Genomic DNA, 115343 nt, shown 5'->3' on the forward strand with positions numbered 1-115343 from the left:
AGTCCGTGGGATTGACCGTGGATCTCCTCAACGACGCCTGGGACGGCCCCCGGGCCGACGTTCCCGACGCGATCTGGAAGGTCGTGGCCCTCGCCGCGACCTCCGCCGGAGACGTCGGCATCACCTACGCGCCTCCTGGCCGCGCCGGCTAACTCGCCTGCGGTCCGCTCCCGCCGTTCCTGCGGCGCAGGGACCACCAGTGCCGTGGATGTGCCGGGGGCTCCAGGGCGGGGCGCAGCGCTTCGTGGAACGCCTCCAGTGCCCGGGTGATCCGGTTCTGGTCTGCGTAGTTCTCGCCGATCGCGGTGAAGACCTCTTCCGCCGCCGCGGCGAGTCCCGGCTCCTGGCGCCTCATCAGCGGCGCGACGGCCGCCCCGAGTCGACCAAGGGGTGCCGCCAGTCCCGCCGCCGACACAGCGCTGTCCCGATCCCACTGGCCGATCACGGTGGCCGCGTCCCCGTAGCCGCCATGACGGCCGGGAACCCCCGCTGCCCGGGCCTCGCGTACGCTGCGCCGCCCCGGACCGCCGCACGCAGTCCGACCGCCGCCTTCGCCTTCCAACTGCCCCACAGATGGTCATGGGCGTTGCCCGCCGCCTTCACGGCCAGCACCGCCGCCACGAGTTCGTCAGCCTGCGTTTCGAGCGCGGCCCGGTCCGCCGCGGCTTCCTTGCGGGCCGCCGTCCCTTGGGTACGTCTGTCGTTCTCCCACGCTCCGAGGAACAGGAGAACCACGGCGCCGACTGCGCCAGGCAGCGCGTCGAGAAGTGCATCGCTCATGTGCACCGGGACACCGCGACGGGCCTCCCGGGTTCCAGCAACACCCCGAGAAGGTGCGAGATCGATCTCCAACGCGGATGTTGGCCCGGTGCGATCCCGCTCGGCCGGAGGACTCACCGCAGCAGGTTGTGGAGCAAGGCGACGACCGCAAGGCCGGCTTCCGAGACCTGGCCCTGATGACGATGCACTTCGCCATCGCCGGCCCCGAACACGAACTCGCCGGACTGCGCACCCGCGACATCACCGAGGGGCGCGGCCTGATCGTGAACGTGCGGGTGTCCAAGGTCGCGCCCCGCAAGGTCGAGGTCCTCTACGGCTCGCGCGCCTACCTCTGCCCAGTCCGCGCGTGGCGCCGCTGGAAGGAGGCCGCCGGCCTGGACTACTTCGCCTTCCGCCGCCTGCACAACCGCTGGCACACCGCACGGACGCGTTGACCTTCGGGCGGTAGCCAACGGCTCTAATGTCGCAGCATGACGGAACCGATCCCCAGCGCCACCCAGGCCGTTCGCTTCGCTATCGAGTTCCTGACTCCGTATGTGGCGGCGGACACCGAGCAGAAGCGCGAGCAGGCGGCCGAGTACATCGCGCAAAGACTCAGCGGGCCCGATCCCCTCGACCCCATTCACGTGATCCGGGGCCAGCTCTACCTCAACGAGCTACTTCTGCTGTCCCTCGCCAAGGCCAACGGCTCCCAGCCCGAGGGGTACCGGGACTGGGCCTTGGAGTGGCTGCGTACCAACTCCCCGAGGTTTCCCGAGTAGGGGTGTCGGTATGAGCTGTGTCACCAGCCGCATTTGGTACCGACCGACCCCGTGAGCTGCGGATCAGGTGAAGGCGTCGGCGGGTCCGAGTCTCGTGGTGTTTCACTTCGGGCGCCTCCATCCGGGGGTACCGCCACCCACTGCCCCGGAGTGGTGCCACTATCTCGCGGCCGGTTCCCCTAGGCAGGAACTGTGATGACTGCGCTCCATCAGCGGCGGGCCCAGGCACGCCGCATGCGGCGCCTGCGCCGGCTTGGGACCTGGGTGCTCGCCCTGGGTGGCGCCCTGGTGCTCGCGGTCGGTCTGCCCTGGCTGGTGTGGCGAGGGCCGTACCTGCTCGACAAGGGATACATCAACACGACCACGCTGGGTCAAGCCGGCGGATCGGCTGCGCTGATCACTGGCCTGCGCACCGCCCTCGTGGCGTGTGCGGCCGCGATCGGGGCCGGAGTAGCCCTGGTGTACACGATCCGCAACTACCGGCTGACCCGGCGCGGGCAGGTCACCGACCGGTTTACCAAAGCCCTGGAGCGCCTCGGGTCCGACCACAGGTATGTGCGGATCGGCGGAGTGTTGGCGCTAGAGCAGATCGTCCAGGACGCCCCCGAGCAGGCCACCCACGCCGCCCAAGTACTGGGCCACTTCGTGCGCGACCGCGCTCCGGCCCGCCCAGGCTCACCGAATGGCTCGGACGGCACGCCAACTACGACGGACACTTCACTCCCCATGCTTCTGGAGGCAGACATCCAGGTGGCCTTGACCGCTCTAACGCGTCCCCAATCGCGCACGCACGTCGACGATTTCGAAAGGCTCTACCTCGGAACCCTTCACCTTCCCGGCGCTCTCCTGGACGGGGCCGACCTCACCGGCGCCAAGCTGGTCGGGACGAACCTCACCGACGCCAGACTGTTCACGGCGAACCTCACCGGCGCCGACCTGAGCCAGGCGGACCTCACCCGCGCCTACATGTCCGGGGTGAAGCTCACCAGCGACCCCACCAATCCCGAACTGTTCACGGCGAACCTCACCGGCCCCAACCTGAGCCAGGCGGACCTCACCCGCGCCTACCGGTCCGGGGTGAACATCACCGGCGACCTCGACAGGGGCATGGCCAGGGCCAAGCTGGTCGGGACGAACCTCACTGGCGCCGACCTGAGCCAGGCGGACCTCACTGGCGCCGACCTGAGCCAGGCGGACCTCACCGGCGCCGACCTGAGCCAGGCCAACCTCACCGGCGCCAACCTGAGGCAGGCGAACCTCACCAGTGTCAACCTGGGCGACGCCATCCTCACCAGCGCCAAGCTGGTGGGGGCGGACCTCACCGACGCGTACCTGGCCAACGCGAACCTCACCGGCGCCGACCTGAGCCAGGCAGACCTCACCCGCGCCCACATGTCCGGGGCGAACCTCAACGGCGCCTCCCTGCCCGGGGCGAATCTCTTCGGGGCGAACCTCGGAACTGTCATGGGATTGACAACGGAGCAAGTCAGGTACGCGTCTGTCGGTGCGGAGACGGTGCTGCCGCCCGGCCTCAGGATGAATGGGGGGCCGTCCACCACCTGAGGAGCAGATCGCCGTCTGCGGCTGTGCCGACGACCCGAACCTGCCCCACTGGCAAGCACGAACAAGATCACCGGCGTTTGCGGCTGGTGACGAGCTTGATGGCTTTGGCGACCAGCAGTGCAGCGGGCCCGGCGACGTAGGCATCGACCTGGCGGGGGTCGCCGGGTGTGAGGCTGGCGATGGTCAGGATCGACCGGTCGACGGCGGCGACGCCATCGCCCAGGCCGTCCTGGGCGGAGCGGTCCCGGTCGCCGTCCACTTCACCGGGCACGTCCTGGACTCTGCGATCCTCCCGGTCGCCATCGGCCACGGCATGATCGTCGACCGCGCAGCCTGACTCGCAACTAGCCCGAGCCCTCGGGTCTGCCTTCTCCCCCTCCGGTGCTCCGACCGCAGTCGGAGCACCCTTTCGTGTCCGGACCGACATCAGTTCCGTGGGGCCGGCAAGGTGAGGGGCCCGGCTTGAGGAAGCAAACCGGGCCCCGTTGGCTCTTCTTGAGTTGGCCTTGCAGGGCCTAGGAGGTGCTGTTCACTTGACTTCGGTGAAGTGTCGAAATCGCGCTTTCCTGGAACTCAAGGTCGCCGGATTCGCGGCGCTGGGCCAACCACGGCCGCACCTCTGCGTAGTTGACCGTCGGTGGGATATCGACGGCCAGGAGGTTGAAGCGGCTCGTGGTCTCCCAGCTACAGCCCGCGTCACGAAACTGGTTCTCCACTGACTCCCGGAGGTTGCGGCGCAGGAAGACGACTCGGATGGTCGAATGCCCGGACTCCGACGCGAAGCTCTCGAAAACGAGCTCACGTCTCTCATTGTCCGGCCGGACCCGGATCAGGTCCCCGTATGCGATGCCCGGCACGAAGAACGGTGTGTTCACCACCCTGATCTCGAACCTGACCTCCGTCTTCTCGCCCCACAGGCGCTCTACCGAGACCGGCGGCCAGTCCTCCCGCTCCGCTTCAAGGTCAAAGGCGACCTTGAACAGGTCCGCACCACTGGCCGAGACCGGCCGCTCGCTTGATTCGGACACCTCTACTCCTCGGGCAGGTGTTCCCGCAACTCGTTGTCCCATTGTTCGACTGTCTTCGAAGACTTATCTCTGTTGCACCGCCGACACGCCACGCAGCCGTTGTGCGGTGACCCGCAGCCTCCCTGCGCCTTCGGAATCTCGTGGTCGATCTGAGCGTCGTCCGGCTGCCCCTTGACGGCGTTGCCGTTGGCGTCCCGTGAAGCCCGCCGTTCTACCGTGCGGCCACAGTAATCACACGTGAGGACCCCGTCGTTCGCCTCAAGATTGGCGTCGTAGACCTCCTGCCGACCGGCATCGGTGAAGTTGTCCCCCGAACGGTCGTCCGGGTGGGTTCCGCAGTTGTGCACGAGGAGGGGAATTTCCTCGGTCAGCACGTAGTACGTGTGAGTCTCGCTGATGGTGAGATCGTGGGTGCGCTGGCGCTCGTCGAAGGAGCGGGTGGCTGTCAGCTCGGCTGAGCGGCCGTCTGCGGTGTGCAGGCGCATGCCGGGCTTGAGCTGTCCGGCTTCGACCCACCGCCGTTCCGAGTCCACCCAGAAGGGGTGGGTCGTGGTGGATACCAGGGTCTCGGTCTTGCCGGACTTTCCCTTGAACGTCAGGTCGACGAAGTGCTTGTCGTCCTCGGTGACGATGGTGCCGACGACTTCACGGACCTTGGTTGCCCCCGTCTTGGGGTCGGTCACCACGACCTTGTCGCCGAGTTTGACCTGCTCGATCTTCTTGGTCTTCCCGCTGCCGAGGAGCACCTTGGTTCCGGGCAGGAAGCTGTGCTTGCCACTGATCGGGCAGGAGCCGCCGTCCTCGTTCTTCTTTCGTTTCTTTAGGGCCTCTGCTGCTTTCTTTCTGGCGTCCGCCAGCTTGTCCGCCGCATTGGACAGTCCGGCTCTCGCCTTGCCGACGGCCTTGTTTGCCTTCCACAGGTCCCGGGCTCCGCCGATCAGGTCGCCGACCAGGCCAGTAACGCGCTTGGCCAGTCTGAAACCCTTGGCCCAGTCCCACGGTGCGCCGTACTTGGCGAGGATCTTGCCCGCCAGACCGCCTGCGAAGCTGCCGGCGATGTTGAGCAGGGTCTCGCCGCAGGATCCGACGTCACCGCTGGAGATGCAGTCGAGGGCCGCGTCCACCCCCAGGATGTCCCGGGCGATCTTGACCAGGGCCTTGCCTGCGGATTTGATCCGCTGCTTGGCGGAGGACTGCTGGGCTTGCGCCCCCGCCAGGTTCGCGGAAGCCGCGCTGACCTCGGACTGAGCGTCGACGAGGTCGTCTGGTGTATAGGAGACCGGCTGGCCTCCGCGACACTCGACGCGCGGGTCCTCGCACGCCACGTTCTTCAAACCGCTGGGGTCGGCGTTCGTGACGGGCGAGTTGGTCGCGTACGCGTAGCCGTTGATCTGCTGTGGCTGCGTGTAGTCGATGATCGGGTCGACGGAGATGAACTTGCCGATCACTGGGTCGTATTCACGCGCCCCCAGGTGGGTCAGTCCGGTCGAGGCGTCGATGGTGCCGCCAACGTAGCCCTTCTCGCCCGGCCAGGTGCCGGTGTTCTCGCCCCGTTCGACGCCGTAGGGGTCGAAGCGGCGCTGGCTTATCGCGCCGGTCGTGGCGTCGATCGCCACCTCGCCCGTGCCGTGGTGATCCGAGGCGACATAGGACAGCTTGGCCGCGGTGCGGACCGCGACGGTCTGGCCGGCGAATTCGTAGTAGCGGGTGGCCTCCTTCTTGGTGCCGTCGGCCGACAGCTTCAGCTCGGTACCAGGCAGGTAGACGGTCGTGCCCGAGGAGTCCTTGCGCAGCAGTCGGTTGCCGGAGCCGTCGTAGATGTAGCTCGTCTTGGAGGTGCCCTTGGTGGCCTCGCTCAGCTTTCCGAAGTCGTTCCAGACCAGCGACTGGGCGTTGCCCCCGATGGTGCGTTTGGTGGTGTTGCCCGAGTCGTCGTACTCGTACGTCGACTGTCTGTCCCCGGTGGGGGTCTTCTCGGTGACCTTGGTGAGCTGGTGCGGGCCGTCGCCTGCGGCGCCCGCGGTGCCGTACTCGTAGCTGCGGGTGATGTTCTTCGCGGTGTCGAGTCCGGTGTCGTGGAGCGTCTCCGTGACGCGGTTGCCGATGGCGTCGGTCTCGTAGGACTTCCAGTACGGTGCCGGGCCGCCGAGCGCGTTCGATCCGGGCGCCGATTCACAGGCGGTCGGTCCCGCACCGTTCACCGGTGTGGTCGAGCCGCGGGTTCCCGCGCCGGCTGCGGTCGTCGCCGTGGCGGCCGGGGTCCAGGCGTCCGCCAGGCGCTGACGGCTGTCGTACGCGAAGCACTGCAGGTCCGGCGAGGCCGAGTTCGCGGTGTCCGCGATGGACAGGACATTGCCGGCCTGGTCGTAGGAGTACTTGGAGTCCTTCGCCGGTGCGGTGGCACCGTAGACGTCGACGACCGAGCGGGTCAGCCGGTCGGTGCCCGTCTCGTAGCTGAAGGTCTGCCAGACCTTCTTGCCGCTGCCCGAGTACATCTCCAGTTGCTGGAGCTGACTGGTGCGCGAGTAGACGGTGTTGGTGACGTACGACGTGGAGCCCGTCATCGTCTGAGGACGCTGCAGGGCATCGTAGGAGTACGTCAACGCCTCCGCCGGCAGGTCGCCGATGGCGGGCAGGCCGGTGCTCTGGACGGTGCCGTCACGGTTGTACGTGGTGCTGAAGACGTAGGTGCCGGCCAGGGAGCCCTGCGACGCCGGGACCTGGTAGGCCGTCTTCAGCGGGCGGTAGAACTCGTCCATCGACTGGACGGCGGTGGCGAAGTACTCCGTCGGCGAGACGTAGCTTAGGAAGCCGAAAGCCTTGCCGAGCCAGCCCGCCTTGTCATACCTCGTCTCCGACAGCTTCGTCCCGGTGGTGGGCTCGCCCTGCCAGGTCGTGGCCACGCGGCCGAGGCTGTCGTAGACCGTGGAGACCTTCTTGTTCCGACCGTCGTACGTGGCGGCAGGCCGGTCCAGTTCGTCGTACTCCGTACGCGAGGTGCCCGCATCCGGGTCGATCGACTTGGTTTTGCGCCCCAGTTGGTCGTACTCGTAACGCCAGACGTTGTCCTTGGCGTCAGCGACCGTCTCCAGCAGGTTGCGGGTGTTGTAGGTGTACTTCGTCGAGTCGTACGGCACGCCGTCACCGGGTGCGGAGCCCCGGTAGTGGCGGATCTCGGCGACAGCGCCCTGCCCGTTGGTGATCGTCGTCGTGGGCACGCCGCCGGTCGGCGGGTCGGTGTGGGTGCGCTCGCCGTCGTAGGTGGTCGTCGTGCGCCACTGCTCGGCGCCGCTGACCGCGAATATCTCGGCCGTGGTGCGGCCCAGGCCGTCGTACTCCAGCAGGCTCTGCGCGCCGACCTGGCTGTCGCTCACCAGCTGCAGTTCGTCGGAGGCGGCACCGTCAGCGTTGTAGGTGGAGTTGGTTTTCCTGATGTTGCCGGTGCCGTCGTAGAAGGTGTCGGCGGCCATGTGCGTGCCGTCCGGGCCCTCGGTCTGGATCTGCCGGGGCCGCAGCAGGCTGTCGTAGAGCTGGTACTCGGCGCCGTAGGTGCCTTCGTTCTCGATCTTCTCGGTCTTGATCGAGGTGACCTTGTCCTTGCGGACGTTGTACGAGTACTTGATGCTCGGTGTCTGGGTCGACGCCCGGTCCGCCAGCCACACCGAGGTCAGGCGGCCCAGCGCGTCGTAGGCGAGGTCCGTTCGCCTGCCGTTGGGGTCGGTCTGGCCCTTCGACATGCCCCAGGCCGGGGCATAGTCGGTGGTCGTGGCGTGGTCGAGGGCGTTGTAGACGACCGTCTTCGACAGCAGGCCGTTGGTCTCGGTGTAGACCGTCCTGGTCTGGTTCTGCTTGGCGTCCTTCTGGGTCAGCGGACGACCGTAGGCGTCGTAGGTCGTGGTGCCGGTGACCTGGTACGTCGCCGTGGTGCCGTTGTGGGACGTCAGGCGTTCGGTCTTGGTCGCATCGCCCTTTGTCGGCGCCGCGCCGTAGGCGCCGCCGTCGTAGGACGTGCGCTCGTCGGCCAGGACCTGCGTCTTGTAGTCCGGGGTGGCGGAGCACTTCACCGACACCGACTCGCTGCGCGACGGCAGCGACAGGATGTTCTGGCTTGTGCTGTCCGCGTACCAGGTGCGGGTGCAGGAGTCGTCCTTGGCGGTGGAGACATCGCCGAAGTCCTCGATCTGCGTGACCCGGCCGCCCTTGGCGGTGTCGTATGCCGTCGTGGACTGCGTCTCCCGCCAGGTGCCGTCGGACTTCAGCTGGAAGCCGCGGCCGGTCTGGGTACGCACGATGGAGGCGCGGGTGGTGCCCCAGCTGCGGGTCTGGGTGGCTGTGTAGTGCCTGAACGGGGTCGCGATGGTCTTGGAGACCATCTCGCTGCCGTCGTAGGTCGCTGCCTCCAGCTGGTGGCCGGTGAACTCCTCGTCGTCCGTGTACGTGGCGCCTGTGGAGTCCTTGACCGTCACCGAACGGGTGCCGCCGGCCGGGTCCGCGTCGCCGTTCATGCCCTGCATGAAGGTGTAGTCGATGCGGGTGGTCTGCTTATCTGCGGTGCCGCTGGTGACGGTGACCTTGCCGTAACCCTGCCAGCCGCCCCAGGTGAGGTACTTGTCGTCGGTGATGCCGTCCGGCTTCGCCTTACGCCAGGCGGCGTCGCCTTCGTATGTGTAGCGGGTGACCATCGAGTCGCTGCCGCCGGTACGGTCCGTCTCGATGACCGACGACACGACGTACTTGTGGAACCAGTCCGTGATCGGCTCGGTGTAGCCAGGCGGGGCCCACTTCACCGGATAGCAGCGCTTGGTCGACTCGCCCGGCTTGGGCAGGGCCGCCTTGGTGCAGTCGGTCGCGGCATAGGTGACGTCGAGCTGAGCGCCGGTCTCGCTGAGAACCATCGACAGACGGAACCGGTGGAAGGGCGCGATGTTGTCGCCGACCGCGTCGACTCGGTTGGCGAGTTGCTCTCCGAAGAGGTCGACGGACGGCAGCTTCACCGCGGTGCCGGCGCGGCCCTCGTGCTCGATATTCGACAGCCACAGGGTCTTGGAGTCGTCGCCGTTGTCGGTGAACAGGTGCGACAGGGTCCAGGCATCCACGTCCTGGTAAGTCGTGGCGTCCTTGCGCATCTGCGTGACGACCGACGTCAGGCGTTTGGTCGTGAAGAACGTCTGGACCGGCGAGGTGCACTTGGTGTCGACCTTGCACTCCTGGTCGACCGGAACGTCGGGCCAGTGTGCGGCGTTGGCCGTGGTGCGCTTACTCGTCGCACAGTCGAATTCGGCGGTGGGCAGGCAGCGTTCGGCGACGTTGAACACAATCCGGGCCGGCGCCTTCGCCGCGTAGACCTCGCCGTCGCGCTGGCCGTAGTCGATGCGCTTGAGGTAGCCGCCGCGGTGGTACGAGGTGCCGTTGACGTCCGTCTTGCCGTTGAGGGCGTAGTAGTTGGTCTCGCGCCCGTAGAAGTAGGACATCACGTTGCCGTGTGTGTCCTTGACATAGTCCAGGCTCCACCGCCAGGCCTGCTTGCAGTGGGCGCTGGTGAAGGTGGCGTTGTAGCAGGGCTCACCGGAGTCGTCGCCGAAGACCGGAGCCGTCCAGACGGAGTTGGTCTCCTCGTTGCCCGTGGCCCAGCCCGGCAGACGATTGAGTCCGAAGAAGTACTCGGTGCCGTCCGGAGTCGTGATCTTCCAGTGCTCACCTGTGTCGGCCGTGGTGCTGCCCTCGTCGCCGTTGGTGGCGCCAGAGAGCTTCTCGACCTTGGTGCCGTCGTCGGACGACATGTGCCACTTACCGGTGGTGTCGTCCTTGACCAGCTCGCCGGCGGCGCCGTTGAGCATGACGGTGGCGTTGTCGAATGCCCAGCACTGCTCACCGGAGCCGGCATGGCCGTCCTCGGAGCAGGGCTTGTAGCGGCGTTCGATGTAGCCGGGGTCGTAGGAGAAGCCCTCACCGATCCAGGAGCCCTGGTTGTTGGTGGCTGAGGTGCGGCCGTCCGCGGACTGGGAGGAGTAGCCGAGGCCCACGGTGGGGACCTGGCCGCCCGGGGCCGGGACGGAGCGCAGCGGATAGCTCCAGCTGAATCCGCCGGAGGAGGTGGCGACGTTCCAGCTGGACGACGGGGACAGCGCCGTCGCCTTGTAGGTGCCCTGGGCGCTGGACGGTCCCGCCGCCACCGCCAGCAGCGAGGTTGTCGTGGTCGCCATGGTGGAGACGCCGCCGGCCGGCGCCGGCGCGGCAGTCACGTCCGCGGAGACCGTGCCTGCCTTCACGTTGTTCACCGTGGGCAGCACCTTGGGGTGCTGCGGGCACTCCTTGCTGCCGGGCGTGGCATGCGCGGCGCACGCGGGCAGCTGTACGAGGCGCAGCCGGGAGGCGTAGGAGCCGCCGAAGCCCTCGGCGAAGTCGGAGTAGTCGACGCTCAGGCGGACCTTGGCGGGCTTGGTGCCGCCGTCGGCCCGCTCGATGCCGAGGAGGGCGCCGGCGCCGAGTTTCGCGGCGCGGGCCGGGTCGAGGACGTCGATCTGCACCTCGGCGGGTGCGGTCTTGGCGGCCTTGGTGTTCTTGGGTTTGAGGACCTTCAGCGGCAGGCCGCCGGCTTTTGCGGTGGCCCCCAGTTTCACCTCGGTGCTGCTCTGCTTGGGCCACTTCGCTTTGTCGAGTCCCTTGACGGCGGCCTTGCGGGCCGGGTCGGAGGGGCGGGACGTGGACTTGGCGTCGCGTCCCTTGGCGGGGTCGCCGTCGTCCTGGACGCCGGGGCGGCTGGTGCGGCCCCGGGCGTTCTCGTCGAGCACCACTGCCTGAACGGTCGACGCGGACAGTGCGAGGGAAAGCCCCAGCACTGTCGCGACGACCGCTCGTCTTGGCATGCGGCGGCTCAGTGAGCGGCCACGAAACATGCGGTCGGATCCCCTTTCGGAGGAGACGTCATAGATGGGTTGGGGGAAAGCGGCATGGGACGGGTGTGCCGGGTCCCCGAGGACCCGGCACACATCAGGAAGTGACGGCTTGTCACATGTCGGGCACGGCTACCAGCGCGGCCATCTGCTGCACCGCGGTCCGGTCGGCGGCACCGCTGTAGACGCGGACCTCGTCGAGGGCGCCGGCGAAGTACTCGCTCGCCCCGCGCAGCGAACGGCCCACCTGCAGACCACCGGTGGCTGACCACAGGGTGTCGTTCTTGCCGTAGGCGCCGGCCACGAGCTGGCCCTCGACGTAGAGGCGGATCGAGTTGGCGAAGGCGTCATAGACGACGGCCAGGTGCTGGCCGGAGCCTCCGGTGTCGGGCAGTTCCTGGTTGTCGGTGAAGGTGACAACTTCCGCGGTCGCCGAGTCCGACTTGGCCACGGCCAGCTGCCACTGCTGGGTGGCAGCCTGGTAGCGGACCTGGACGCGGTTGGCGTTGGCGCCCGGCAGGGACAGCACCGTCTGCGACTTGACCGGATCCAGCGAGGTGAGCTGGGCGCGGGCAGAGATGGTGAAGCTGCTGTTGCCGGTGACCGGGGCGGCCGCGGTGGAGGCGTAGTCCCCTTCGCCGTCCAGGACCAGGTTGCCGTCGCCGACCAGGGCGGCGGTGTCGAACAGCGGGTCGGCCGGCCGGTAGATGGAGGCGTTCCCTGCGAGGGCCAGTGCCTGCCCACCGCCGGTCTCGGCGGAAGCACCGCTGGCGGCAGCGTCGAGCTGCCAGTAGCCCTTGCGCACCGGCTTGATCGTCATCAGCTCGGCGACCTGGGCTGCCGGCAGGACGCGGTCGAAGACACGGACCTCGGCGAGGTCGCCGACGAGGGGATCCCGGTAGCCGCTCTTGGCCGTCGCACGGCCGATCTGCAGCGGACCGTACGACTTCCAGGTGGAGCGCCGGCCCGCGGTGCCCTTCAGGTCCTTGTTGACGTACAGCTGGAGCTGCGGGCCACCGGACTTCTGCGCGTCGTACACACCGGTCAGCAACACCCACTGGTCCTTGACCACAGACACTCCGGTCGAGACGGCCTTCCACTCGCCGAGCGAGTCGACGTCATTGACCGGGACGGAGAACTTCCAGGTCTGCGCGCCGGCGTCATATCCCAGGGTGAATCCGGGCTCGCCGGTGCCGTCCTGGCTGATCACCGTCATGTTCCGGTCCAGCGCGGTGGGCCGCACCCAGGCGCTCACGCTGAAATTCTTGGAGGTATCGAGCACCGTCTCGCTGGTGTCCAGCCAGGCGTCGGCGCCGCCGTCGAAGCGGGCCGCCTTGTCGATCTTGCCGCCAGGGCCGTCCACGCCGAACGTGACAGCGGTACCGGCCGTGGCCGAGAACTCCTCGCTCTCGTCATGCGCCTCGGTGCTGCCGGCTTTGTCGGCGAGATTCCATTGGGCGAGGACGGGCTTACCCTCGCTGACCAGGAAGTGGTACGGGGTGCTGCTCTCATGGTTGGCCTTGTCGACGGCGATCACCTCGAGCACATGCCGTCCCGGCCGGGTCGGCATCCAGTCAACGGAGACCGAGCCGCCTGCCGTCGTCGGGAAGAGGTCCTTCAGCGCGGCGCCGTTGAAGGAGTACCGGTACTTGACGACGTCGCTCTCCGGGGCCTTGTCATTCGGGTTGGGCGCGAAGGTGAAGGTTCCGTACGTGCCCACACCGTCGTGGTAGGTGGTGTCTGAGGGGTACTGCGGGGAGTTCACCAGCGGCTCGCCCGGCCAGCTGCCGTCGTAGGTGAACTCGCAGCGCTGGGGGGTGTCACCCTCCGAACTCCACGGCCCGTAGCCATCACCGTCGGTCGCCCGCGCGCTCCAGTAGATGACGGTGTTCTCAGGGATCGTCGACCTGACGGTGTGCTCGAACTTGGTGCCGGATGTCGGCGACAGCCATTCCTTGGTCAGGTAGGTGTAGGACTTGGCCGTGCCGTTCTCGGTCCACTCGACCTTGAACTCGACCTTGACCTTGTCGGTCTGGCCGTTGCCGTGGTCGGGGTCGCTGGCGATGGCCTGCAGTTTCGGCGGCTTGTCCACGTAAGCGCGGCCCGAACCCCAACGGCACTGGCCTCCGGGGGCGATGTACATGTCCGACGTCTTGATCTGCCGCGGCAGGTTGTTGTACTTGATCGACAGGTAGGCGTTGCCGCAGATCCGCTTCCACTCGGCGAACCGGGACTCGTCGGCCGCGCGCAGGCCTAGCGTCATCGCGTTCCAGCCGCCTGCGGCGGCGGACTTGATCTCATTGGTCAGCTCGCCGCTCTCGCCGCCTTCGAAGTGCAGGTTGGCCTGGCTGGAGCAGGAGGTCGGGGAGATCGCCTTGTCGACGGTCTGCAGATGGTCCACCCAGTCGTCCGAGGTGTTGGACCAGTTGCTGGACGAGGTGAGCGAGTAGTCCTTGCCGCCGACCCGGTACAGGCGGATGGGCTCGGCGGTCGGCGTGGCGCTGTAGATGTGCTCCACCCGGGCGGAGAACGTCGCCTCGATGATCTGCTTTCCCTTGTAGTAGGAGAGCGGCATCGTGAACATCGTGCGGCGCACGCCGACGCCGTTGCAGGAGACCGGGTTGTAGTCGGTGGGGCACTTGCCGACGCCGGCGCTGCCCGAGTACTTCCAGTCCTGCTCGCTGGGCATCCCGGACATGATGCCGGTCCAGGACGCACGCGAGGTGGTGCGCTGGATGGGGTCGATGACGACCGGGTAGACGGTGTCCTCGCCGCTGAGGAGCTTGTGGTCGGGGAGCAGGCTCAGCTTGTCCTTGCCGACCTCGAGGCCGAGCGGGGCGGTCCGTCCGCCGCCGCCCGGGCCTTCGAGGGCCGGCTCGGGTGCTGTGCCGGCCTGCGGTCCGGGCGTCGTGCTGTCCTCAGCACCGGCCGCGGCGGCAGAGGTCAGTGCCTTGGCCACGGCCTTGGGGCCCTGCTTGCGGGCGGCGGCCTCGGCCACGGCGGCCGAGTCCCACATCTCGGGCTCGCCCGCCTGAAAGACGGTGCCGCCGACAACGGCGTCCTCAGCCACGATGGCCCCGGCGGCGTCCTCGGCGACCTTCAACCCCTTGGTGCTCATGCCCAGGTCGATCCGGTCCAGCCGCGGGTCGGCCGCCGCCTCCGCAGTCTTGACGACCAGCAGATGGCCGAAGCCGTCGGCCTCGGCCCGGACGGTGAGGTCCACACCGGGCAGGACGTCGACGTAGGTGGCGGTGTCCCCCTCGACGCGTGGCGCGGGCAGCTTGCCGTACGGCCAGGTCAGAGCGAACTCACGCCCCGCCCGCTGCATCGTGACGAACGGCTTGGACGCCTTCCCGGCCGTGAAGGTCAGGTCGACAGTGGCGGCCTTCGGTCCCCAGCTGCCGTCGGCCCGCTCCACCAACGTCGCGTCGATGTCGACCCACTTGCCGTCCCGAACCGTGCGGACGGGCTCGGTGTACTCGCGGGCGGTGAAGGTGCCGTCGGGCTCGGCAAAGATCTCTCTGCGCTCGGTGCGCAGGCCGACGACCTCGGTCTTCTTGCCGCTCTCCTGCGCGACGGCGAGGGCCTGCTGCTCGGTCTGCATCGGCTCGTCGGCGGCCACCGGCGTCTGATTCGCCGGGCTGCCTCCTCCGCCGGGGAGGACCGTCACGCCGGCCACCACCGCGCCAGTGACGGCCGCCGCCACGGCGGCACGAAGCACCATGCCTCGCCGTATCGGTCTGTGTCTGTCTGCGGACACGGATCTACTCTCCACTTGGTTCACGTATGCCTAAAAGGTCCGTTGGGTCGGAACGCCGGGTCCGGCAGGGCCACACCGCGTACTTGACGGGTCGTCAATGGAACCGGCGGCATGCGGGCGCCCGTGAGGGCTGCCGCCTGCTTCGGATCGCGCGGGTTCACGGCCGCCGGGTAGGCAAGTACGGGCGTGGCTACGCCGTCAGCGCGTGGTGGTGCCGAAGGCGACGCCGCCCGCCGGGATGCCGCCTTCGCCAGGCTTGAACGTCTGGGTCGGCGCGCCGCCGGAGGCCACGTTCCAGGGGAAGCCGTAGACCGCTCGTCCCTCGGCCGGGCCGTAGGGGACGCCCACGTACAGCAGCGAGGAAGTGGCATCCAGTGCAAGGCCGGTGAACATGCGCGGTGCCGGTGCGGATGGCACCCCGAATGCGGGGTCGATCGAGACATCGGAGGCACCGGGCGCGCCGACCAACGGGACGATATGGACGCCGCCCTCGTCGGGGAACTCCTCGGTCGTTTCCTCGCCGGGCACGCCGATCGCGAGCCTGGTGGTCGTGCCCGTGGACGTCGTGTTCGGGGAGGTGTTGACGGCGGCGAGCCGCTTGCCGAAGAGGTCACCGGCCTCTCCCGCGCCGTCCACATCCGCGGTGTTCTGACTGATCCAGGCGGTCTCGGTGAAGGTGCCGGCGGCCGTGAGCCGGAAGACCTGGACCGCGCCGGCATCGACCGTCGTCAGGCCGTCCTCGCCGGGAACGCCGACCGCAAGCAGCGACTCGGTGGTGGAGGTTGAGCCGGAGGGCCGGTAGGGGACCATCGCGAGTGCGGTGCCGAACTGGTCGCCGACCTCCGCGTCCCCGCCGACCGTGTCCTGGTCCTGGCCGAGCCCGCCGAGCGGCTTCGGGTAGCCGGAGGTCAGCGTGTGGCTGAACCAGCCCACACCGCCGGCAAAGGTCGCGGTGCCCAGGGCCTCGCCGGGTGTGCCGACGGCGAAGTGGGTCGGGGTCGCGGCGAGTGCGCTGCCGAAGCGGTCGTCCTGCTCCGCAACACCCGCGACGGCACCTCCGGTCTCAGTGTCCTGGTTGATGCCGACGACCGTTTGCGCGGTGCCGCTCACGTAGTAGAAGGAGCCCGCGTCATCGACGGTGCCGATCGACTCACCGGGGGCGCCGATCAGCAGGTAGGGGGTGCCGCCGGAGGTCTTCCCTGCCGCGACCGCATACCCGACCCAGTCGTCGGCTTCTGCGGTGCCGCCCAGCGGCTTGTCGCTGCCCTGGTAGATCTCCTTCACGGCCTTGCTGCCCGCGTTGAGGCCACTCGTGGAGCCGTAGATCACCTGCACGCCGCCGGCGTCGGGCGTGGTGCCGATGTCCTCGTACGGGGAGCCGACGACCAGGTCGCTGCAGCCGTCGAGGTCGGCGTCGTAGACGGCCAGCGCGTGGCTGTACTGATCGCGGGCCTCGGGGACGCCCGGGACGCCGTCCGTTGCCTGCGAGAGCGTGAGGGTGCCCTTGCCGCCGCCGTAGACGACGTGCACCACACCTGCCTTCTGTATGCCGTCGACGCTTGCTTCCGGGTCGGCGATCGCAGTGTCCCTGGCGCCGTCGCCGTTGAAGTCCGAATCGGTGCCCGATGGGCACGCGACAGCGGCTGCGGCGGGTGTGCCTCCGGCTGTGCCTCCCAATGTCAGCAGTGCCCCTGCCAGAACAGTGGCGGCACTACACCGCCATGCTTTCCCCACCCTTGACACAGATACCCCGTACATAAAGAGAAGCTAAAGAAGGTTTCAAGTGATCATCGCTTTACGCGAAGTGCGTGCGCAATACACGCCCTGCCACTCATGGATATGACAAAGATCACAGCGCTTCCACATATTGCACATAGGACACACATAGGCGCACGTAGGTATCGATCATCCCGAAGTCGCCCGTCAGGGCATCGCCACTCGCGTGACCTGCGGCAAGCTTCCGCTCCGGTCGGCAGGTCCGACTCTGCCCTGAGCGCTCCTTCATCGGGTGGTCATCCCGAGGGCACAGGCGGGTCATGGTATCTTCACATTCCTTTGTGGCACCTTCCCCGCAAAATGGCGCCCAAATGGCATCCGGTCGGCCAATAGAAAAGCCATCCAAATAAGGGGTGTGCCCCGTATTTTTTTGGAGAGCGAGACGATGGCTGCCCCGGCCGTTTCGGTAATTGTTGCCGCCTACAATGCAATGCCTTATCTGACGCGTTGCATTACGTCCGTTGCTGAGCAGAGCATCGGTCAGGGCGAGCTTGAGGTCATCGTCGTCGACGACGGCTCAACCGACGGGACAGCCAAGGAACTGCACCGGTTGTCCGGCGTGTATCCCGGGTTGATCAAGATTTTCGAGCAGGCGAACTCCGGCGGCCCCTCGGCCCCTCGGAACGCGGGACTCGATCACGCTCGCGGGCGGTTCGTGTTCTTCCTGGACGCCGATGACTACCTGGGCCCGCAGGCCCTGGAACGCATGGTGGCGATGGCCGAGAAGAACGGCACCGACGTCGTGCTGGGCAAGATGGTGGGCGTCGGCGGACGCGAGGCGCCGGCCTCGATGTTCCGGCGTGACCAGCCGAAGACCGATGTCTTCTCCTCCCGCGTCTACTGGACGCTCAACCCCATGAAGCTCTTCCGCCGGGACCTGCTGGAGCGTCACGCCTTGCGCTTTCCCGCGGACCTGTCCATCGGCGAGGACCAGCTCTTCGTAGGACCCGCCTACCTGAACGCGGCGGGCATCTCCGTACTGGCCTCCTACGACTGCCTGTACTGGGTACAGCGTGAGGACGAGGGCAACATCACCCTGCGCACCGGCGGCACCGAGCCCCGGCTGACCTTCCTGCCGCGCGTGGTCGACATGATTCTGGAGAACGTGCCGCCCGGCCCCGGCCGCGATCACCTGGCGCACCGGCACCTCACCGTCGAGGTGCAGCAGCTCCTGGAGCATCTGGTGCACGAGCCCCGCCTCCAGCAGGAGAAGGCCCTCGCCCGCCTCGCGGAGACCCTCGCGCCGCTGTGGCACGAGGGCCTGAACGGCCGGCTCTCGGCCATGGCCCGGCTGCGGCTGTACCTCGTGCGGCACACGATGCTCGACGAACTCCTCGCCCTCGCACGGTTCGAGGAAGAGCTCGCCCGCAGCGCCGTGTCCACGCCGGTCATCGTCGACGGCGGCCGCGCGCTCGCCCGCTATCCCTTCCTCCGCGATCCCGACCGTGCCATCCCCGATCACTGCTACGACGTCACGGCCCAACTCGGCGTACGCCACCAGGTCAGCCGTGCCGAGCTGCGCGGCACCACGCTGCACCTGACCGGGCACGGCTACCTCCACCGCGTCGCCACCGAGGACGTCAGCACGGAACTCGTACTGCGCGAACGCGACACCAAGGAGGAGTACCGGCTGCCGGTCGCGCACACCATGACGCCCGGACTCGGCGCTGACAAGGACAGGGGGCACTACCGATACGAGAAGGCCGGCTTCGAGGCCGCCGTCGACATCACCACGGCCGCCGACGGCAGTCCGCTGCGCGACGGGCTGTGGGACATCTCCCTCGCCATCGGCGCCCAGGGCATCACCCGAGAAGTCCGCATCGGCAGCAAGCGGTCCGCCGCCGTGTCCGGCAAGGCCGCCACACACATCGTGGGCACCGCCGAGGAGCCGAGGGCCGCCACCCTCTACACCACCCACCCGCACGGCAACTTCACGCTCGACCTCGGCGAGCGGAAGCACGCAGTACTGCCCCACCTCGGCCTGGACGACCATGTTCGGTGGGCCTCCGACGCCCCCACAGAGCTGGAGTTCACCGGCCGCTGCACCCTCGCCTCCCACCCCAACGGCGCGCTCGTCGTGGCCCTCCGCAACGACCGGGGAGACAGCGCGTCCTTCCCTGTCTCGGCCACCGGCGCCGCCTTCGTCGTTCGCGTCCCCGTCGACGGGCTCCCCGCCGGCATCTGGAACGGCGAACTGCGGCTCGGTGACTGGGCGCTCCCCCTCCCGACTCTCCCCGGCGACCTGACTGCGGCGAAGTGGCGGCGCCGAGCCCTGCCCTGGTACGCAAAACCCGCGGCCGACGACGAGAAAAGCTTCGCCCTCCACGTCGCTAGGACCGACTTCGTTAAGGCGATGACTCGGCGCATCAACCCCTAAGGAAGACCAGGCCCGTGACGGACTGGGCCCGTTGGCCGGCACTGAAGCGGTACACCGAACGAGAGGGCCACGCCCGGGTCACGATGGGGCACAAGGAGGGCACGTTCCCGCTCGAGGAGTGGATCGCCGAGCAGCGGCGGGTACCAGGGGCGGTCAAGCGACCGCAGCGCACGTCCAGCGGCTGTAGAAGCTCGGCATGATCTGGAGCGTCCCGACGAACGCTTCCAGGACAATCTATCGGAGTGGAGACGTCGCAAAGCAGCTCAGCAGAGCCCGTGAAACACGTTTGCTTGAGTCAGCCTGGTTTTTGTGCGGTAGTGGGTTCTCAGATCTTGGGAGACGGGTGCGAAGGGTGACGATGTCGTTCGATGCATGAGTGGTGCCGAACCCCGACTGGCCGACTCAAACGCTCACCTCGTAGTCTCCACGCATGACAGATGATCCCTTCCAGTGTCGATGCGTTCTCTGCCATGACTACGGTGACCGGGACGAAGCGGACCGCGTCGATCTGACGATCATCGAGAATGTGCAGCAGCACGGATGGCACGTCGTGATGGTTCCCGAGGACGAGATTGGTCCTGGATTCGCCTACACGATCGGCCTCGCTCACACTCACGCCGCACCTGAACTCGCCATGTTCGGACTCGATGTCCACGCCATGCACCGGATGCTCAACGGGCTCGGAGCTAGGGTCGCCGCGGGCGCTGTACTGGCTGACGGCCAGAGGCATCCTGACGTCGCCGACGGCCGCCAAGTCGCGCTCAGGCAGGCGGATCTTCGCTGGTACCGGACCTTCTTCGGACGGGCCATCGGGTTCTATCGCCGGCCTCCTTTTCCCGTGCTGCAAGTTGCGTGGGCCGACATGAATGACCACTTTCACTGGGAAGAACAGGCTGAGGAGAAGCATCGGGAGTCACAGCCTCAGCTGTGGCTGCCGCCAAGTAAGCACCCTGCTGGGATCTGGACGACTGAACTCTGACCTTGAACGTGCCGACCAACGACAGACCAGCAGTCGCGGAGACAACGTCGACGTACTGCAGAGCGCTGTCAGCTAGGCCCAGCAAGATGGGCTCGGCCAGTCGGGACGCCATCTCGATGTAGGTGCCGGCGGTGGTCAGGTCTTGGCCGGAGGAGTGAAACCCCCGCGTTGGCAGGTCCGGAAGGGCTCGCCGATCTCATAACAGGCCAGGGCGGGGGACGACGCTCAGCGCGACGACGGTAGGATCCGCCGGAGCCCCGCCCTCAGATATTGGCGGGACGAGGCAGACCGGCGATGTGTAGCCAGGTCCTGGCAGTCTGCCGGCCAGCGGCCTCTAGCCCGGCCGTCGGCCAGCCGTGGTGGATGTACAGGCGTCGTAGCATCGCCAGAGTCACAAGCGGAGCTCCAGCACAGCGAAGAGCGGCTTCCTGGGGACTGATCTGCATCTGCCGGTACTCGAAGTGCTCGTCAGGTCCGGTCGCTGGGGCGCTTTGAGCTTCTGTGTAGAACATCAACAGTCCATGAGTCTGTCCGTGCGCGACGGCTGAAGTGGCCCGCCAAAGAAGAGCGCCCAGGCTGCCACCCGGGGCGATGACATCGCCCGCCATCTCTGTCGTGCTGGGCGCCGAAGACGGTCCCAGGTAGCAGGGCCGCACCTTGTCCGCGATCTTCCCTCTCACGGAAAACCCATGGTGCCGGGCAGCACGCAGGATGCGTTCGGTTCGCTCTCTCGCGCGTTGGCGAACGGCCTCTCCTTCCGCGGTATGGCCGTTGCCCAACATCAGTGACTGCTCTTTCAGGCTCTGCAGTCGGTAGTTCATGTAGCGCCGTACCCGCTCTCGGGCACCGACGTCCGGCTCCAGCAGAAACCACGGCTTATAAGGGCTAACACAATGAGGCGGATGGCCCCCAGAGCCTCTTGCCCAGTGCAGGATGGCGAGCGGATGTTATGTGACGGCCGGCGACCTGGGCTGCCTTCAAACGGGTCGACTCGACCGGCCTCTGGATGGGAAGCCAGAGCAAGGGCGGCACCGCCTCGGATGCCCGAGCAGTCGTCAACTGCGTCTAGACGTGGGCAGGTTGCGCTTGTCCGCAGCGTGTAGTGTCCCGTTGCGTGCTGGCTGAACGACGACACCAACTCATCTTGCAGGCCCTGCGTTCCGGCGGCACCGCCTCCGTGGCCGACCTCGCCGAGCAGCTTGACTCCAGCGCGGCGACCATCCGCCGTGACCTCCTCAAGTTGGAGGCAGGCGGGCTGCTCACCCGTGTCCATGGTGGAGCGGTCATCGATGAGGAGCGAGCTCCCTTCAACGAGGCTGCCGAGGTTCTGGTGGCAGAGAAGGACGCCATTGCCGCCCAAGCGGCCACGATGATCGAGGACGGCCAGTCGGTCATTCTCGACAGTGGCACAACGGTCCACCGGCTGGCACTTCAACTGCACGGTCGCCGACTTACCGTGATCACCAACAACCTCGCTGTGTATGACGAGCTCATCGGCGACGAGAACATCGACCTGATGCTGCTCGGGGGCATGGTCATCCGTGAGTCACGCATGCTGGACGGTTTCATGGCTGAGGACAACCTTCGTCAAGTTCACGCCGACTGGTTGTTCATGGGTGCTTGTGGCCTCCGCCCCGGGGGCCAGGTCATGGACACCACCGTGGCAGAGGTGCCCGCCCGACGCGCCATGATTGCCGCCGGCGACAAGGTGGTGCTTCTGGCCGACAAGACTAAGTTTCCGGGAACCGGCATGGTGAAGATCTGTGGCCCCGAGGACCTGGACGCGATCATCACCAACGCATCGGAGGACGACGCGACCTGTATGGCCCTGCGCGAGGCCGGCGTGAAAGTAATACCGACGGCTCCGGCCACAGCCGACGGCTAACAAAGGCACTTGCACTGCCGGTAAACGATGAGGCAGCAGGCGAGCTTGAGGAACGCTTCGTGGATGTCGGCTCGCCGTTCCCATCGGATCCTCAAGCGTCGGAAGCCGTGCAGCCACGCGAAACTCCGTTCTACGACCCAGCGGTAGGTGCCCAGTCCCGTGCCGTGCAGGTTGCCGCGGCGGGCGATGGCGGGCACGATGCCGCGGGCGCGGACCTGGTCGCGGTAGATGTCGTGGTCATAGCCGCGGTCCGCGAACAATGAGTCCGGCTTACGGCGGGGGCGGCCGACCCGGCCGCGGGCCGGTGGGATCGCGTCGAGCAAGGGCAGCAGTTGGGTGACGTCGTTGCGGTTGCCGCCGGTCAGCAGAACGGCGAGCGGGGTGCCGTGCCCGTCGGTGATCAAGTGGTGCTTGGAGCCGGCCCGGCCCCGGTCGACCGGTGAAGGGCCCGTGTGGCGCCCCGTTTTAGCGCGCGGACGTGGGAGGAGTCGACCACGCAGCGGGACCAGTCCAGCCGCGAAGCCGCGTTCAACTCGGCGAGCAGCACCTCATGCAGACGCTGCCAGACGTCGGCCTCGTTCCAGTCCCGCAGCCGCCGCCAGCACGTCATGCCCGAACCGAAACCCAGTTCTTGCGGCAGGTACTCCCACTGGATCCCCGTGTGCAGCACGTACAGGATTCCGCACAGCACGTCCCGGTCCGGCAATGCCTTGCGGCCCGGATACCGGAACCTGCGCTCGCGCTGCGGCAGCAACGGCTCCAGGCGGTCCCACAACTCATCCGACGCGATCCACGGCGACATCCCCACGACGGACTGAACGCTCAACTACCGCCCTGGACACGGCCACCAGGACCGATCCACCTCTTTGTGTTAGCCGTTGTTAGACGCGCCGAAAACCGACGCAGCCGTCTGGCATGGTCTGAGGTTGAAGCGGGGGCCCGACTGCTCCTCGCGCAGGACACCCAGCAGGATCGCGAGGCCACTCACGAAGCTCTCCGAGACCTGTTCGACTGCCGGATTCGAGCCATCGCAAGTCGACGGTGAGCCCGAGTTGTTCATCAGGCCCGAGCGCCATCAGCATCTCCGCCGACCAGCCCGCTGAAGCCAGCGATGTCCTGGCGGTCACCCAGCGCTTGGGACGTGGAACCATTCGAAGACGTTCGTCGATCCCGGGTCTGTGAAGAATCGTCGACCGGCCGCCTTGATCGGCACGTCACCGGTACCGACTCACACGGGCATGGTGGGATCCGTGTCGGTGGCCAGCCGCCCGTGGCGTTCGACATCGAAGCGGACACCGTCGTACTCCAGCTTCTGTCGCTCGATGCCCTCCACTGCAAAGCCCGCAGCTTTGGCCACCCTGCATGAAGCCGGGTTGTTGATCCGATGGCCCAACTCCAAGCGGAACAGGCCGGGCTCGTCGAAGGACCAGCGGGCCAGAGACCGACATGCCTTTGACGCGATGCCCTTGTTCCGGGATGTTGTCGTCGTCCAATACGACACCCAACCGGTCCGGTGGCGCTGGTCTACCACCCTGACTGCGGCGTTGCCCAACACCACATCCATGGCATCGACCGCAGCGAAGGCAAATCCCTCACCTGAATCCCACTGATCAGACTGATGCGTGAGCCATCGGTAGGCCGCGTCCAGTGACGCGACCGGCTCGCTGACCTGATACCTCATGACCGGATCAGCGAACGCAGCCAACACCGACTGAGCGTCCCTGACCGTCCAACGGCGCAGCCACAGCCCCGAGGAAGCCTCTAAACGATCACGCATTCCCGAGAGTCTTCCGTAGCCGCCAGCGTGTCGCCACCCTTTCTCACTCAAGGATCAAGGCGTGCGCTCGGCGCGAAAGTTGCTTGAGGCCCGCCGACACATCCGCGGGTCGGCTTGGCCAAGGGCTCCCGATATAACGGACTCCAAGCAACGCGATTGATGCGCGCCCGCTGTTCGTCTTGAAGGGGACCCCTGAAGCACTTCGCCGATTTCTCCAGGATTGCCCGGGGGAAGCCCTGTAGCAGAGTGAGGATTGAGGCGTCCGGTGCCTAGCTCAAATGAGGGGCAAAGAGGGATGGACTCGGTACACCGCAGCCGGCTGTCGGCCCCGCGATCCAGCGCGTTCTCCAAGGAGTCGACGGACGTAGCCGTGCTCCTTGAGGAGTCTCAGTGCCGGAGACGTGGAACTCACGGTGGGGAAGGCCCGGCGGCGTGCTGTGACGAGTTCGTGGGCCTTGAAGCTGGTCACGTTGGTTCTCTGGATCCAATCGAGCACCAGCTGAGCCTTCTCGCTGTCAGTGTCAGTTTCCATGAGGTTGAAGGCGGCCAGGGCGTGGGTGGTGTAGTACGTGCCAATCGCGATGGCCCGCTCGACCGTGGCCGCTTCGATCGGCTCGCCCCAGCGACCCGTGGCGCGGTCGGCAAGGTGAAGAAGGCCGGCGATGCGGGCCACCGCTCCGACGTACTTGCCCGCCCAGTCTTCGATGTGTGCCAGAGCGCCGTCGGGTCGCAGTTGGGGCTCGATCGCTTCCTGAAGTCTGATCACGGTCTGGTCGGCCGGACCGGAGCACTTGATGGTGACGGGCTCCGGGAGATCCGTGAGGCTGTGGACCAAGGCAGTGAGCCGGGTGCCGTAAACGCGGTGGGTCTTCTCTGGGATCGGCGGGACAATAATCCTGCGGTAGCCGAGGGTTGATTTCGGGATGGAGAAGAGGAAGCGGGCCAGGAGGCCTCGGCCGCGGGCACCCGGGGTCTGCGCGAGGTCCGTCAGTACTGGGGGCTGAAGGGTGACGCCGATGGTGAGGGCGGGCTTCTCGCCCAAGTCTGCTTCGCGGGTGATGCGTTCGGCCTGAAGGCGTTCGCCCTTGTGTGCTTGGAGGAAGACGCCGAGGTTGGGGCGGGAGCTGTAGCGGCCCGCGATGATGTCGAAGAGGTCGCCCTCCGGGGATAGGACGCCAAGGGGGCCGTGTGTACTCAGGAGCTTCGTCAGGGTCTCGGGGGTGACGTCACCCGATGTGGTCAGGCGGGGCTTGGGCGGAACGACGATGGACTCGGCCGCCATGCGTAGGCCGACGGCCTCGGCGACCAGGGAGGTGGCTGTCTTGGAGTCGTCGACCTTGCGCGCCTTGGCCATGATGGCTTCGGCACGAGCTTCCGCAGCTTCCTTCTCGACCTCTGCCTGGATGATTGAAGGGCGAGCCTCCTCCTGCATGGACGACTCGATGTCGTAGATGGGGCGCGTCATGGCGGCGAAGACGTCCGATTTGCGGGAAGCAGGGGGCATGGCGACGACCAGGTAGAGGTTGGTCTGCTCGACCCAGCCGTCGCGGATCTGGACATGGACGCGCCCGCCTGCGGCGGTGGAGAGCGCGGCGATTGCCATGGTGGCAGCCATGTCGGCAGGCGTCTGGGTGAACTCGGCGACAGCGTCGACCTGCTCGGCTACCCAGGTGGGCAGGGCCTCAACGGGGAAGGCGGGCAGTGGGACCTGTTGGCCGATTGGGGTCGGAGCAGGCCAGCGTTCCTCGACCGTTGTGCGGTCGAGTGCGTGACGTGCTGCGGCAAACAACTCGTCGTGGTCTTCACCGGATTCGCGTGCGGCCTGGATGAGCCGGGTGCCGAGCGTCGCGATCTGCCGCCGATCCGCATGCTCGCGCACGATCTTCGCGTAGTGCTGTCCCACCCCGGCTGTTGGCACGGCCCCGTAGAGGGTGTGCAGATAGGACCTTCCACCCACCTGCTGAAGGTCGCCCGCCTTGGACAGCGCGTCGGCGAGAACGACCGGCGTCGGACGGATGCCGCCTGCCACGAGCTCCTGGATCGCGCGCCAGATTGTCTCGTGGGCGGGGCGGTAGAACACCGCAGGGTCCTGTCCGAGTTCTTCTTCGATCTCGGACAGGACGCCTTCATCGACCATGGCAGCGCCGAGGACGATCTGTTCGGCTTCGATGTTGTTCGGGGCCTCGGCCAAGGCGATGACGTTGTCGCTGTGGGCGTGCTGGGGCGTGCTCACGCCACTCCTTTCGGTGCGGTAAGGGATTCTGTGGGACGGCATCAGGCGGTAGCCAGGCCGGTCTGAGGTGGGTCCGGACTCGCGGGCTGCGACACCGAGCTCTCGGCGCGGCGGAATACACGCCGGGAGGGCCTTGTGGTGGTCAGTCGGTGTGGTCGTAGCGGTGGCGAGCGATGAGGAGCGTGAGCAACTCGGGGTCGTTGGCCTGACCCGCGTACGACCCAGCCGGGGACCAGGCGTGCCACCAGAAGGAGACAGTGCCGCGGTAGTCCTCGCTGGTGACGGCGACGGTGTAGCCGTTGTGCTCGCCGAGTTGGACCGGGCCGCCGCAGATCCTCTTCATCAGAGCTCACCGCCCGCCTTCCGCGGTCGACGACGCGGGGCCGGGGCACGTGCTCGCGTGGGCGCGGGCCCATGCGGTGGCCTTCTGCTGGAAGTAGCCGAGGTCCTCGTAGTCGGGCACGGTAAAGGCGGTGTTGTGGCCGTGGGGACACTGGGCGACGGCCAGCAGCGCAACCTCCACTGCGGTGTTGTCGCCGTCGTGCACGGCGGTGGTGGCAGGGATGGGGATCCGCATGGAAACCCTCCTTTCAGGCGCTGCGGCGGGGGAGGATCGGCCGGGCGATGTGGCGGTGGGTGACGTGGACCTCACCGTCGAAGGCGTGCAGGACGCGGAGGCGGAAGGCGAGTTCGAGGGCGACGGAGCGGTGGCGGCCGCCGAAGCACGAGACGTGGACGTCCACCTGATGCCGGCCTTCGGCGAGGCGGTCGCGGATCTGCTGCATGGCTGTCTCGACCAGGCGGTCGGCGCCGGGGGTGGCCATGACGTAGCGGGCGACCTCGATGTCCCGGCCGGTCTTCTGGGTGAGCTGGGCGCGGACCGCGGGGTCGTCGGGCGGGTTGTGCAGCGAGGTGGTGTCGACGACGACCGGGTCAGTGGCGGCCGGGTCGTCGTCGTGGCCGGTGCCGTACGAGGTGATGCGGATCGTGGTCACGATGTCCTCCTGGGTTGTCAGCGGGCTTCGATGGCGGCGGTGCGCAGGAGGGTGAGGACTTGCTGCTTGGTACGTCCGGGGGCGTCGTTGAAGGCGATGAAGCTGCCGCCGGTGCCGCGGGCGAGGACCTCGTGAAGGCGGGCGCTGGCGCGATGGAGGGTGCCGGCGTCGCCGTAGCCCAGTCGCAGCAGGACGAACTGGGCGCCGCGGATGCAGACCTCGCCGTGTTCACCCCGGTCGGCATTGGTGGTCCAGCCCCAGCGCTCGATGACGAGGGCGGTCAACTCCAGGTGCTCGCCGATGGTGAGTTGGCGTCCGGCGCCGAAGCGGTTGCGGACGAGGGGGATCGACAGGGCCCATTCCGGCAGGCGGCGCAGCCAGGCCGGGGGTGGATTCAGGTCCGGCGAGGGGCCGGCGGCCGGTGTGGGGGCGAGGTCGCGCATTGCCTCGTCGACGAGTTCCCGGGTGGTCTTGGTGACCAGAGGGTGGGCGGTGGTGCGGGTGAAGGCGGCGAGGCAGCGCTCGATCTCAACGACCAGGCTGTCTAGGTCGATCGGTGCTTCGGTACCGGCTCCGGCGGCGCGGCTTGCTCTGGCCAGGGTGGTCGTGCTCATCTCGTACGTACCTCCTGCGTGCGCGAGTGCGCGGGTTGGGGAGGGGCGCCCCCTGGTGCTGTCCAGGCGAGAAGGGGGCGCCCCGGTCGTGTCACAGGCCGTTGCGGTCGGGCCGGTTGGCGTTGTAATTGGCGATGTCCTGCACGGTGATCCCGGCCCGGCGGGCGGCCGCCATCGCGGCCGCCATCGGGCGGGGGTCGGTGGCGCACCCGCTCAGTGCGTGCTGCCAGACCAGGTCGGCCGCTTCCTTCAGCAGCTGCTTGCGGTCGGCGGCCATCAGCTGAACAGGCTCCAGCGCCCGGCCTTGGCTTTGGCGTCCCTGCGCCGCCGGTCCGCGTCGCCGACCCGCTTCTCCAGGCCCGCGATCTCGGCCTCGTCGAGCGGGTGGACGACGTTCGGGTCGACGGGCCCAGCGACCTGAGGGCCGGGGCTGCCCAGGCGCCGCATGTTCCTCGGCTTGTCCTCGTAGACGGGGCCGAAGTTCTGGCAGAGCGTCTCTGCCGAGTAGCCGCCGTCGGTGCACGGGTTGTTGGTGAAGGGCAGGCGGCTGGTGAAGACGTACTCGGAGTACATCTGCGGGTCCTCGTACGGGGTGCGGTCGACCGCGATGTTTGCGATCACGTAGTACGGCTTGCCGAGGTCGAGCTGCTTGGCGAAGTTCTTCGCCTCGCTCGGCTGCCAGGTCTTGCCCATGACGTGCTCCTTTGCCTGTCGTGTGACGGGGTGGGGGCGGGGCGCCCCGAGTGCTGTCCAGGCGAGCGAGACGCCCCGGGATGGGTCAGTGGAGCGCGGCCGCGCAATCGAAGTGGTCGCCCTTGCGATCGGCGTCGACGCAACGGCGAGCGCGCTGGGCGTAGTGCCGGGTGCACTTCTCGGTGTGGCGGAAGACGCGGTCGTGGATCTGATCGAGGGTCTCCTCGCCCTTCGGCTGGCCCTCGCCGTCACACTCGGTGCAGGTGATCTTGATGAAGCGGCCGGTGACGGCGTCGATCTCCTCGCCCCACGCCTGACACACGGACTCGCGGCCCCTGGCGTGCTTGAGGACGACCATCTGGGCGATGACCTTGGTCGACATGTGGTTCCCCTTCGGGTTGGGGTGGCGTCCCGGGTGCTGTCCAGGCGAGCGGGAGCCGGTCTGTTCTGTCCTGTTCTGGCGGGCGGTTGAGTGAGTGGTCGACCTCCAGTCGATGTCGGTTCCATCCCGGTTTGCCGGGTGGTCGCCGGAGCGGTCCGGGTAGTCGGTCGACCGGGCGGAGGCTCCTCGCGACCAGGGTGCGTACTGGGGCATTCGGGGCGTCACCAGGGCTCGACCGGGGCTTTGACCAGGTGGTCTGCCCCTATTTGCGTGCGGCGTCGGCGAGTTGCTCGCGGGTGTAGCCGTTGGGGTTGGCCATGCCGTCTATGGGGCCGAGCTTTCGGGTGGTGCCTGCGCCCGCGTCCCGCAGTCGGGCCTGCAAGGAGGTCGGGGTGAGGTCGCCGTAGCGGGGGTTGTGGCTCTGGAGGAGGTCCACCAGGCGCTGGGTGCGGACGCGGTCGACGCCGGCGCGGTCCAGAACGATGAGGCAGTCGGCGAGCAGTCCGCGGGCGGTGGCCTCGGCGGCGTGGTTCTTGACGTACTCCACGGCGTCGCCGGTCAAGGTGCCGGCCTCCTCGCGCAACTGGCGGCCGCGCAGGCAGATCTCCTTGAACTCAGGGAGGTCGATGACGTCCGCCTTGAGTGTGGCGTGCCCGTCGTCGCTGCCCTGGTCCAGGACGACGACACCGCGGCTGGCTTCGGTCAGCAGGTGCGGGGCCGCGCCACCTGCGACCGCGTCGTCACCGAGGACCATCTTGGCGCTGCGGTCGCCCTTGACCCGGTAGGAGGCGCGCTTGGCGCACACCTCGCGCAGCTTGGTCGGCACGGAGTCTGCGTCCGGGCGCTGGGTGATGAACACGCCCATGCCGCCGACGAAGCGGGTGACGCGGACGTAGCGGGCGAAGCCTTCGACCATCAGGTCGCGGCCGGAGCGGGTCTTGCCCCGGCCCCCGGCGTCCGGGTCACGGTCCTCGTCGACCGGGACCTGCACGAGGGCGGCGCCGTCCAGGAGCTCCTGGAGCTCGTCGACGACCAACAGGACCGGACCCATGCCCTTCTTGGCGAGATCGGGAGTGATCTTCCCCTCGGGTACGGACTCGGGATCCTCCTCGTACAGACGGTCCAGTTCGGTGCCCCGGTCCTGCATCTCCTCGATGGTGACGCCGATGACGTCGAGGACCTCGCGGATGATCTCGGGGGTGGCCCCAGCGATCCACCGGTGAGCGATGTGCCGCAGCGGTGCCCAGTCAGGGCCGGTCTTGCCAGTGATGACGACGATCCGCACGGTCGGGTCCAGCGCAGCCGCGGCCGCCACAAGGCGGGCGAGGTAGGACTTGCCGTAGCCCATCAGCCCGCCGATGAGCAGGGAGAACCAGATCAGGTGGAGGGTGTGGCGGCCCCTGCGGGCGTCCGCTCCGAGCGGCACGCCCTGCTTCCAGAAGTCCCACCGTTCGGCTGTGATCAGCTCGGAGGGGTTCTTGGCGGTGCCGTAGGGGTTGTCCTCGTCGGCGACCCACAGGATGAACCGACCCTCGTGGCCCTCGTCGGAGGTGTCGGCCGACATCTCGATGCGGGTCTTCTTGATCCGCATCGCAGAGGCGAGGTCCTCGACCCTGCTGATCGCGGCGGACGCCTTCACCCCGCGCGGGAGCTCCACGGTGGCGGTCCATCCCGGTCCGGACGGCTGGATCACCCCGGCGAGGTGGGTCTCGTCGCGCTGCGCCTCGGTGATGATCCCGGCCTTGACCAGTGCGGTGACCAGGTCCGCTTCGCCCTGGACACGGCCCGACTCACGCTTGATGAGGCTGACCCGACCGAGGTTGGTGAGGGTGTCCGGGACGAACGCCTCCTCTGCCGGGATGGGCTCTCCTGTCGCCTGGTCGACCATCACAACCATCCCGTCGGCCTGCCCAGCCTGGGTGAGTGACCCGCCGACGAGGGGACGCGAGAGGTACCACCAGCCGAACGGCGCGGCGCCCAGGGCCGCGAGGGCAGCCATCGGCTCGGCGGCGGCAACGTTGACGTACACCACGGCGACGCCGATCGCGCTCGCGAGGCGGCCGGCCTTCTTCGCCCACCGTGCCCGCGACAGGGACCGGCCGTCGACCTTCATCCGGTCGGCGTCCTCGCTGCCCGTGATGACGGACAGCTGCGCTTCGGCCGCCGCCAGCTCGGGGGCGACGCCAGCGGCCTCATCCTGTGACGCGTGCCGGAGCTTGGCCTGCAATGCCTTGACCCGGCCCCGAACTTCGGCTTCCCGGCCCTGCTGGGCCAGGCGGCGCTTGCGCTCGACCTCCTGGGCCAGCTGCTCGTCGGTGACGTCCGCTGTCGCGAACCAGGTCTGCAACCGCTGTGCGACGCGGGCGCGCTGTTCTGCGAACGCCACGGCGGATCGGGTACGGCGGCGGGCCGTCCACTCCTTCGCCCGCGCGGTGCGGGTCGCTTCCTCCGTCTCGATGATCTCTGCGTCGACGACGTCGTCGGGATCGCCCGGGTGGGGGTGTATCTCGATGGCCATCGGTCCGGTCCTCTCCCGGGGCGCATCTCGCGCCCCGGATAGCTGGATTGCTGGCTCGTTGACTGTCTGCTTGCTGGGGAACTCGCTGGTCGTGGCCTAGAAGCCGGACCAGACGTTGCCGAGGCCGGTGGCTGCGGAAACTCCCAGGTTCTGGAGCATCGGGCCGAAGGTCGTCGGGGCGAGAACCACCCCGAACAGGACCAGCGCGAACGCGTGCCACGCGTTGATACGGCCCTTCTTGACCATCAGGAAGGTGAAGATCGCCAGGCCGATGCCGAGGGCGGCAAGGACGCTGATGCTGCCCGTGCCGGCCGCCTGGACTTGGACCTGCTGCTGGTTGTAGGCGGCGGGGTTGCCGCCGACCGCGCCCGTACCGGCGCCGGCGCCTTCGCGCAGGGTGGAGTCGATGCCCGCGGTGCCGGGGGCAGTGGTCGTGTCGGCGGCGAGGGTGATCACGGTGTCGTGATGGGCGGCGTCGGTGCGGTAGGTGGCGCTGTCGAGTCCGCGGACGTGGAGGGTCTTGCCGGAGGGGAGGACGACCGGGGTGCCGGTCGCGTGGTCGACGGCGGCCTCCACGGTGGCGGTGGTCGTCTCGGGGGTGTCGGCGTGGACAGTGCTGGCGGTACCCAGGAGGGCAGCGGCGGCGGCACCGGTCAGTGCGAGGATTCGGATGATGCGGGCCATGGTCGTGTTCTCCTTCGCGGGGCGGGTCAGTTGGACTGGCGGGCGGCCGCGAGGGCCATCTGCTTCTTGGCGGCGGGGTGGTACTTGACGGTGCCGGGGCGGCGGCGGGGCGGGGTTCCGCCGTTGCGCTTGCGGCCGTCCTCGCCCCGCTGCTTCGGCGCCTTCGCCCGGGCCGTGGACGGCTCGCTGTCGGCGGCGGGCGTTTGGGAATCGACCTGCGGTTTTTCGTCCGTCTGTGAGCCGTCCAGAGGGCCGTTCTGGGCGATGCGCACGGCACGCTTGGCAGTGCGCATGTGGGCGATCCTGTCGGCCGTCGAGCCGGGCTCGGCGCCGTGGATTTCCACGCAGGCGCGGGCATAGGTCTTCTCGCTCGGGACGACCTCCGGGGCCTTCGTACGGCCCAGGCCGGATCGGCGGCCGGGGCGGACTTCGCCGTACGCGGCGGCGAGGTCTAGAGCCCTCTCCCACACCTCGGCATCGCGGGCGGCGCGGGCTTCGTTGACCGCGTCCAGCCGCTGGAACTCGGCACGGTCCGTGCGGCGCTGTGCCCGGCGGACGGACCGTCGGGTGCGGTTCTCACGCTTGGCGATTCGGCCGTGCTCGTGGAGGTCCCAGATCATGGGGCCAATCACGGAGCACAGCGCGCCGCCGATCCCGGTGGCCATGCCGTACTCGGCGCTGCCGTGCGCGTAGTTGATGCCGGCGGCGACAAGGGCCTGGAGCAGCGCCCCGAGCCGGTAGTGCCAGGACGGGCGGCCCTCGTCGATGGCGGCCTGCGCTCCGCACAACAGCGCCCAGGCGACGCCCTCCAGCACGAACGGTGCGGCGACGAGGAACCAGGCGTGCGCGTCCCAGAAGGCCATGACCTGCATCGGCAGGCTGACCACGACGCAGACGATCGCGATGGCCTTTGCGGCGGTGCGCCAGGTGGCGGCGGACTTCGCAGCTCGGGCCTTGGCCTCGGCCGCCTCCCTGCGGGCATCGTCTCGCTGACGCTGCTCATCGGCGGCCGCGGCGAGGTCACGCTGGATCTCGCGCTGTGCACGTGCCGCGGCCTTCTGGTCCAACAGCTCCTGACGGCGGCGCTCACTCTCGTTCTTGATGCGCTTCGCTTCCGCGTCAGCTCGTAGCTGCTCGACACGCGCGAGGCTCTCGGCGTAGGTGCTGCCGGACGTCTCGGGGTGCAAGTCGGTGACGCTCACCGGATTCCTTCCTCCGGCACGGCCGCGGGCGCCGTCCCGTTGAGCTTGCTGGATGTGCTGCCGATGAGCAGATGTGCGGCTTCGGCGGCGAGGATCTGCTGGTCGCCGATCTGCAGGTACTCGTCGAACTCGTCGGCGCTCCACGCCTCGGGGTCGCCGTGCTGGTCGCGGAACTGCTTGAGCGCCCTCACGCCGCCACCCCCCGCCGCTTCCGAGCAAGGTGGCGTAGGAGCGTGGCTCGCTCCTCAGGCGTGGTCGCACCGAGGACGGCGTACTTGTCGCGAAGACGAAGGCCCTGAACGAGGCACTCCCGTAAGACGGGGCAGCCTCGACAGATCTGTTTGGCGAGCTCCACTCCGTCGGCGCTCTTGGCGAAGAACAGCTCGGGGTCCTTCCCAGCACACGCGGCGTTCTGCTCGATGGCCCTGCTGAGTCGGCCCAGCCGGCTGCGCTCGGCCTGGCGAGCACGCCAGTCAGCGGAGACCACTGCTAGACGCTTGCTGCCGCTGATCGTCCCGGCGGTACGTCGTGGCGTGGCCATCTCAGCCAGCCTCCGCAGCGGCTGACGCATCCGCGCGCCAAGCGGCGGTCCAGTCGGCGGCATCCACGAGCTGCCCGGAGCGGGTGACCGACTCCATCAGCAGCTCGATCGCCCTGATGGGCACGAGGATGCGACCGCGGATCTTGATCCCGGGGAATTCGCCGTCACGGATCGCCCGCCACAGCGTCTGGTAGCTGACGCTCAGCTGCTCGGCGGCCTCGTCGATGGTGATGGCGAGGCGGTTGGGAGCGTTACCGCCCTTGACGCGCTGCAGCTTCACAGCGGGGGCCGGCTGACTAGCCTGGTCCTGCATCGTGCCTCCTGGTCAAAGCAGGGGGTGGGTGTCGGCCTCGGCGAAGGTCTTCGTGGTGGTGGTGCACCGCGGGCCGGACTTCGTCGGGGCCGTTGTGCTTGCTGCAACCGCTCCCGGGGCTCGGCCTGCGTCGACGCAGACCGCCACGGAGCGCGGAGCAACGGAATATCGCGTGCAACCAGGGGAGGCCCTGGAGGCACGCTTACTAGCTTAGTGAGATGTTCATTAAGCTAGCAAGCATGCATGGTGAAAGACTCATCAAGCCAGCAGGCGGTTATCGTGGGAGCAGGCCAACGAAGGGTGTAGCCGTGCCAGGTCGCATGTGGGAGTCCGACTCGGTCGCCTACCTGACACCGCGTGGTGCAGGGGAGAGCGACGCCTGGAGCCAGGAGCTGGAGCGTCACCAGCGTCGGGGTTCGCAGCAGATCGTTGACGTACGCGAGTTGGAGCCACCGCCGTCGATCGCCGCGGCCCTTGACCTCAAGGCCGGCGAAACGGCTGTTGTGCGGCGACGGATCATGCACCTGGACGATCAGCCCGTCGAGCTGACGGATTCGTACTACCCGGCAACTATCGCCCGAGGCACGCCCCTCGCGGAGAGCCGCAAGATTCCTGGAGGTGCCGTCACTCTCGTGGCCAAGCTCGGCTTCACGATCAGCGAAGTCAGCGAGGACGTGACTGTGGACATGCCGAGTCGTGAGGTGCGGGAGGCGCTGCGCCTGGACGAAGGAGAACCCGTGCTCGTGCTCACGCGTACGAGCGCCACGGCTGATCAGCAGCCAGTGGAGGTATCCCAGATGACCATGCTTCGTGGTCATCGCCTCACCTATCGGACCAAGGTCGGTTGATCCATGGCGAAACACACGGACACCCGCCCGGCGCATCACAGAATCTCGGCAAAGATCCGCGCCGAGATCATGTCGGGCGATCTCGCAGCAGGCCAGCAACTGCCGATCACGCAAGACCTCGTAACGCAGTACGGAGTCTCCAGCCAGACGATCCAGCGAGCCCTTGGGCTGCTGAAGGCCGAGGGCTACATCGTCGGCCGGTCCGGCCTCGGTGTCTTCGTACGAGACAGCCCACAGCAGGCATTCGACAGCGTCGCGACGATGCCGGCGGCCCGGGACGGCGAGCCGTACGTGTGGATAAAGGAAGCCGCCAAGCAGTCGAAGGTGGGGACCAACAGGATCCTGCGCGTCGCGGAGGTCGTGCCGCCGACGCAAGTCCGCGACGCTCTCGGGCTTGAGCCCGGTGAGACGGTTGCGATGCGCGAGCGTCTGCTGCTTCTGGACGAGGACCCGGCCGAACTGGTCTGGTCCTACTACCCCATGGACATCGCCCAGGGCACCGCTCTCCTCGAACGCAAGAAGATCAAGGGCGGTTCGCCCACACTTCTGGCCGACAAGGGCTACCCGCCACGAGAGATGGTCGACAGGGTGTCCTGCCGCCCTCCTACCGAGGAAGAGTTCGTCGGTCTGGAGCTGCCGACGGAAGTGCCCGTACTCAGGACCCTTCGCGTCGTCTACTCGGACAACGCCAAGCCCATCGAGGTCACGGTCATGGTCAAGGCCGCGCACCTCCACGAGCTGCTGTACCGCGTCTCGCTCGACCTCGACTGAGCCGGCCAACTCAAACCACCTCGGCAATGGCGGTCCCGGCACGCCACGAGGCCGTCCAGTCGGCCACGTCCACGAGCTCCCCGGAGCGGGTGACCGACTCCATCAGCATCTCTATCGCCCTGATGGGCACGAGGATGCGGCCGCGGATCTTGATCCCGGGGAATTCGCCGTCGCGGATCGCGCGCCACAGCGTCTGGTAGCTAACGCCTAGTTGCTCGGCGGCTTCAGCGATGGTGACGGCGAGCCGATCGGGTTTGGCGCCCCGCCTGACGCGCTGCAGCGTCACAACGGGGGCGGGGTACTCCGTCTGGTCTTGCATCGTGTCTCCTGGGTGCTCAAGGGTGATTTCCCGGGCCTCCGAAACGGATTCACAGGGTGCAGGAACGCACCGTGATCCGGCTTCTCCGCCCTTGATTTCCTGACACTGACACGAACTGCAAGCGAAAAACGGCGAGGAGCATCGAACTGCTCACAGGGCGGGAGGCTTTCTTTTTGACCTCCCGTCGGGCGGGAAGCGGCGAGGCTGCGCAACTCGGAGTCGGGGGCAGGGAAATAGCGACGGCAGCTCTCGATGGAGGGAGCACCCTTCCAGGCAGGCAGCCCGAAAACGGGTGGACACAACTTGGGACCTGTAGGGCGGTCATCCCGAGGGGCAGGCGCACTTGAACCGGATAGACGCCTCGTCTTCCGGCGCTCGGGCGCAGCCATGCCGAAGCACGTGATCTATGCAGCAGAGAGTGACCAACTCCGCTGGGCCGGCCTGCGCGGGGACCTAACGCCTCGCAGACTACAGGGATTACAGGCTAAATCGCTGACCAGGTACTTCGTGCCTGTCCGGGGCTACAGAGCAGGGACAGGGATTACAGGGTTGAAGCTTGTTAGCCCTGTAATCCCTGTACCAACGCTGCACTCATCACTGTCGACGTTTCCGCAGGTCGGCGATTTGCACTGTAACCCCTGTCGGGTCGGGACGTCGGAGGCATGAACCTGCTCCTAGCAGTCACGGAACGTGATCGCGTCGACAGCGAGGTGGGCGGTACTGAACGGCTCCGTGGACTTCTTCGAGAAGCTCCAGCCGGCCGTCCCGGACGGCCTATGGGCTTCGGCTCAAGTCGTACGCGAGCGTCACGCATGAGGCCGGTACCCGCCTGACGGGAAGCAGAGAAATTAGTTCCCGTCCCACGGCACATTCGAATGTCTCGGCCGTTTTGGCCTTGCGATCGGCGCCAATATCAGGGCATCAAAGGCCGCCGGAGGTCACCATGATGCCCAGTGAACAGCGGATTGAAATCCGCCCTCAGATCGAAGAGTTGAGCCGCAGTGTTCACGACGAGGAGAGGAGAGCCGCTGCTGCAGAGCCTGTCGGGACCGCTGCGCGGCCCTTTGAGTACGGAACGTCGATGGTGGCTGAGCACGGCGCCGTTCGTTTGATCGAAAAAGAGCAATGGACAAAGGGGGTTCCCCTCCAGGGGAACCCCGGTGAGCCGCGCTGCGGGCGCAGCCGGCAACGCCTTGCAGCGGCCTGCAACCGAAGGGGCGGCCGGTGGCTTGGCTGACGAAGATCACCGCCGACCGGCAGGTGGAGTACCGACTGCGACAACAGGCTGGGTGTGCCGTGGTGGCATCGGCCGGGGGAGAACCCGTCGTCATCGATGACACCGAAGACGCCGCCCTCGACTACCGACTGCGGCCCGAGGGCGGAGCCGACTTGATCTGGTTGGGCCAAGGCCTCGAAGCGGTGGGTCTTGTCGAAGGCGCGGTGCTGAACGAGGAGGGTAAGAACGCAGCGCGCCGGCTCATGAACGGCTGTCATCCGGCGACGGGCGCACGTCTGCTCAGCTCTCGGACTTCTGCCCAAACTCACCCGAAGGCACAGTTGACGACCGCGCGCGTTGTCGAAGCGATGGCGAAAGCTGCCGAGGAAAAGGGTGTGGAGTCCGCAGCTCTGCTGGACGGTAAGCCCAAGCAGAGACGCGTCCTGGAGCGGTTGCAGCGGATGGTGCATCGCCGGGGCGAGGCGCACCGCATGCAGGTGGAGACGCTGCACAAGCTCGTTCGCGCCGCGGGCCTCGCACTCGCCGACATCTTCGACGAGAAGGAACTCGCTGAAGCTTGGGCTCACAAGGACCTACGCGTGGACCGCCGTGTGCGCGGTTGGGACTGCGTCCTGGACCTGCCGAAGTCCGACAGCCTGCTACACGGGCTTATGGATCTGCCCGACGAGCGGGAGTTGCGCGCCATCGTTCACCAAGCCGCCCGCGAGACCTTCGCCCAAATCGAGAAGTGGTGCGGCTACGCGGTCGGTAGCGAAGACGGCCTGCCGACAAGGCTCGTGACCGGCGGATTGATGGCGTGGGTCGTCGAGCATCAGAGCGCCCGCCCGGTACGCGCTGGTGACCCCGGAGACCCGCACCTTCATCTACACGTCACGATCATCAATCTGGGCCTGTGCGAGGACGGCAAGTGGCGCTCCATCGCGAACTCGGGCAGCGACCTGCACCGGCATGCAGCTGCTGCGGACGCCTACTTCAAGGCCCGGGTCCGATCACTGCTGTACGAGCGCTTCGGGGTCCGGCGTGAGCGCAACGAACGTACGGGCGCGTGGGAGGTCTTGGGGATTCCATCGGCCCTACGCGACGTGTTCTCCCGCCGGGGCACGCTCGTCGACGAAGAGGCCGGCGCTGACGCGAGCCGCCAGGAGAAGGCGGCGGTGTCGATGGCGACCAAACGCGACAAGCTCGATGCCGACGCAACGACGATGCGCGCCAGCTGGCGTCGGCGGGCGGAGGCGGCGGGCATTGATCTTGATGCGATGCTGGCTGCAGCCGCTCCTGGACCTCGCGGCTCGAACGGTCAGGCAGGTGCCACCGAGCGTGGCCCAGCGCCACGAATACCTCCGCCGGCCGACCTCGCCGCCCTCGTCTTCGACCCCAGGACCGGGCTGACCAAGGCGCGAAAGTCCTTCAGCCGCGCGGAGCTGCTCGCGGCCGTGGCCAACGCGCTGCCGTACGGCATTGACGGCGCCCCGGACCGCTTGGAGCAACTCGCTGATCTGGTTCTCGCGGTCGAGGGGTACGCGGTGCGCGTGCCGTCCGTGGGCTCCGCCGTCATGTCATTGACAGACCGCTACACCACGCAGGACATCCTCGATGCCGAGGACGTTGTCCGTACACATTCACTGACCCGCTTCAACGACGGCTCGGCCCGGCTCAGCGAGGCCCAAGCCGCCCAAGCCGTCGAGAGGTTCCAGAGGGCCGTCGGCTGGCCCCTCTCGGAGCAGCAGAACACGACGGTGACGCGCCTCATCACTGCCGGGCACGGCATCGAGGCCGTAGTCGGCGCCGCTGGGGTGGGGAAGTCGACGCTCATGGAGGCGTGCCGGATCGCCTGGGACCTCACCGGCACCACGTACGCAGGCGCTTGCCTGAGCGCAGTCGCCGCACAGAGCCTGTACGGCGTCTCCGGCATCCCCTCGAAGACCATCGCGGCTTGGCTCGGCGAAATCGAGAACGGCAATGGCCTGCGAGGTGTCGACGTCCTCTGCATCGACGAGGCCACGATGGTCGACGACAGGACCGCTGCCGTACTAATGGCCGAGGCTGAGCGCACCGGAACCAAAATCATCGCGATCGGCGACCACCTGCAACTGCAGGCGATAGGTCCAGGCGGCTGGTTCCGAGAAACCCACCGCCTGGTCCACGGGCTCACGCTCACCGAAAACCGCCGCCAGGAGGACGCTGCCGAGCGGGCTGCGCTGGAGGTCTGGCGCACCGGCGATCACGAACAAGCCCTGTGGATGCTCGCCGACGGCGGGCGCGTACACGCCGCTCAGACCGCTGACGAGGCCCGCTCGCAGATACTCACGACCTGGGACGAGCTACGAAAGGGCTGGCCCGACACGTACGACCTCATCGCGAATATGGCCGTGCTCGCCGCTCGCAACAGCGATGTCGACGCTCTCAACATCGGGGCCCAACAGATCCGCCGGGCTGCAGGCGAGCTGGGCGCCGAGCACCGGTACGCGCTGCCTGGTGGTGACACTCTCACCCTCGCGGTCGGCGACGCCGTCAGGGTGCGAGCCAACGACTACCGGTCGAAGCGCGGCGAAGGCCCCGACCTCCTGAATGGATACCGGGCCGCCATCACAGCGATGGACGAGAATCACAACGTACAGATCAGTTGGCGTGTGCACGTTGCCGGAGTTGAAGAGCCGCGATATGAGTCGGCGTGGGTGACGCCGGAAAGTATCGCGTCCGGCGCACTGTCGCTGGGCTACGCCATGACGATCGCAGCAAGCCAGGGTCTGACCTGCGACACGGCGCTGTTGTACGGGCACGGGGCGAATGCCTTCGCTGTCTATCCAGGCATCACCCGCGCCAGGCGCGCGAACCATCTGTGGCTGCCTCTCGGAGTCCTTGAGGATGAGCAGACGCAGGCGCGGCTCGGTGCAGCCCGCAGCGAGAAGGAGCTCCTGCAGCGCGCCATCGCCGCATTTGCCCAGTTCCTCGGACAGTCGAGGCCGGACAGCATGGTCTCGGATTCGTTCTACGAGCCGCCGGCCCCAGCCCGCCTACCACTGCAGCGCGAACTCGAAGCTGCCGAGGCCCGCGCGGAGGTCGAGCGCAGGTTGCGGCGGACATACGTGGCAAGCACACTCGCGCCATCCGTTGAGCAGGCCGAACACCAGGCCCGCAAACGGCGGCTGGCTGCCCAAGCTTGCTCCACTTCAGACCAGCACACCACCGTCTTGGCCGACGCCGTCCAGTCGCTGCGTGACCACAACCCACGCGAAGTGGTCCGGCGGATCGCTGAGGCCTTCGGCACGGAGACGCCGCCGCGTGAGCTGGACGACGCAGCGGCATTCCTTGCCCAGATCCAGCGAAAGGCGAGGGAAGTTGATGCCCGCCTCGAAGCTGTGGAACGAATGCGGTTCCAGCCAAGTGGAGATCAAAAGCGGCAGTTGGCGCGGATGCAGGAGGAGCGGGAGAGGCTGGCCATCCCGTCCTGGAAGCGACGTCCTCACGGAGACGTCGAGGACTTGGCCCAACGCCTCGAAGAGGCAGTACGCGAGTCTGGCCGAGCCGCCGCCGCGGCGGACACAGCAGCGGAGAATCTTGCTGAACTCATCGCCCAGGCGACGGCGAGCCGTCAGTCCCGTGGGCAGACATACGCTGCCGAGGCGAATCGCCTCTTGGACCAGGCAGAGGCACTAGTGGCCAGAGGCAGCGCCGATCCTGGAAACGCGGGGGGCGCTGGGTGGGAGGTCATCCGCTCCAGCCCTCTCGCCAACGCGCTCGGTGCCTCGCAGCAGGTTCCGGAGAGGATCGAGGACATCGCCGCCAGGCTCGCCGAGATGCGCGTCAGGGCGTCCCGGCTCGCGCACGACGCGGACAAGCAGAGCCAGGAAAGACTGGCCCTCATGCATGGGCTACTTGTCCGCGAGCGGGAGGCCGCGCAGGCGTACGAGGAGACTGCCAGAGACCTAGAGGCGGAGATGAACCTGCGCGACAGGATCGCGCGGAAGCACCCCGTACTCCATGACGAGGAGACGAACGCCCGCCGCATGCTGCATCGGGAGCGGAGGCGAGAGAAGGGGAAGCAGAACAGGCATCACGAGGACCAGGCCGTCGTCGCTCAGAACCCGCAGCCGACGCAGCACCGTGGACCGCGTTGAGTTGGCCACTGGAGCGACAGCGCCCTTCCCGTTGAGCTGCAGCAGTTGGATCGCTGCGCGATGCGCTCGACGGAAGAGGCCAGCAGCGAGACCACGTGCTCGGCCACTCACGCCCGCAGCATGCCGCCCCTCGTACTCGAATCAACCGGCGATTCGCTGCGTCCTACGAGGTCGGGGGGCGGCCGTCCCTGACGGGGGCAGGGACGGCCGCGCTGGCCCGCTGCCGGCGCGGTCGGCGACGCTGCTGGCAACGGGAGCTACATGCGGGTGCCGACCGCGATCCGTTCGTTGCACGCGAGGACCGGCATCGAGCGCATCAGGATGAGCAGCCGCCGTTCGTCCAGCTCCTCTACTGCCGCGAGGGTGTGGAGGCCGATGCCCACCATGCCCAGCACGAGGCCAAGGAACGCACGCTGAGCGTCGTCGAGGCCTAGACCGTACAAACGGCCCATCAGTCCCTCCCAGTGACACGCAGGGCCGTTCTCACCCTCCACAATGAGGAGTCGGCGGACGCTGTCCAGAGCGAGAACCGTCCCCTCTTCCACCAGCGCCTGGGCGGCAGCGCGATCTCGGCCCTTCGCGGACGTCGCAATCAGCAGTTCGCCGAGCGTTGGAGTGCCAATCTCGCCTGTAGCAGGCGCGGCCAGAGATGTGGTCATGGTGCCTCCGCGGGGAGTCGGTACCCGCCAGGGCCGATCGCGGCGGCGAGCACTGCAGGGTCGGTGAGTAGCCCGGAACCATCGGGACGCGTGATCCACATGCGGCCGTCGATGTGCCAGCCCGTCGGGGGGCAGTGCAGGCGCCAGCCCGGTGGCTGCACCAGGAGCTGACGCACGTCGGCCATTTCCTCGGCCGCGTCGAGCGGGACCAGCCACCACAGCTTGTCTGCCTCGGGGGCGGCGAGGACCGGGCCCCGCTTCTGTGCGGGGATGCGCATGACGACGGGGTACCGGGTGGCGAGCTGCGCCTCGGCGACCAGCCAGTGAGCGCCGGAGGCGATCGGGGCGAGCGTCTCCGCGTCCCACGCCGTGCGTACGAGGTCCGGGCGTGCGGAGCAGTCGGCGAGCCACGCATCCCCAGCCTCGTACTGTTGGGCGAAGTTCGGTAGGGCCATGGCCAGGACCGTAGGCAAGGCGATTGCGGGTCTGTGCGGCGATTGCGCGGGATTGCGTGCGTAGGCCGGGCCGTTGCCTCGGGTTGCTTACGACAGGTTGAGAGCGGCGCTCGCGCGGCCGATGAGCCGGTGTGCAGTGGCGTCGTACACGGCCGAGTCCGCGAGCCAGTCCCATGCCCGCTCGTACAGCGAGACCGATTCCTCGTCGTCGAGCCACATTTCCGTGCTGAGGGTCTCGACGATCACAAGGCGGCGGTCGTAGATCCAGAACCCGTGCGAGGGGCTGCGGCGCAGCTCGGCAGCGAAGGGGATGATGCCGAGCTGTACCGTGTCCATGCCGACCATGGAGCGGAGCCGGTCCAACTGCGCGGCCATGACCGGACGGGGGGCGTTCAAGGCGTACAAGGCGCCCTCCCACAGCAGGACGCGGAAGCTGCGCTCAGGCTCGTACAGGGCCTGCTGGCGACGCATGCGGGCCCGGACAGCGTCCTCGATGTCCGCGGTCGGGACGCCGCGGAATGCGGCGTTGGCAGTGAACACGGCCCGCGCGTACTCGGGTGTCTGGAACAGCCCGGGGATTCGGATCACCTCGACGGCCCGCAGCTCGTTCGTCTGCTCCGTCTCGACCAGCCCTTGCTCCTGGCGGGCGCGGTGCCCGTTGGAGTACTGCTTGCGCAGCGACCGGTAACGGGTCTCAAGCCCGGCGAGGCGCCCGGTCAATTCGGCTATGACGTCGGCCCGGCCGGCGGCTTCGGCCCATGCGGTGAGGTCGTCGCGGCTCGGGGTCTGCTTGCCGTTCTCCAGGCGGCTGACTTTCGAGCGTTGCCAGCCGAGGCGTTCGGCGAAGTTCTTGCCGTTCATGCCCGCCTCGGTGCGCAGTTCGCGCATGCGCGCACCGAGGGCGACGCGCCCGGATTGGTAGTCGCTGCTCACGCAGTGGAACGTACCCGCTCGGCGAAGTCGGCGGCAGTCAGCGCGTGATGCCAGGCGGCGTCGCGGGCCTGGCAGGCGGCGAGTACCTCGGTGGGGTCCTCGGAGACGATGACGCCCATGGTGGTGTCCTGCTCGTCGAACACGAAGCGGAGCATGGTGCGGGAGTCGATGAGCCAGAGGTCGAACTCGGGAAGGCCTAGGCGCACGGCATCCGCCCGCCACAGGTAGCGCACCTCGTCACCTGCGGCCACGCTGCTCGGTGCCCGCGTCAGCAGGAACTCCTGCCCTTCCGTGAGCGGCTGGTCAACGATCCGGACGCGGCCGAACGTCTTGCCTTGTGCGACCTGCTCGATGACGTTGCGGCGCCACGCGTCGGGTTCGTCATGGGCCACGTCCTCGCCGGCCTTCCAGCGGGCCCACGCCGCGCTGCTTCGGTCGGTGGCGTAGCCGCGGCGGGTCTCCAGCCGCCACGCGGTGTGCTTCAGGTCGGTGAAGACGTGCGCCGCGTCGCTGAACGGGATCACCTCGGATGGCGCGCTGTGCGGGGCGAAGCGGGCGAGGAGTTCGCGTGGCACCCGTACGAACGTCTCGGAGGGCTTCACGTCCCGCAGTTGGGCGATGTGCTCGGGGTCGGTGACGACGTCACCCTGCACGAGGATCTCGCCCGTGCCTTCCACCTCGTAGAGAGTGGGGCAGTCACCGCCGTCGCTGGTAGTGCCGAGGAACCTGAGCGCCATGTCGCCTCCGCGTCCTGGTGGGTTGAAGGTCCAGGATGCGGGGTGGCCGCACGGCATCGCTCGCGGATTGCGACAGATTGCTAGCCGAGAACGTCAGCCACGGAAGGCTCGCAATCGGGGCCCGACGGCCGCTCTTAGCGCTGGGATGCAGACTCAACAGGAACCGCCCGCGCGACAGGCCCCCGGGCACCTCGAACACCCAACGAGCCACACGCAGCCGACTGAGTTACAACCTTCTTCACTGGTTCAAGGCCCGCGCACGGCGCGGGCCCGCGCCGCCTCTGCGGCGCGGCCTGCCTCCTGTCTGCGCCCCGGCTGGCCGCGCCCGGCGGCGCGCTGGCGAGCTACGGGCATGAATTGGGAGACACCCTCTGTGGCTGGGGCGGTCGGCTCCACGGCTTTAGGCAGCCACTTTGGGGCGAGCCTCGAAGATCATGGCCCCAACGTCGTGCTTTAACGGGCAGGTCCACAGACTGCCCGACGCGCCGGAAGCTTACGGGGCCATGATCACTCGCCCCAAAGCAGCTCCAGCCCAAAGCCGCTACGCCAACCTCAACGATCCGGCAAACTACCTCATTGGGTGCGGCCGCAACGGCGCGCGCTCGGGAAGCTACGGGAGGACCTGTGTCGACAGCAATCAAGCGCAGTGTTGCAGCTGGTGCATCAGTGGTCATTGCAGCTGCGATAGGGCTGGTAACGAACATTGCTACAGACCGACCAAACGTTGCTTGGTGGGTAGCCCTAGGGGCATTACTCATAGTCGGTGCCGGAACTCAAGCATTTCTCACGAGTAGCGAAAGCCAGGGTGCGAATATTTCCGCCACGGGTAAAGGCAGCATAGCTGTGGGCGGTTCTACTCATGGGTCAGTCAGTACACGAATACGCGGGTCGATGCAGTCAAGCCCGCCGCCAAGCACACAAGACGGCATCGTTTCTCAAGGACCCGGCAGTATCGCGATCGGCGGAGAAGCAGAGGGTGATATAACCACCGATATTGACGACGCATAACAGGGGTAGGGACAAGAAGTGCGACAGAAAAAGGTAACGGCATCCGGAGATGCGGCAGTTGCGGTGGGTGGTGATGTTCGAGCGCCGATCATCACCAACCCTGAAATACATTTGAAGCTCGACGGGTCGCCTAGTTTCACCCCGACCGAATGGCCGAAGGTACATGAAGTTGACCCACTCAAACTGGGGGTCCACAGGTCCCGCACAATCAAGAGCCACCCCATTCTGCCGCCGTACGTATTGCGCGATGCCGATCGCGAAGTAGCGGAACGAATGAAGTATGTTTCCACCCACGGAGGTATGGTTCTACTGACCGGTGATTCCACATCAGGCAAAAGCAGGACGGCATTTCATGGAATTCGGCGATGCATGCCAAATCATACGATATACGCCCCTAGCCGCGGCACCAAAATAGCCGAATTGCCAAAGCGGCTAAAAGACTCCCCAGCAGCCCCTTTCATCCTCTGGCTGGACGACTTGGAGGGATTCCTTGGAAATCAAGGAATGAATCCGGCCCTACTTGATTCATTAGAGAGGTTAAATATTGCTATCGTCGCAACAATGAGGGACGAGCTGTTTGAAACGTACGCAAATTCACGACCATACAAGGATTCCGGAGAGGAGAACTCTTCTCGACAAATCGGAAATCGCCTGCTGCGAGCGGTGGAGCCCATATTTATCGGCCGAATCTGGAGTGAACGGGAGGTTGATCGAGCCTCGAAAGCTGGTGATGAGCGACTCGCTGATGCGGTGACCCACAGCAACATCTACGGCGTCGCTGAGTACGTGGCTGCCGGGCCTAGCTTGTTGGAAGAGTGGCAGAGAGCCCAACGCGTGAGTGGGCACCCCCGAGGTGCCGCACTTGTCCAAGCGAGCGTTGACCTGGCCCGCGCTGGATTCAGCGGGGCTGTCGATATCGATGTCCTCCAAGACCTACATGAAAAGTACCTAAGCAGCCCAACACTTAGGCCTGAAACTTGGGATGAGGCCAAGTCATGGGCAACGAAGGTTCGACACGGCGTATCCGGACTATTGATCCCAGGAGAAGAATATGAAGGCATGTGGCGTGCGTTCGATTACCTTCCAGACTCAATTTCTCGCTCCCGGCAGGACAGGTCAGACGTTCCTGACTTTATATGGAAAGAAGCCCTAGACCTCTGTCCCGACAATGACGATCGTTGGCTCATCGGTATGCACGCCTACATGGCCGGAAGGAATGACTACGCCGTAGCGGCTTGGGAGCCGCTAGCGAGAGACGGAAATGGAAGCGCTGCCGCAAATCTCGCGTCGATCTACCTAGAATTGGGAGACAGTGAGACCGCCCGGTACTGGCAACAAGTGGAGTTGCAGGACGAATTCCACACAACCGTAGTGCCGTACAACCCAGCCACTCCCCTATATAACCCGGAAACTGGGAAGATCTCCATTGGCACTTACCGAGACGGGAAAGTGGTGGAAATTGCACTACATCGGCCAAATGTTGGCGTACTTCACGGAATTATTGCGGGAGGGAAGGGTATCGGAAAGAGCAACAATCTAACTCTAATTCTACTTGGTGCGCTAACAAGCCTGAAGTACTCCCTATGCCTCATCGATTGGTCACCTGAGCAGAAGCACTTCCATCCGTTCATCGAGAAGGACGCGGCTCTAAGATTCTCAGTGGGCGACCTAGAGTCTTCGCTGGGAATTCTGTCGGGCGCTGTCCGCGTCATTGAATACAGGAAGATCAATGGGGGTGACTACCTAAACCCGAGCACCGAGAAGCCCGGGATTATCATCGCTGTCGAAGAGGCGCACCGCCTACTTCAACTAAGCGGCGAAGCCAGATCGCTGTGCCTAAAAATTGCGCAAGAAGGAGGGCCTGTCGGCGTGAGTTTGTTCATCACCGTCCCCGACGCATCGCTGGGCAGCTTCGGAGGTAGCGCAAAGCTTCAGGAAGAAATGACAAGGGATGACAATTTTGCATTCTATATGGGCGTAGTCGATGGGCTTCGGATGATGCGGGATGCCAAAAAAGCGCAATCTGACGGAGATTCCGAGGACCCGTACGCATAGCAATTGAGGGCTCTGCGGGAACTTGGATTATTACGTATATGCAGCACCAGAAATGTGAAAATGCCCCTCCCGGGCCGTCCTCCGTGGAAGGGCGCTCAACGATGACCAACGCTGACAACTGTCGACAGCTCAGCAGCAGGTCAGGACGCTGATCGTTTAGGCGGGCGCAGGTCACGGCCGCCAATGATCAGTCGTGGCACAGCACACCGCCACAACCGCACCAAACCCCCGGCTTCGCCTGCACCAACCTGCGGACTCCGCTCACGTTGAACATCCGCCCACACATCGACAGGGCCCGAAGTAACGCGCCCTCGGTCACAGACGACGCCTTCGGCGGGGGATCGGCCGGCACCGGGCGGGAGGGGGCGCCGTTCCGGGCCGCGGGCACATCGTAGTGAGCGTAGTGGGCTCCCATCCCGTCCACCGTCGACCCAGGCAGAGCCGAGCAGACGCGGCCCATGGCGGAGGGGACGGGAGCGAGGGCGGATAAGCGAGTGCGGGTTGTGGGCCCTGCCGACATCACCACAACGATCGTCCTCAACGTACTGGAAGCCTAATTTTCCTGTTGAAGCTGCGGCAGCCTCACGTTGCCTTCGCTCCCCGCTCTCTCGCTTCCCTGGCAATGTTCATCTCGCGATGCCACTTTCCCCTGCGGTGTCTCGTTCGGAGCAATTTCTCCCAGTCCGCAGATTTTCCGTTCTCAATTCTCCGCCTCGCCGCATCCAAGCCCGTCCAATGTTTATCGAAATCCCGCTCGAACGCATATCGGGTAACGGTGAGGTCATAAAGCAGGCGCTCCAGATGACCCAGCATATTTTTCAGAAGTCTCAGACGCCACAAGCTCAGATCTTTAAGCTTCTTCGTTTTATCGTTATTTGCAGCACTGCGAGTTTCATTGAACGCCACCACCCATTGCCCATGGGCGAGAGAATTCCTTAGGCTAAAAAGAGGAGTGATCCAGTCGCTTAGAACTTCACTGATACCCCTATAGTACGCTTGAGCCGTGAAATCTAGTCGATTAGGGATGTTTCGCGACGGGACGTTATAGCGAACAGAGAACGCCTCATCGACCGCTCTCTGCCAACGCTCGGCAATGGATTTTTCATCCATCACGCGCTTCTCGGCGTTTTCCGGAAAGTAAAGAGAGGTAATGAGAACCATGAGACGGTCCTCCAAAGTTGCGGCTAGAATTAGCGCACAGGCTTTCGTGAGGGAGTCGACCTCGTGACCATTTCCGCGACGTATCGCTTCCTTGCAGGATCGACTCGTTACCTCGAAGGCTGTTTCGAGCGCGTCAAGATTGCGACGATGTGCCGAGTTTCGGCGATGGCGCTCCACCCCATCTCCCCCCTCCTGGTAATTCTGCGGTCGACGCAATGCACCATTCCGATGCACTCCGTCGACCTCGGAATCGAACCGAGGAACTCTCGCGCAATGCGAGTGTGTTCTTGAAGAGTTGCCGACCTTCAACTCTTTAGCACCATTACACCAGTCGACAATTCCTGGGTATCTAAAGATGATCGGGACGCCCAGGTTACCGACACATTATCACTTGCGTATCACCGGCGAGAGATAGTGATCGAATCTGCCTGGCCTCGGCCCGTGTCCGGTCAGTCAGTGCCGGGCTTGAACGGTACGTCTGCGAGGTGGAGCGTGACCTGAAGCCAGGCGACGTGCCCCGGACTCGGCGGATTCTTCGGGGCTACCGGGCGGACCTAGTGGCGAGCGACCCAGCGAGACATCGAACTCGCAGACCGTAGGGCTGCACCGTCACCCCGCGCAAGTGAGCAGCCCTCGTCGAGGGCATGCGGATGCGTGAGATGGCTCTGGCTGATGAGCCAGGTGAACCTACTGTGTCTCAGTCAGACTTGGAAAGCGTGGTGCCATGGGAGTCGGGTTACGGCCCGCGGAGGACGGCGATGCGTGATCAGCTTGGGATGTGGAGACCATCATCGCCAGCGGCATAGCCGTCCTGGGGACGCTGCTTGGTTCGGGGATCACCCTGGCGTTCCAGCAGCGCACCGCCGACAGGAACCACCAGTTCACCCGCCAGGAGAAGCTGCGACAGGAACGACTCGATGCTTTCTCTGCCTACGCCGGCGCACTGGTCAACTACCGCCGCTGCCTGGTTCACCTCTGGTTCTGCGAGCACGAACAGCCACCACCGGAGGACCCCGACACGGTACGGATCCGCGCCTACGACCTGCGCTCCAACGCCCAAGAGGCACTGTTCCGGGCACAGATGCTCACCGATGACGAGACGTTGAGCCAGGCCGCGGAGAACGTGCTCGCAGACATTACGACGCTGTCCAAGACAGCCAGCAGAACAGAACTCGACGATGCCAGGGTACGAACCCGTGACGACATCAGCCGACTCGTCAGAGCAGCCAAGCAACACCTATGAGGCACTTGCAGACGCGCCGGCTCGTAGTGCCCCACGCCGACAGTGACCGCACCACAAGCGCACCAGATCGAGCGGGGAACAGCGGGGAATCACGGTGAAAGCAGTCGAGCCCACAGAGGTGGCGAACCTGCCGTTCGAGCAGGTCAACGCCGACGACGGGCCCTCGATGCCCGCAGCTTCCCAAACTGATGGCTCCGCATGTGAGACTCCGCAGGTCCCGCAAGCAGTTGCCCCACAGTCGCCCGCTGCCCGCGCAGCCTCTGCCAGACTCGTTTCATGGGGGGTTGCGCTGGGGTGACACGGCAGGGACGAGCGTGCGGAAACCCGGCCGGATGGAACGGCTATTGCCATCTGCACGGTGGCGGAGGCCGACGAAGCCGGAGCCCACGTGTCTCTACTCCTCCCCGACTTCCGCGCACGCCGGCGCGTCCGGAACCGCAGTCACAGGGCAGGCGGAGAGGCTGGTTCTGGTGGCTGAGGTGGCTCTTCATGTGTTGGTTCGAGGCGCTGCGCAACGCGGTAAGTCGACGCCCATAACGGTGCCGACTGGGCCGTCTCTGGGCCGTCCGAGGCCGCTCACCAGTGGCCAATAACGACCGACGACGACCACCAGGCGCAAGAGCCCACCGCACCTGACCAGCAAAAACCCAGCTCACCAGGATCCCCGGCAACACCCAGGGCAAGAAGACACCTAGGTGGCATCCCGCCGCGGAACCGACAGGTTGTGCCACTCGTGACCGCACCGATCAGCGCAATGCTGCGTCCGCCTGCGAGTGTCCGCGATGCTGAAGAGTGCGACGAGCAGGCGGAAGGACTTGGTGAGTTCATAGGCCGGTAGCGCCGCCATCCCAAAGCGCCACTTCGTGAGCATCACCGCCAGCGTGTGAGTGGGACGAATACCAGAAAGCGCGATGCTCTCCGGCACATCGTCCTCGCAGGCCCGGGCCTGCCCGCAGACCTCCACCAGCGCGTGCAAGACCTTGCGTTGGTCATCCTCCGAGCGGCCTTCGAACCACTCGACACCCTCGGCCGTCGGCCTGAGTCCCTGCGCGAGCTCGTTCAGGACCACCTCGTGTGCGTACAACACCGGTTACCTCCCGACTCAGTTCAGACTGACAGTGCGCTCCGGTTCCTCTCCTTCAGTGCGAAGGCGTGAAGCCGGAGGACTGGTCAAGTTGGAACACGGAGCCCGGAGCCGTCGGAGTCCAACCCTCACGCAGGGCAAGCCGAACAGCTGCGGCAACATCGGACGGCAGTACAGGCTCAGCCTCTCGGCCGAACCAGTTACTCGGATGCGGCTGGTTGGTGGTGACCACGAGCGTCATGCCCGGGGTGTCCGCATGCTCGACCGCAAACGTGCACGGCGACCAGGCCAAGCCCTGGAAGTACGTCGGCCTGCCTCGCAGCCGCCAGCGGTAGGCCGTACCGTCGACAACGATCCGACGTGATCCCTTGCGGACCAGTGCCATGACTCCCCCTTCAACAGCGGCGATGCTAGCGAGCCCGGCCCATCCGTCCGTCTCGTTTTCCGTCTCGTTCAGCGCCGTTCACGACCGTTCAGGCAAGACCGAAGGCGGTAGCCGCTCCCACGCACGACTGGCCATGAATGCAGGTGAACGGCCCCGTACACGACCCTGCGATGCACCACCACAGTTGGAAAGCGTGTTTGCGAGCTGTGGGCATGGCGCTGCCGGTTCAGCATGCTGGCCCCGGACCGTGTGAGAGCACCAATGCCGATGAGTCACGACACCGTTGCGCTTCAACCAGCCCGTCTTGTCCCCGCCGCTGGTGCCCTACCGTGGCCGCCAGCAGAGCAAGCAGGGGGGACCGTGAGTACACCGCCGCCGCAGCGACCGCCGCGCCCGGATGAAGTGCTTGCCTTCCACAACGGGGACACGCTGGAGAACATCCCCGTAATCCGCGAAGCCGCTGGTCCTCGACCACCGCGGTTCCCGTGGAAGGCGGCAATGGCCGGGGGAGCCGTCGCAGTGGTCGTCGGCGTGTGCCTGGCTCTGGTTCTGCACCAGCAGACGGACCCGGGACACATTTCCGACGAGAAGGCGCTCCCCAACGCGACACGCGGAGCCACAGGAGCCGGACACGGAAACCGCGGTACCTCGACATCTTCAGAGCCAACCTCGTCGTCGAGTGCTCCACCGCCCCGGTTGGCGGATGCATCGCCGTCGTGCATCCCCGTGACCTACAAGACGTCTGACGGTCCAGCTGGCTGTGAGCCGAAGGCCGATGTCTGTGTGGCTGGAGCACCCTGGCATGTAGAAGATATCGAGGGCTTGTGCGGCGGCCCCGCGCCACTCCAGGCCATCCACGTCATCTCGCAGCCGGCCACCGGAGGGGATCCAGGAGCCACCTACTGTCTCGCGTGGACGGGCAGCAGCGATGGCGCAGGAAAGGACGCCACTCTTCTGATGAACGCGGCCGGTTATCAGTGTGGTGCGTACCTGGTCGGCTCAGACGGGCAGGCGATCCAGGTCGACGGCACTTCGGTCTTCTCGGACAGCCCTCTGTCCTGCGAGGGGGCCTACCCGGGCACCAGGATGACCTACCCGGGCGTCCTAGACTTCCCGAACGAGGACGGTGCGCAACCCCCCACGTACGTCTGCGTTGCTGAGAACGCAGGCGCATGACGGGAGCGCCAATGCGCACAGCCATAGCCGCGCCGAGCCGGCTGGTTGCTGTACAGCAACCCCAGCAACCATCAGCACCCAACACCGAGCGCCAAGCCCCCCACAGCCTGTATGACCTCCAACGTCCGATCTATGTAGAGCTACGGATCAGAAGGTTGCAGGTTCGAATCCTGCCGAGTGCACAGCACGCCAAAGGCCCTATGGATTGATTCACAGGGCCTTTGGCCTTTTTGCCTTGACGGCAGTGGTTGACGGCAGGCGTGGATCGCATGGTGATAGGGCATCCGTTCGGACCGTCGTCTTTCGTCCCATCTGTTGCCATCGCATCTCTCGTTCCGATAGAACCCGATACGCGCGGATCATCATCCGCTGGCTGCTGCGGAAGGTGACGTGCTCAGGCTGTCTTTCCGGCACGGATGCCATCGGGTGGACAGGAATCCCACACCCGCGCGGGTCGCCCGGGGAGCGTCCATGTGAACCAGGGGGGTATCACAGCATTGGCAATAAATAAGGGTGAAAAGGGGTTTTTCAGCGGCATAGCCGTTTTGACTGTGGTGCTGCTCCTCCTCCTACTCAGATCTTGTGACGATGACTGTGAGGAGGTGGCGTCGACGCCGAAGGCGACGGTCACCGTCACGGCTACTCCGAGCCCGGCTGGGAGCCAGGTCGGTAAGAGCGTCGACAGTGCCTCGGAGCGAGCACGGCAGACCGGGCTGAGCGTTGTGGTCCACGACGCCAGCGACCGGTATGAGACTCCGGGCGGGGACTGGACGGTGTGCTTCGAGGAGGCGACCTTGAGCAAGGTCGACTTCGCTGCCGTGCCAGACGGGGCGCCGTGCCCGAAAAAGGATGGTCAACGCATTCCCTGGCCCAAGATGCCAAACGTGAAGGGCACTACTTACGCCAAGGCAGTAGAGAAGCTGGGGGATGCCGTCGGCGACGTTGCCATCGAGGCAGCCTACGAGGACGAGGCGGCCTACGACACGAACAACGAAGCTGGTGACTACGCGAACTGGAAGGTGTGCTTCCAGAGCGTCAAAGCTGGGACTGCCCTGGAGCATGAACCAGATGTCACCCTTCACGCCGTGGAGGACGCCGAGGCGTGTCCGTCATCGACGGGGCTTTACAAGGACCCCACGAACGATCCGGAGTACGTCGATCCGGACTACGTTGACCCCGGCGACGGATGGTCTGAAGACGAGGGCAGCAGTGGGGACAGTGGTAGCAATGAGGAGGACTACTACCCGGGTGAGAAGGGTGGGTGCCCGCCTGGCGGATGCTACAACCCGTGTCCGCCCGGGGGCTGCCGATAGGGCGCGAGGGCCCGCACCAGTGTTGCCTTGGCGCGGGCCTCATGCGGGCGCCGGCGCCTTGATCGTGGAGGAGCGACGCGCACGTGTGGTGCAGGTCGTGAAGGCGGAGGTTGCGGACGTCGGCGCGGACGCTTAGTGCCTCGAACGACCGGTTCAGGTTGCCCGGTTCGATGGGGGTCCCGTTCTCGGTGAGGCCTGCCCGGTGCAAGATCTGTTCCGCTGACATCCAAAGTTGACATCAACGAGCGCGGACGGCGTCGATACGCGGCAACCACGTCTGGCACCGCTGCCCGAGGCGAGCCCGGACCAGGACGAGGGGAGATCGAACTCCTAAAGCGGTGATCCGTCGCCAGCTCGCCGTACGCCAATGCAGGCCACCATTGAGTCGTTGTCCTCGATGAGGAAGAGCATTGCGCGGCCATTACTCGGCATCGGAGTTCTTCTCCTGGCGTGGGAGGACGATGGCACGGCGGCCGCGGCTGACCTCGATCAGGCCGTCGTTCTTGAGCTGGGTGAAGGCGCGGTGAGCGGTGCTGACCGAGACGCCATGGGCCTGGGCGATGTCGCCTACGGTGGGGACGTCCTCGCCAGGCAGCATCGTGCCGTCCTTGATGGCGTCCGCGACGTCCTTCGCGATCACTTCCCAGGGAGCGAGCTCGTGTGGCGGGGCCGCTTCCACCTTGATGGTCCGGCCGATGGGGCCCACGGCTGTGTCCGGCCGAGCTTGGACGGCCGCCTCGCACTGGCCGCAGAGCGCCTCTGCTCCACCTTCAGTGACCACGAGCATCGCCCAGAGCGACTCGTTGCCGCACTGGCAGACCAGGCGCAGACCGTTGATGACGGTAGTGACCGGCTGCTCGGCGAGCAGACCCTCCGGCACGGGCAGCTGCTTGGCGAAGGCCGTCACGGCTTGGCGGTCTGAGGTAGCCAGGAAGGCGGCGTAGTACTTGAGCGTGGTCGCGCCATTGCTTCTGTGGCCGACGCGGCCGGCGACGGTACGGACGTCGGCGCCGTTGCCAAGGAGCTCAGTGACGTTGTAGGTGCGCAGATCCTTGAGCCGGTGCGTGTGGATCTTCAGCTTCTCGGCCAGACGCCGGTAACGCTGGCTGACGCTCGGCGGCTTGAGCGGGAGACTTGAGTCCGCCTCCGAGGTGAACACGAAGGCGTCCCGGGCGAGTTCGCCGCCGAGGGCCTTGCAGCGCTCCTTGGCACGCTCGCGGTGGGCCAGCAGGACGTTGCGTGTGATCACGTCGATGGCCTGCCGCCGGCGCTGATGGGTTTTGGTGTCCTTGATGCGCCGACCGTTGTTGGAGTGCTTCACGAACAGCTCCAGCCGGTCGAAGTTGATGTCCGACCAGCGCAGCGCGCACATCTCTCCGCGGCGTGAGCCGGTCACCATCGTCATGAACAGGAACGTCCCCCAGTCGAGATCCCGCTGCCAGGCCGTGTTCAGGACCAGCGCGGCTTCTTCTGGAGTGGGAGGGTCGGGGTTCGGCTTGGGCTGCGACGGAGGCTCGGCCAGGGCAGCGACGTTCGTCGTCACGTAGCCCCAGCGCAGGCCGCGGTTGAGTGCCGGCCGCAGGATGAAGTGAATCTTGCGGATGCTGTTCGCGGCGAGCGGCTCACAGACGTGCTTCCGCTTGGTCATCGGCTCCGTCTTGCCGTTGCGCCGGCCTTCGCACTGTTCCTGGCACTGGCGGAGACGGGAGTAGAAGAGCTCCAGCATCTCGGCGGTGAGCTTGCCGGCCTTCAGCGTGCCGAAGGTCGGCTTGAGGTAGTTGCGGATGATGCCTTCGGCACGCTCGTACGACGTCTCGTCGAGCTCGGCGACGCCGAGCCAGCGATCGAGGAGGAAAGCCACCGTCACCTCGCGCTTGGGGTGGCGTTGCTCGTCGACCTGGTGGAGGAGCTTGGTGCGTGCCTTCTCGGCTTCGGGGAGCGATGACGCCTGCTCGTAGACGTAGATCTTCTTCTTGGTGAGGGGGTCGCGCCCCACGTAGACGCTGGCTTGGTAGCCGGACCCGTTGCGCCGGATGCGGCCCCTCTGAACGGGCTTGGGCTTGGTGTTCGCCATGCTGTGGAACCTACTGACGGCTAATGCCACGGCTACGACGAACAGCGCGCCCACCCTGGAAGGGTAAACGCGCTGGTCAGGCATGGTGCCCCCGGCAGGATTCGAACCTGCGACACCCGCTTTAGGAGAGCGGTGCTCTATCCCCTGAGCTACGAAGGCGGAAGGTGCCCTGACAGCGTAGCGGATTCGTTCATCGGGGTTCGCCCTGGTTGTCGGTGAGGGAGGAGGGGTTGGTGATCTTCGGTCGGCGGTGGGCCTGGTCTCCTTGACCTCAAGTTTGCTTGAGATTTTACGTTGATTCCGCGGGGTCGGACCACAGGCCCCCCGTGATCACTCCTTGCCGTCCTCCGGAATCGAGGTACACCCATGTCCGTGTCCCCGCTCAAGATCGGCGTTCTCGTCGGCAGTGTTCGGCCCGGGCGGTTCGCTGATCGGGTTTCCCGGTGGTTCATGTCCGAGATCGGGCGGCGGGAGGATATGGAGACCCATGTCATCGACCTGTCCGAGCCCGACCTCGCCTCCGAGCTCAAGCTCACCCTCGAGCGGTCCGACGGGTCCGGTGACGCTCCGACCCTCGCCGAGCGCATCGGCGGACTCGACGGGTTCGTCGTCGTCACACCCGAGTACAACCACGGGTACCCGGCGTCGCTGAAGCTCGCCATCGACTACGTCTACCGGGAGTGGCGGGCCAAGCCCGTCGGCTTCGTCTCCTACGGCGGTATGGCCGGCGGCCAGCGCGCCGTCGAGCAGCTGCGTCAGGTCTTCGCCGAGCTGCACGCCGTCACCCTGCGCGACACCGTCAGCTTCCACATGGCCTGGGAGCAGTTCGACGACGACGGACATCCCCATGATCAGGACGGCACCGCCAAGGCCGCCTCCGTGCTGCTGGACCAGCTCGCCTGGTGGGGGCTAACCCTGCGCGAGGGCCGCGCCGCCAGGCCGTACGACGGCTGAGGCGGCGGGTGACGCCATCGCCGGCACGGCGGATCGCGTCAGCGGCCAGCCGCACCAGCAGGACTCCCTCACCCCACCCCACCCCACCAAACCGCCCCGCCACCCGCAGGTCCCCCTCCACCCGACCCGCCGTCTCCACCAGCTCGGGCAGTACCTCCCGTACGCACTCCTCCACCGTTCGTCGCGCCGCATGCATCGCCACGTTCAGGGACGCGACCACTCGGCCCGTGCGGTCGCGGACCGGGACTGCCACTGAGCGGAGGCCCGCCTCCAGTTCCTCGTCGACCAGGGCGTAGCCGTGGGTGCGGACGTGGGAGAGGGTCGTCTCCAGGGTCGCGGGGTCCGTGACGGTGCGGGGCGTCAGGGGGCGCAGGTCGTGCAGGGCGGAGGACAAATGGCCGTCGCCCTCCGGGAGATCGGCCAGCAGTACCCGGCCCATCGACGTCGCGTACGCCGGCAGCCGCGTGCCGATCGTGATGTTCACGCTCATCACGCGGCTGGTGGCGGCCCGGGCGATGTACTGGATCTCCTCGGCCGACGGCGTCAGCACCGCCAGGGACGCCGACTCGTGGACCCGGTCGGCGAGTTCGGCCAGATGCGGGGTCGCGATCTGGGCCAGGGACGTGCGGGACAGGGGCGGGTAGCCGAGGGACAGGACACGGGGCGTCAGGGAGAAGGCGCGGTTGCCCGACGGGCGTACCAGGCCCAGGTGTTCGTACGTGATCAGCGCGCGTCGGGCCGTCGCCCGCGCCAGCCCCGTCGCGTTCGCCACGTCCGTCAGCGTCAGCTCCGCCCTGCCCTCCCCGAACGCGGTCAGTACGGTCAGCCCGCGCGCCAGCGACTCGACGAACTCCCGGCCCAGTTCCTGCTTGGAGGCGCCGGTCCAGGTCGCGAGGCCCGCCGGAGCGGTCGCGGGGCGCGGTTCCGGCGCCTCGCGCAGCTCGCGCTCCATGTCCGCCACCGCCGTGCGCAGGCGGGGCAGGAGCGTGTCGCGCAGGTCGGCGGCGGTGTGCCGGCTGGTGTGGCTCACCACGTTCGCCACGCAGGCGATACGGCCGCCCGCCCGCGGATCCCGTACCGGTACGGACACCGCGACCAGCCCCGGCTCGATCAACTGGTCGTCCAGCGCCCAGCCGTCCTTGCGCGCTCGCGCCGCCCGGCGTTCGAAGTCCTCGTCGGAGGAGGCGTGCGACTGCCACGGAGCGGCCGGGAAGCCGCGGTCGTCCGGGTCCGCCGCCCTGCGCTCGCGCCACGACTGCCACTGCGCGTCCGGCCATTCCGTCGCGAACAGCGGGCCCGGCGAGGTGCGTTCGGCCGGGAGCAGGTCGCCGATGCGGAAGCTGAGGGACATCGCGCGGCGGCGGGTCGCCTGGTGGATGAAGCGGATGCCGTCGCGGTCGGCGACCGCCAGGGACACGGACTCGTCGAGCTCGTCGGCGAGCGCGTCCGCGTGGGAGGCGAGGAGGGAGGGCAGGGCGAGGGCCGCCAGGTAGGCGTTGCCGAGTTCCATCACGCGCGGCGCCAGCATGATGTCGCGGCCGTCGAGGCGGACGTACCCCATGCGCGCGAGCGTGGACGTGATCCGGTCCACCGTCGAGCGCGCCAGCCCGGTGCCGCGCTCCAGGCCGCTCGCACTCAGCGTCCCGCCGGCCTCGGTCAGTCGCCGCAGCACCGTCACACCCCGAATCAGCGGCGTGACCGCCTCCGCGGGCACGGCACGGTCGTCGTCCAGGGTCGTCTTCGCGGGCATCGGCTCTCCGTACGGCGTTCGCGGCAGCCTCAACCGTAATCCGCCCCACGCACGCACGCGGCGACCTGGCCACACGCCCGAGCATCAATATCCGGGCCGAGCCCTCCACCGGGACCCCGGCCGACACTCCAGCCCACCCCCAGCCACCCCGCACCCTCGGCCCCGATTCACCCCCGGCCCCCATTCACCCCCTCTCCACCCGCACCCGATAACTCCCCGCCAGATCCACCCCCAGCACCGACACCTTCACCCCCCGCTCCTCGTCCCGGAACTCCTCGCCGGGGCCGTACGTCGCGTCCGACAGTTCCGCGTGGACGTTCGGGCTGCGGGTGCAGCCGCCGCTGTCCTCGTGGGAGTCCTCGACCTTGACCGGGCCCATCCCGGTGTCCACGTCCGCGTCGACCTTGTAGATCAGGACCCCGGGGCGGCAGACGGACTCGTCGTTGCCCTCGCGGGTGCGCAGTTCCAGGGCGTAGCCGCTGCGGCGGCTCAGGGGTACGAAGATCAGCTTCGGGCCGCCCTCGCGGGCCAGCGGGGTGAGGGCGTACTCCGAGGTCCCGGGATTCGCCGCGCACCGTACCTGTGCGCCGTCCAGCCAGCCCAGCTTCCACTTGTGCCAGCCCAGCAGGTCGTTGTTGGCCCCCCAGTCCTCGCTCATGATGTCCCAGTGGCCGACCGCGGCCCCGCCGTCGGCGGTGTAGAGGTCGGGCAGGCCGAAGACATGGCCGTTCTCGTGGGGGAGGACCCGGTAGCCGGTGCGGTGGTAGGTGCCGGAGCCGTCGTCCTGGCGGGAGTAGACGAAGGACGCGTTGGCCACCGAGACGCCGTCGGCGACCGGGGCCTCGGTGTTCCCCGCGAAGGTCACCGACAGGACCGTGTCCAGGGCCGAGGGGCCGGCGTTCGGGGTGACCAGGACGTTCAGGAAGTCGTACTCCCGGAAATCGACCTTCGGATCGGCGGCGACCACGATGTCCTGGACCAGCCGCCGGTACCCGGGGTCGAACGGGGCGCCGCGCTCTATGCCGTAGGCCCGGAAGGACTTGGGCATCTGCAGCCAGCCGGATATCGGGGTCTCGGGACGGTAGTCGAGGCGGCCGTAGGAGCTGGTGCGGAACCAGTCCTGGGTCTGCGGGAAGAACTCGTCGAAGCGGTCGAGCGCGCGGCCCGGACCGGGCGCGTCGGGGAAGTCGACCATGACGGTGAGGGCGCGGACGGTGCCGGTGGAGCGGGAGTAGCCGCGCGCGGTCGGCACTCCTTCCGACATCTGGATCGTGGGCCGGCCGGTGATCATGCAGGGGCGCAGGGCGGAGGGGTGCTCCGGCGAGATCGGGCCCGCTCCGGCCACCGTCGAGGTACCCGCCGTGAAGTGCCCGGTGCCTGCCGAGGTGCTGACCGCGAAGGTCAGGGCGGTCACGGAGACGAGGGCGGCGACACGGCGGGGGCGTATCCGACGGCTCGGCTGCATGCATGGGCCCTTCAGTCCATGGCAGCCCGCCGGCCTGCGCGCTGCACCCTCTCGATCACCCTGTGTCGAGGGGTGCTTGGGCGCGCGCTGGAGGAGACCGAACGTGGGTTTCTTCCCGGAAACCGCATACTCAATCGCATGTGACTCAGGTCACACAGAATCTTTTCCCGGTCGGGAAATAACCGGGGATCGTCTCCCCGTTTAGCCATGTGTCCGAGCGAAACGGGGACAGCGTCCCCGGATCGTCACCCGGCGGCAACAACCGCCACCCCAGCAGCATCAGGAGTACGCCGTGCAGACCGTGACCCCCGAAGCGCGCAAGGCGCCCCGGCCGCGCGCCGACGCCCTGCGCAACCGGGAGCGGATCGTCACCGCCGCCCGGGAGATGTTCGTCGAGTTCGGCCCCGATGTGCCGCTCGACGAGATCGCCCGCCGGGCCGGCGTCGGCAATGCCACGGTGTACCGCAACTTCCCCGACCGCGACGCACTGGTCCGCGAGGTCGTCTGCTCCGTCATCAACCGTACGATGGCGGCGGCCGAGCTCGCGCTCACGCAGACCGGGGATGCCTTCGAGGCTCTGGAGCGCTTCGTGCACACCGCCGCCGACGAGCGGATCAGCGCGCTGTGCCCGATGGTCCAGAGCGCCTTCGACCAGAACCACCCCGACCTGGAGGCCTCGCGCGAGCGGTGCGAGCGCCTCGTCGGAGCGATCATGGACCGCGCCAAGGCGGCCGGCCAGCTCCGCTCCGACGTGGACGTCGGCGACGTGATGATCGCCGCGGCCCAGCTCAGCCGGCCCCCGGCCGGTACCGGGTGCGACATCGCCGACCGCTACGTCCACCGTCATCTTCAGCTGTTCCTGGACGGACTGCGGGCCCCGGCCCGTTCGGTTCTGCCGGGCATGGCGCTGACCATGGAGGACCTGCGCAAGGCATGACCTGACCGCTCAGTCCTGAGCATCACGGCAGTCATCACACCGTACGCAGCCGAATCGATCGATCCCTGAATCGCACCGGCCGTCACAGCCGACGAGCCGTCCCCTTTCCTTTCACTTTTTCCGTCACGAAGTCCCGAAGTGGGTACCTCCATGTCTGAAACAGCCGCGAAGGCTCCCGGCAGCGGCCTCGGCGCCGCCGTCGATCCCAACCGCTGGAAAGCGCTCGCGTTCATCGCGATAGCCCAGCTGATGGTCGTCCTCGACGCGACCATCGTGAACATCGCACTGCCCTCCGCCCAGCAGGACCTGGGCATCTCCGACGGCAACCGGCAGTGGGTCGTCACGGCCTACGCCCTCGCCTTCGGTGGTCTGCTGCTCTTCGGCGGCCGTATCGCCGACCTCTGGGGCCGCAAGCGCGCCTTCGTCGTCGGTCTCGGCGGCTTCGCCGCGGCCTCCGCGCTGGGCGGCGCCGCCACCAACGAGGCGATGATGTTCGGCGCCCGTGCCCTCCAGGGCGCGTTCGGCGCGCTGCTCGCCCCGGCCGCGCTCTCCCTGCTCGCCGTGATGTTCACGGACGCCAAGGAGCGCGCGAAGGCCTTCGGCATCTACGGCGCCATCGCCGGTGGTGGCGGTGCGGTCGGTCTGATCCTCGGCGGATTCCTCACCGAGTACCTGGACTGGCGCTGGACGTTCTTCGTCAACATCCCGTTCGCCATCGTCGCCGCGGCCGGTGCCTGGTACGTCATCCGTGAGCCCGAGGGCGGCCGCAACCGCTCCGCGCTCGACATCCCCGGCGTGATCCTGTCCACCCTCGGTCTGGTCTCGCTGGTCTACGGCTTCACCCGCGCCGAGTCCGAGGGCTGGAGCGACTCGATGACGATCGGCATGTTCGTCGCCTCCGGCGTGCTGCTGCTGGCGTTCGTCCTGGTCGAGTCCAGGGTCAAGGCTCCGCTGCTGCCGTTGCGCGTGGTCACCGAGCGCAACCGCGGCGGTATCTACCTCTCGCTCGGCCTCGCGATCATCGCGATGTTCGGTCTGTTCCTCTTCCTCACCTACTACCTCCAGATCGTCAAGGGCTACTCGCCGGTGAAGACCGGCTTCGCCTTCCTGCCGATGATCGCGGGCATGATCACGGGTTCCACCCAGATCGGCACCCGTCTGATGACCCGGGTCGCACCGCGGCTGCTGATGGGCCCCGGCTTCCTGGTCGCCGCCCTCGGCATGCTGCTGCTGACCCAGCTGGAGATCGGCTCCTCCTACGCCGCGCTCCTGCTGCCCGCGATGCTGCTGCTCGGCCTCGGCATGGGTACGGCGTTCATGCCGGCCATGTCCCTGGCCACCCAGGGCGTCAAGCCGCAGGACGCCGGTGTCGCCTCCGCGATGGTCAACACCTCGCAGCAGGTGGGCGGCGCCATCGGTACGGCCCTGCTGAACACGATCGCCGCCTCGGCGACCACGTCCTACATCGCCGACCACATCGCCGGCGCGTCCAGCAGGTCCCAGCAGCAGCTGGTCCAGCTGGAGGGCATGGTCGAGGGCTACACCAGCGCCATCTGGTTCGCCGTCGGCATCCTGGTCGCGGCCGCGGGCATCGCGCTGACCCTGGTCAACGCCGGCCGCCCGGGCGGCTCGACGGTGGCCTCCTCCGAGGAGGGCGCCCAGGACGAGGTGGCGGTGCCGGTCGTCGCGCACTAGTCGCGCGACGACGACCGCCCGGTCGTACCCCTTGGGACGAGCCGTACGTACGGGGATGGGGACGCTCCACACGTACGGCCTTCAGGACCGGCCCTGGCCCGGGGCCTGTTCTGAGTTGCCCCGCCTGCGCCCCGACGCCCGGCACGCACCCTCGCCGCACGGCGCCGCAGGACAGGTGGCTCCGCCACATGACCTGCGGCGCCGCACACCGAGGGCACGCACCGAACGCCGCTGCGCCCGCGCTGCGCGCGGACGACGGGGCAACTCAGAACAGGCCCCACTGAATGAGCGGTTCAGCGGAGCCAGGGCAGGTCCGCACCCGCTTCCGTCGGCTGAAGGCCCTCGGCGACGATCCGCATGATCTCGCCGAGGGCCTTCTGCTGTTCCTCGGTGAGGCGGTCGAACATCGCCTGGCGCACCGCCTCCACATGACCCGGCGCGGTCTCCTTCAGCACCGCCACGCCGGCGTCGGTCAGCACGGCGAACTGGCCCCGCTTGTCGTCGGGGCAGTCCTCGCGCCTGACCCAGCCGTTCTTCTCCAGCCGGGCGATGGCGTGCGAGAGACGGGACCGGGTGATCTTGGCGTACATCGCCAGCTCGGTCATCCGCAGCCGGCGGCGCGGTGACTCGGCGAGCTTGACCAGCAGGCCGTAGTAGATGTGCGGCATGCCCGCGTCCCGCTGGAGCTGGCGGTCCAGGTGGTCCTCCAGCAACGTGACCGCGTCCAGATAGGTGCGCCAGACCCGCTGCTGCTCGTCGGTGAGCCAGCGGGTCTCCTGCGTGGGCGCGGACGAGGCGGGTGCGGTCGCGGACGCGGGCGGCGCGGGGGTCGATGCCGTATTCATGTACTCCACTGTACGAGAGCTCTCCTTGAAATTTTAACTACCTGGACGTACGGTTTTCCCGTAAGGAATGTTTAGACTTAAAGCACCTGAAGGCTTCAGGTCTCCGGAGGGAGTCGTCGTCATGTCCGCCGCCGCACAGGAGCGCATGCCCGCCCTCTATCTCAGCCACGGCGCACCACCGCTCGCGGACGACCCGATCTGGCCCGGCGAGCTCGCGGCCTGGTCCGCCGGTCTGCCGCGCCCCAAGGCGATCCTCATGGTCTCCGCCCACTGGGAGGAGGCCCCTCTCGCCATCGGTGCCACCGAGCGCGTTCCTCTCGTCTACGACTTCTGGGGATTCCCGGAGCACTACTACCAGGTGACCTATCCGGCCCCCGGCGCACCCGAGCTCGCCGCGTCCGTGCGCAAGCTGCTGCGCGCCCCCGGCACCCCGGTGCAGGACATCCCGGACCGCGGTCTCGACCACGGCGCCTACGTCCCCCTCGTCGAGATGTACCCCGAGGCGGACATTCCCGTCCTCCAGGTCTCCATGCCGACCCTCGACCCCGTCGAGCTGATGGAGATCGGGCGCAAGCTGGCGCCGCTGCGCGACGAGGGCGTGCTGATCGTCGGCTCCGGCTTCTTCACCCACAACCTGGCCGCACTGCGCCAGGGCGGCATCCCCGCCTGGTCCGTGGAGTTCGACGACTGGGGCCGGCGGGCGCTGGAGAGCCGCGACTGGGACGCCCTGCTGGACTTCCTGCACAAGTCCCCGGCCGGCCGCTACGCCCACCCGCGCACCGAGCACTTCGCCCCCCTCTTCGTGACGATGGGCGCGGCGGACGCGGCCGGCGAGCAGGCGGCGCAGAAGTCGGTGATCGACGGGTTCTGGATGGGGCTGGCGAAGCGATCGGTGCAGTTCGGCTGAGAGTCCCCTTCATGGCCGCCTCCGGCGGCTCAGAGGTCCTTCTCGTACCAGGCCACGTCCCAGTAGCGGCCGAACTTGCGGCCCACCTCGCGGAACGTGCCGACGTGCCGGAAGCCGAACCGCTCGTGCAGCCGGACGGACGCCTCGTTCGGCTGGGCGATGCCCGCGTAGGCGCGGTGCAGGTCCTCGCCGGCCAGCGCGTCGAACAGGGCCTCGTACAGCAGGGTGCCGATGCCGCGCCGGCCGGCGTCGGGCGCGAGGTAGACGGTCACCTCGACGGAGGTCGCGTACGCGGGCTTCGGCCGGTGCGGGCCGGATGTGGCATAGCCGAGAATCCGCTGTGAGTTGCCCGTGGAGTCCGCCTCCGTGGCAACCATCAGGCGGTACGGGCCGTCTTCAGGGTGGGAGAGCAGCCAAGGGCGGCGCTCTTCCGGCGTGAACACCGTGGTATCGAAGGTGATGGGCGTCTCGCGTACGTAGTGGTTGTAGATGGCGACGAGGGCATCGAGGTCGCTCTCGATTCCCGGCCTGACCTGCACTTCTGTACGCCCCGACGGCATCGGTCCTCCTCTGTGGCCCGGCAGGATACTGCAAGATCAGAAAAATAGGGGGGCGGGTTGGGAATTCTGTCCTGATTCCAGTCGTTGTTTCCATCGAACGGCGGGCACTCGACAAGAGTCCCGAACGTTCACGAACCACCGCCCGCCCTCCCCTCCTCTCGAGTGCGCTCGAGCGGGGGGACCCCACCGCAAGGGAGCACGCATGGCAACCCGTGCCGTCGCCCGTCGTCAGTCCGCCACCGGCGGGACCGCCGACGCGGCACGCAGTGTTCGCGCCCATGGCGGCGAGATCGCGGACCGCGACCTGGTCGGCATGTACCTCGACGAGATCGCGCGTACGCCGCTTCTCGACGCAGCCAAAGAGGTCGAGTTGTCGCAGATCATCGAGGCGGGTGTGTTCGCCAGGCAGGTCCTCGACGGGTACGAGGAGGCCAAGGCCGACGCCACCCGTGACGAGCTCGAAGCCCTCGTCGCCGACGGAGAGCGTGCCAAGGACATCTTCATCCGCTCCAACCTCCGCCTGGTCGTCGCGGTGGCCCGGCGCTACCCGCGCAGCGGCCTGCCCCTGCTCGACCTGATCCAGGAGGGCAACGCCGGCCTGGTGCGCGCGGTGGAGAAGTTCGACTACCGCAAGGGCTTCAAGTTCTCGACGTACGCGACCTGGTGGATCCGTCAGGCCATCACGCGCTCGATAGCCGACCAGTCCCGCACCATCCGTCTCCCCGTCCACCTGGTCGAGGAGTTGGGCCGGATCCGGCGCGTCCAGCGCGAGTTCAACCGCGAGCACGGCCGCGACCCGGAGCACACCGAGATCGCCGCCGAGCTCGGCTCGACGCCGGAGCGCGTCGCGGACGTACTCGACTGGGCCCGTGACCCGGTGTCCCTCAACATGTCGGTGGACGACGAGGGGGAGACGCAGTTCGGCGACCTCCTGGAGGACACCTCGGCGGTCTCGCCCGAGCAGTCGGTCCTCACCCTCCTGCGCAGCGAGGAGTTGGACGACCTGATCGGCCGCCTCGACCAGCGCACGGCGTCCATCATCAAGATGCGCTACGGCATCGAGGACGGCCGCGAGCGCACCCTGACCGAGGTCGGCAAGGAGCACGGCCTGACCCGCGAACGCATCCGTCAGATCGAGAAGCACGCCCTGCTGGAGCTGAAGAAGCTGGCGCGCAGCACCGGCTTCGACGCGGCCGCCTGACCCTTGGGCGGCGGCGGGGGCGTACGCCCGGTGGCCAAAGACCGCGCAAACATGGCGATGTAACGCCGCTTCAATGCAGGGGCCACCGGGAACAAGACCTGCGGGCAAGGGAGTTCGGACCGAGGCGACCGCCCTCGGGCCCCGGACGCAGACCGACCGACGAGCCTCACCAACACCGGACCAAGTCCCGACGCACTCCCCCCGGCGCCGGGACTTCCCACGAGCCGGGCTTCGGCGCCCATCCCCCCTGGGTGCCGGGGCCCGGCTCTTTCCGCTTCCGCACGTCCGGACGGGCGGGTCACCCCGTACCTGAACCACGGGGTGGCCCGCCCGGATGGCAGATTGTGCCACATGGGCATAGCCTGCCGAACGTGACCAGCCCCACCCCCGCACAGCCCTCGGCCACCTCGTCGCCCTCCCTGACGGAGCGGCGCAAGGCGGCCACCCGCATGGAGATCGCCCGCGCCGCGGCCGCGCTCTTCGTGCGACGGGGGCTGCGGGCCACCCGAGCCGAGGACATCGCCCAGGCCGCCGGTATCGCGCCGCGCACCTTCTACCGCTACTTCGCCACCAAGGAGGAGGCGGTGTCCCCGCTCTACGCGGTGGGCGCCGACCGCTGGACCCAGGCGGTCCGCGACGCCCCCGCCGAACTGCCCGTCCCGCAGGCCCTGGAACACGCCCTGCGCCACACGCTGACCCCGGGCGCGGGCGTCTCGGAGGCCTCCTGGGAGTGGGCCCGCACACTGGTCCGCCTCGCCATCTCGAACCCCGCCCTGCGCAAGGTCTGGGCCGAGGTGTGCCACGAGTCGGAGGCGAAACTGGCCGAGGCTTTGGCGCAAAGAAGCGGTACCGACAACGTTGCCGCCCACAATTTCGCCGCAGCGGTGGCGGCGGCGTCCGTCCGCGTGGCCGTAGAGACCTGGGCCACGGGCGACGCCCCGGCGGAGGGCCCCCAAGGGCCAGCGGCACAGGCCCTACGCAACCTGGACGCCCTGCGGAACTTCCCGTGGGAGGACATCACGGCAGTCTGAGGTTTCCGGCTGCGGGCCCGTGGAGGCTGGTCGCGCAGTTCCCCGCGCCCCTAAAAGCAGGGAGTTGCAGTGGGCCTGCGCCTAGACGTGACCGTGGGCCTCGCAACCGTTGCGCAGTTCCCCGCGCCCCTGGGGGCGTTCCAGTCGCGTACGGCGGTGAGGGGACGTGCCGGGGGGTGTCCGCCCGCAGCGGCGGGCGTCAACGCCGAGCACCCTTCTAAGAGAGCCCAACCGCCCGACCGAGGACGGACACCCCCCGGCACGGCCCCGACCCACCACACAACCGCAGGCGCTACACGAACCCCCACCGAACCGGCACAGGCCGCCGCAGGCATCACGCACCAGCCGCCCGACTCATCCGCCCCCCCAACTCCCCCACACACCGCACCAGTTCCTCCGGCGACTCCACCACGAACTCGCAGTCCACCATCGCCAGCCGCACCGCCATCCACTCCACCGCATCCCCCACGGCCCCCCGAAGCCGGCACCGCTCCCCACCGTCCAGAGCCTCCGGCACCCCCAACCACCCCGGCACCCGAGCCGCCACGAACTCCACCGGCGCCTCGAACGTCACCGAGAACTCGTACGCCTCCTGCCGCCGCCACACCGACTGCCGCAGATACTCCGCCGCATTCCCCGTCGGCAACTCCCGCGGAGCGAACCGCGCCCCCGTCGCGAACGGCTCACTCACCCGGTCCACCCGGAACGTCCGCCAGTCCCCCCGGTCGAGGTCGTACGCCACGAGATACCAACGCCGCCCGGTCGACACCAGCCGATACGGCTCGGTCAGACGCCGCGACTCCGTCCCGTCCTTCGCCCGGTACGCGAACCGCAACCGCTCCCGCCCCGCCACGGTCGACGCCATCACGGTCAGCGTCTCGGGCGCGATACTCGCCCCGTCCCCACTGGTCAGCGGCGTCGTCGCGGCCTGAAGCGTGCTCACCCGGTGCCGCAGCCGCGACGGCAGCACCTGCTCCAGTTTCGCCAGCGCCCGCACCGACGCCTCCTCCACCCCTTCGACCGCGTGCCCCGCCCCGGCCCGCAGCCCGACCGCGATCGCCACCGCCTCCTCGTCGTCCAGCACGAGCGGCGGCATCGCCTTGCCCGCGACGAGCCGGTAGCCCCCGTCCGCCCCCAGGGTCGCCTGCACGGGATAGCCGAGGTCCCGCAGCCGGTCGATGTCACGCCGCACCGTGCGCCGGGACACCCCGAGCCGGTCGGCGAGCTCGCCGCCGGGCCACTCGCGGGGCGTCTGCAGGAGAGAGAGGAGTGTGAGGAGCCGTGCCGGAGTGTCCGTCGTCATGTTTTCGAGGATGCCGTAGAACTAGGACACGATCTGACCTAATGAGGCCATAGCTTTGAGCCATGACCGCAACCGAGACAGAACCGGCGCGTGTGACCAGCGACAAGGCACAGCCCACCACCCCGTCCGACTCAGCCGAGGCCGTGACGCAGGCCGCCCAGGCCGCCCAGGCCGCCCAGGCAGGCGACCGCCGTCGATGGTTCGCCCTGGCCATCGTGATGACCGCGGCCTTCATGGACCTCGTCGACGTCACGATCGTCAACATCGCCATCCCGTCGATCCAGCGGGAGGCCGGCGCGTCGTTCAGCCAGATCCAGTGGATCACCGCCGGCTATGCGCTCGCCTTCGCCGCCGGTCTGATCACCGGCGGCCGTCTGGGTGACATACACGGCCGAAAGAAGCTGTTCCTGATCGGTATCGGCGGCTTCACGCTGGCCTCGGCGCTGTGCGGCTTCGCCGCCAACCCGGAGATGCTGGTCGCCTCGCGCATCCTTCAGGGCGCGATGGCGGCGCTGATGGTCCCGCAGGTCCTGTCGATCGTGCACGCCACGTTCCCGGCGCACGAACGCGGCAAGGTCTTCGGTCTGTTCGGCGCGGTCGTCGGACTCGGCGCGGTCACCGGCCCGCTGCTCGGCGCGCTGCTGACGGAGTGGAACCTGTTCGGTCTCGAATGGCGCCCGATCTTCCTGATCAACCTGCCCGTCGGCATCGCGGGTCTGATCCTGGGCAGCCGGTTCATCACCGAGTCCAAGGCGCCGAAGGCGCTGAAGCTGGACCTCGTCGGCGTCGCGCTGGTCACCATCGGTCTGCTGATGCTGCTCTACCCGCTGACCCGCGGCCGTGAGCTGGGCTGGCCGGTGTGGGGGTACGTGTCGATGGCGGGCGCGTTCGTGGTCCTCGCGGTGCTGGTGCTCTTCGAGCGCCGGAAGGCGGCCCGCGACGGCTCGCCGCTCGTCGAACTGTCGCTGTTCAAGGTGAAGAGCTTCGCGGCCGGTATCGCCGTACAGACCGTGTTCGGTGTGGCGCTCGGCATCTTCTTCCTGGTCTGGACGCTGTACATGCAGTTCGGTCTGGGCTGGAGCCCGCTGAAGGCCGGCCTCACCGGCATCCCGTTCTCGATCGCGGTCTCGACGGCGGCCGGTCTGTCCGTGCAGCAGCTGGTCCCGCGCTTCGGCCGCAAGGTGCTCCAGGCGGGCGCGCTGGTGATGGGGCTCGGCGTCCTGCTCTACATCTGGGAGGCGAACCGTTACGGCCTGTCCATCGCCCCCTGGCAGATGGCCCTGCCGCTGGTCGTGATGGGCGTCGGCATGGGGCTGATCGTGGCGCCGCTGACGGACGCGATCCTCTCCGAGGTGCCGCGCGAGCACTCCGGTTCGGCGTCGGGCCTCATCAACACCGTCCAGCAGATGGGCAACGCGCTCGGCCTCGGCCTGGTCTCGGTGGTCTTCTTCGGCGTCGTCGACGACAGGCTCACGGAGGCCAAGGAGCGCACGGCGGCCGGCCTGGCCTTCGCGGACGGCTTCCAGAACGCGCTGTGGTGGGTCGCCGCGGTGCTGGGTGTCATCTTCCTACTGATGTCGGCGCTGCCCAAGCGGCCGGCGCAGCACGTCGAGGGCGCCGACGACTCGGCGCCGGCGACGGACAAGGAGCCCGCGCTCGCGGGCTGAGAGCGGGGGAGGGGAGGGGCCCGGCACTTCGGTGCCGGGCCCCTCGTCGTTTCCGTATCGCCCATGCCGAAAGCCCAGTCATGCCCGATTGAGCCCGAACCTGTTTACTTTCCAGAAATCCGGGCGTAGCCTCCTCGCGAAACCACAAGTTCGGGCACAGTTCGGAGGCGAACGGACATGTACGCACCGGAGCGGCAGCAGGAGATTCTCCGGCTGGCCCGTGACGGCGGCCGGGTGGACGTCCTGTCGCTGGCCGAGGAGTTCCAGGTGACGGCGGAGACGATCCGCCGGGACCTGAAGGCCCTCGACCGCGCCGGGCTCGTACGCCGGGTGCACGGTGGTGCCATCCCCGCGGGGCGCCTGGACTTCGAGCCGGACCTCGCCGAGCGGGAGGGCACGGCGGCCGACGAGAAGGACCGCATCGCCAAGGCCGCCCTCGCCGAGCTGCCCGCCGAGGGCACGATGATCCTCGACGCCGGTACGACGGTGGCCCGCATGGCCGCCGCACTGCCGCTGGAGGCGTCCCTCACCGTCGTCACGCACAGCCTGCCCATCGCGGCCCGCCTCGCGGACCACCCCGGCATGCAGCTGCATCTCATCGGGGGGCGGGTGCGGCACCGTACGCGCGCCGCCGTGGACGCCTGGGCGCTGCGGGCGTACGGCGAGATCCGGGCCGACGTCCTGTTCGTCGCGGCCAACGGCTTCTCCGCCGAGCACGGTCTGACCACCCCCGACCTCGCCGAGGCGGCCGTGAAGCGGGCGGCCGTGGCCGCGGCCCGCCGGGTGGTGCTGCTCGCCGACTCCTCCAAGCACGGCCAGGAGCACTTCGCCCGCTTCGGTGACCTGGGCGACGTGGACCTGCTGATCACCGACAGCGGGCTGAGCCCCGAAGACGCCACCGCCATCGAGCGCGGCGGCACTGAAGTGCTCTGTGTCTAGAGCGGCACAGAAGTGCTGTGTGTTGAGAAACGAGTGCGCATGATCCTCACCGTCACCCCGAACCCGTCCCTGGACCGCACCTACGAGGTCCCCGCCCTCGACCGCGGCGAGGTCATCCGCGCCACCGGCGAGCGCATGGACCCGGGCGGCAAGGGCGTGAACGTCTCGCGGGCGGTCGCGGCAGCCGGGCGGCGCACGGTCGCGGTGCTGCCCCTGGGCGGCGCGCCCGGCGCGCTCGTCGCCGACCTGCTCGACGCGCAAGGCATCGAGGTCGCACCGGTCCCGGTCGCCGGCGCCACCCGCTCGAACATCGCCCTCGCGGAGTCGGACGGCGTACTCACGAAGATCAACGCACCCGGCCCCGAACTGTCGGCGGCCGAGCAGGAACTCCTCCTGGAGACCGTCCGCGAGCAGTCGCGCGACGCGGACTGGATCGCCTGCTGCGGCAGCCTGCCGCGCGGTCTCGCGCCGTCCTGGTACGCCGATGTCGTCGCCCGGGCGCACGCGGGCGGCGCGCGGATCGCGCTGGACACCTCCGGGCCCGCCCTCCTCGAGGCCCTGCGTGCCCGCCCGGACGTGGTGAAGCCGAACGCCGAGGAACTCGCACAGGCCGTCGGGCACCCCCTGACCACCGTGGGCGACGCGGTGAAGGCCGCCGAGGAACTGCGCGGCATGGGCGCGGGCGCCGTGCTCGCGAGCCTCGGCGCGGACGGACAGCTGCTCGTGGACGACGAGGGCGCCTGGTTCGGGAGCGCGCCGGTGGGCGCAGTGCGCAGCAACGTCGGCGCGGGCGACTCCTCCCTCGCCGGGTTCCTGATCGCCGGGGGGAGCGGGCCCGAGGCGCTCGCCTCCGCCGTCGCACACGGCGCGGCTGCCGTCCGGCTGCCGGGCAGCGTGATGCCTTCGCCGGCCGACCTGGATCTGGCGGCGGTGACGGTCACGGCCGACGTGCCGGTCGACCGCGTACTGAAGGAGCCGGTGTCATGACGAATGCCGTGGACGTCACGTTTCTTTCCGGTTCGGCTCCTGCCGGTTCGACGGCCGACCGGCCGGGCTCACCGTTACTCACGGCCGGTCACGGCCTGCGGGTCCCCCTCCTGAGCCGCCCCGCCGCCCGGGGGAGGCGTGGTTTCCCCTACCCCGTCTCCGTCACCCCCGCCGCCCCCCACACCGCCCCCGTCCCCTTCTCCGCCCACGAGACTCCCCGGGCGATACGCGTGCGAAGGAGCCCGCGATGAGCGACATGATCACCCCGGACCTGGTCGACCTCGACCTGTCCGCCGGGACCAAGGAAGCGGCGGCTCGCGCCCTCGCCGAGCGCATGGTGGCCAAGGGCCGGGTGACCGACCTGGAGGGCTTCCTCGCCGACGTGGCCGCCCGTGAGGCGCAGATGCCCACCGGCCTCGACGGCGGCATCGGCATCCCGCACTGCCGCAGCGAGCACGTCACCGAGCCGACGCTGGCCTTCGGGCGCAGCGCCGCCGGCATCGACTTCGGCGCGACGGACGGCCCGGCCGACCTGATCTTCCTGATCGCCGCTCCCGCGGGCGCCGACGACGCCCATCTGACGATCCTGTCCGCACTGGCCCGGCAGCTGATGAACAGCGAGTTCACGGACGCGCTGCGGTCGGTGGGGGACCCGGCGTCGGCGGCGGCACTGATCCGGGGCGAGGAGCCCCCGGCGGCCGCCGCTCCTTCCGAAGACTCCGTGGCGTCGTCGGTGGCGGCCTCCGCCGACGCCGCCACGGACACGACGGCCCCGGTGCCGGGAGCGCGCACCGAGGGCGTGAACGCCCCGGCGCCGGGCGCCCCGGCCGAGGCGCCCGCCGACGCCGAGCGCCCCTTCCGGATCGTCGCCGTCACCTCCTGCCCGACCGGCATCGCCCACACCTACATGGCGGCCGAGTCGCTGGAGAACGCGGGCCGTGAGGCGGGCGTCGAACTCGTCGTCGAGACGCAGGGCTCGGCCGGCTTCACCCGGCTCGACCCGGCCGTCATCGCGGCGGCGGACGGCGTGATCTTCGCCCACGACGTGGCCGTACGCGAGAAGGACCGGTTCGCCGGCAAGCCCACCGTCGACGTCGGCGTGAAGGCGGGCATCAACCGCCCGGCCGCCCTCATCGCCGAGGTCCGTGCCAAGGCCGAGCGCGGCGAGGCCACGGCGGCCGCCCGGCCCGGCACTCCGGTGGAGCGCGCGGGCGAGCCCGGCGAGGGCTACGGCACCAAGCTGCGCAAGTGGCTGATGTCCGGCGTGAGTTACATGGTCCCGTTCGTCGCCGCCGGCGGTCTGCTGATCGCCCTCGGCTTCGCGATCGGCGGCTACCAGATCAACGAGGCCAAGTCGGTCACCGAGCACTTCGACTGGGGGCAGGTCGACAGCTGGGGCGCGCTGCTGTTCCAGATCGGCGCGGCGGCCTTCGGCTTCCTCGTCCCGGTCCTCGCCGGCTACATCGCCTACGGCATGGCCGACCGGCCGGGTCTCGTGCCCGGCTTCGTCGGCGGTGCGATCTCGGTGACGATCGGCGCCGGGTTCCTCGGCGGTCTGGTCGCCGGTCTGATCGCCGGTGGTGTCGTCCTCGCCATCCAGCGCATCGACATCCCACCGGTGCTGCGCGGCATCATGCCGGTGGTGGTGATCCCGCTGGTGTCCTCGGCGGTCGTCGGCTTCCTGATGTTCGTGGTGATCGGCAAGCCGATCTCCGAGGCGCAGAAGGCCATGACGGACTGGCTGAACGGCCTCTCGGGCACCAACGCCGTCCTCCTCGGCGTCCTCCTCGGCCTGATGATGTGCTTCGACCTCGGCGGTCCGGTCAACAAGGTGGCGTACACCTTCGCGACGGCCGGCATCTCGGTCGCGGCGCCCAGCGACTCCGCGATGAAGATCATGGCCGCCGTGATGGCCGCCGGCATGGTCCCGCCGCTCGGCATGGCCCTGGCCACCACCATCCGCAAGAGGCTGTTCACCACCGCCGAGCGCGAGAACGGCAAGGCGGCCTGGGTGCTGGGCGCCTCCTTCATCTCCGAGGGCGCGATCCCGTTCGCGGCGGCCGACCCGCTGCGCGTGATCCCCGCCTCCATGGCGGGCGGCGCCGTCACCGGCGCGCTGACGATGGCCTTCGGCTCGACCCTGCGCGCCCCGCACGGCGGCATCTGGGTCACCTTCCTGATCGGCAAGCCGTTCCTCTACCTGCTGGCCATCGCGGCCGGTACGGCGGTCACGGCGGGCCTGGTCATCGTGCTGAAGGGCATGCGCGGGACGGCCCCGGACGGCACCCCGGCCGCGGAGTCCCCGGCGGCCGCCACCGCGGAGGCGAAGCAGCCGGTGGCGGCGTAGCCCGCCCCGGGACGAGCCGACCGCTTGTCCCTTTCGGGCGCTGTGAGTTGTTCACGGCACCTGCGATATACGTCACGGTCCGGGCCAATAGGCCCGGACCGTGGTGTCTACTGGGGCGCATGCCAGAAAATGTCTCGGTCCTCCAGCTGCTGGGCCCTGTCGTCCTGGCCCTGGCGGCCGTGCTCTGGGTGATGGGACTCGTCCGCCTCCTGCGCCGCAACCGCCCCGAGGTGACCCCCTGGCAGGCCGACCCGATGCTCCCGGGGCTCCCGCACCAGCGGCAGACCGCCCCGGCACTGGAGGCCGTCGAGCTCACCCCGGCGGAACGGGACGCCTTCGCGGGCCTGGTGCGCCGGCTCGGCGACGGCCACTGACCGGCCGCACCCCTTCAACAGCCGCACCGCCTCAACCGGCGCTCCACCGATGCCGCTTCGGCGCTACGAGACCTGAGCCGCCCGCCGCTCCATCGCGTCCCGCGCCGCTTCCTCGGTGACGTACACCTCGCACATGTGCCGCCCGTCCGGCGTCGCCGTGTGCTCGACCTCCCAGAGGGAGACCTCCTCGCCGTCGCGCAGCAGGAAGGCGTGCTCGTAGAGCGAGAAGCAGAGCCCGGCGCGGCCCGCACGGCACGGGCGTCCGAACGCCTGCGTGATCTGGTGCGCGAACGCCGTGGTCAGCAGCGTGGCCGTCTCCGTGCCAGGCCGGTCGGCGTTCTCCGCCCGGCGCAGCAGCCTGCGCGCGTGGTCCGCCGAGTCGTCCGGCACGTAAGCGTGCCGGGGCGTGGGTATCGGCGACAGCTGCACCGTCACCGGCAGTTCGAAGTCCGGCGCGTCCGGCGGCAGCGGCAGCCGCGCGGTCGCGGCGCGCAGCTCCTCCTCGTCCGCGTACACCTCGTGCTGCGGCTCGCGGCCGCGCGCGGTGTTGTGGACGAGCTCCCACAGGGTGAGCGCCGAGCCGTCCGCGAGCAGCCAGGTGTGCCGGTACGTCTCGCGGTGCAGCCCCGCGCTGTGGTGCGCGGAGTGCAGCGAGCTGTCGTGGGCCAGCGCGCAGTCGAGCCGCCGTATCGCCTCGTCGGGCAACTCGAATGAATTCAGGGCACGGCCGAGGAGTCGCGCGAGATGCTCCTCCGGAGACTCCGCCGACTCGGGTGGTTCGTACGCTGCCGTCTCGTACGGAACGCTCAAGGTTTCTCCCGGCGTTGCTGCATGTCACCTTGTGGGTGCATACCGTAGCCCCTCGGTCGGACATCATGTCCGGGAACCGAGAAAACGTACGTCCGGTAAAACGCGCGGGCCGCACGAGAAGTTCCCGCGCGGCCCGACGAACTGTCAAGAATCCCTGCTCGGACGGTACTTCGGTGGATCACACGGTGATCACGCGGCGCTGCCGGTGACCCACTCGCTCCACGCCATGTTCCAGCCGTTGAGGCCGTTGTCCGGCGTCACGGTCTTGTCGGGGGAGTTCTTGACGATCACGACGTCACCGACCGTCGAGTTCTCGAAGAACCACTTGGAGGGCGTGTCCCCCTGTCCGCCCTGCACGTCCTGGAGGCCGACGCAGCCGTGGCTGGTGCCCTGGCGGCCGAAGGGCGGGTTGCCCTTGTTGTACCAGTAGTTGCCGTGGATGAAGGTCCCCGACTGCGTCAGCCGCATCGCGTGCGGCACGTCCGGGATGTCGTACGCGTTGGCGAGGCCGACGGTCCGGCTGTCCATCCGCAGTTTCTCGAACTTCTCGGTGATCACCATCTGCCCGTTGTACGTGGTGAACTCCGAGCTGCCCGCCGAGATCGGCACCGACTTGAGCGTCTTTCCGTCCCGCACGACCGTCATCGTCTGCGTGTCGACGTCGACCGTGGAGACCTGCGAGTGGCCGATGGTGAAGGTGACCGTCTTCTTCTGCACGCCGTAGACGCCGTTCGCGCCCTCGACGCCGTCCAGGTCGATCTTCATCGTGACCTTGGAGCCGGCCTTCCAGTACTCCTCGGGCCGGAAGTCGAGCCGCTGCTCGCCGAACCAGTGCCCGACCACCTTCTGCCCGCTGGAGGAGGAGACGGTGATGTGCGACTGGACGGCCTTCTTGTCGCCGATCGCCTTGTCGAAGTTGAACGACACCGGCATCCCGACGCCGACCGTGGTGCCGTCGTCGGGCGTGTACGTCCCGATGAAGCTGTTGGCCGAGGAGACGGTGGTGAAGGTGGAGTCGGCGGCGGTGCTGCGCCCGTCGCCGTCCTTCGCGGTGGCCGCTATGCGGTACTTCGTCCCGCGCTCAAGCTGCTCCTTCGGCTTCCAGGCGCCCCCGTCGGCGGTCAGGGAGCCCGGCACGGCCTGCCCGCTCTCCGCCACCGTCATCTTCACCTCGGTCAGCTTGCCGTCGCTGACCTTCACGCCGGTCGAGTTGATCGACGCCCCGTTCGAGCCGTCCTTCGCCGAGATCTCGATCGTCGCGGCGGACGACTTGGAGTCCTTGCCGGCCTTGTCGTCGTTGTCGGCGTTGGCGCTGCCACCGCAGGCGGTGAGCGTCAGGGCGCCGATCATCAGGGCGGCACAGGCCCCCAGTGCGCGCCGCGCTGCTATGTCCGGCGTTGTCAAGGTCTGCTCCATCTTCATGCGATCTGCGGGATGCGTTCCGTTCCAGGGGGGAAGAGGTGACTGCCCCCGGACCGGGTTCCCAGCGTTCGCGGTGAATGCAGTCACGTGACAGAACCGCGACAATCGCCGACACGCAGCAGCGGGGGAGGGGCCGCCGGCCGGCCCCACCACCGCGGATCCCTACGCCTCCCCGTACAACTCCCCGTAGGACGGCCACAGTCCACCCGGTCCGTCCACCGACTCTGCCGCGCGCAGGGCCCGCACGATCGCCCGGGTCACCGCGTCCGCGCCCGCCGCGAGGATCTCGTTCAGCGCGAGCGGATGCCCGGCGTCGAGCGGGCGCTCCCCGGTGGCCATCGCGAACACGGTGTCCCCGTCGTTGAGCAGATGCACCGGCCGCACGGCCCGCGCGATGCCGTCGTGCGCCGTGCCGGCCAGCTTCTGCGCCTGTGCCTTCGACAGGTCCGCGTCGGTGGCGACCACGGCGAGCGTGGTGTTCAGCGGGGGCGGCGCGTTCTTCGCCGCGATCTCGGTGAGCCGCAGCCGCGCCGCCCGGTGGACGTCCTCCTCGGGATACCTCACCCGTCCCTGCAACAACTCCCCGTACAGCGCCCCGGTCTCGGGATCCACGGCCGACCCGGCCGCGTTGGCCACGACCAGCGCGGCCACCGTGATCCCCGAGTCGAGGACGGTGCTCGCGGTGCCGATCCCGCCCTTGACCGGACCGACGGTGGCCCCCGTGCCCGCGCCCACGCAGCCCTGCCGCACCGGGGCACCGGGTTCGCTCGCCGCGGCCGCCTCGACCGCCGCCCGGCCGGTTGCCGCGTCCGGCCGTGCCCGGAAGTCGCCGCCCCGCCCGAGGTCGAAGACACAGGCGGCGGGCACCACCGGCACGACGTGCGCCGGGTCCGCCCCCACCCGCACCCCACGCCGCTGCTCCTCGAGCCAGGCCATCACCCCGGACGCCGCGTCGAGTCCGTACGCGCTGCCGCCGGTCAGCACGATCGCCTCGACCTTCTGCACGAGGTTGCGCGGATCGAGGGCGTCCGTCTCCTTGGTGCCGGGCCCGCCGCCACGCACGTCCACGGCGGCGACGGCCCCGCCCTCGGGCGCGAGCACGACGGTCGTGCCGGTGAGCCAGCCACCCCCGGCCCGGGTCTCGTGCCCCACCCGCAGTCCGGCGACATCTGTCAGAGCGTCAACTGTCATGGGGCCAGTCTCGTCCAGCCCCGCTCCCGCGCGGCGTCGTACCGGCGGTCAGGCCACCGGTGTTCTCGTCGCCGTCCCGCGGTCCTTGGGCGTCATGCGTGCCGACAGGGTCTCCCCGGTCACCACCGTGAGCGCCGAGACGATGCCGGCTGCCAGCACCCCCCAGTCGCCCAGGAACGTGCAGCAGATCACCAGCAGGGCCGCGGTCGGCAGCACCAGCTGCTGGGCGATGCCCACCTTGAAGTAGCGCGAGTGCAGCAGCCAGACCGTGAGCAGATACAGGGCCGTCGGCAGGGTCACCGCGGCCGACGCGGCCAGCGTCGAGATGTGCGCCTTGCCCACGGTCTGCTCGACCGCCACCTCCAGCCCCGCGCCGATCGCGGCCGCCGAGGCGAAGACCACGTAGTGGCCGTAACCCCACAGGAACGCCTGCCTGTTGGATCTCAGATGACCGTGGATCGGCACCACGAAGTAGATCCACCACGCGGCGAAGATGATCAGCAGCCCACCGGCGGCGATCGGCAGCAGATCGCCCAGGGCGTCGTTCTCGTCGATGCCGGTCTTCACCGCGACCGTGGCCGCCGCGATGGTCTCGCCGAGCACGATGATCGTGAACAGGCCGTACCGCTCGGCGATGTGGTGCGGGTGCCAGGAGGTGGGGTGCTCCCGCTCCGCGAACGGCGGCACGCACATCTCCAGGATCGCCATCGCCAGGAACCACCAGGGCCGGACGTCCTCGGGCAGGACCACCAGGCCCACCCAGCCGATCTGACACAGCAGCACGCCGCCGGCGTACCGCAGGGCCATTCTCCGCTCCGGCCCCGAACTCGACCGGGCCACCCGCAGCCACTGCCCCACCAGGGCGAGCCGCATGATCACATAGCCGATCAGCACCGCCAGGTACTCGTGGTCCTCGAACGCCCGGGAGATCCCGGCCGCCAGGACGAGCACACCGGCGATCTGGAGCAGGGTGACGACGCGGTACAGCACGTCGTCGTTGTCGTAGGCCGAGGCGAACCAGGTGAAGTTCATCCAGGCCCACCAGATGGCGAAGAAGACCATCGCGTAGTTGAGGATCCCCTCGCCCGCGTGGCTCTCGGCGACCGAGTGCACCAGCTCGATGCCGGCCTGGGCGATGGCCACGACGAAACACAGGTCGAAGAAGAGCTCCAGCGGAGTGGCGACCCTGTGGGTCTCACCACGGCCACGGGCACTGAGCCTGCGCAACGGGCGTCGGCGTCCCTGGGGGCGGGGCGAGTCCGGCGCGGGAGTGGAACTGGACGTCATGGGGACAAGCAGAGCAGATGGAGCGGGGAATTTCTCCCGTAGGGGATCACCCGCGTGCGGGGGAGGGGAGCCGTCCGCCAGGCGCCCGCCGCCGGGGGCGCCGTCGGCGCGAGGGCCGTCCCCGTCGGGGCCGTACCCTGGTCGCATGAGCACCGCCCCCGACGCCGTCCCCGAGCAGCCCGAGCCGAAGGCCGCGCTGGTCTTCGACGACCCGCTGGACCAGCAGTCCTCGGACGACACGGACCGTGGGTGGGGCGACCGGCAGGGCGGCGGCGACAGCGCGGCCGACCTGAAGCGGTTCCTCGACGAGAAGCCGCCCCACCACATCTGAGCCGTTACCGCTCGTCGTGCCCCGAGCCGCGCTGGGCGACCAGCGCGTCGCGGATCTCCTTCAGCACCTCCAGCTCGGTCACCTCGATGACCTCGTGCGTGCTCTCCTTCGCCTTGCGGCGGGCCTCCACGCGGGCCAGGTACTTCGCCATGGGCAGGACCATCAGGAAGTAGACGACGGCCGCGGTGATCACGAAGCTGAGGGTCGCGCCGAGCACCGATCCCCACAGGATCTGGATGCCCTCCTCGCCCTTGCAGGACGAGCTCAGGCACGAACTGTAGTGATCGAGGTTCTTGGTGCCGATCGCTCCGACCAGCGGATTGATCACGCCCTTCACCACCGCGGTCACGATGTTGGTGAAGGCGGCACCGATCACCACCGCGACCGCCAGGTCGACGACGTTTCCGCGCATCAGGAAAGCCTTGAAGCCCTCCCAGACGCTCGGTCCCTTGTTCTCGCTCACTTCCGAGCCACCCCTCGCACACACAGCTTGTGGAACAGACCGCTCCGCAACCTACGTCAGCGCTCGGCCGTCCTGTCCAATCGGTCCCCTCCATCGAGCGACTTGACAGCGGGTCGCGCTTGATCGGGCTCAGCACACTGTCACCGCCAGCCGGGCCGTCGCGCTCGCTCCGGCGAGGCGGGCCGCCGTGGCACGCGGCACCGACAGCACGACCAGCGCCCCGCTCTCCACAGCCGCGTCCAGCGGCTCCGGCACCTTCGTCACCCGCGCCCCGCGCGCGACCACCCGCGCGTCACCGCCCGTCGCGGTCTCCTGCGCGGCGATCACATCGACACGGTCGCCGGGCCGCAGCAGCCGCACGGTGGCCCCGTCGGCGATCCGCACCGGCGCGGACACCCGCTCGACGGCCCGGTGCTGGCGTACCGGTTCCGCCGCCGGATGCCCCCGCGCCCCGTCGGCCTCCCGCGGCCCCGCCGCGACGAGCGCCGCCGCGGTCACGGCGAGCCCGGCCGCGAGGGCCCGCCTGCGGTGCCGCACGAGCCGGCGCAGCCGATGCCGCCCGCCCCGCACCCGTACCGGAGCGAAGTGCGGCACCTCGCAGGTGGCCGGGGCGTCGGTGCCCGGCGGCAGGGGCGCGCGCGGGGAAGAGTGGGAAGGGAACGGCGGAGCAACGGACACGGGGACCACCACCTGCGACGACGGAACGGCTTGCCCGCTCACGATGAGCCATCGCGCCGCCGCCCGCCGGGCCCTGTGGACGACCGGCCGGCTGTGGAAAACTCCCCCACCCGAACGAGACGTTCCACCGGACCGAGACCCGGCCGGGCCCGCGTTCAGAGGCCCCAGAAGGCGAGGCCCCGGTCCCAGAAGGCGAGGCCCCGGCTCCAGCCGCGCCCCGCTCCGAGGCACCCCGCGCCCGCTACGGCAACACGAACCCCGGATCCATCCCGCCCAGCGCCTTCGTGCACAGGCAGTCCCGGTCCTCGTTCGCCGGCAGCCCCGCCACCGCGTCGAAGAGAACCCCCCGCATCCGGTCCACGTTCGCCGCGAACACCCGCAGTACCTCGTCGTGGGAGACGCCCTCGCCCGTCTCGGCGCCCGCGTCCAGGTCGGTGACCAGCGTCAACGACGTGTAGCAGAGCTCCAGTTCCCGGGCGAGCGCCGCCTCGGGATGGCCCGTCATGCCCACCACGGACCAGCCCTGCGCCTGGTGCCACAACGATTCGGCACGGGTCGAGAAGCGCGGCCCCTCCACCACGACCAGCGTGCCGCCGTCCACCGGCTCCCAGTCCCGCCCGTGCGCCGCCTTCAGCGCGGCCGCACGCCCGGTGGGGCAGTAGGGGTCGGCCAGCGACACGTGCACCACGTTCGGCACGGTGCCGTCGGGCAGCGGCAGCCCGTCGAAGTACGTCCCCACCCGGGACTTCGTACGGTCGACCAGCTGGTCCGGCACCAGCAGCGTGCCCGGTCCGTACTCGGGCCGCAGACCGCCCACCGCGCACGGTCCGAGGACCTGGCGCACGCCGAGCGAGCGCAGTGCCCAGAGGTTGGCCCGGTAGTTGATCCGGTGCGGCGGCAGATGGTGGCCGCGCCCGTGCCGGGGCAGGAAGGCGACCCGCCGGCCGGCGATCTCGCCGAGGAAGAGGGAGTCGCTGGGCGGCCCGTAGGGGGTCTCCACCTGTATCTCGGTCACGTCGTCGAGGAACGAGTAGAAACCGGAGCCGCCGATCACGCCGAGTTCGACGTTCGCCTTGTTCGCCATGTCCGCACCCTAACCGGACCCGGATATGCCGAGGACCCCGTCGCCGTACGACGACAGGGTCCCGTAAGAAGTGGTGCGCCCTACGCGGCGGAGCTGCTGGAGGAGCTGCCCGTGCTCGACGACTTCGAGTCCGAGGAGGACGAGGTCGACGAGGTGGAGGACGACGAGGAGGAGTCGGACGAGGAGGACGACGACTTCGAGGAAGCCGGCGAGCTGCTCGACGAGGAACCGCGGCTGTCGTTGCGGTAGAAGCCCGAGCCCTTGAAGACGATGCCGACCGCGGAGAAGACCTTCTTGAGGCGTCCCTGGCAGTTGGGGCACTCGGTCAGGGCGTCGTCGGTGAACTTCTGCACCGCCTCGAGGCCCTCGCCGCACGCGGTGCACTGGTACTGGTAGGTCGGCACTGTCTTCCTCCTGGCACTCTCACTCGATGAGTGCTAACGACGGTCCATAGTGACGTATTCCAGCCGCTCAGTCCACTGCCACCGGCACTCGGTGACCCACGCCACGTGCCACCGTACGGCCGGCGGACCGCGTCGCGAGCCGTGACCGCAGTGCCAGCAGGGTCACGAGGGCCAGCAGTGTGCCGCCCGTCGGCACCAGGAAACCGGCGCCGCCCCACAGGCGGTCCTCCAGCTGCCCGGCGACCGTCACGGCGGCGGCCTGGCCGAGCGCGACCGCGCCGGTGAGCCAGGTGAAGGCCTCGGTGCGGGCACCGGCCGGGACCAGGCTCTCGACCAGGGTGTAGCCGGTGATCAGCGCGGGCGCGATGCACATGCCGACGAGCAGACCGAGGCCCGCCAGGGCGAGCACCGAGTGCGCGGCCCACAGGCCGGACGCGGCCAGCGCGAGGGCGGCGTAGCCGACGACGAGGCGGCGCTGCGGGGCCACCTTCCAGGCGATCGCGCCGCACGCGATGCCGGAGATCATGTTGCCCGCGGCGAAGGTGCCGTAGAGGACGCCGTTGAGTCCGGGTTCGCCGATCGACTCGGTGAAGGCGGCCAGCGAGACCTGCATACCGCCGAAGACGGAACCGATGCCGAGGAAGGTCACGATCAGCACGCGCACCCCGGGGACGCGCAGCGCCGAAGTGTGCTCCACGCGTGCGTGCCCGGCGGCCGTGACCGAGGGCTGGGTGCTCTTCTGCGCGGCGAACAGCAGACCGCCGAACAGCGTCAGCGCGGCCTCCGTGACCAGGCCCGCGGCCGGGTCGACGGCGGTGCACAGAGCGGTGGCCAGCAGCGGGCCGACGACGAAGGTGAGCTCGTCGGTGACCGACTCGAAGGCGGCGGCCGTCGTCATCAGGGGCGAGCCCTGGAGCTTCACGCCCCAGCGGGCCCGCACCATGGGGCCGACCTGCGGCACGGAGGCGCCGGTCGGCACGGCGGCCACGAACAGCGCCCACAGGGGTGCGTGGGCCAGCGCCAGCCCGGTCAGGGTCAGACCGGACACGGTGTGCACGAGGACGCCGGGGATCAGGACGGCACGCTGTCCGTAGCGGTCGGCGAGGCGGCCGCTGTAGGGCGCGAACAGTGCCATGGAGACGCCGGTGACGGCCGCGGCGGCGCCCGCCGCACCGTAGGAACCGGTGGTGTGCTGGACCAGCAGCACGATGGAGATGGTCAGCATCGCGAACGGCTGGCGTGCCGCGAAGCCGGGGACCAGGAACGTCCAGGCGCCGCGGGTGCGCAGCAGCTGTCCGTATCCGGGGCGGGAGGCGGCGGACGAGTCCTTCGACGGCTCGTGGGTGACCGTGGACGCCACGGCCCGTGCCTTTCTGCCACCTGGTAGCGCGGCCCCTGCGGGTGGGGGGCGGCGCCGAGAGCTGTCCTCTTGCGCGGAACTGCGGTAGATACCGGAGCCCACTTCGAGGAAGGACGTCCCGGCCGCCATACGGTCGCGCCAGCTCTGCGTCAGGCAGAGTTGGTTCGATCTGGGGTTACGCCTGCATAGTACAGGGAGCGGGCGCCATTGACCTTGTGAAAATGAGCACTGCACAGCGTCTCACCTGTGAACGAGCCGCCCCGCACCCCGAGCCGCCTGCGATCAGTCCGTCCCGTTCGTCCCCAGCCAGCCGGCCAGCTTGCCCCCGGCGCCCACCGCGCGCAGCCGGCGCTCGGCGGCGTCGCGCACCGGGTCCGTGGCGACGACGAGCAGCTCGTCCCCGCGCCGCAGCACCGTCGCGGGCATCGGAACGAACGATTTTCCATCGCGGACGATCAGGGTGACGGCGGCTCCCGGAGGCAGCCGCAGCTCGTTGATCTCGACGCCGTGCATCTTGGAGCCCTCGGGGATCGCGAAGGACAACAGATGCCCGCGCAGCCGCTCCAGCGGCGCCGACTCGATGCCCAGGTCGGCGGGCGTGGGGCCCTGGCCGAGATCCAGCTTGCGGGCGAGCCAGGGCAGCGTCGGACCCTGGATCAGGGTGTAGACGACGACCAGGACGAAGACGATGTTGAAGATGGCCTGGCTGCTCTCGACGCCGCTCACCATCGGGATCGTCGCCAGGATGATGGGCACGGCGCCGCGCAGCCCCGCCCAGGACATCAGGGCCTGCTCCCGCCAGGGCACGCGGAACGGCACCAGGCAGGCGACGACGCTGAGCGGGCGCGCCACCATGGTCAGCACCAGGCCGATGACGAGCGCGGGCACGATGTCGTCGCCCAGCTCGTGCGGGGTGACCAGCAGGCCGAGCAGCACGAACATGCCGATCTGGGCGATCCAGCCGACCCCGTCGGCGAAGCCGCGCGTGGCCGGCCAGTGCGGCAGCTTCGCGTTGCCCAGCACCATCGCGGCGAGGTAGACGGCCAGGAAGCCGCTGCCGTGCGCCATCGCGCCGGCCGCGTAGGCGGTGACGGCGATGGCCATGACGGCGATCGGGTAGAGGCCGGAGGCGGGCAGCGCCACATGTCTGAGGCCCCAGGCGCCCAGCCAGCCCACGGCGAGGCCGATGGCGGCGCCGATGGACAGTTCCTGGGCTATCTCACCGGCCAGCACGTACCAGTGCTCGATCGGGCCGGCCTGGGAGAAGGCGACCACCAGGATGACCACGGGGGCGTCGTTGAAGCCGGACTCCGCCTCCAATGTGCCCGTCACGCGCGCGGGCAGCGGGATCTTGCGCAGTACGGAGAACACCGCGGCGGCGTCCGTGGAGGAGACGACGGCCCCGATGATGAGCGCCTGCCGCCACTCCAGCCCGACCAGGTAGTGCGCGGCCGTCGCCGTGACCCCGACGCTCACCGTGACTCCGACCAGCGCCAGCGCGGAGGCGGCCGGCAGGGCCGGCTTGATCTCCTTCCACTTCGTGCCCAGGCCGCCCTCGGCCAGGATCACGACCAGCGCCGCGTACCCGATGACCTGGGTGAGCTCGGCGTCGTCGAAGCGGATGCCGCCGATGCCGTCCTGGCCCATGAGCACGCCGATGCCCAGGTACACGAGCAGGCTGGGGAGCCCGCTGCGCGAGGAGATCCGAACCGCTGCGACGGCGACGAGCAGGACGAGCGAGCAGACGAGCAGGAGCTGGTTGAGGTCGTGGACAGTCAGCGGCCGTTCCCTTTCCCTGGCCCACGCACACGCGCGCGGGGGCTCACGTACATAGGACACGAAGTGGCGGTTCTCCGCACCCAACTACTTCGTTACCTTACCTAACTCTTGACGATTTCTTGACGCTCTTGGGGCCATGATCGAACGTCCGTCCGTGCTGGTTCCCTACTCCGCGTCAAGTTCGACCGGACCCTGCGCCTATGGTTGCTCCAGCACTCCAGGACCGCCTGCCGCTCGCGTTAGGACAGCAAGGACAGCGATGCCCCCCAACACCACCGCCTCCACGGGTCGACAGCCCGGCAAGTCCGGCAGGAAGAAGGGGCGCAGAGCCCGCCTGCTCGTCCTCGTGCTGGTGCTGGCCGTCGTAGCGGGCGTGGCCGGCGGGGCGTACTGGTCCATCAGCACCGTCCGCGCGTCGTTCCCGCAGACCAAGGGGTCGATCACGCTCAAGGGCCTGTCCGGGCCCGTCGACGTGAAGCGCGACGACTACGGCATCCCGCAGATATACGCGTCCTCCGACGAGGACCTGTTCATGGCGCAGGGCTTCGTCCAGGCCCAGGACCGGTTCTGGGAGATGGACGTCCGCCGGCACATGACGTCCGGGCGGCTGTCGGAGATGTTCGGCAAGAGCCAGGTCGACAACGACGAGTTCCTGCGCACCCTGGGCTGGGACCGGATCGCGAAGCAGGAGTACGACAAGACGCTGTCGGCGTCCACCAAGAAGTACCTCCAGGCCTACGCGGCGGGCGTCAACGCCTATCTGGACGGCAAGGACAACAAGGACATCTCGCTGGAGTACGCGGCGCTCGGCTTCACCAACGACTACAAGCCGGGTAAGTGGACGCCGGTCGACTCGGTCGCCTGGCTGAAGGCGATGGCCTGGGACCTGCGCGGCAACATGCAGGACGAGATCGACCGCGCGCTGATGACCAGCCGCCTCGGTCCCAAGGAGATCGCGGACCTGTACCCGCAGTACCCGTACAGCCGCAACAAGACGATCGTCCAGGCGGGCCAGTACGACGAGGTCACCAAGACGTACGGTTCGACGGGCTCCGCGGCGGGCACGGGCTCGTCCGCGGGCGGCACCTCGGGCACCGGCACCTCCTCCGGCACCGCGGGCCTCCAGGGCCAGCTGGCGGGTCTCCAGGAGGTCCTGGACGACCTCCCCACGGCCGTCGGCGTGAACGGCAACGGCATCGGCTCCAACTCCTGGGTGGTCGGCGGGAAGTACACGATCACCGGCAAGCCCCTGCTGGCCAACGACCCGCACCTGTCGGCCTCGCTGCCGTCCGTCTGGTACCAGATGGGCCTGCACTGCCGCGCGGTCTCCAGCAAGTGCCAGTACGACGTCAGCGGCTACACCTTCGCGGGCATGCCCGGCGTGGTCATCGGCCACAACCAGAACATCTCCTGGGGCATGACCAACTCCGGCGTCGACGTCACCGACCTCTACCTGGAGAAGCTCTCCGGCGACGGCTACCTCTACGACGGCAAGACGGTGCCCTTCACCACCCGCCAGGAGACCATCAAGGTCGCCGGCGGCTCACCGAAGAAGATCGTCGTCCGGGAGACCAACAACGGACCCCTGCTGTCCGACCGCAGCGACGAGCTGGTGAAGGTCGGCCGCAAGGCCACCGTCGACACCGCCGCCCCCGACCGCGGCGACGGCTACGGCATCGCGCTGCGCTGGACCGCGCTGGACCCGGGCACCACCATGGACGCCGTCTTCGCCATGGACAGGGCGAAGGACTGGACCGACTTCCGCGCCGCGGCGGCCCTGTTCGACGTGCCCTCGCAGAACCTGATCTACGCCGACACCGAGAACCACATCGGCTACACGCTGCCCGGAAAGATCCCCACCCGGCCGCAGGGCTACGACGGCTCGGTCCCGGCACCGGGCTGGGACGCGAAGTCGCGCTGGACCGGCTACATCGACGACGACGAGCTGCCCTACGAGTACGACCCGGCCCGCGGCTACATCGTCACCGCCAACCAGGCCGTGATCGACAAGGCCAAGTACCCGTACACGCTCACCACGGACTGGGGCTACGGCGCCCGCAGCCAGCGCATCAACGACCTGATCCAGTCGAAGATCGACGACGGCGGCAAGATCTCCACCGACGACATGCGTCAGATGCAGCTCGACAACAGCAGCGAGATCGCCAAGCTGCTCGTGCCCAAGCTGCTGAAGATCGACATCTCCGACAAGGACGTCCGGGACGCCGCGGCCATCCGCGAGGCGCAGGAGCTCCTGGAGGGCTGGGACTACACCCAGGACGCCGACTCGGCGGCGGCCGCCTACTTCAACTCGGTCTGGCGCAACATCCTCAAGCTCGCCTTCGGCAACAAGCTGCCCAAGGAGCTGCGGGTCGAGGGCCAGTGCCTGTGGGTCGACCCCGTCAACACCACCGGCCCCGCCGACGAGACCGACAAGGTGCGCGAGTGCGGTGAGCGCGAGCCCGACCAGGCGCAGCCGGACGGCGGCGACCGCTGGTTCGAGGTCGTGCGCAGCCTGATGAGCGACGAGGACAGCGACTGGTGGAAGACGCCCTCCTCGGGCACCCGCCCGTCGGCCGACAACCGCGACGAGCTGTTCCGGCGCGCCATGATCGACGCCCGCTGGGAGCTGACCGCCAAGCTCGGCAAGGACATCGACACCTGGAACTGGGGCCGGCTGCACCGCCTGTTCCTGAAGAACCAGACCCTCGGCACCGAGGGCCCCGGGTTCCTCCAGTACGCACTCAACCGCGGCCCCTGGAAGCTCAGCGGCGGCGAGGCCACGGTCAACGCCAGCGGCTGGAACGCGGCCGGCGGCTACGGCGTCGTCTGGGTGCCGTCGATGCGGATGGTGGTCAACCTCGGCGACCTCGACAAGTCGAAGTGGATCAACCTCACCGGCGCCTCGGGGCACGCCTACAACGCGCACTACACCGACCAGACGGACAAGTGGGCCGACGGCGAACTGCTCGACTGGTCCTTCTCCGACAAGGCGGTCGACGACGGTACGAGCGACACGCTCGTGCTCAAGCCCTGACCCCGGTCAGCTGATTCGGGAGGCCGCCACGCACGCGTGGCGGCCTCCCGCGTCCTTCGGGCCGGGCGCGTCAGCCGAACCGCCGTACCCCCGAGGGCGTCACCACCGCGTGCACCGGCCGGTCGTGCGGCTCCTCGGGGACGCGCTCGACGACCTCCGTGTCGTACAGCAGCACCACGAGCGGGGGCCGGGCGCCCGCGCGTTCCAGCCGGGCGAGGACGCGGTCGTAGGAGCCTCCGCCGCGGCCCAGGCGCATCCCGCGCGCGTCGACCGCGAGGCCGGGCAGCAGCACGACGTCCGCACCGGTCACGGCGTCCGGGCCGAGGCGCTCGCCGCCGGGCTCGAAGAGGGCCATCTTTCCGCCGTGTTGGACGCGCTCCAGTGAGTCCTGCCCGGCGTACGCGCCCCAGTCCAGGTCGTTGTCGGGCAGGAGCGCCGGGAGCAGCACCCGCACGCCCCGCGCGCGCAGCGCGTCCAGCAGCGCGAGGGTGCCCGGTTCACTCCCGACCGAGACGTACGCCGCCACCGTGCCCGCGTGCGCCAGTTCGGGCAGCTCCAGCGCGCGGCCGGCCAACGCGGTCGCCGATGACTGCACGTCATCCGCCGTCAACCTGTTTCTCACCGTGAGGAACTCCCGCCGCAACGTTCGCTTGTCAGGCTCGGCCGGACGTCCGGTGTGACTCAATGGTTCTCCCGTACCCTTCCCAATGTGCTCATATGAGAGCCAAATAACCGGAGCCTCAGATTCCCTACAAAGGCACCGGATAAGGTTGCGGGCATGACTCAGTCTCACCCTCGGATCAGCAAGGCTGTCATCCCCGCAGCGGGTCTGGGCACCCGCTTCCTGCCGGCCACCAAAGCCACTCCCAAGGAGATGCTGCCGGTCGTCGACAAGCCGGCGATCCAGTACGTGGTCGAAGAGGCCGTCTCCGCCGGCCTCGACGACGTCCTCATGATCACGGGCCGCAACAAGCGCCCCCTGGAGGACCACTTCGACCGCAACTACGAGCTGGAGTCCGCCCTTCAGAAGAAGGGCGACGCCGACCGGCTCGCGAAGGTGCAGGAGTCCAGCGACCTGGCCACCATGCACTACGTCCGCCAGGGCGACCCCAGGGGCCTCGGCCACGCCGTCCTGTGCGCCGCCCCGCACGTCGGCCACGAGCCCTTCGCCGTCCTCCTCGGCGACGACCTCATCGACCCGCGCGACCCGCTGCTCAAGCGGATGGTCGAGGTGCAGGAGCAGCGCGGCGGCAGCGTCATCGCGCTCATGGAGGTCGCGCCCGAGCAGATCCACCTCTACGGCTGTGCGGCCGTGGACCCCACCGAGGACGGCGACGTGGTCAAGGTGCACGACCTCGTCGAGAAGCCGGCCGCCGCGGACGCCCCGTCCAACTACGCCATCATCGGCCGCTACGTCCTCGACCCGCACATCTTCGACATACTGCGCAAGACCGAGCCGGGCCGCGGCGGCGAGATCCAGCTCACCGACGCGCTCCAGCAGCTGTCCCAGGACGAGAAGGTCGGCGGCCCCGTGCACGGCGTCGTCTTCAAGGGCCGCCGCTATGACACCGGCGACCGAGGCGACTACCTGCGTGCCATTGTCAGACTCGCATGCGAACGTGAAGACCTGGGCCCGGACTTCCGGACCTGGCTTCGCAGTTACGTAGCCGAGGAGATGTAGCGAGTTGAGCACCGCCGCCGAGCCCCGCCCCACCGGTCAGGACCACCTCTGGTCGGTGGACGAGCACCTGGAGGACATCCTCACGACCGTCCGCCCCCTCGAACCCATCGAGCTGCAACTGCTCGACGCCCAGGGCTGCGTCCTGGTCGACGACGTCACGGTGCAGGTCTCCCTGCCGCCGTTCGACAACAGCTCCATGGACGGGTACGCGGTGCGGGTCGCGGATGTCGAGGGCGCCGGCGAGGAGTTCCCGGCGGTGCTCGAAGTCGTCGGCGACGTCGCGGCCGGCCAGGCCGACGCGCCCCAGGTGGGCCCCGGCCAGGCCGCCCGCATCATGACCGGCGCCCCGCTGCCGCCCGGCGCCGAGACCGTCGTTCCGGTGGAGTGGACCGACGGAGGACTCGGCGAGGGCCCGGTCACCGGGATGCGCGCCAGTAGCGCCGCCCCCGAGGGCGCGAGCGGCCAGGTGCACATCTACCGGCCCGCGAAGGCACGCGCGCACGTGCGCGCCAAGGGCAGTGACGTCAAGGCCGGTGACAAGGCCCTCGCGGCCGGCACCGTCCTCGGACCGTCGCAGATCGCCCTGCTCGCCGCCATCGGCCGCGGCACGGTACGGGTGCGCCCGCGCCCGCGCGTGGTCGTCATGTCCACCGGCAGCGAACTCGTCCAGCCCGACGAGCAGCTGGCCGAGGGCCAGATCTACGACTCCAACAGCTTCTCCCTGACCGCGGCCGCCCGTGACGCCGGCGCCATCGCCTACCGCGTGGGCGCCGTCGCGGACGACGCCGAGACGCTCCGGTCCACCGTCGAGGACCAGCTCGTGCGCGCCGACCTCATGGTCACCACCGGCGGCGTCAGTGTCGGGGCGTACGACGTGGTCAAGGAGGCGCTGTCGCACGTCGGCGACGAGGACGAGGCCGGCAGCGGCATCGAGTTCCGCAAGCTGGCGATGCAGCCCGGCAAGCCCCAGGGCTTCGGCTCCATCGGCCCCGACCACACCCCGCTGCTCGCCCTGCCGGGCAACCCGGTGTCGTCGTACGTCTCCTTCGAGATCTTCGTGCGCCCCGCGATCCGCGCCCTGATGGGACTTCAGGACGTCCACCGGCCCCGCACGACCGCGAAGCTCACCGCCGACGAGGCGCTGACCTCGCCGAAGGGGCGCAGACAGTTCCTGCGCGGAAGCTACGCCGACGGCGAGGTGCGCCCGGTCGGCGGCGCCGGTTCCCATCTGATCGCGGCGCTCGCGCACGCGGACGCGCTGATCGTGGTCCCCGAGGACACCGAGACCGTCGAGCCCGGCACCGAGGTCGAGGTGGTCCTGCTCGGCTGAGCGGCCCCGCTTGGCGGTACCGTGTCGCGCACAGCAGGCCCGTGCGCCGCACCGCGACGGGCCCGGACCGGGAGCGCCACACGAGCATGAGCACGCACGACCGACCCACGCAGGACCGCCTCACGCACATCGACGACGCGGGCGCCGCCCGCATGGTCGACGTCTCCGGGAAGGACGTGACCGCGCGGACCGCCCGCGCCAGCGGACGCGTCCTCGTCTCACCCCGCGTGATCGAGCTGCTGCGCGGCGAGGGGGTCCCCAAGGGCGACGCCCTCGCCACCGCGCGCATCGCGGGCATCATGGGCGCCAAACGCACCCCGGACCTCATCCCGCTGTGCCACCCGCTCGCGCTCTCCGGTGTGAAACTGGACCTGTCGGTCGCGGACGACGCCGTGGAGATCCTGGCCACCGTGAAGACCACGGACCGCACGGGCGTCGAGATGGAAGCCCTCACCGCCGTCTCCGTCGCGGCGCTGACCGTGATCGACATGGTGAAGGCGGTCGACAAGGGAGCGGTCATCACGGACGTACGGGTGGAGGAGAAGACGGGCGGCAAGTCGGGCGACTGGAGCCGGGCATGACACGGGACGCGTCGATCGGCGGTGCACTGCTCGCGCCGTACAGCGCCCTCGTGGTCACCGCCTCGAACCGGGCCGCCGCCGGGGTCTACGAGGACAAGGGCGGCCCGCTGATCGTGCACGGCCTCAAGGGCTTCGGCTTCGCGGTCGACGGCCCGCAGGTCGTGCCCGACGGCGACCCGGTCACCGCCGCCCTGCGCGCCGGTGTGGATGCCGGGTACGACGTCATCGTCACCACCGGCGGCACCGGCATCTCGCCCACCGACCGCACCCCCGAGGCGACCCGCGAGGTGATCGACCACGAGGTGCCTGGCATCGCGGAGGCCATCCGGGCGTTCGGCCGGGAGAAGGTGCCGACCGCGGCGCTGTCCCGGGGCCTGGCCGGCGTGGCGGGGCGCACCTTGATCGTGAACCTGCCCGGCTCCAGCGGCGGTGTGAAGGACGGACTGGCCGTCCTCGAGCCCCTCCTGACCCACGCCGTCGACCAGCTCCGCGGCGGCGACCACCCCAGACCGAGCAGCGGGGGTGCGAGCTGAACAGCCCATCCTGGCCCGTCGTGCTGGGGGACGGCGACATCGTCCTCCGGCCGATAAAGATGCGCGACCAGCGGGCCTGGCGCGAGGTCAACCGACGCAACCGGGACTGGCTGCGCCCGTGGGAGGCGACGATTCCGCCGCCCACGCCCAGCGGGCCGATCGCGCACCGGCCGACCTACCGTCAGATGGTCCGGCACCTGCGCTCCGAGGCGGGCGCGGGCCGGATGCTGCCGTTCGTCATCGAGTACCAGGGGCGGCTGGTGGGGCAGTTGACCGTCGCCGGGATCACCTGGGGCTCGATGTGTTCCGGGCATGTCGGCTACTGGGTGGACGAGTCGGTGGCGGGCCGCGGCGTGATGCCCACGGCGGTGGCGCTTGTCGTGGACCACTGTTTCCGGACCGTTGGTCTGCACCGCATCGAGGTCTGCATTCGCCCGGAGAACGGGCCGAGCCGCCGGGTCGTGGAGAAACTCGGATTCCGCGAGGAGGGGCTGCGGCCGCGATATCTCCACATCGACGGAGCGTGGCGCGACCATCTCGTGTTCGCGCTCACCGCGGAAGAGGTCCCGGAAGGGCTGCTGGGCCGCTGGCGGCGGACCCGCTCGCAGAAGGCGCCGCACTCGAACCCGCAGAACACCCGGCAGAACCCGCAGGGGAATCCCGCCTAGTGCGGAAGTGACTCCGGAAATTGAATAAGTGTTCGAAATTGATCGCCGGATGACCGCCTCGGGGCATTAAATTCGCGCCCCGAGCGGGCTGCTGATCGCATCGGTCACAAAAAAAGTTCGAAATATCAGCCAGATCGTGCGACACACCGGCTCAATTGGCGGATGGCCTCACGCAAACCCCTCTACCGTGTGAGACGTGAGCAGCAGCGGCCTCATCTACGCAGTCATTGTCGGGGCCTGGGCCGCCTACTTGGTGCCGATGTGGCTCCGTAGGCAGGACGAGCTGAACGAGGCCCGTCCGACGGAACGCTTCAGCACAGCCATCCGGTTGCTGTCCGGACGGGCGGGGATGGAGCGCCGGTACGCCAAGGACCTGCGCGCGCGCTCCACCGCCGAGGGGGAGCCCAGCGCCGACGACCCGGGCGACGTCACCGAGTCGGTGGACGTCCGGGCCTTCGCCATGCCTCCGACCCGTCCGCAGACCCAGGCGACGGCTCAGGCGCAGGCATCCACACGCCCGGACCCGGCGCGAGAACCCGCCCGCGAACCGGCGCCCAAGGCACCGGCCAAGCCGGCGTCCGAACGCACCGGCGCGGCGGCCAGGCCGTCGCCCGAGCGGACCGGCGGACCCGCGGCAGCCTCCCCTGAAGGGGCACGCAAGCGGGTGCCGGCGGCCCGGCGTCCCCCCTCCGGGGAAGCGGCGGCGGCCGCGGCACGAGCCCGGCGCACGAAGGCCCTCGCCCGCCGCAGGCGCACCACCGTCGTGCTCTTCCTCGCCTTCACCCTCGGCGCGATCGTCGCCGCGGTCGGCGGACTCGCGTTCCTGTGGGCGCCCGGCATCCCCGCCCTGCTGCTCAGCGGCTACATCGCGTATCTGCGGTCGCAGGAGCGCCGCCGCTTCGCCTACCAGATGGACCGGCGCCAGGCCGAGGCCGCCGCCCAGCGGCTGCGCGAGCACGCACGCCAGTCCCGACGCCGCGGGAGCGCCGACGCCGGGGTCGGCGCCGACGAGCCCGACGAGGGGCCCGAACCAGGCACCGAGACCGGGATGTCCGCCCTCGCCGCGGACCGGCGCGCCCTCGTCGAGCAGACCGATCACGCCGAGTGGGTCGACCAGCAGCGCGAGCGGCAGCGCCGGCCCGGCCACGGCGACAGCTGGGACCCGGTCCCGGTGCCGCTGCCGACGTACGTGACGGCACCGGTCGCGCCCCGCGCCTCCTCCGACGTGGACCTCGGCGCGCCGGACGCCTGGAGCTCGGCACGGTCGAGCTCCGTCGCCCGGGACCGCGAGACGGGCGCCGAAGGCGCTGACGACGCCGCGCACGAGGCACAGTCGGCACGCGGCGACGACAAGGGCGAGAAGGACGGCCGCGGCGACGGCCTCCCGCGCGCCCGCACCCGCTCGCGCGGCGGGAACCCCACGGGCGCCTCCGCCCGCCGGGCACGCGAACGGGGCCGTACGCCGCTGTTCGACCAGTACGAGGACGGCGACCGGCCGCGCGCCGCGAACGAGTGACCCGCCCCCGCGGCGAGCAGGCGGCCGACCAGGAACGGATTTCCAAGCAGGCCGATCGGGGTGCTAAAGTTTCACTCGTTGCAAGGGCCTGTGGCGCAGTCCGGTAGCGCACCTCGTTCGCATCGAGGGGGCCAGGGGTTCAAATCCCCTCAGGTCCACAGCAACGACTCCCCGGGGAAACCCGGGAGTTGGCGAGATCCCGTCCGATCGGTTGATCGGGCGGGATTTTTGTTGTGCTCAAGAGGCCGAGAGCCCAGTCCTGAGGGGGAGCGTGGAGAAGACCGCCGCACCGTTACCGACCGGGCGCACGACACTGCTGCGGACAGCCGCCTTCCGGCGGTTCGTGACCGCCAGTCTGATCTCGGCCACCGGGTCCGCGATGGCACCCCTCGCGCTCGCCTACGCCGTGATCGGCGAGGGCGGCGGAGCCGGCGACCTCGGTGTGGTGCTCGCCACAAACACCGTTCCCACCATCGTCTTCCTCGTCATGGGCGGCGTGCTCGCGGACCGCATGTCCCGCAGCCGCATGCTCTTCCTCGGCAATCTGCTGGCGGCCGCCGCCCAGGGCTCGCTCGCCGTGATCGTCGCCCTGGGGCAGGCGACGACGACCTCGGTCGCCGTCTGCGGCTTCGTCTCCGGGACGGCCGTCGCCTTCACCGTGCCCGCCAACCAGGGGACCGTGGCGCAGATCGTGCCCGCGGAGCACTTGCAGCAGGCCAACGCCGTACTGCGGCTGCCCGGCAACGCCGTCAAAGTGCTCGGGCCGGCCGTCGGCGGCATCGTCGTCGCGGTCAGCGGCCCGGCCTGGGCGCTGGCCTGGGACGCGCTCACCTTCGCCGTCGCCGCCGTCCTGCTGCTCGGGCTGCGCCTGGACGCGCCCGTCACCGTCACCGGCGCGCTGACCGATCTGCGCGAGGGATGGACGGGCTTCTGGTCGCGGACCTGGCTGTGGACCTATACGGCCGCAGGGAGCGTCCTCGTCGCCGCGTGGCTCGCGGGGTTCCAGCTGCTGGGCCCCGTCGTCGCGGCGCAGCGGTACGCGGGAGCGCGTGACTGGGGGCTGGTGCAGGGGGCGTTCGCGGCCGGGCTGCTGGCCGGGACGCTGGTGTGCCTGCGCTGGCGGCCGTACCGGCTGCTGGCCGTGGCCGTCGCGGGCGGCGCGCCCCTGGCCGCGCCGCTGCTCGCGATGGGGTGGGGACTGCCGCTGCCCTGGGTCCTGTTGGCCACGCTGCTCGCCGGGATCGGGCTCGACGTGGCCATCGTCGCCTGGGCGACGGCGTTTCAGCAGCATGTGCCGCAGGGTGAGTTGGGGCGGCTCGGCGCGTTCAACAGCGTCGGCGAGCGGCTGGCGATTCCGCTCGGCTACCTGCTGACCGCGCTCGCGGCCGGACTGTGGGACAACCGGACCGTGCTGGTGGCGTGCGCCGGGCTCGTCGTGGCCGCGGTCGTCCTCAACCTGTGCGTGCGGGACGTGTACCGCATCAACGCGACCGGGAAGTGACCGCTCACAGCGCCTTGGCGAAGCACAGGCTCAGGTCGTGGAAGCGGTAGTAGCCGAACTTCCCGCACGGCTCGTAGCCGCTCGACCTGTACAGGGCCACCGCCTCCGGCTGCTTGGCGCCGGTCTCCAGCACCATGCGGATACGGCCCGCCGTCCGGGCGTCGTCCTCCAGCGCCGCCAGGATGCGTCTCGCCAGGCCCCGGCCGCGCATCGCCTCGACGACGTACATGCGCTTGAGCTCGGCGTCCCCGTTCTGGTTGCCCTCGCCGTTGTCGTCCTGGGCCCGCCAGCCGCCGGACGCGACCGGGGTGCCCGCCTCGTCGTACGCGATCAGGTACAGGCCGTTCGGCGGGTCGAAGTCGGTCGTGGCGAGGGGCGTGGCGTCGCCGTCGTCGCCGTAGCGGACCGCGTACTCGGCCTGGACCTGGTCGCTGAGCTTGACGGCGTCCGGGTGGTCGAAGGGGACGTGCTGTATATGCATGCTGGCTACCGTATATCAATTCAAGATCAAGAGGTTCCAATATCGGACACCGTCCAGTGTGCCGGTAGGGTGCCGTGGTGCTCACTGTGACCTCTGTGAATGTGAACGGGCTGCGGGCCGCCACGAAGAAGGGCTTCGTGGAGTGGCTCGCCGGTACCGACGCCGATGTGCTGTGCCTTCAGGAGGTGCGCGCGGAGCCGGAGCAGCTGCCCGAGCATGTCCGTACGCCCGACGGCTGGCACGTCGTGCACGCGCCCGCCGCCGCCAAGGGGCGCGCCGGCGTCTCCCTCTACACCCGCCGTGAGCCGGACCGGATCCAGGTCGGATTCGGTTCGAGCGAGTTCGACGGCAGCGGGCGCTACGTCGAGGCCGACCTGCCGGGTGTGACGATCGCCTCGCTCTACCTGCCCTCCGGCGAGGTCGGCACCGAGCGCCAGGACGAGAAGGTCCGCTTCATGGGCGAGTTCCTGGCCCACCTGAAGGACCTGCGCGAGCGCGCCGCCGCCGACGGCCGCGAGGTCCTCGTCTGCGGCGACTGGAACATCGCCCACCAGCGGGCCGACCTGAAGAACTGGCGCGGCAACACCAAGAACTCCGGTTTCCTGCCGGAGGAACGCGACTGGCTGACCGAGGTCTTCGACCCTTCGGCGGGCGGCTATGTCGACGTCGTGCGGTCGCTGCATCCGGATGTGGAGGGGCCGTACTCCTGGTGGTCGTACCGGGGGCGGGCCTTCGACAACGACACCGGATGGCGCATCGACTACCACGTGGCGACGCCGGGTCTCGCCGCGCGGGCGCTCAAGGGCCATGTCGAGCGCGCGGCGACGCATGCGGAGCGGTGGTCGGACCATGCGCCGGTGACGGTGGTCTACGACCGCTGAGTGCTCCGCGACGGCCGTGATGTGTCGTCGTTCGGGTGCGGCGCCGTGGGGGCTGGTCGCGCCGTTCCCCGCGCCCCTTGGGGGCGCTACTGCTTGCGCAGTCGGCGGTCCAGTGCCAACGACAGTTCTGCCTCCACCACGCTTCGGGCCAGGGGGCGCAGGCGGTGGAGGTCGTCCTCGTGGGCGTGGCGGAGGACCAGTTCGGCGAACATTTCTGCCAGGGCGTCCACGTGTTCGCGGACTCGTTTGCCGGCGGACAGGACCTCGGCGAGGGGGATGCCCTCGCGGACCAGGGCCGAGGAGACGTCGAGCAGGCGGCGGCTGATGTGGACGATCTCGTCGCCGTCGGTGCCCAGGTAGCCGAGGTCCAGGGCGGCGGCCAGGTTCTCCGGGGTGACCTGGCCCTCGAAGCGGGCGGCGAGTTCCTCGGGGGTGAGGCGGACCGGCTCCTCCTCGGTCGGCGTGACGCCGAGGACGTCGGCGACGTCGCGGCCGTTGTCGAGGGCCTCTGCCAGTTCCGCGATGCCGGTGAGGGTGTGGCCCCGCTCCAGCAGGGCCGCGATGGTGCGCAGCCGGGCCAGGTGGTGTTCGTCGTACCAGGCGATGCGGCCCTCGCGGCGCGGTGGCGGGATCAGCTTGCGTTCTCGGTAGAAGCGCAGGGTGCGCACCGTTATGCCGGCCAGCCGGGCGAGCTCCTCCATGCGGTATTCACGCTTCTCGGTCACCCCGGCACCTTAAATCGTACCGGCGGTAACTTTCCTCGCCCCACCCCCTACCGGTCGGTACGGACCTCCTCTACTCTCCCCATTGCGCCAGTGTTCACTGGCATGGTTCCGGTTCGAGTGTGGAGGCACAGGCATGGCCGAACGCGAACATGTGCGGGTCGCGGTGGTCGGGTCCGGGTTCGGCGGGCTGGGAGCCGCCGTACGGCTGCGGCGCGAGGGCGTGACCGACTTCGTCGTCCTGGAGCGGGCCGGCAGCGTCGGCGGCACCTGGCGGGACAACAGCTATCCGGGATGCGCCTGCGACGTGCCGTCCCACCTGTACTCCTTCTCCTTCGCGCCCAACCCCGACTGGCCGCGCACATTCTCCGGGCAGGAGCACATCCGTGCCTACCTGGAGCACGTCACGGACACCTTCGGGCTGCGCCCGCACATCCGCTTCGACTCCGAGGTGAAGCGGATGACCTGGAACGGCGAGCGGCTGTGCTGGGACATCGAGACCAGCGCGGGGAACCTGTCGGCCGACTTCGTGGTCTCCGCCACCGGGCCGCTGTCCGACCCCAAGACGCCCGACATCCCCGGTCTTGACACCTTCCCCGGCAAGGTCTTCCACTCCGCCCGCTGGGACCACGACTTCGACCTGCGCGGCAAGCGCGTCGCCATGGTCGGCACCGGCGCCTCGGCCATCCAGATCGTGCCGTCCATCCAGCCCGAGGTCGAGCGGCTCACGCTCTTCCAGCGCACCCCGCCCTGGGTCATGCCCCGCATCGACCGCGCCATCAGCGGCGCGGAGCGCTCCCTGCACCGGGCCCTGCCCGTCACCAGCCGGCTGCGCCGCGGGCTGCTGTGGGGCATCCGGGAGCTCCAGGTCCAGGCGTTCACCAAGCACCCCAACGAGCTGGGCTTCATCGAGCAGCTGGCCAAGCGGAACATGGCCCGCGCGATCAAGGACCCGGCGCTGCGCGCCAAGCTCACCCCCGACTACCGCATCGGCTGCAAGCGGATCCTGCTGAGCAGCGCGTACTACCCGGCGCTCGCCAGGCCCAACGTGGACGTCGTCGCCAGCGGGCTCAGCGAGATCCGCGGCTCGACCGTCGTCGCCGCCGACGGCACCGAGGCCGAGGTCGACGCGATCGTCTTCGGCACCGGGTTCCACGTCACCGACATGCCCATCGCGGAGCGCGTGGTGGGTGCGGAGGGCAAGACCCTCGCCGAGGTGTGGAAGGGCGGGATGGAGGCCCTGCGCGGCGCCTCCGCCGCCGGGTTCCCGAACTGGATGACCATCATCGGGCCCAACACCGGCCTCGGGAACTCCTCGATGATCCTGATGATCGAGTCCCAGCTGAACTACATGGCCGACTTCGTACGGCAGCTCGGCCTGCTCGGCAGCGGGGTCGCCCTCGACGCGCGGCCCGGCGCCGTGCACACCTGGAACCGGCGGGTGCAGGAGCGCATGAAGCGGACGGTGTGGAACACCGGCGGCTGCACCAGCTGGTACCTGGACGCAGCGGGCCGCAACACCACCGTCTGGCCGGGCACGACGAGCGAGTTCCGGCGGGCCACCCGGCGCGTGGACCTCGCCGAGTACGCCGTGGTGCGGGCGTCCGCGGGCGCGCGCGAGGAGAGCGGCGGGAGCGTGAGGGCCGGTGACGGCGCGAAGACCGGCGAGGGCGCGGAGGTGACCGCGTGAGCCGCCTGATGAACGTCTCCTCCGGGCCGTACGCCCCGCCCGCCCCCGCCCGTGAGCTGACGGTCGTGTCCGCCGACGGCGCCCGGCTGCACGTCGAGGTGCACGGCCGCGTCGACGACCCCGACGCGCCCGCCGTCGTCCTCGCGCACGGCTGGGCCTGCTCGACCGCCTTCTGGGCGGCGCAGATCCGCGAACTCGCCGTCGACCACCGCGTCATCGCCTACGACCAGCGCGGCCACGGCCGCAGCCCGGCGAGCCTCGCCTGCACCGCCGACGCCCTCGCCGACGATCTGGAAGCCGTCCTGAAGGAGACCCTCGCACCCGGCGAGAAGGCCGTGATCGCCGGGCACTCCATGGGCGGCATGACGGTGATGGCCGCCGCAGCGCGCCCGGCGTTCCGCGAACACGCCGCTGCCGTACTGCTGTGCAGCACCGGCGCCTCGCGGCTGGTCGCCGAGTCGACCGTCATACCCATACGCGCGGGCCGGCTGCGCACCTGGCTGACCGCGCGCGTCCTCGGCTCCCGGGCGCCGCTCGGGCCGGTCACCCCGGTCGCGCGGGCGATCCTCAAGTACGCGACGATGGGCCCCGGTTCGGCCCCGCACATGGTGGAGGCGTGCGCGCGGATCGTGCACGCGTGCCCGCGCAAGGTGCGCCATGCCTGGTCGCAGGTGCTCGACCTGCTCGATCTCGACCACGGCGTACGCCAGTTGACGGTGCCGACCGCGGTGCTCGTCGGCAGTGCCGACCGGATGACGCCGCCGGTGCACACGCGCTCCCTCGCCGCCGCGCTGCCGCAGCTCCTCGACGTCACCGAACTGCCCGGCCTCGGGCACATGACGCCGGTCGAGGCGCCCGAGCTGGTGACCGCGAAGATACGGGAACTCGTCACCACATCCCCCAAGGCCACGAAGAACACGCAGGTGAAGGAGGGCGCATGAGCAAGGTGAGCCTCGAAGGACAGGTCGCGGTCGTGACCGGCGCGGCGCGGGGCGTCGGGGAGCTGCTCGCGCGCAAGCTCTCCGCACGCGGTGCCTCGGTGGCGCTGGTCGGGCTGGAGGCGGACGCCCTCAAGCAGGTCTCGGAGCGACTGCACGGCGACAGCGACCACTGGTACGCCGACGTCACCGACCACGAGGCGATGGCGCGCGTGGCGCAGGAGGTCAAGGAGCGGTTCGGGAAGGTCGACATCGTCGTCGCCAACGCGGGTGTCGCGACCGGCGGTCCGTTCGTCGACTCCGACCCGGACGCCTGGCGGCGGGTCATCGAGGTCAACCTCATCGGGTCGGCGGTGACGGCCCGCGCGTTCCTGCCGGTGCTGATGGAGAGCCGGGGCTACCTGCTCCAGATCGCCTCGCTCGCGGCGATCACGCCGGCGCCGATGATGACCGCGTACTGCGCGTCCAAGTCGGGTGTGGAGGCGTACGCGCACAGCCTGCGGGCCGAGGTCGGCTACAAGGGCGTGCGGGTCGGCGTCGGTTATCTGTCCTGGACCGACACCGACATGGTGCGCGGGGCCGATCAGGACGACGTCATGCGGGAGTTGAGGCAGCGGCTGCCGTGGCCGTCGAACAAGACGTATCCGCTGGGGCCGGCCGTCGACCGGATCGTGGCCGGGATCGAGCGGCGCTCCAGCCATGTGTACGGGCAGTGGTGGCTGCGCGGGATGCAGGGTGTTCGCGGGTATCTGCCCGCGCTCATCGGGACGGTGGGGCAGCGGGAGATGCGGCGGTTCTCGGACCGGCTGGAAGGCATGCGCACGGGGCTGGTCGGAGCGGGCGGCGCGGCCGATGAGCAGGAGCGTATTACGCGGCGTAACTGATCGACATGCGCAGGGTTATCGCCCGTGTGAATCTGGTCGAGGCCCCACCGAGGGGCCAATCCCCACCCACTACGGGAGTGAACCCACATGGGCATGAAGGACCAGTTCAAGGAGAAGTCCGAGCAGCTTCAGGAGCGTGCGCGTCAGCACGGTCAGCAGGAGCGCGGTCGTCCGCAGGGCCAGCCGGAGCGGGGTCGTCCGCAGGGGCAGCCGGAGCGGGGCCGCCCCCAGCGTCCGGAGCGGCCGGAGCGCGACCGCGAGCCCGAGCGGATGCGTGAGGACGAGGAGCGGTTCGACCAGGACTACGACCGGTAGTCAGTCGCCGCGCTGAACGCGACGCGGGGTGCCCACGGTTTCGTGGGTGCCCCGCGTTTTGCGTTGCGTGTGGGGGTGCGTTGTCGGGTGCGGGCCGGTGGGGGTCCGGTCGCGCAGTTCCCCGCGCCCCTAGGGGGTTGTACGTGGCGGGAGTTTCGGACGTGACCGGTCCGGTACGTGTGAGTAGTCCGGGGGTGTTGCCGCCGGGTTGGACTCCAGGAGTTCCAGGGCCAGTTCGACCGCGTCGGTGAGCTGGGCGTGGCGGCCCTCCGCCCAGTCCAGGGGCGTGCGGAGGATCTCCAGGTCGGGGGTGACGCCCTTGTTCTCGATGCTCCAGCCGTACGCGTCGAACCACGCCGCGTTCATCGGGACCGTGATCACCGTGCCGTCGCCGAGGCGGTGGCGGCCGGTCATGCCGACCACTCCGCCCCAGGTGCGCTGCCCGACGACGGGCCCGAGCCTGAGGAGTTTGAAGGCCGCCGTGATCATGTCGCCGTCGGAGGAGGTCGACTCGTCGGCCAGGGCGACCACGGGTCCGCGCGGGGCGTTGGAGGCGTACGACACCGGCTGGGCGTTGCGGGTGAGGTCCCAGCCGAGGATCGTGCGGGTCAGCTTCTCCACCACCAGTTCGCTGATGTGGCCGCCGGCGTTACCGCGCACGTCGACGATGAGCGCGGGCCGGGACACCTCCATCCGCAGGTCCCGGTTGAACTGGGCCCAGCCCGAGCCGCCCATGTCGGGGATGTGTAGATAGCCGCAGCGGCCGCCGCTCAACTCCCGTACCACCTCGCGGCGTTTGGCGACCCAGTCCTGGTAGCGCAGGGGGCGTTCGTCGATCAGCGGCACCACCGCCACCCGGCGCGCCCGGCCGGCCACGCCCTCCGCCGGGGTGAACGTCAGCTCCACCGTGGTGCCGCCGGCGCCGGCCAGCAGGGGGTAGGGGCCGGCGGCCGGGTCCACGGGGCGACCGTCGACATGGGTGAGAACCGCGCCCTCCCGGATGCCCGTGCCCGCCAGCGGGGAGCGGGCCTTGGAGTCCGACGACTCGCCGGGCAGGATGCGCCTGATGGTCCAGCCGTCGTCGCGGCGTACGAAGTTGGCGCCGAGCAGGCCCTGCCAGCGCTGGTAGTGCGGCGGGCCCTCGTTGCGGCGGGCGGCGGTGACATAGGCGTGCGAGGTGCCGAGTTCGCCGAGCACTTCGCGCAGCAGGTCCGCGAAGTCGTCGGGGGAGGCGACGCGTTCGACCAGGGGCCGGTACTGGTCGAGGACCGTGTCCCAGTCGATGCCGCACATGCCCGGCTCCCAGAAGTACGCCCGGATCAGCCGGCCCGCCTCCTCGTACGACTGCCGCCACTCGGCCGCCGGATCCACCTCGTGCAGGATGCGGCGGGCGTCGATCCACACGATGGAGTCGCTGTCGCCGGACTCGGTGGCGGGGACCGCGCGCAGGTCGCCCTCGTCGACGACGACCAGCCGGGTGCCGTCGCCGCTGACCGTGAACCAGTCGAGGTGGTCGACGAGTTCGGACTTCTTGGCCTTGCTGATGTTGAAGTGCTCCAGGGTGGGCCGCCCGGTCGTGTCGTCCGGGTTGGCGAACGTCTCGCCGAGCGCGCCCGAGATCGGCCAGCGCAGCCAGACGAGACCGCCGCCCGAGACCGGGTACAGCGCCGAGTACTTGGAGGCGGCGACCGGGAAGGGGGTGACCCTGCTCTCCAGGCCCTCGACCTCGACGATCGTCGCGCCGCCGCCGTCGCCCTCCTCGTCCTCCACCGGGTCCAGGCCCCCGGCGGCCGGGCGGCCCTCGGGGTTCAGGGCGAAGGGGGAGGGGGTCGCGGAGGACAGCGGCACCAGGTAGGGGCGGCAGCCGAGCGGGAAGGACAGGTCCCCGGTGTGGACGTCGTACACCGGGTCGAAGCCCCGCCAGGAAAGGAAGGCGAGGTAGCGGCCGTCCCGGGTGAACACCGGATTCTCGTCCTCGAAGCGGCCGCCGGTGAGGTCGACGATCAGGCGGTCCTTTATGCGGGCCAGCTTGATCTGGCGCAGGGAGCGGCCGATGCCGGGATGCGACCAGGTCAGCCAGGTCCCGTCCGGGGAGAAGGCCAGGTCCCGCACGGGCCCGTTGACCGACCGGATCAGCTCGGTGACCTCTCCGTTGGAGTCCTCGGTCGCGTCGAGGAGGAGCAGCCGTCCGTCGTGCGCGGCGATGGCGAGGCGCTCGCCCTTGGGGTCGGAGACCATCTCCAGGACCCGGCCCACGTCGCCCGAGGCCAGCCGGCGCGGGTCGCGGTCGCCGGTCGCGCGGGGCAGGTAGGCGATCTCGACCGCGTCCTCGCCCTCCGCGTCCGTCACATAGGCGACCTGGCCGACCGAGCCGAGCATCTCCGGGAGCCGGACCCGTACGCCTGCGGTGTCGGTGATCGTGCGGGCCGGGCCGTCCCGGTGGGTCAGCCAGTACAGGCTGCCGCGTACGACGACCGCGCTCGCGCGGCCCGTCTCGTCGACGGAGACGCCGTCGACGTGCTGGGCGGCGGGCACCTGGTACTTGCGGCGCCCGGGGCGCGGCCCGCTCAGCCGTACGTCGAGTCGGCGCGGCTCGGAGCCGGCGGCCAGGTCGTCGACCAGCCACAGGTCGCCCGCGCACTGGTACACCACCCGGGTGCCGTCGCTGGCGGCGTGCCGGGCGTAGAACGCGTCGTGGTCGGTGTGCCGGCGCAGGTCGGAGCCGTCGTGGGCGCAGGAGTAGAGGTTGCCGACGCCCTCGTGGTCGGAGAGGAAGGCGATCCGTTCGCCGACGAACATGGGGGAGGCCAGATGGCCGTCGATGTCCGGGAGCAGGCGTTCGCAGTGCAGCCACAGCCTGCCGGTGGCGCCGCCCCGGTAGCGCTTCCAGGAGGCCGGTTCGTGCGGCGGGGTACCGGTGAGCAGCAGGGTCCTGCGCTCGTCGTCGAGGTCGGCGACCTGGATGTCGGAGCAGGGGCCCCAGGGCAGCTTGCGGCCGGGATCGCCGTCGGGGCGGACCTTGTAGGCCCAGGTGTAGTGGGAGAAGGGCTCGCCGTGCGAGGCGACGGCGAGGATCACCCCGTCGGGGGTCCAGCCGCAGACCTGGGTGTCGGCCGAGCCCCAGTGGGTGAGCTGCCGGCCCGGGCCGCCGTCCACCGGGACGAGGTGGATCTCGGGGACCAGGCTGCGCCAGCTCGTGTACGCGATGTGGCGGCCGTCGGGCGCGAAGCGGGGGTGGCCGGTCTTGGTGCGGTCCACGGTGAGGCGCCAGGCGCGGCCGGGGCCGTCGAGGGGAGCCAGCCACAGGTCGTCCTCGGCCACGAAGCACAGCAGGTCGTCATGGAGATGAGGCAGGCGCAGATAGCTCACCTCCCCATGCTTTTCCCGCGGACGGATCGGAGCAACTCGTGACATCGCATGGCATACGGACCGGCGTGACCCAGAACACGAACGAAACCGTTTCGTTTCGATGAGGGGATGCGCTATCGTCGTTGGTGTACGAAACCGTGTCGTTCGGAGTGGGAAGGTGAGTTCGGTGGCCGAGGTCGCAACTGCACGTCGCAGCCGGATCACCCCCGAGCGCGAGGCCGAGCTGTACGAGGCCGTGCTCGACCTGCTCCGGGAGGTCGGCTACGACGCCCTCACCATGGACGCCGTGGCGGCCCGCACCCGGTCCAGCAAGGCGACGCTCTACCGCCAGTGGGGCGGCAAGCCGGAGCTGGTGGCGAAGGCGATCCGGCACAACAAGCCGGGCAGCATCTCCGACGTCGACACCGGATCCCTGCGGGGCGACCTGCACGCCCTCACCTCCCGTGAGGACGACTGCTCCATGCAGCAGAACGCCGCGCTGATGCGGGGTCTGTTCATGGCGGTGCACGGCAACCCGGACCTTCTCCAGGCCTTCAAGGAGCTCCTCATCGAGCCCGAGATGGAGGAGTTCCACCGGGTGGTGCAGCGGGCCGTCGACCGCGGCGAGATCCGCGCCGACCGCCCCGCGCTGGAGTACATCGTGCACATGCTCGTCGGCGCGTTCGCCACGCGCACGCTGATCGACGACCAGCCGCCGACCCAGCAGTTCCTCACCTCGTACATCGACGCCGTGGTCCTCCCCGCCCTCGGCGTTCCCGTCAACTGACGAGTCCCCTTCAGCTAGCCCTCCACCTGACGTAACCGCTCACGTCGTCGGGCTGATCACCCCTGCCCAGAACCAACCCCACGACCTGACCGGGAGTCGCCCTCGTGGCCACGTTCCTCTACAAAGTCGGCCGGCTCGCCTTCAGGCGACGGCACTTCGTCGCCCTGATATGGGTCGCGCTGCTCACCCTCGCGGGTGTGGGCGCGGCCAGTGCGCCCGCAGCGGGCTCCACGTCCTTCTCGATCCCCGGCACCGAGGCCCAGAAGGCCTTCGACCTGCTGGACCAGCGCTTCCCCGGCATGAGCGCCGACGGCGCCACCGCCCGGGTCGTCTTCAAGGCGCCGCACGGCGAGAAGATGACCGACGCCGGCAACAAGGCGACCGTCGAGGACACCGTCAAGGAACTGTCCGACGGCTCCGAGGTGGCCTCCGTCGCCGACCCGTACGCCGCGAAGGCCGTCAGCAAGGACGGCACGATCGCGTACGCCTCGGTGAAGTACGAGGTCTCCGGCATGGAGCTGAAGGACGCCTCCCGCGAGGCGCTGGAGGACGCCGCGCAGGACGCGCGGGACGCCGGGCTGACCGTGGAGGTCGGCGGTGACGCGCTCCAGACCACGCCGGAGACCGGCGCCACGGAGGTCATCGGCATCGCGGTCGCCGCGGTCGTCCTCGTCATCACCTTCGGCTCGCTGATCGCCGCCGGACTCCCGCTGCTGACCGCCCTGATCGGCGTCGGCATCGGCATCTCCACCATCACGGCGCTGGCCAACGCGCTGGAGCTCGGCTCCACGACCTCGACGCTGGCGATGATGATCGGCCTCGCGGTCGGCATCGACTACGCCCTGTTCATCGTCTCCCGCTACCGCGCCGAGCTGGCCGAGGGCCGCGAGCGCGAGGAGGCGGCCGGCCGGGCCGTCGGCACCGCGGGCTCGGCGGTGGTGTTCGCCGGTCTGACCGTCGTCATCGCGCTGGTCGGACTGTCGGTCGTCAACATCCCGATGCTGACCAAGATGGGCATCGCGGCCGCCGGCACCGTCGTGATCGCCGTGCTGATCGCGCTCACCATGATCCCGGCACTGCTCGGATACGCGGGCAGGAAGGTACGCCCGGCGGGCGCCAAGAGCCGCTGGATGGGCGGCAACCGGGCCGAGCGGAAGAACGCCTCCGGCAAGGCCAAGCCCAACATGGGCACCCGCTGGGCCAGCTTCGTCGTACGCCGTCCGATCGCCGTGCTGCTGCTGGGCGTCATCGGTCTCGGCGCCGCCGCGATCCCCGCGAGCTCCCTCGAACTGGGCCTCGGCGACGACGGCTCGCAGCCGACGTCCACCACCCAGCGCCGCGCCTACGACCTGCTGTCCGACGGTTTCGGGCCGGGCTTCAACGGCCCGCTGATGGTCGTGGTCGACGCCAAGGGCCAGGATGACCCGGACGCGGTCTTCCAGCAGGTCGGCGATGACATCAAGGGCCTGAAGAACGTCGTGACGGTGACGCCGGCCGCGCCCAACAAGGCGGGCGACACCGCGACGATCACGGTCATCCCGAAGTCGAAGCCCTCGTCGGTGACGACCGAGGACCTGGTGCACTCCATCCGTGACAAGGGCGCCGAGGTGAAGGCCGACACGGACGCGGAGGTACTGGTCACCGGCTCGACCGCGATGAACATCGACGTCTCGCAGAAGCTGAACGACGCGCTCCTGCCGTACCTGGCGCTGGTGGTCGGCCTCGCCTTCCTCCTGCTGATCGTGGTCTTCCGCTCGATCCTGGTCCCCCTGAAGGCCGCGCTCGGCTTCCTGCTCAGCGTGATGGCGGCGCTCGGCGCGGTGGTCGCGGTCTTCCAGTGGGGCTGGTTCGCGGGCCTCATGGGCGTGGAGGAGACCGGCCCGGTGATGTCCATGATGCCGATCTTCATGGTCGGCGTGGTCTTCGGCCTGGCGATGGACTACGAGGTGTTCCTCGTGACGCGAATGCGTGAGGCGTACGTCCACGGCGAGAAGCCGAGCCAGGCGGTGGTGACCGGGTTCAAGCACGGCGCCAGGGTCGTGACGGCTGCGGCCGTGATCATGATGGCGGTCTTCGCGGGCTTCATCGGCTCGTCCGAGTCCATGGTCAAGATGATCGGCTTCGGCCTGGCGATCGCCGTCTTCTTCGACGCCTTCGTCGTACGGATGGCCATCGTGCCGGCCGTCCTGGCCCTGCTCGGCAAGAAGGCATGGTGGCTCCCGAAGTGGCTCGACCGCGCCCTGCCGAACGTGGACGTCGAGGGCGAGGGCCTGCGCACGCAGGGCGAGTCCCGCAAGGACGGCGACCCCGACGAGGACCGGGCGCTGGTACGCGTCTGATCCGTCACACCTGAAGAGGACCGGCCGGTGAGGGCCCCGTGGGGACGGGGAGCCCTCACCGGCCCCGCCGCTGCCGGGCGCCGAACTCGTTCGCATGTCCCGTACACGCACCGCTAGCGTGCCCTGCATGACGACGACCGACAGCACGCACTCCGGAGCCCACCCCCGGTTCGCCGCCGCCCTCGACGAGCTGGGCCTGGGCGAGCTGCGGGGGCGGATCCGCCGCTTCCCGGACGCGACCCGTACCGCCGCCGAGGCCGCCGCCGCGATCGGCTGCGAGCTCAGCGAGATCTGCAAGTCACTGATCTTCGCCGCCGACGGCGTGCCGGTGCTGGTCCTCATGGACGGCTCCTCCCGGGTCGACCTGGAGCGGGTCCGGCAGGAGCTCGGGGCCGAGAAGGTGACCCGGGCCAAGGCGGACGTCGTACGGGAGACGACCGGGTACGCCATCGGCGGCGTACCGCCCTTCGGGCACCTCACGAGGACGCGGGTGCTCGCCGACCGCTCGCTGCTGGAGCACGACGTCGTGTGGGCCGCCGCCGGCAACCCGCACGCCGTGTTCCCCATGGCGCCCGAGGACCTCGTCGCCCACGCCGGCGCGACCCTGGTGGACGTGCGCGAGCAGACTCCGTGACCCCGCTCGTCACCTCCGCCGTCCTGCTGGCCGCCGTCACGCACGCCGGCTGGAACGCCATCGCGCACAAGATCACCGACAAGCTGGTCGGGTTCACGCTCATCGCGGGCGGCGGGGTGCTGATCGGGCTGGTGCTGATGCCCTTCGGTTCCTTCCCGGCGGCTGACGCGTGGCCGTACCTCCTGGCCTCCGCCGTCATCCACATCGTCTACTTCGCGCTGCTGATGAAGTCCTTCAGGCTGGGCGACTTCGGGCAGGCCTACCCCATCGCGCGCGGCACCGCGCCGCTCGTCGTCGCCGTGTTCGCGGCCGTGTTCGCACACGAGGTGCCCAACGGCTGGGGGGCCGCCGGGATCGCCCTGTCCTGCGCGGGACTCACCGGCGTCGCCCTGTGGGGGCTGCGCGGGCGCCGGCCGGACTGGGCGGCGATCGGCGCGGCGCTGGCGACCGGGCTGACCATCGCCGCGTACACCGTCGTGGACGGTCTGGGCGTGCGGGCCTCCGGCTCGCCCCTCGGCTACATCGCCTGGCTGATGGCGATCGAGGGCCTGGCGATCCCGGCGTACGCGGTGTGGCGCTGGCGCGGGGAGACGCTCGCTGTGCTGCGGCCGTTCGCCTGGCTCGGACTGCTGGGCGCGGCCCTGTCGGTCGCCGCGTACGCGCTGGTCCTGTGGGCCCAGACCAAGGCGGAACTGGCCCCGATCTCCGCGCTGCGGGAGTCGTCGATCCTCGTGGGGGCGGCCATCGGGGCGGTCGTCTTCAAGGAGCGGTTCGGAGCGCCCCGGATCGCGGCGGCCGGGCTGCTGGTCGTCGGGATCGCCTTGATGCTGCACGCGAGTTGAACCCCGACGCGGCCTCCTGCCGCGTCCGGTCACGCATCCGTCGCGCGCGGGGCGTGTGGCGGATCTGTGATTGCATCACTCCGGGGGTGCCGCGCCGGGCACCCTGGGTTGGAAGTGAACGGCAGCAGTGATCTGCCCGAAGGAGGACCTGTGGCCGAGAGTCCGGACTCGGAAAAGCAGTTCGACGACTCCGAACTCCTGGAGATGTCCCAGGGCGACCCGGCACAGGCGAGACTGCTGCGCAAGTCCCTGGAGACCCTCGCCGCCGGGCACGGCGGCGACGCTCTGAAGGAGATGGCGCAGGAGGTCCTCTCCGGGCGGGTCGGCCTGCGCGATGCGGCGAACGTGTCCGCGTACGCCGACCAGTTGGTCGATCAGGCGGCCCCCATGGCGGAGAAGTGGGCCGCGCTCTCCGAGGCCGAGCGCGAGGAACTGGCCGCAGAGGGCAGGCGCGCGATCGCGGCGCAGCAGGAGCAGATCGACGAGGAACGACGCGCCGCGCCCGACGGGGGCGCCGGCCACAAGTCCCGGCACGAGGGCCGGGGCTGGTCACTGTACTGACGGGGGCAGGAGACGACTGTGGGTTTTCAAGTAGAGCCGGATGCGATCCAGGGTTTCGCCTCGCTCGTGTCACGTGGCGCCGACGGCGCGACCAAAGCCGTTGAATACACGGGCAACAACACCCAGATCGACAAGGCGGTCGGCGGACAGCTCTGGGATCTCGTCGCGGGGGATCACGACCAGTACGTGGAATCCGCCAAGAAGGCCCTGCGGAAAGCACAGAGCGTCCTCAATTCCTCCCAGTCGGAACTGTCCAAGTCCGCCAAGTACTACCGCGAGACGGACACCGAGCAGGCCGCGAAGATGGACGCCACCTACCCGGGCTCCAAGGGCGGCGGGGGCGCGCCGGCCGGGGGCGGCAACGGCAGCGACTTCGCCGACGCGCAGGACGCGTCCGCCGCGCTCAGGGCGCCGGCCGGGGACAGCGACAACCCGCTGATCAGCTACGGCCAGGGCCACGTCGACGAGTACAAGATGAACCCGGTCCAGAAGACCCTCGGCACCGTCCTGGACCTGGGAAGCCCCTCGACCGTGGCGGTGGAGGCGGTGAAACTCCTCTTCGGCTTCGACATCTTCGGCGAGATCAACAACTGGGTCCTGGGCGACTGGAGCAAGTACAAGGACTGCGCCGAGGTCTGGTCGAATCTCGGCACGTTCTGCGATTCGGTGGCCGCGAACCTGAAGAAGGGCACCACCAATGTCGGCGTGACCTGGCAGGGCAACGCCTATGACGCCGCGAAGGTCTACTTCGACGAGTTCGGCAAGAAACTCGACGACTTCAAGGAGACCTTCGAATCCCTGAGGACCTGCTACGACGCGGCGGCACAGGAGGTCTTCCAGTTCGCCGAGCTCCTGAAGGCCGGAGTCGTCTTCCTCGCGGACATGGCGATCATCTGGATGGCGAACATGGCGGCGGCCACCGCCGTCAACGCCATCCCGATCGGCGGACAGGCGGCGTCCGTCGCCATGTTCGCCCTGGCCGCGGCCCAGGCCGTCATGATGATCGAGAGGTTCGCCGCGCTGGTGAAGGCGTTCGACGCGACCATGATGGCCATCACCGGGCTCGGGGTGGTGCTGTCCGCGGCGGTCAACGGCTTCTCGGCGGCCGACGGGTTCCCCGAGGCCAGCTCCGCCGGCTACGACAACCGAGTGGTGGCCTGAGATGTCCTTCCCCGCCTCCGGCGAGAACCTTGAGCTGTTCCTCTCCCGCGCCCGGATGATGGCCGCGGGGGCCGTCCCCGCGTACCTGGCCCTCCTGCTCTTCCTCACCAGCGAGGAAGGCTGGCACTGGAGCTTCCTGGTGTTCTGCGTCCTGCCGCCCGTCGCCGCGGTGGCGGGCTTCCTGGGCAAGCGGGACATCCGGCCGGGGCTCGCGGTGACGGCTCTGGTCCTGGCGATCGCCCCGCTGCCGCTGATCGGCGGGATCGAGGCGTTGTTCTAGATCCGGAGGCGTGGTCCCGGATCAGGAGAGCGCCGGCTTGGCCACCCGGAACGCGAACTGGCCGCAGTACGTCAGCTTCCGCAGATTCACCAGCGCCGTCCGCCGGCGCCCGTGCCGCGCCCACTGGTCGATCTCGTCGTTCAGCGGCGACTGCGTGTCCCAGTACCGGCTGTACTCCGGGGGCCTGCCCAGGTAGCTCCGCATGATCAGCGCCACCCCGTCCAGCGAGGGCCGGATCTCCTCCAGCACCAGCCCCGCCTCCTCGACCAGCCTGCGGAACCCGTACGGCGTGTAGTTCCACAGGCTGAAGGAGTGGTACGGCTCGAACTGCGACGTCGATCCGATGAAGCGGCCGCCGGGCCGCAGCACCCGGGCGATCTCGGCGAGCAGCTCGCGCGGCCGTGCGACGTGCTCGAAGACCTGGTGGGAGTAGATCAGCGGCAGCGACCCGCAGCCGAGGGGCAGATGGACGCCGTCGTAGTGCACCACCGGATCGCCGCCGGCCGTGCGCTGCCCGGCCTCCGGCGAGTCACCGATGTCGACGCCGATCCACCGCATCTCGGGGTCGTGCTTGCGGAACAGCGCGGCCGAGGTGCCGCGGCCGCACCCCAGGTCGACCACCACCCCGGGCGCGCCGGGGGCGGCCATCACCTCGTCGACGTAGTAGCGCGAGGTGACCTGCCGGGCGTGGTCGTCGGGGATGCAGTCCCGCATGAGGTCCCAGAGGGTCGCCATGCTCCGAGGCTACGAGCACACACGGTCACGCGCTATTCACGGCCCGCGAGCGCCATGACCCCGGACAGGTCGTGCGCCCGCACGCTGTTGCGGTCGGTGACCGAGCGGCCCAGCGCGTGGTGCGGCCACAGGCCCGCGGCCACCCGCCGGCTGCGCTCGCTCCACTGCCGGGCCGCCACGTCGCCGGCCTTGAAGTGGTTGAGGGCGTAGCCGCCGGAGTGGATGCGCACGAGGGTGAAGCCGCCCGGGTACTCCTTGGCGGCCGCCACCTCCTGATGGGTCACGTGCGGGGCCCGCGTCAGCACGGTCCGCTTGTTGCGGTGCGTGTGGCCGGCGTGGTGGAGGAAGACGCCGGGCGCTGAGGCGTAGGCGTCGACCAGGGCGCGGGCCTGGCGGCGCTCCAGGCACTGGCCTCGGGTCACCGGGAAGAGGGAGTCCCGCACGGTCAGGGGATGGTGGCCGAAGACCAGCGTCGGCTGGTCCGGCTGCTGCCGCAGCTGCCCCTGGAACCAGGCCAGTTGCTCGGCGCCGAGGCCGCCTGCGTCGGCGCCGTTGCCGGACTTGGCGTAGGTGTCGAGGCCGATGATCCGCAGCCCGCCGAGGTCACGGGAGAAGTACCCGGGCCCGTCGCCCCCTTGGAAGGTCGTGCGGAACGCATCGTCCCGGGACCGGTCGTGGTTGCCGCGTACGACGAAGTAGTCCTCGCCGTGCGCGCCGAAGCCGTCCAGGATCCGGCGGGCCTCGCCGAGGTCGTGCGCCGACCCGCCGGCCGAGATGTCGCCGCCGGCCAGCAGCAGGTCCGCCCCGCGCCGCCGGGCCTCGGCGACCAGGGCGCGGCTCATCAGCTCCGGGTAGGGCGCGCGGCCCGGCTGCTGGACCACGCCGCGCAGCAGGGGAATGCCGCCGACCAGGCCGGCGGTGGTCTCGCCGAGGTGCAGGTCGTTGCAGAGCGCGATCGACAGCAGGTGCCGGCCGGGCGGGGGCTGCGGGGTGGTGAAGGAGTACGGTCCGCCGCCCGAGCCGAGCCCGAACGCGGAGGTGCCCACGGCGTTGCCGCGCACCAGGTGCAGCGGGGTGGGCGTCGCGGCAGCGCCCCTTGAACGAGCCTGGTAGTAGTACGTCTGCCCGGGCTCCAGGCCGGTGAGTTCGACCTGGTGGTGGGCTGTCGCCCGGCCCTCGGAGGCGGAGCGGTTCAGCCGCGCGGGGTGGGTGCCGTAGACGACCTCGCCCTCGGTGATCGCGGGCAGGGGGTGGCCCAGGCCGTCATCGGTGCCGGGTATGCCGGTGTACCAGGTGATGACGGCGGTGTCCTCGGTCAGGGTGACCAGTTCCAGATTGACGGCGGTGAGGTCGTCGGGGTGCCACGAGCGCACCCGGCGTACGGCAGCGGAGGCCGAACGCAGCAGGGCGGGAGCGAGGCGCGCACCGGAGCGCAGCACCTCGCAGGGGCCGGGGAAGGCCGACAGTGCTGCGAGAGCGGGGAGATGGGCGGAGAAGCAGCAGCGCATGTCCTTCATGTGGCCCGGAGTGGTTAACAGGGGACGTGGCGGTGGCGGCGGGGCCAGGGCCGGCGCACGACATCTCCATGGAAGCAGGCCGGGACCGTCCGCCGAAGGGACTGTGCCGAGTCTCACCTGATCCCGAGTTGCGGGCTTCGTCCCGGTGTGTGACCGGTGGGGCGGGGGTGCAGAAAGGGACAGACCGCGCGCCGGGGCGGACTCGGGGGAGCCGCCGCGGTCGCCTCGGGGATTCGCCGCAGCCGACTAGTCCGCCGCCCTCGTGAGGCGCACCCTGGAAGCAGTACTTCCGGAGGTGATCGTCATGATGCACACCGCAGTGGGATGGCATGTCGAGATGGAGTTCATGGAGGACGGCGAGCACACGAAGGCCGTCGCCATGGTGCGGCTGCCCGACGGGACCGAGGTACGGGCCCACGGGCACGCCGCCCGGCACCACACGGACTCCAATCAGCCACGTGTCGGGGAGGAGATCGCCGGTGCCCGCGCCCTGAACGAACTCGCCATGCAGATGCTCACGAAGGCGCACGGCGAGATCGACGCGGCTTCCGGGCGCACATCGCACCCGATTCACGTGTGAACCGGCGCTCCTAGCCCGCGAGGGACGTCCGCAGCGCCCGTATCAACCCCTGCGCCCTCGGGTCCGCCGTCACCGTCTTGCGGAAGCCGTTCGTCACGTAGCCGAGCGCGATTCCCGCCTCCGGGTCGGCGAAGCCGAGGGCGCCGCCGCGTCCGGGGTGGCCGAAGGAGCCCGGGCCCAGCAGGGGCGACGCGGTGCCGTGCAGCATGTAGCCGAGGCCGAAGCGGGTGTTCACGACCAGGACGCGGTCCGGGCCGGAGGACTCCTCGGCCCTCGCCGATTCCACCGTCGCCGTGTCGAGGAGCCGTACGCCGTCGACCTCGCCGATCAGCGCCGCGTAGACGCGGGCCAGTCCGTCGGCGGTGGCGATGCCGTTCGTCGCGGGCAGCGCCGACGCCCGGTACGCCGGGTCGTTCTGGTCGGGGAACGGGGTGATCGCGGCGAAGGCCCGGCGGGTGAGGGAGTCGGGGTCCTGGTAGGCATCGGTGACCGAACGCTTCGGACGTGCCTTCAGGACCGCCCCCGACGCGGGTTCCGGCGCCTCGACGCGCCCGACCCGGCCGGCCCGCCCGGCCGCCTCCTCGGCGGCAGGCAGCCCCAGCCACAGCTCGGCACCCAGCGGCCCGGCGATCTCGTCCGCGATCCACTCGCCGGTGCCCTTGCCGGTCACCCGCCGCACGATCCCGTCGAGCATCCAGCCGTA

At 69.0% G+C, this 115343-nt stretch carries 101 protein-coding genes, 2 tRNA genes and 1 pseudogene (1 of these 104 cut by a window edge); 49 read left to right on the plus strand and 55 right to left on the minus strand.

Going from position 1 to position 115343, the window contains the following annotated elements; all coding sequences use genetic code 11:
* Nucleotides 1-5: 5 nt before the first annotated feature.
* Nucleotides 6-152: a hypothetical protein gene (locus CP983_RS44805; RefSeq protein WP_229914778.1), complete on the plus strand. Its 147-nt coding sequence runs from the start codon at nt 6-8 to the stop codon at nt 150-152.
* Here the strand turns inward: CP983_RS44805 and CP983_RS24830 are convergent.
* Together CP983_RS24830 and CP983_RS24835 are read right to left on the minus strand one after the other, a co-directional pair.
* A complete protein-coding gene (locus CP983_RS24830) occupies nt 149-445 on the minus strand; it encodes a hypothetical protein (protein WP_150501872.1) in 297 nt (98 codons plus the stop codon). The genes CP983_RS44805 and CP983_RS24830 overlap by 4 nt on opposite strands.
* Nucleotides 442-780, minus strand: a complete 339-nt coding sequence (locus tag CP983_RS24835; RefSeq protein WP_150501874.1) for a hypothetical protein — start codon at nt 778-780, stop codon at nt 442-444. The genes CP983_RS24830 and CP983_RS24835 overlap by 4 nt, the downstream gene beginning before the upstream one ends.
* A gap of 128 nt (nt 781-908) precedes the next feature.
* Here CP983_RS24835 and CP983_RS24840 point away from each other — a divergent pair, with 128 nt between their 5' ends.
* From CP983_RS24840 to CP983_RS24850, 3 genes are all read left to right on the plus strand, one after another.
* On the plus strand, nt 909-1214 hold the full coding sequence (locus CP983_RS24840; RefSeq protein ID WP_229914777.1) for a site-specific integrase: 306 nt from the start codon (nt 909-911) through the stop codon (nt 1212-1214).
* 36 nt (nt 1215-1250) lie between these two features.
* Nucleotides 1251-1541 (plus strand): hypothetical protein, encoded by a 291-nt coding sequence (locus CP983_RS24845; protein ID WP_150501875.1) that lies wholly within the window; start codon nt 1251-1253, stop codon nt 1539-1541.
* Nucleotides 1542-1775: 234 nt separating this feature from the next.
* Entirely contained in the window at nt 1776-3104 is a 1329-nt protein-coding gene (locus CP983_RS24850) for a pentapeptide repeat-containing protein (protein ID WP_167537759.1), read from the plus strand.
* Nucleotides 3105-3171: 67 nt separating this feature from the next.
* Here CP983_RS24850 and CP983_RS24855 read toward each other — a convergent pair whose 3' ends face one another.
* The 5 genes from CP983_RS24855 to CP983_RS24875 all read right to left on the minus strand — a co-directional run bounded on the left by CP983_RS24855 (nt 3172) and on the right by CP983_RS24875 (nt 16318).
* Nucleotides 3172-3414, minus strand: a complete 243-nt coding sequence (locus CP983_RS24855) for a hypothetical protein (RefSeq protein WP_150501879.1) — start codon at nt 3412-3414, stop codon at nt 3172-3174.
* A 205-nt stretch (nt 3415-3619) separates the two neighbouring features.
* Nucleotides 3620-4132, minus strand: coding sequence for a DUF4265 domain-containing protein (locus CP983_RS24860; protein ID WP_167537760.1), 513 nt, complete (start codon nt 4130-4132; stop codon nt 3620-3622).
* A 2-nt stretch (nt 4133-4134) separates the two neighbouring features.
* Nucleotides 4135-10998 carry an RHS repeat-associated core domain-containing protein gene (locus tag CP983_RS24865; RefSeq protein WP_150501883.1) on the minus strand — a complete coding sequence of 2288 codons (6864 nt, stop codon included), beginning with the start codon at nt 10996-10998 and terminating at the stop codon, nt 4135-4137.
* A gap of 142 nt (nt 10999-11140) precedes the next feature.
* Nucleotides 11141-14749, minus strand: a complete 3609-nt coding sequence (locus CP983_RS24870; RefSeq protein WP_150501885.1) for a LamG domain-containing protein — start codon at nt 14747-14749, stop codon at nt 11141-11143.
* A gap of 234 nt (nt 14750-14983) precedes the next feature.
* A complete protein-coding gene (locus tag CP983_RS24875; protein ID WP_229914776.1) occupies nt 14984-16318 on the minus strand; it encodes a VCBS repeat-containing protein in 1335 nt (444 codons plus the stop codon).
* A gap of 628 nt (nt 16319-16946) precedes the next feature.
* On the opposite strand from CP983_RS24875, the gene CP983_RS24880 reads away from it, so the two are divergent.
* From CP983_RS24880 to CP983_RS24890, 4 genes are all read left to right on the plus strand, one after another.
* A complete protein-coding gene (locus CP983_RS24880) occupies nt 16947-18938 on the plus strand; it encodes a glycosyltransferase family 2 protein (protein ID WP_150501889.1) in 1992 nt (663 codons plus the stop codon).
* A gap of 14 nt (nt 18939-18952) precedes the next feature.
* A complete protein-coding gene (locus CP983_RS45090) occupies nt 18953-19138 on the plus strand; it encodes a helicase associated domain-containing protein (protein WP_341874894.1) in 186 nt (61 codons plus the stop codon).
* Nucleotides 19139-19368: 230 nt separating this feature from the next.
* Nucleotides 19369-19917 carry a DUF4262 domain-containing protein gene (locus CP983_RS24885; protein ID WP_150501891.1) on the plus strand — a complete coding sequence of 183 codons (549 nt, stop codon included), beginning with the start codon at nt 19369-19371 and terminating at the stop codon, nt 19915-19917.
* A 1114-nt stretch (nt 19918-21031) separates the two neighbouring features.
* Complete coding sequence (locus CP983_RS24890; RefSeq protein WP_150501893.1) at nt 21032-21802, plus strand: DeoR/GlpR family DNA-binding transcription regulator; 771 nt, start codon at nt 21032-21034, stop codon at nt 21800-21802.
* Here the strand turns inward: CP983_RS24890 and CP983_RS24895 are convergent.
* From CP983_RS24895 to CP983_RS24905, 3 genes are all read right to left on the minus strand, one after another.
* Nucleotides 21799-22604 (minus strand): IS5 family transposase gene (locus CP983_RS24895; protein ID WP_373309835.1). Its coding sequence is split into 2 segments (ribosomal slippage): nt 21799-22256 and nt 22256-22604, totalling 807 coding nucleotides; the frame shifts between segments, so codons are not numbered across the junction. The genes CP983_RS24890 and CP983_RS24895 overlap by 4 nt on opposite strands.
* A gap of 426 nt (nt 22605-23030) precedes the next feature.
* Entirely contained in the window at nt 23031-23579 is a 549-nt protein-coding gene (locus CP983_RS24900) for a GNAT family N-acetyltransferase (protein ID WP_150501895.1), read from the minus strand.
* A gap of 274 nt (nt 23580-23853) precedes the next feature.
* Nucleotides 23854-25770 (minus strand): DUF3987 domain-containing protein, encoded by a 1917-nt coding sequence (locus CP983_RS24905; protein ID WP_373309826.1) that lies wholly within the window; start codon nt 25768-25770, stop codon nt 23854-23856.
* Here CP983_RS24905 and CP983_RS45235 point away from each other — a divergent pair.
* A complete protein-coding gene (locus tag CP983_RS45235) occupies nt 25748-25834 on the plus strand; it encodes a hypothetical protein (protein ID WP_425282263.1) in 87 nt (28 codons plus the stop codon). The genes CP983_RS24905 and CP983_RS45235 overlap by 23 nt on opposite strands.
* A 120-nt stretch (nt 25835-25954) precedes the next feature.
* Here the strand turns inward: CP983_RS45235 and CP983_RS24910 are convergent, their stop codons facing one another.
* The 13 genes from CP983_RS24910 to CP983_RS24970 form a co-directional block, all read right to left on the minus strand.
* A complete protein-coding gene (locus CP983_RS24910) occupies nt 25955-26155 on the minus strand; it encodes a hypothetical protein (RefSeq protein WP_150501899.1) in 201 nt (66 codons plus the stop codon).
* A gap of 6 nt (nt 26156-26161) precedes the next feature.
* Nucleotides 26162-26389, minus strand: coding sequence for a hypothetical protein (locus tag CP983_RS24915; RefSeq protein WP_150501901.1), 228 nt, complete (start codon nt 26387-26389; stop codon nt 26162-26164).
* Between the two features lie 13 nt (nt 26390-26402).
* Complete coding sequence (locus tag CP983_RS24920; RefSeq protein WP_229914774.1) at nt 26403-26807, minus strand: RapZ C-terminal domain-containing protein; 405 nt, start codon at nt 26805-26807, stop codon at nt 26403-26405.
* Between the two features lie 17 nt (nt 26808-26824).
* Complete coding sequence (locus CP983_RS24925; protein WP_150501905.1) at nt 26825-27421, minus strand: DUF6197 family protein; 597 nt, start codon at nt 27419-27421, stop codon at nt 26825-26827.
* Nucleotides 27422-27512: 91 nt separating this feature from the next.
* The gene (locus CP983_RS24930) at nt 27513-27698 is read right to left on the minus strand and encodes a hypothetical protein (RefSeq protein ID WP_150501907.1); all 186 of its coding nucleotides are present in this window, start codon (nt 27696-27698) and stop codon (nt 27513-27515) included.
* Nucleotides 27698-28114, minus strand: coding sequence for a hypothetical protein (locus CP983_RS24935; protein ID WP_150501909.1), 417 nt, complete (start codon nt 28112-28114; stop codon nt 27698-27700). Before CP983_RS24935 ends, CP983_RS24930 begins: the two co-directional genes overlap by 1 nt.
* 85 nt (nt 28115-28199) lie before the next feature.
* The gene (locus tag CP983_RS24940; protein ID WP_150501911.1) at nt 28200-28496 is read right to left on the minus strand and encodes a hypothetical protein; all 297 of its coding nucleotides are present in this window, start codon (nt 28494-28496) and stop codon (nt 28200-28202) included.
* A 262-nt stretch (nt 28497-28758) separates the two neighbouring features.
* The gene (locus CP983_RS24945) at nt 28759-31014 is read right to left on the minus strand and encodes a hypothetical protein (RefSeq protein WP_150501913.1); all 2256 of its coding nucleotides are present in this window, start codon (nt 31012-31014) and stop codon (nt 28759-28761) included.
* Between the two features lie 96 nt (nt 31015-31110).
* A complete protein-coding gene (locus tag CP983_RS24950; protein ID WP_030944638.1) occupies nt 31111-31698 on the minus strand; it encodes a DUF2304 domain-containing protein in 588 nt (195 codons plus the stop codon).
* 26 nt (nt 31699-31724) lie between these two features.
* Nucleotides 31725-32900, minus strand: a complete 1176-nt coding sequence (locus CP983_RS24955) for a DUF1682 domain-containing protein (RefSeq protein WP_150501915.1) — start codon at nt 32898-32900, stop codon at nt 31725-31727.
* Complete coding sequence (locus CP983_RS24960; protein ID WP_150501917.1) at nt 32897-33091, minus strand: hypothetical protein; 195 nt, start codon at nt 33089-33091, stop codon at nt 32897-32899. The genes CP983_RS24955 and CP983_RS24960 overlap by 4 nt, the downstream gene beginning before the upstream one ends.
* Entirely contained in the window at nt 33088-33504 is a 417-nt protein-coding gene (locus tag CP983_RS45240) for a WhiB family transcriptional regulator (RefSeq protein ID WP_425282254.1), read from the minus strand. The genes CP983_RS24960 and CP983_RS45240 overlap by 4 nt, the downstream gene beginning before the upstream one ends.
* Nucleotides 33443-33754, minus strand: coding sequence for a helix-turn-helix domain-containing protein (locus CP983_RS24970; RefSeq protein WP_150501920.1), 312 nt, complete (start codon nt 33752-33754; stop codon nt 33443-33445). Before CP983_RS24970 ends, CP983_RS45240 begins: the two co-directional genes overlap by 62 nt.
* 320 nt (nt 33755-34074) lie before the next feature.
* On the opposite strand from CP983_RS24970, the gene CP983_RS24975 reads away from it, so the two are divergent.
* Nucleotides 34075-34602 carry a GntR family transcriptional regulator gene (locus CP983_RS24975; RefSeq protein WP_150501922.1) on the plus strand — a complete coding sequence of 176 codons (528 nt, stop codon included), beginning with the start codon at nt 34075-34077 and terminating at the stop codon, nt 34600-34602.
* Between the two features lie 3 nt (nt 34603-34605).
* A complete protein-coding gene (locus tag CP983_RS24980) occupies nt 34606-35373 on the plus strand; it encodes a GntR family transcriptional regulator (protein WP_150501924.1) in 768 nt (255 codons plus the stop codon).
* 10 nt (nt 35374-35383) lie between these two features.
* On the opposite strand, the gene CP983_RS24985 is transcribed toward CP983_RS24980, so the two are convergent.
* Nucleotides 35384-35692: a helix-turn-helix domain-containing protein gene (locus tag CP983_RS24985; protein ID WP_150501926.1), complete on the minus strand. Its 309-nt coding sequence runs from the start codon at nt 35690-35692 to the stop codon at nt 35384-35386.
* 1224 nt (nt 35693-36916) lie between these two features.
* Here CP983_RS24985 and mobF point away from each other — a divergent pair.
* On the plus strand, nt 36917-41047 hold the full coding sequence (mobF, locus tag CP983_RS24990; RefSeq protein ID WP_150501928.1) for a MobF family relaxase: 4131 nt from the start codon (nt 36917-36919) through the stop codon (nt 41045-41047).
* 257 nt (nt 41048-41304) lie between these two features.
* On the opposite strand, the gene CP983_RS24995 is transcribed toward mobF, so the two are convergent.
* The 4 genes from CP983_RS24995 to CP983_RS25010 form a co-directional block, all read right to left on the minus strand.
* On the minus strand, nt 41305-41706 hold the full coding sequence (locus tag CP983_RS24995) for a hypothetical protein (protein ID WP_150501930.1): 402 nt from the start codon (nt 41704-41706) through the stop codon (nt 41305-41307).
* Nucleotides 41703-42161 (minus strand): hypothetical protein, encoded by a 459-nt coding sequence (locus CP983_RS25000; RefSeq protein ID WP_150501932.1) that lies wholly within the window; start codon nt 42159-42161, stop codon nt 41703-41705. The genes CP983_RS24995 and CP983_RS25000 overlap by 4 nt, the downstream gene beginning before the upstream one ends.
* Nucleotides 42162-42248: 87 nt before the next feature.
* Nucleotides 42249-43094, minus strand: a complete 846-nt coding sequence (locus CP983_RS25005) for a helix-turn-helix domain-containing protein (protein WP_150501934.1) — start codon at nt 43092-43094, stop codon at nt 42249-42251.
* Nucleotides 43091-43831: a DUF6879 family protein gene (locus tag CP983_RS25010; protein WP_150501936.1), complete on the minus strand. Its 741-nt coding sequence runs from the start codon at nt 43829-43831 to the stop codon at nt 43091-43093. Before CP983_RS25010 ends, CP983_RS25005 begins: the two co-directional genes overlap by 4 nt.
* Nucleotides 43832-44857: 1026 nt before the next feature.
* Between CP983_RS25010 and CP983_RS25015 the strand changes: the two genes are divergently transcribed.
* A complete protein-coding gene (locus CP983_RS25015) occupies nt 44858-46894 on the plus strand; it encodes a tetratricopeptide repeat protein (protein ID WP_150501938.1) in 2037 nt (678 codons plus the stop codon).
* A 582-nt stretch (nt 46895-47476) separates the two neighbouring features.
* Here the strand turns inward: CP983_RS25015 and CP983_RS25020 are convergent.
* The gene (locus CP983_RS25020; protein ID WP_150501940.1) at nt 47477-48055 is read right to left on the minus strand and encodes a hypothetical protein; all 579 of its coding nucleotides are present in this window, start codon (nt 48053-48055) and stop codon (nt 47477-47479) included.
* A gap of 778 nt (nt 48056-48833) precedes the next feature.
* Between CP983_RS25020 and CP983_RS25025 the strand changes: the two genes are divergently transcribed.
* On the plus strand, nt 48834-49298 hold the full coding sequence (locus CP983_RS25025; RefSeq protein ID WP_150501942.1) for a hypothetical protein: 465 nt from the start codon (nt 48834-48836) through the stop codon (nt 49296-49298).
* Nucleotides 49299-49989: 691 nt separating this feature from the next.
* On the opposite strand, the gene CP983_RS25030 is transcribed toward CP983_RS25025, so the two are convergent.
* Complete coding sequence (locus CP983_RS25030; protein WP_229914772.1) at nt 49990-50367, minus strand: DUF5958 family protein; 378 nt, start codon at nt 50365-50367, stop codon at nt 49990-49992.
* A 70-nt stretch (nt 50368-50437) separates the two neighbouring features.
* Nucleotides 50438-50767 (minus strand): hypothetical protein, encoded by a 330-nt coding sequence (locus tag CP983_RS25035; RefSeq protein WP_150501946.1) that lies wholly within the window; start codon nt 50765-50767, stop codon nt 50438-50440.
* Between the two features lie 1649 nt (nt 50768-52416).
* Between CP983_RS25035 and CP983_RS44075 the strand changes: the two genes are divergently transcribed.
* Complete coding sequence (locus CP983_RS44075; protein ID WP_167537762.1) at nt 52417-53256, plus strand: hypothetical protein; 840 nt, start codon at nt 52417-52419, stop codon at nt 53254-53256.
* 421 nt (nt 53257-53677) lie between these two features.
* Here the strand turns inward: CP983_RS44075 and CP983_RS25045 are convergent, their stop codons facing one another.
* Both CP983_RS25045 and CP983_RS25050 read right to left on the minus strand, forming a co-directional pair.
* On the minus strand, nt 53678-55330 hold the full coding sequence (locus CP983_RS25045) for a tyrosine-type recombinase/integrase (RefSeq protein WP_167537763.1): 1653 nt from the start codon (nt 55328-55330) through the stop codon (nt 53678-53680).
* 83 nt (nt 55331-55413) lie between these two features.
* A tRNA-Arg gene (locus tag CP983_RS25050) sits at nt 55414-55489 on the minus strand.
* A 207-nt stretch (nt 55490-55696) separates the two neighbouring features.
* On the opposite strand from CP983_RS25050, the pseudogene CP983_RS25055 reads away from it, so the two are divergent.
* Nucleotides 55697-56089: pseudogene (locus CP983_RS25055) on the plus strand (NADPH-dependent FMN reductase); the annotation flags it as partial.
* A gap of 40 nt (nt 56090-56129) precedes the next feature.
* Here the strand turns inward: CP983_RS25055 and CP983_RS25060 are convergent.
* Nucleotides 56130-58034 (minus strand): IclR family transcriptional regulator domain-containing protein, encoded by a 1905-nt coding sequence (locus CP983_RS25060; protein ID WP_244364961.1) that lies wholly within the window; start codon nt 58032-58034, stop codon nt 56130-56132.
* A 184-nt stretch (nt 58035-58218) separates the two neighbouring features.
* Nucleotides 58219-59499 carry a M6 family metalloprotease domain-containing protein gene (locus CP983_RS25065; protein WP_150501952.1) on the minus strand — a complete coding sequence of 427 codons (1281 nt, stop codon included), beginning with the start codon at nt 59497-59499 and terminating at the stop codon, nt 58219-58221.
* Nucleotides 59500-59791: 292 nt separating this feature from the next.
* Between CP983_RS25065 and CP983_RS25070 the strand changes: the two genes are divergently transcribed.
* Both CP983_RS25070 and CP983_RS25075 read left to right on the plus strand, forming a co-directional pair.
* Nucleotides 59792-60436 (plus strand): TetR/AcrR family transcriptional regulator, encoded by a 645-nt coding sequence (locus CP983_RS25070; protein ID WP_107905893.1) that lies wholly within the window; start codon nt 59792-59794, stop codon nt 60434-60436.
* 150 nt (nt 60437-60586) lie between these two features.
* On the plus strand, nt 60587-62131 hold the full coding sequence (locus CP983_RS25075; protein WP_125529116.1) for an MFS transporter: 1545 nt from the start codon (nt 60587-60589) through the stop codon (nt 62129-62131).
* A gap of 293 nt (nt 62132-62424) precedes the next feature.
* Here the strand turns inward: CP983_RS25075 and CP983_RS25080 are convergent, their stop codons facing one another.
* Nucleotides 62425-62976 (minus strand): MarR family winged helix-turn-helix transcriptional regulator, encoded by a 552-nt coding sequence (locus tag CP983_RS25080; RefSeq protein ID WP_125529117.1) that lies wholly within the window; start codon nt 62974-62976, stop codon nt 62425-62427.
* A gap of 121 nt (nt 62977-63097) precedes the next feature.
* Between CP983_RS25080 and CP983_RS25085 the strand changes: the two genes are divergently transcribed.
* Nucleotides 63098-63883, plus strand: coding sequence for a dioxygenase family protein (locus CP983_RS25085; protein WP_125529118.1), 786 nt, complete (start codon nt 63098-63100; stop codon nt 63881-63883).
* A gap of 29 nt (nt 63884-63912) precedes the next feature.
* Here the strand turns inward: CP983_RS25085 and CP983_RS25090 are convergent, their stop codons facing one another.
* Nucleotides 63913-64443, minus strand: coding sequence for a GNAT family N-acetyltransferase (locus CP983_RS25090; protein ID WP_150501954.1), 531 nt, complete (start codon nt 64441-64443; stop codon nt 63913-63915).
* Between the two features lie 202 nt (nt 64444-64645).
* Here CP983_RS25090 and CP983_RS25095 point away from each other — a divergent pair, with 202 nt between their 5' ends.
* Both CP983_RS25095 and CP983_RS25100 read left to right on the plus strand, forming a co-directional pair.
* Nucleotides 64646-65644, plus strand: coding sequence for a sigma-70 family RNA polymerase sigma factor (locus CP983_RS25095; protein ID WP_107905891.1), 999 nt, complete (start codon nt 64646-64648; stop codon nt 65642-65644).
* A gap of 371 nt (nt 65645-66015) precedes the next feature.
* Complete coding sequence (locus CP983_RS25100) at nt 66016-66675, plus strand: TetR/AcrR family transcriptional regulator (RefSeq protein ID WP_444545306.1); 660 nt, start codon at nt 66016-66018, stop codon at nt 66673-66675.
* 334 nt (nt 66676-67009) lie between these two features.
* Here the strand turns inward: CP983_RS25100 and CP983_RS25105 are convergent, their stop codons facing one another.
* On the minus strand, nt 67010-67978 hold the full coding sequence (locus tag CP983_RS25105; protein ID WP_150501956.1) for a helix-turn-helix transcriptional regulator: 969 nt from the start codon (nt 67976-67978) through the stop codon (nt 67010-67012).
* Between the two features lie 218 nt (nt 67979-68196).
* On the opposite strand from CP983_RS25105, the gene CP983_RS25110 reads away from it, so the two are divergent.
* The 5 genes from CP983_RS25110 to CP983_RS25130 all read left to right on the plus strand — a co-directional run bounded on the left by CP983_RS25110 (nt 68197) and on the right by CP983_RS25130 (nt 74292).
* The gene (locus CP983_RS25110; RefSeq protein ID WP_229914807.1) at nt 68197-69645 is read left to right on the plus strand and encodes an MFS transporter; all 1449 of its coding nucleotides are present in this window, start codon (nt 68197-68199) and stop codon (nt 69643-69645) included.
* Nucleotides 69646-69822: 177 nt separating this feature from the next.
* Nucleotides 69823-70584, plus strand: coding sequence for a DeoR/GlpR family DNA-binding transcription regulator (locus CP983_RS25115; protein WP_125529776.1), 762 nt, complete (start codon nt 69823-69825; stop codon nt 70582-70584).
* Nucleotides 70585-70623: 39 nt separating this feature from the next.
* On the plus strand, nt 70624-71571 hold the full coding sequence (pfkB, locus tag CP983_RS25120; RefSeq protein ID WP_150501958.1) for a 1-phosphofructokinase: 948 nt from the start codon (nt 70624-70626) through the stop codon (nt 71569-71571).
* A gap of 247 nt (nt 71572-71818) precedes the next feature.
* The gene (locus tag CP983_RS25125) at nt 71819-73918 is read left to right on the plus strand and encodes a PTS fructose transporter subunit IIABC (protein ID WP_150501960.1); all 2100 of its coding nucleotides are present in this window, start codon (nt 71819-71821) and stop codon (nt 73916-73918) included.
* Between the two features lie 119 nt (nt 73919-74037).
* Nucleotides 74038-74292: a hypothetical protein gene (locus CP983_RS25130; RefSeq protein ID WP_150501962.1), complete on the plus strand. Its 255-nt coding sequence runs from the start codon at nt 74038-74040 to the stop codon at nt 74290-74292.
* A gap of 63 nt (nt 74293-74355) precedes the next feature.
* On the opposite strand, the gene CP983_RS25135 is transcribed toward CP983_RS25130, so the two are convergent.
* The 4 genes from CP983_RS25135 to CP983_RS25150 form a co-directional block, all read right to left on the minus strand.
* Nucleotides 74356-75102: a DUF6227 family protein gene (locus CP983_RS25135; protein ID WP_107905886.1), complete on the minus strand. Its 747-nt coding sequence runs from the start codon at nt 75100-75102 to the stop codon at nt 74356-74358.
* A 189-nt stretch (nt 75103-75291) separates the two neighbouring features.
* Nucleotides 75292-76506, minus strand: a complete 1215-nt coding sequence (locus CP983_RS25140; protein ID WP_150501964.1) for a L,D-transpeptidase — start codon at nt 76504-76506, stop codon at nt 75292-75294.
* Nucleotides 76507-76686: 180 nt separating this feature from the next.
* Complete coding sequence (locus tag CP983_RS25145; RefSeq protein WP_126901843.1) at nt 76687-77715, minus strand: P1 family peptidase; 1029 nt, start codon at nt 77713-77715, stop codon at nt 76687-76689.
* A 48-nt stretch (nt 77716-77763) separates the two neighbouring features.
* Nucleotides 77764-79002 carry a low temperature requirement protein A gene (locus tag CP983_RS25150; protein WP_150501966.1) on the minus strand — a complete coding sequence of 413 codons (1239 nt, stop codon included), beginning with the start codon at nt 79000-79002 and terminating at the stop codon, nt 77764-77766.
* A gap of 145 nt (nt 79003-79147) precedes the next feature.
* Between CP983_RS25150 and CP983_RS25155 the strand changes: the two genes are divergently transcribed.
* Nucleotides 79148-79333, plus strand: coding sequence for a hypothetical protein (locus CP983_RS25155; protein ID WP_107905882.1), 186 nt, complete (start codon nt 79148-79150; stop codon nt 79331-79333).
* A gap of 4 nt (nt 79334-79337) precedes the next feature.
* Here CP983_RS25155 and mscL read toward each other — a convergent pair whose 3' ends face one another.
* From mscL to CP983_RS25190, 6 genes are all read right to left on the minus strand, one after another.
* Nucleotides 79338-79796, minus strand: coding sequence for a large conductance mechanosensitive channel protein MscL (gene mscL / locus CP983_RS25160; protein WP_107905881.1), 459 nt, complete (start codon nt 79794-79796; stop codon nt 79338-79340).
* A 129-nt stretch (nt 79797-79925) separates the two neighbouring features.
* Complete coding sequence (locus CP983_RS25165; protein WP_150501968.1) at nt 79926-80474, minus strand: hypothetical protein; 549 nt, start codon at nt 80472-80474, stop codon at nt 79926-79928.
* A gap of 241 nt (nt 80475-80715) precedes the next feature.
* Nucleotides 80716-81558 (minus strand): S-methyl-5'-thioadenosine phosphorylase, encoded by an 843-nt coding sequence (locus tag CP983_RS25170; RefSeq protein WP_107905880.1) that lies wholly within the window; start codon nt 81556-81558, stop codon nt 80716-80718.
* Nucleotides 81559-81638: 80 nt separating this feature from the next.
* Nucleotides 81639-81962 (minus strand): FmdB family zinc ribbon protein, encoded by a 324-nt coding sequence (locus tag CP983_RS25175; protein WP_150501969.1) that lies wholly within the window; start codon nt 81960-81962, stop codon nt 81639-81641.
* Nucleotides 81963-82029: 67 nt separating this feature from the next.
* Nucleotides 82030-83322, minus strand: coding sequence for an MFS transporter (locus CP983_RS25180; protein WP_150501971.1), 1293 nt, complete (start codon nt 83320-83322; stop codon nt 82030-82032).
* A gap of 282 nt (nt 83323-83604) precedes the next feature.
* On the minus strand, nt 83605-85161 hold the full coding sequence (locus tag CP983_RS25190; RefSeq protein ID WP_150501973.1) for a potassium/proton antiporter: 1557 nt from the start codon (nt 85159-85161) through the stop codon (nt 83605-83607).
* A gap of 199 nt (nt 85162-85360) precedes the next feature.
* On the opposite strand from CP983_RS25190, the gene CP983_RS25195 reads away from it, so the two are divergent.
* Nucleotides 85361-88135 (plus strand): penicillin acylase family protein, encoded by a 2775-nt coding sequence (locus tag CP983_RS25195; RefSeq protein ID WP_150501975.1) that lies wholly within the window; start codon nt 85361-85363, stop codon nt 88133-88135.
* A 70-nt stretch (nt 88136-88205) separates the two neighbouring features.
* On the opposite strand, the gene CP983_RS25200 is transcribed toward CP983_RS25195, so the two are convergent.
* Nucleotides 88206-88820, minus strand: coding sequence for a 5-formyltetrahydrofolate cyclo-ligase (locus CP983_RS25200; RefSeq protein WP_093746354.1), 615 nt, complete (start codon nt 88818-88820; stop codon nt 88206-88208).
* 93 nt (nt 88821-88913) lie between these two features.
* Here CP983_RS25200 and galU point away from each other — a divergent pair, with 93 nt between their 5' ends.
* The 8 genes from galU to CP983_RS25240 all read left to right on the plus strand — a co-directional run bounded on the left by galU (nt 88914) and on the right by CP983_RS25240 (nt 95945).
* Nucleotides 88914-89816 (plus strand): UTP--glucose-1-phosphate uridylyltransferase GalU, encoded by a 903-nt coding sequence (galU, locus tag CP983_RS25205; RefSeq protein WP_030950698.1) that lies wholly within the window; start codon nt 88914-88916, stop codon nt 89814-89816.
* A 4-nt stretch (nt 89817-89820) separates the two neighbouring features.
* On the plus strand, nt 89821-91146 hold the full coding sequence (gene glp / locus CP983_RS25210; RefSeq protein WP_150501977.1) for a molybdotransferase-like divisome protein Glp: 1326 nt from the start codon (nt 89821-89823) through the stop codon (nt 91144-91146).
* Between the two features lie 86 nt (nt 91147-91232).
* The gene (gene moaC, locus CP983_RS25215; RefSeq protein ID WP_107905874.1) at nt 91233-91727 is read left to right on the plus strand and encodes a cyclic pyranopterin monophosphate synthase MoaC; all 495 of its coding nucleotides are present in this window, start codon (nt 91233-91235) and stop codon (nt 91725-91727) included.
* Nucleotides 91724-92260 (plus strand): MogA/MoaB family molybdenum cofactor biosynthesis protein, encoded by a 537-nt coding sequence (locus CP983_RS25220; RefSeq protein ID WP_150501979.1) that lies wholly within the window; start codon nt 91724-91726, stop codon nt 92258-92260. Before moaC ends, CP983_RS25220 begins: the two co-directional genes overlap by 4 nt.
* 20 nt (nt 92261-92280) lie before the next feature.
* A complete protein-coding gene (locus tag CP983_RS25225; RefSeq protein ID WP_125524511.1) occupies nt 92281-92928 on the plus strand; it encodes a GNAT family N-acetyltransferase in 648 nt (215 codons plus the stop codon).
* A 196-nt stretch (nt 92929-93124) separates the two neighbouring features.
* Entirely contained in the window at nt 93125-94444 is a 1320-nt protein-coding gene (gene sepX / locus CP983_RS25230) for a divisome protein SepX/GlpR (protein WP_150501981.1), read from the plus strand.
* An 84-nt stretch (nt 94445-94528) separates the two neighbouring features.
* A tRNA-Ala gene (locus tag CP983_RS25235) sits at nt 94529-94602 on the plus strand.
* Nucleotides 94603-94715: 113 nt separating this feature from the next.
* Nucleotides 94716-95945, plus strand: a complete 1230-nt coding sequence (locus tag CP983_RS25240) for an MFS transporter (protein ID WP_229914771.1) — start codon at nt 94716-94718, stop codon at nt 95943-95945.
* 4 nt (nt 95946-95949) lie between these two features.
* Here the strand turns inward: CP983_RS25240 and CP983_RS25245 are convergent, their stop codons facing one another.
* Nucleotides 95950-96426: a GNAT family N-acetyltransferase gene (locus CP983_RS25245; protein ID WP_150501983.1), complete on the minus strand. Its 477-nt coding sequence runs from the start codon at nt 96424-96426 to the stop codon at nt 95950-95952.
* A 77-nt stretch (nt 96427-96503) separates the two neighbouring features.
* Here CP983_RS25245 and CP983_RS25250 point away from each other — a divergent pair, with 77 nt between their 5' ends.
* Entirely contained in the window at nt 96504-97307 is an 804-nt protein-coding gene (locus CP983_RS25250) for an exodeoxyribonuclease III (protein ID WP_107906257.1), read from the plus strand.
* 86 nt (nt 97308-97393) lie between these two features.
* Here the strand turns inward: CP983_RS25250 and CP983_RS25255 are convergent, their stop codons facing one another.
* Nucleotides 97394-98032, minus strand: coding sequence for a MerR family transcriptional regulator (locus tag CP983_RS25255; RefSeq protein ID WP_107905869.1), 639 nt, complete (start codon nt 98030-98032; stop codon nt 97394-97396).
* A 133-nt stretch (nt 98033-98165) separates the two neighbouring features.
* On the opposite strand from CP983_RS25255, the gene CP983_RS25260 reads away from it, so the two are divergent.
* The 4 genes from CP983_RS25260 (at nt 98166) to CP983_RS25275 (ending at nt 101856) form a co-directional block, all read left to right on the plus strand.
* Nucleotides 98166-99719 carry a flavin-containing monooxygenase gene (locus tag CP983_RS25260; protein WP_150501985.1) on the plus strand — a complete coding sequence of 518 codons (1554 nt, stop codon included), beginning with the start codon at nt 98166-98168 and terminating at the stop codon, nt 99717-99719.
* Nucleotides 99716-100660 (plus strand): alpha/beta fold hydrolase, encoded by a 945-nt coding sequence (locus CP983_RS25265; protein ID WP_107905867.1) that lies wholly within the window; start codon nt 99716-99718, stop codon nt 100658-100660. Before CP983_RS25260 ends, CP983_RS25265 begins: the two co-directional genes overlap by 4 nt.
* The gene (locus CP983_RS25270) at nt 100657-101541 is read left to right on the plus strand and encodes an SDR family oxidoreductase (RefSeq protein WP_150501986.1); all 885 of its coding nucleotides are present in this window, start codon (nt 100657-100659) and stop codon (nt 101539-101541) included. Before CP983_RS25265 ends, CP983_RS25270 begins: the two co-directional genes overlap by 4 nt.
* A gap of 87 nt (nt 101542-101628) precedes the next feature.
* A complete protein-coding gene (locus CP983_RS25275; RefSeq protein WP_107905865.1) occupies nt 101629-101856 on the plus strand; it encodes a hypothetical protein in 228 nt (75 codons plus the stop codon).
* 129 nt (nt 101857-101985) lie between these two features.
* Here the strand turns inward: CP983_RS25275 and CP983_RS25280 are convergent, their stop codons facing one another.
* Nucleotides 101986-105225, minus strand: coding sequence for a S41 family peptidase (locus CP983_RS25280; protein ID WP_150501988.1), 3240 nt, complete (start codon nt 105223-105225; stop codon nt 101986-101988).
* Between the two features lie 166 nt (nt 105226-105391).
* Between CP983_RS25280 and CP983_RS25285 the strand changes: the two genes are divergently transcribed.
* The 7 genes from CP983_RS25285 (at nt 105392) to CP983_RS25315 (ending at nt 111808) form a co-directional block, all read left to right on the plus strand.
* On the plus strand, nt 105392-105991 hold the full coding sequence (locus CP983_RS25285) for a TetR/AcrR family transcriptional regulator (protein ID WP_107905863.1): 600 nt from the start codon (nt 105392-105394) through the stop codon (nt 105989-105991).
* Nucleotides 105992-106095: 104 nt separating this feature from the next.
* Nucleotides 106096-108330 (plus strand): MMPL family transporter, encoded by a 2235-nt coding sequence (locus CP983_RS25290; RefSeq protein ID WP_150501990.1) that lies wholly within the window; start codon nt 106096-106098, stop codon nt 108328-108330.
* A 94-nt stretch (nt 108331-108424) separates the two neighbouring features.
* Nucleotides 108425-108964, plus strand: a complete 540-nt coding sequence (locus CP983_RS25295) for a YbaK/EbsC family protein (RefSeq protein ID WP_150501992.1) — start codon at nt 108425-108427, stop codon at nt 108962-108964.
* Nucleotides 108961-109806 carry an EamA family transporter gene (locus tag CP983_RS25300; RefSeq protein WP_150501994.1) on the plus strand — a complete coding sequence of 282 codons (846 nt, stop codon included), beginning with the start codon at nt 108961-108963 and terminating at the stop codon, nt 109804-109806. Before CP983_RS25295 ends, CP983_RS25300 begins: the two co-directional genes overlap by 4 nt.
* Nucleotides 109807-109956: 150 nt before the next feature.
* The gene (locus tag CP983_RS25305) at nt 109957-110367 is read left to right on the plus strand and encodes a hypothetical protein (RefSeq protein ID WP_107905859.1); all 411 of its coding nucleotides are present in this window, start codon (nt 109957-109959) and stop codon (nt 110365-110367) included.
* Between the two features lie 18 nt (nt 110368-110385).
* The gene (locus tag CP983_RS25310) at nt 110386-111528 is read left to right on the plus strand and encodes a hypothetical protein (RefSeq protein ID WP_107905858.1); all 1143 of its coding nucleotides are present in this window, start codon (nt 110386-110388) and stop codon (nt 111526-111528) included.
* 1 nt (nt 111529) lies between these two features.
* Nucleotides 111530-111808: a hypothetical protein gene (locus CP983_RS25315; protein ID WP_107905857.1), complete on the plus strand. Its 279-nt coding sequence runs from the start codon at nt 111530-111532 to the stop codon at nt 111806-111808.
* Between the two features lie 21 nt (nt 111809-111829).
* Here CP983_RS25315 and CP983_RS25320 read toward each other — a convergent pair whose 3' ends face one another.
* Nucleotides 111830-112543 (minus strand): class I SAM-dependent methyltransferase, encoded by a 714-nt coding sequence (locus tag CP983_RS25320; protein WP_150501996.1) that lies wholly within the window; start codon nt 112541-112543, stop codon nt 111830-111832.
* 32 nt (nt 112544-112575) lie between these two features.
* Complete coding sequence (locus tag CP983_RS25325; RefSeq protein ID WP_150506870.1) at nt 112576-114051, minus strand: purple acid phosphatase family protein; 1476 nt, start codon at nt 114049-114051, stop codon at nt 112576-112578.
* A gap of 313 nt (nt 114052-114364) precedes the next feature.
* Between CP983_RS25325 and CP983_RS25330 the strand changes: the two genes are divergently transcribed.
* Entirely contained in the window at nt 114365-114640 is a 276-nt protein-coding gene (locus CP983_RS25330; protein ID WP_107906256.1) for a DUF1876 domain-containing protein, read from the plus strand.
* Nucleotides 114641-114650: 10 nt separating this feature from the next.
* Here CP983_RS25330 and CP983_RS25335 read toward each other — a convergent pair whose 3' ends face one another.
* Nucleotides 114651-115343, minus strand: the 3' portion of a protein-coding gene (locus tag CP983_RS25335; RefSeq protein WP_167537898.1) for a serine hydrolase domain-containing protein. 480 nt of this gene lie beyond the right edge of the window; the window shows 693 of its 1173 coding nt (coding positions 481-1173); its start codon lies beyond the right edge, outside the window; the stop codon is at nt 114651-114653.

The organism is Streptomyces chartreusis (assembly GCF_008704715.1).
In the GTDB taxonomy this organism is placed as follows: Bacteria; Actinomycetota; Actinomycetes; order Streptomycetales; family Streptomycetaceae; genus Streptomyces; species Streptomyces chartreusis.

What these genes read in the sequence shown, in the direction of transcription:
- CP983_RS24835 (WP_150501874.1), bottom strand. Translation starts at nt 780, where the DNA reads ATGAGCGATGCACTTCTCGACGCGCTGCCTGGCGCAGTCGGCGCCGTG.
- CP983_RS24845 (WP_150501875.1), top strand. Translation starts at nt 1,251, where the DNA reads ATGACGGAACCGATCCCCAGCGCCACCCAGGCCGTTCGCTTCGCTATC.
- CP983_RS24850 (WP_167537759.1), top strand. Translation starts at nt 1,776, where the DNA reads ATGCGGCGCCTGCGCCGGCTTGGGACCTGGGTGCTCGCCCTGGGTGGC.
- CP983_RS24865 (WP_150501883.1), bottom strand. Translation starts at nt 10,998, where the DNA reads ATGCCAAGACGAGCGGTCGTCGCGACAGTGCTGGGGCTTTCCCTCGCA.
- CP983_RS24870 (WP_150501885.1), bottom strand. Translation starts at nt 14,749, where the DNA reads ATGGTGCTTCGTGCCGCCGTGGCGGCGGCCGTCACTGGCGCGGTGGTG.
- CP983_RS24880 (WP_150501889.1), top strand. Translation starts at nt 16,947, where the DNA reads ATGGCTGCCCCGGCCGTTTCGGTAATTGTTGCCGCCTACAATGCAATG.
- CP983_RS24885 (WP_150501891.1), top strand. Translation starts at nt 19,369, where the DNA reads ATGACAGATGATCCCTTCCAGTGTCGATGCGTTCTCTGCCATGACTAC.
- CP983_RS24900 (WP_150501895.1), bottom strand. Translation starts at nt 23,579, where the DNA reads ATGCGTGATCGTTTAGAGGCTTCCTCGGGGCTGTGGCTGCGCCGTTGG.
- CP983_RS45235 (WP_425282263.1), top strand. Translation starts at nt 25,748, where the DNA reads ATGTTGTTCGGGGCCTCGGCCAAGGCGATGACGTTGTCGCTGTGGGCG.
- CP983_RS24910 (WP_150501899.1), bottom strand. Translation starts at nt 26,155, where the DNA reads ATGAAGAGGATCTGCGGCGGCCCGGTCCAACTCGGCGAGCACAACGGC.
- CP983_RS24915 (WP_150501901.1), bottom strand. Translation starts at nt 26,389, where the DNA reads ATGCGGATCCCCATCCCTGCCACCACCGCCGTGCACGACGGCGACAAC.
- CP983_RS24925 (WP_150501905.1), bottom strand. Translation starts at nt 27,421, where the DNA reads ATGAGCACGACCACCCTGGCCAGAGCAAGCCGCGCCGCCGGAGCCGGT.
- CP983_RS24930 (WP_150501907.1), bottom strand. Translation starts at nt 27,698, where the DNA reads ATGGCCGCCGACCGCAAGCAGCTGCTGAAGGAAGCGGCCGACCTGGTC.
- CP983_RS24935 (WP_150501909.1), bottom strand. Translation starts at nt 28,114, where the DNA reads ATGGGCAAGACCTGGCAGCCGAGCGAGGCGAAGAACTTCGCCAAGCAG.
- CP983_RS24940 (WP_150501911.1), bottom strand. Translation starts at nt 28,496, where the DNA reads ATGTCGACCAAGGTCATCGCCCAGATGGTCGTCCTCAAGCACGCCAGG.
- CP983_RS24945 (WP_150501913.1), bottom strand. Translation starts at nt 31,014, where the DNA reads ATGGCCATCGAGATACACCCCCACCCGGGCGATCCCGACGACGTCGTC.
- CP983_RS24950 (WP_030944638.1), bottom strand. Translation starts at nt 31,698, where the DNA reads ATGGCCCGCATCATCCGAATCCTCGCACTGACCGGTGCCGCCGCCGCT.
- CP983_RS45240 (WP_425282254.1), bottom strand. Translation starts at nt 33,504, where the DNA reads ATGCCGCCGACTGGACCGCCGCTTGGCGCGCGGATGCGTCAGCCGCTG.
- CP983_RS24970 (WP_150501920.1), bottom strand. Translation starts at nt 33,754, where the DNA reads ATGCAGGACCAGGCTAGTCAGCCGGCCCCCGCTGTGAAGCTGCAGCGC.
- CP983_RS24975 (WP_150501922.1), top strand. Translation starts at nt 34,075, where the DNA reads ATGTGGGAGTCCGACTCGGTCGCCTACCTGACACCGCGTGGTGCAGGG.
- CP983_RS24980 (WP_150501924.1), top strand. Translation starts at nt 34,606, where the DNA reads ATGGCGAAACACACGGACACCCGCCCGGCGCATCACAGAATCTCGGCA.
- CP983_RS24985 (WP_150501926.1), bottom strand. Translation starts at nt 35,692, where the DNA reads ATGCAAGACCAGACGGAGTACCCCGCCCCCGTTGTGACGCTGCAGCGC.
- CP983_RS24995 (WP_150501930.1), bottom strand. Translation starts at nt 41,706, where the DNA reads ATGACCACATCTCTGGCCGCGCCTGCTACAGGCGAGATTGGCACTCCA.
- CP983_RS25000 (WP_150501932.1), bottom strand. Translation starts at nt 42,161, where the DNA reads ATGGCCCTACCGAACTTCGCCCAACAGTACGAGGCTGGGGATGCGTGG.
- CP983_RS25010 (WP_150501936.1), bottom strand. Translation starts at nt 43,831, where the DNA reads ATGGCGCTCAGGTTCCTCGGCACTACCAGCGACGGCGGTGACTGCCCC.
- CP983_RS25020 (WP_150501940.1), bottom strand. Translation starts at nt 48,055, where the DNA reads ATGGTTCTCATTACCTCTCTTTACTTTCCGGAAAACGCCGAGAAGCGC.
- CP983_RS25035 (WP_150501946.1), bottom strand. Translation starts at nt 50,767, where the DNA reads ATGGCACTGGTCCGCAAGGGATCACGTCGGATCGTTGTCGACGGTACG.
- CP983_RS25045 (WP_167537763.1), bottom strand. Translation starts at nt 55,330, where the DNA reads ATGGCGAACACCAAGCCCAAGCCCGTTCAGAGGGGCCGCATCCGGCGC.
- CP983_RS25060 (WP_244364961.1), bottom strand. Translation starts at nt 58,034, where the DNA reads ATGCCCGCGAAGACGACCCTGGACGACGACCGTGCCGTGCCCGCGGAG.
- CP983_RS25065 (WP_150501952.1), bottom strand. Translation starts at nt 59,499, where the DNA reads ATGCAGCCGAGCCGTCGGATACGCCCCCGCCGTGTCGCCGCCCTCGTC.
- CP983_RS25075 (WP_125529116.1), top strand. Translation starts at nt 60,587, where the DNA reads ATGTCTGAAACAGCCGCGAAGGCTCCCGGCAGCGGCCTCGGCGCCGCC.
- CP983_RS25080 (WP_125529117.1), bottom strand. Translation starts at nt 62,976, where the DNA reads ATGAATACGGCATCGACCCCCGCGCCGCCCGCGTCCGCGACCGCACCC.
- CP983_RS25085 (WP_125529118.1), top strand. Translation starts at nt 63,098, where the DNA reads ATGTCCGCCGCCGCACAGGAGCGCATGCCCGCCCTCTATCTCAGCCAC.
- CP983_RS25090 (WP_150501954.1), bottom strand. Translation starts at nt 64,443, where the DNA reads ATGCCGTCGGGGCGTACAGAAGTGCAGGTCAGGCCGGGAATCGAGAGC.
- CP983_RS25095 (WP_107905891.1), top strand. Translation starts at nt 64,646, where the DNA reads ATGGCAACCCGTGCCGTCGCCCGTCGTCAGTCCGCCACCGGCGGGACC.
- CP983_RS25105 (WP_150501956.1), bottom strand. Translation starts at nt 67,978, where the DNA reads ATGACGACGGACACTCCGGCACGGCTCCTCACACTCCTCTCTCTCCTG.
- CP983_RS25110 (WP_229914807.1), top strand. Translation starts at nt 68,197, where the DNA reads ATGACCGCGGCCTTCATGGACCTCGTCGACGTCACGATCGTCAACATC.
- CP983_RS25115 (WP_125529776.1), top strand. Translation starts at nt 69,823, where the DNA reads ATGTACGCACCGGAGCGGCAGCAGGAGATTCTCCGGCTGGCCCGTGAC.
- pfkB (WP_150501958.1), top strand. Translation starts at nt 70,624, where the DNA reads ATGATCCTCACCGTCACCCCGAACCCGTCCCTGGACCGCACCTACGAG.
- CP983_RS25125 (WP_150501960.1), top strand. Translation starts at nt 71,819, where the DNA reads ATGAGCGACATGATCACCCCGGACCTGGTCGACCTCGACCTGTCCGCC.
- CP983_RS25130 (WP_150501962.1), top strand. Translation starts at nt 74,038, where the DNA reads ATGCCAGAAAATGTCTCGGTCCTCCAGCTGCTGGGCCCTGTCGTCCTG.
- CP983_RS25145 (WP_126901843.1), bottom strand. Translation starts at nt 77,715, where the DNA reads ATGACAGTTGACGCTCTGACAGATGTCGCCGGACTGCGGGTGGGGCAC.
- CP983_RS25150 (WP_150501966.1), bottom strand. Translation starts at nt 79,002, where the DNA reads ATGACGTCCAGTTCCACTCCCGCGCCGGACTCGCCCCGCCCCCAGGGA.
- CP983_RS25155 (WP_107905882.1), top strand. Translation starts at nt 79,148, where the DNA reads ATGAGCACCGCCCCCGACGCCGTCCCCGAGCAGCCCGAGCCGAAGGCC.
- CP983_RS25170 (WP_107905880.1), bottom strand. Translation starts at nt 81,558, where the DNA reads ATGGCGAACAAGGCGAACGTCGAACTCGGCGTGATCGGCGGCTCCGGT.
- CP983_RS25195 (WP_150501975.1), top strand. Translation starts at nt 85,361, where the DNA reads ATGCCCCCCAACACCACCGCCTCCACGGGTCGACAGCCCGGCAAGTCC.
- galU (WP_030950698.1), top strand. Translation starts at nt 88,914, where the DNA reads ATGACTCAGTCTCACCCTCGGATCAGCAAGGCTGTCATCCCCGCAGCG.
- moaC (WP_107905874.1), top strand. Translation starts at nt 91,233, where the DNA reads ATGAGCACGCACGACCGACCCACGCAGGACCGCCTCACGCACATCGAC.
- CP983_RS25220 (WP_150501979.1), top strand. Translation starts at nt 91,724, where the DNA reads ATGACACGGGACGCGTCGATCGGCGGTGCACTGCTCGCGCCGTACAGC.
- CP983_RS25245 (WP_150501983.1), bottom strand. Translation starts at nt 96,426, where the DNA reads ATGCATATACAGCACGTCCCCTTCGACCACCCGGACGCCGTCAAGCTC.
- CP983_RS25260 (WP_150501985.1), top strand. Translation starts at nt 98,166, where the DNA reads ATGGCCGAACGCGAACATGTGCGGGTCGCGGTGGTCGGGTCCGGGTTC.
- CP983_RS25270 (WP_150501986.1), top strand. Translation starts at nt 100,657, where the DNA reads ATGAGCAAGGTGAGCCTCGAAGGACAGGTCGCGGTCGTGACCGGCGCG.
- CP983_RS25275 (WP_107905865.1), top strand. Translation starts at nt 101,629, where the DNA reads ATGGGCATGAAGGACCAGTTCAAGGAGAAGTCCGAGCAGCTTCAGGAG.
- CP983_RS25295 (WP_150501992.1), top strand. Translation starts at nt 108,425, where the DNA reads ATGTCCCGTACACGCACCGCTAGCGTGCCCTGCATGACGACGACCGAC.
- CP983_RS25315 (WP_107905857.1), top strand. Translation starts at nt 111,530, where the DNA reads ATGTCCTTCCCCGCCTCCGGCGAGAACCTTGAGCTGTTCCTCTCCCGC.
- CP983_RS25320 (WP_150501996.1), bottom strand. Translation starts at nt 112,543, where the DNA reads ATGGCGACCCTCTGGGACCTCATGCGGGACTGCATCCCCGACGACCAC.
- CP983_RS25325 (WP_150506870.1), bottom strand. Translation starts at nt 114,051, where the DNA reads ATGCGCTGCTGCTTCTCCGCCCATCTCCCCGCTCTCGCAGCACTGTCG.
- CP983_RS25330 (WP_107906256.1), top strand. Translation starts at nt 114,365, where the DNA reads ATGATGCACACCGCAGTGGGATGGCATGTCGAGATGGAGTTCATGGAG.